This window comes from Cryobacterium sp. N19 (assembly GCF_002929595.1).
In the GTDB taxonomy this organism is placed as follows: Bacteria; Actinomycetota; Actinomycetes; order Actinomycetales; family Microbacteriaceae; genus Cryobacterium; species Cryobacterium flavum.
Genome location: NZ_PJJR01000053.1, coordinates 285,999 through 399,684, shown reverse-complemented (window position 1 = coordinate 399,684; position 113,686 = coordinate 285,999). Strand labels below are relative to the sequence as shown.

The 113,686-nt window shown below is 65.0% G+C and carries 110 protein-coding genes, 5 tRNA genes and 3 pseudogenes (2 of these 118 only partly in view); 77 read left to right on the top strand and 41 right to left on the bottom strand.

Going from position 1 to position 113,686, the window contains the following annotated elements:
• Positions 1–485: the end of a hypothetical protein gene (locus CXY78_RS17700; protein ID WP_140425731.1), read on the top strand. 1,003 nt of this gene lie to the left of the window's left edge; the window shows 485 of its 1,488 coding nt (coding positions 1,004–1,488); the start codon falls outside the window, past its left edge; the stop codon is at positions 483–485.
• A gap of 6 nt (positions 486–491) precedes the next feature.
• On the opposite strand, the gene CXY78_RS17695 is transcribed toward CXY78_RS17700, so the two are convergent.
• Positions 492–764 (bottom strand): DUF4031 domain-containing protein, encoded by a 273-nt coding sequence (locus CXY78_RS17695; protein WP_092339966.1) that lies wholly within the window; start codon positions 762–764, stop codon positions 492–494.
• Positions 765–1,013: 249 nt separating this feature from the next.
• On the opposite strand from CXY78_RS17695, the gene rplU reads away from it, so the two are divergent.
• The 14 genes from rplU to CXY78_RS17625 all read left to right on the top strand — a co-directional run bounded on the left by rplU (position 1,014) and on the right by CXY78_RS17625 (position 10,627).
• Positions 1,014–1,322 carry a 50S ribosomal protein L21 gene (gene rplU, locus CXY78_RS17690; RefSeq protein ID WP_092339967.1) on the top strand — a complete coding sequence of 103 codons (309 nt, stop codon included), beginning with the start codon at positions 1,014–1,016 and terminating at the stop codon, positions 1,320–1,322.
• A gap of 18 nt (positions 1,323–1,340) precedes the next feature.
• On the top strand, positions 1,341–1,598 hold the full coding sequence (gene rpmA / locus CXY78_RS17685; protein WP_035836705.1) for a 50S ribosomal protein L27: 258 nt from the start codon (positions 1,341–1,343) through the stop codon (positions 1,596–1,598).
• Between the two features lie 158 nt (positions 1,599–1,756).
• Complete coding sequence (gene obgE, locus CXY78_RS17680; protein ID WP_092339968.1) at positions 1,757–3,418, top strand: GTPase ObgE; 1,662 nt, start codon at positions 1,757–1,759, stop codon at positions 3,416–3,418.
• Positions 3,415–4,221 (top strand): glutamate 5-kinase, encoded by an 807-nt coding sequence (gene proB, locus CXY78_RS17675; RefSeq protein ID WP_092339969.1) that lies wholly within the window; start codon positions 3,415–3,417, stop codon positions 4,219–4,221. Before obgE ends, proB (CXY78_RS17675) begins: the two co-directional genes overlap by 4 nt.
• A gap of 146 nt (positions 4,222–4,367) precedes the next feature.
• On the top strand, positions 4,368–5,174 hold the full coding sequence (gene proB, locus CXY78_RS17670; protein WP_092339970.1) for a glutamate 5-kinase: 807 nt from the start codon (positions 4,368–4,370) through the stop codon (positions 5,172–5,174).
• A 44-nt stretch (positions 5,175–5,218) separates the two neighbouring features.
• Positions 5,219–6,487 (top strand): glutamate-5-semialdehyde dehydrogenase, encoded by a 1,269-nt coding sequence (locus CXY78_RS17665; protein ID WP_092339971.1) that lies wholly within the window; start codon positions 5,219–5,221, stop codon positions 6,485–6,487.
• Positions 6,488–6,618: 131 nt separating this feature from the next.
• On the top strand, positions 6,619–6,834 hold the full coding sequence (locus CXY78_RS17660; RefSeq protein WP_092339972.1) for a hypothetical protein: 216 nt from the start codon (positions 6,619–6,621) through the stop codon (positions 6,832–6,834).
• 15 nt (positions 6,835–6,849) lie between these two features.
• A complete protein-coding gene (gene nadD / locus CXY78_RS17655; protein WP_255409998.1) occupies positions 6,850–7,443 on the top strand; it encodes a nicotinate-nucleotide adenylyltransferase in 594 nt (197 codons plus the stop codon).
• Positions 7,440–8,558 (top strand): hypothetical protein, encoded by a 1,119-nt coding sequence (locus tag CXY78_RS17650; RefSeq protein ID WP_092339973.1) that lies wholly within the window; start codon positions 7,440–7,442, stop codon positions 8,556–8,558. Before nadD ends, CXY78_RS17650 begins: the two co-directional genes overlap by 4 nt.
• Positions 8,559–8,676: 118 nt before the next feature.
• Entirely contained in the window at positions 8,677–9,090 is a 414-nt protein-coding gene (rsfS, locus tag CXY78_RS17645; RefSeq protein ID WP_092339974.1) for a ribosome silencing factor, read from the top strand.
• Between the two features lie 73 nt (positions 9,091–9,163).
• Positions 9,164–9,239 (top strand) — tRNA-Ala (locus tag CXY78_RS17640).
• Positions 9,240–9,431: 192 nt separating this feature from the next.
• Complete coding sequence (locus CXY78_RS17635; RefSeq protein WP_092339975.1) at positions 9,432–9,773, top strand: Lsr2 family protein; 342 nt, start codon at positions 9,432–9,434, stop codon at positions 9,771–9,773.
• A complete protein-coding gene (locus CXY78_RS22205) occupies positions 9,686–10,282 on the top strand; it encodes a YchJ family protein (protein WP_369827347.1) in 597 nt (198 codons plus the stop codon). Before CXY78_RS17635 ends, CXY78_RS22205 begins: the two co-directional genes overlap by 88 nt.
• Before the next feature lie 9 nt (positions 10,283–10,291).
• Positions 10,292–10,627, top strand: a complete 336-nt coding sequence (locus tag CXY78_RS17625) for a TIGR02611 family protein (RefSeq protein ID WP_092339976.1) — start codon at positions 10,292–10,294, stop codon at positions 10,625–10,627.
• Positions 10,628–10,644: 17 nt separating this feature from the next.
• On the opposite strand, the gene CXY78_RS17620 is transcribed toward CXY78_RS17625, so the two are convergent.
• On the bottom strand, positions 10,645–11,025 hold the full coding sequence (locus tag CXY78_RS17620) for a hypothetical protein (RefSeq protein ID WP_104090451.1): 381 nt from the start codon (positions 11,023–11,025) through the stop codon (positions 10,645–10,647).
• Positions 11,026–11,204: 179 nt separating this feature from the next.
• Between CXY78_RS17620 and CXY78_RS17615 the strand changes: the two genes are divergently transcribed.
• The 7 genes from CXY78_RS17615 to CXY78_RS17585 all read left to right on the top strand — a co-directional run bounded on the left by CXY78_RS17615 (position 11,205) and on the right by CXY78_RS17585 (position 21,287).
• Positions 11,205–12,239, top strand: coding sequence for an LLM class flavin-dependent oxidoreductase (locus tag CXY78_RS17615; RefSeq protein ID WP_104090450.1), 1,035 nt, complete (start codon positions 11,205–11,207; stop codon positions 12,237–12,239).
• Positions 12,240–12,382: 143 nt separating this feature from the next.
• Positions 12,383–14,569, top strand: a complete 2,187-nt coding sequence (gene glgX / locus CXY78_RS17610) for a glycogen debranching protein GlgX (RefSeq protein ID WP_092339979.1) — start codon at positions 12,383–12,385, stop codon at positions 14,567–14,569.
• 10 nt (positions 14,570–14,579) lie between these two features.
• The gene (gene treY, locus CXY78_RS17605) at positions 14,580–16,988 is read left to right on the top strand and encodes a malto-oligosyltrehalose synthase (protein WP_233206230.1); all 2,409 of its coding nucleotides are present in this window, start codon (positions 14,580–14,582) and stop codon (positions 16,986–16,988) included.
• Positions 16,985–18,739: a malto-oligosyltrehalose trehalohydrolase gene (gene treZ / locus CXY78_RS17600; protein WP_104090448.1), complete on the top strand. Its 1,755-nt coding sequence runs from the start codon at positions 16,985–16,987 to the stop codon at positions 18,737–18,739. Before treY ends, treZ begins: the two co-directional genes overlap by 4 nt.
• 58 nt (positions 18,740–18,797) lie before the next feature.
• Entirely contained in the window at positions 18,798–19,319 is a 522-nt protein-coding gene (locus tag CXY78_RS17595; protein ID WP_092339981.1) for a hypothetical protein, read from the top strand.
• Positions 19,316–20,062, top strand: a complete 747-nt coding sequence (locus tag CXY78_RS17590; protein WP_092339982.1) for an enoyl-CoA hydratase/isomerase family protein — start codon at positions 19,316–19,318, stop codon at positions 20,060–20,062. The genes CXY78_RS17595 and CXY78_RS17590 overlap by 4 nt, the downstream gene beginning before the upstream one ends.
• A gap of 214 nt (positions 20,063–20,276) precedes the next feature.
• Positions 20,277–21,287, top strand: a complete 1,011-nt coding sequence (locus tag CXY78_RS17585) for a hypothetical protein (RefSeq protein ID WP_104090446.1) — start codon at positions 20,277–20,279, stop codon at positions 21,285–21,287.
• A gap of 121 nt (positions 21,288–21,408) precedes the next feature.
• Here CXY78_RS17585 and CXY78_RS17580 read toward each other — a convergent pair whose 3' ends face one another.
• From CXY78_RS17580 to CXY78_RS17555, 6 genes are all read right to left on the bottom strand, one after another.
• Positions 21,409–22,803 (bottom strand): DUF2079 domain-containing protein, encoded by a 1,395-nt coding sequence (locus CXY78_RS17580; protein WP_104090445.1) that lies wholly within the window; start codon positions 22,801–22,803, stop codon positions 21,409–21,411.
• A 400-nt stretch (positions 22,804–23,203) separates the two neighbouring features.
• Positions 23,204–24,613 (bottom strand): dihydrolipoamide acetyltransferase family protein, encoded by a 1,410-nt coding sequence (locus tag CXY78_RS17575; protein ID WP_104090443.1) that lies wholly within the window; start codon positions 24,611–24,613, stop codon positions 23,204–23,206.
• A complete protein-coding gene (locus CXY78_RS17570; RefSeq protein WP_092339986.1) occupies positions 24,613–25,632 on the bottom strand; it encodes an alpha-ketoacid dehydrogenase subunit beta in 1,020 nt (339 codons plus the stop codon). Before CXY78_RS17570 ends, CXY78_RS17575 begins: the two co-directional genes overlap by 1 nt.
• A complete protein-coding gene (gene pdhA, locus CXY78_RS17565; protein WP_104090442.1) occupies positions 25,629–26,771 on the bottom strand; it encodes a pyruvate dehydrogenase (acetyl-transferring) E1 component subunit alpha in 1,143 nt (380 codons plus the stop codon). The genes CXY78_RS17570 and pdhA overlap by 4 nt, the downstream gene beginning before the upstream one ends.
• 109 nt (positions 26,772–26,880) lie before the next feature.
• Positions 26,881–27,369, bottom strand: coding sequence for an Lrp/AsnC family transcriptional regulator (locus tag CXY78_RS17560; protein ID WP_092339988.1), 489 nt, complete (start codon positions 27,367–27,369; stop codon positions 26,881–26,883).
• Between the two features lie 6 nt (positions 27,370–27,375).
• Positions 27,376–28,173, bottom strand: coding sequence for an oxygenase MpaB family protein (locus tag CXY78_RS17555; protein WP_233206229.1), 798 nt, complete (start codon positions 28,171–28,173; stop codon positions 27,376–27,378).
• Between the two features lie 194 nt (positions 28,174–28,367).
• Between CXY78_RS17555 and CXY78_RS17550 the strand changes: the two genes are divergently transcribed.
• Positions 28,368–28,928, top strand: a complete 561-nt coding sequence (locus tag CXY78_RS17550; RefSeq protein WP_092339990.1) for a YceI family protein — start codon at positions 28,368–28,370, stop codon at positions 28,926–28,928.
• 50 nt (positions 28,929–28,978) lie between these two features.
• Here the strand turns inward: CXY78_RS17550 and CXY78_RS17545 are convergent, their stop codons facing one another.
• Positions 28,979–29,833, bottom strand: a complete 855-nt coding sequence (locus CXY78_RS17545; protein WP_092339991.1) for a phosphotransferase family protein — start codon at positions 29,831–29,833, stop codon at positions 28,979–28,981.
• Positions 29,834–30,040: 207 nt separating this feature from the next.
• On the bottom strand, positions 30,041–30,331 hold the full coding sequence (locus CXY78_RS17540; protein WP_092339992.1) for a DUF4287 domain-containing protein: 291 nt from the start codon (positions 30,329–30,331) through the stop codon (positions 30,041–30,043).
• 127 nt (positions 30,332–30,458) lie between these two features.
• On the opposite strand from CXY78_RS17540, the gene CXY78_RS17535 reads away from it, so the two are divergent.
• The 4 genes from CXY78_RS17535 to CXY78_RS17520 all read left to right on the top strand — a co-directional run bounded on the left by CXY78_RS17535 (position 30,459) and on the right by CXY78_RS17520 (position 34,621).
• Positions 30,459–31,112: a DinB family protein gene (locus CXY78_RS17535; protein WP_104090438.1), complete on the top strand. Its 654-nt coding sequence runs from the start codon at positions 30,459–30,461 to the stop codon at positions 31,110–31,112.
• 83 nt (positions 31,113–31,195) lie between these two features.
• Positions 31,196–32,230: a nitronate monooxygenase gene (locus CXY78_RS17530; protein ID WP_233206228.1), complete on the top strand. Its 1,035-nt coding sequence runs from the start codon at positions 31,196–31,198 to the stop codon at positions 32,228–32,230.
• Positions 32,231–32,405: 175 nt separating this feature from the next.
• Positions 32,406–33,881 (top strand): amino acid ABC transporter substrate-binding protein/permease, encoded by a 1,476-nt coding sequence (locus tag CXY78_RS17525; RefSeq protein WP_233206227.1) that lies wholly within the window; start codon positions 32,406–32,408, stop codon positions 33,879–33,881.
• Positions 33,878–34,621 carry an amino acid ABC transporter ATP-binding protein gene (locus tag CXY78_RS17520; protein WP_092339995.1) on the top strand — a complete coding sequence of 248 codons (744 nt, stop codon included), beginning with the start codon at positions 33,878–33,880 and terminating at the stop codon, positions 34,619–34,621. Before CXY78_RS17525 ends, CXY78_RS17520 begins: the two co-directional genes overlap by 4 nt.
• 63 nt (positions 34,622–34,684) lie before the next feature.
• On the opposite strand, the gene CXY78_RS17515 is transcribed toward CXY78_RS17520, so the two are convergent.
• From CXY78_RS17515 to CXY78_RS17495, 5 genes are read right to left on the bottom strand one after another with little or no spacing between them, the layout of a single operon-like run.
• The gene (locus CXY78_RS17515) at positions 34,685–35,728 is read right to left on the bottom strand and encodes an aromatic acid exporter family protein (protein WP_092339996.1); all 1,044 of its coding nucleotides are present in this window, start codon (positions 35,726–35,728) and stop codon (positions 34,685–34,687) included.
• A 47-nt stretch (positions 35,729–35,775) separates the two neighbouring features.
• On the bottom strand, positions 35,776–36,918 hold the full coding sequence (locus CXY78_RS17510) for a winged helix DNA-binding domain-containing protein (RefSeq protein WP_104090435.1): 1,143 nt from the start codon (positions 36,916–36,918) through the stop codon (positions 35,776–35,778).
• Positions 36,919–36,960: 42 nt separating this feature from the next.
• Positions 36,961–38,565 (bottom strand): tripartite tricarboxylate transporter permease, encoded by a 1,605-nt coding sequence (locus CXY78_RS17505; RefSeq protein WP_104090433.1) that lies wholly within the window; start codon positions 38,563–38,565, stop codon positions 36,961–36,963.
• The gene (locus CXY78_RS17500; RefSeq protein WP_104090432.1) at positions 38,566–39,105 is read right to left on the bottom strand and encodes a tripartite tricarboxylate transporter TctB family protein; all 540 of its coding nucleotides are present in this window, start codon (positions 39,103–39,105) and stop codon (positions 38,566–38,568) included. It lies immediately after the preceding gene.
• A 2-nt stretch (positions 39,106–39,107) separates the two neighbouring features.
• Positions 39,108–40,106, bottom strand: a complete 999-nt coding sequence (locus CXY78_RS17495; RefSeq protein WP_104090540.1) for a tripartite tricarboxylate transporter substrate-binding protein — start codon at positions 40,104–40,106, stop codon at positions 39,108–39,110.
• A gap of 180 nt (positions 40,107–40,286) precedes the next feature.
• On the opposite strand from CXY78_RS17495, the gene CXY78_RS17490 reads away from it, so the two are divergent.
• Positions 40,287–41,960, top strand: a complete 1,674-nt coding sequence (locus tag CXY78_RS17490) for an ATP-binding protein (RefSeq protein WP_104090431.1) — start codon at positions 40,287–40,289, stop codon at positions 41,958–41,960.
• Complete coding sequence (locus CXY78_RS17485; RefSeq protein ID WP_199182632.1) at positions 41,953–42,639, top strand: response regulator; 687 nt, start codon at positions 41,953–41,955, stop codon at positions 42,637–42,639. Before CXY78_RS17490 ends, CXY78_RS17485 begins: the two co-directional genes overlap by 8 nt.
• 14 nt (positions 42,640–42,653) lie before the next feature.
• On the opposite strand, the gene sepH is transcribed toward CXY78_RS17485, so the two are convergent.
• Positions 42,654–43,787, bottom strand: a complete 1,134-nt coding sequence (gene sepH / locus CXY78_RS17480; protein ID WP_104090428.1) for a septation protein SepH — start codon at positions 43,785–43,787, stop codon at positions 42,654–42,656.
• 200 nt (positions 43,788–43,987) lie between these two features.
• Between sepH and CXY78_RS17475 the strand changes: the two genes are divergently transcribed.
• Positions 43,988–44,281, top strand: coding sequence for a DUF4193 domain-containing protein (locus tag CXY78_RS17475; protein ID WP_092112645.1), 294 nt, complete (start codon positions 43,988–43,990; stop codon positions 44,279–44,281).
• A gap of 9 nt (positions 44,282–44,290) precedes the next feature.
• Here the strand turns inward: CXY78_RS17475 and CXY78_RS17470 are convergent, their stop codons facing one another.
• Positions 44,291–44,743 carry a DUF3093 domain-containing protein gene (locus tag CXY78_RS17470; RefSeq protein WP_092340004.1) on the bottom strand — a complete coding sequence of 151 codons (453 nt, stop codon included), beginning with the start codon at positions 44,741–44,743 and terminating at the stop codon, positions 44,291–44,293.
• A 38-nt stretch (positions 44,744–44,781) separates the two neighbouring features.
• On the opposite strand from CXY78_RS17470, the gene dut reads away from it, so the two are divergent.
• From dut to dxs, 5 genes are all read left to right on the top strand, one after another.
• On the top strand, positions 44,782–45,279 hold the full coding sequence (gene dut / locus CXY78_RS17465; RefSeq protein WP_092340005.1) for a dUTP diphosphatase: 498 nt from the start codon (positions 44,782–44,784) through the stop codon (positions 45,277–45,279).
• 35 nt (positions 45,280–45,314) lie between these two features.
• Entirely contained in the window at positions 45,315–45,905 is a 591-nt protein-coding gene (locus tag CXY78_RS17460) for a DUF3710 domain-containing protein (protein ID WP_092340202.1), read from the top strand.
• Positions 45,906–45,923: 18 nt separating this feature from the next.
• Entirely contained in the window at positions 45,924–46,742 is an 819-nt protein-coding gene (locus tag CXY78_RS17455) for a DUF3159 domain-containing protein (protein ID WP_104090426.1), read from the top strand.
• Positions 46,743–46,951: 209 nt separating this feature from the next.
• On the top strand, positions 46,952–49,798 hold the full coding sequence (gene acnA / locus CXY78_RS17450) for an aconitate hydratase AcnA (protein ID WP_104090425.1): 2,847 nt from the start codon (positions 46,952–46,954) through the stop codon (positions 49,796–49,798).
• 130 nt (positions 49,799–49,928) lie between these two features.
• The gene (dxs, locus tag CXY78_RS17445) at positions 49,929–51,878 is read left to right on the top strand and encodes a 1-deoxy-D-xylulose-5-phosphate synthase (protein WP_092340008.1); all 1,950 of its coding nucleotides are present in this window, start codon (positions 49,929–49,931) and stop codon (positions 51,876–51,878) included.
• Between the two features lie 143 nt (positions 51,879–52,021).
• Here dxs and CXY78_RS17440 read toward each other — a convergent pair whose 3' ends face one another.
• The 4 genes from CXY78_RS17440 to CXY78_RS17425 all read right to left on the bottom strand — a co-directional run bounded on the left by CXY78_RS17440 (position 52,022) and on the right by CXY78_RS17425 (position 57,306).
• Entirely contained in the window at positions 52,022–54,187 is a 2,166-nt protein-coding gene (locus tag CXY78_RS17440; RefSeq protein WP_092340009.1) for a 3-hydroxyacyl-CoA dehydrogenase NAD-binding domain-containing protein, read from the bottom strand.
• Positions 54,184–55,389 carry a thiolase family protein gene (locus CXY78_RS17435; protein ID WP_104090423.1) on the bottom strand — a complete coding sequence of 402 codons (1,206 nt, stop codon included), beginning with the start codon at positions 55,387–55,389 and terminating at the stop codon, positions 54,184–54,186. Before CXY78_RS17435 ends, CXY78_RS17440 begins: the two co-directional genes overlap by 4 nt.
• Before the next feature lie 110 nt (positions 55,390–55,499).
• Entirely contained in the window at positions 55,500–56,723 is a 1,224-nt protein-coding gene (locus tag CXY78_RS17430) for an HRDC domain-containing protein (protein WP_104090422.1), read from the bottom strand.
• Complete coding sequence (locus CXY78_RS17425; RefSeq protein ID WP_092340012.1) at positions 56,716–57,306, bottom strand: DUF3000 domain-containing protein; 591 nt, start codon at positions 57,304–57,306, stop codon at positions 56,716–56,718. Before CXY78_RS17425 ends, CXY78_RS17430 begins: the two co-directional genes overlap by 8 nt.
• Positions 57,307–57,370: 64 nt before the next feature.
• Between CXY78_RS17425 and CXY78_RS17420 the strand changes: the two genes are divergently transcribed.
• Positions 57,371–58,582, top strand: coding sequence for a S9 family peptidase (locus CXY78_RS17420; RefSeq protein WP_104090420.1), 1,212 nt, complete (start codon positions 57,371–57,373; stop codon positions 58,580–58,582).
• 3 nt (positions 58,583–58,585) lie between these two features.
• On the opposite strand, the gene CXY78_RS17415 is transcribed toward CXY78_RS17420, so the two are convergent.
• Together CXY78_RS17415 and CXY78_RS17410 are read right to left on the bottom strand one after the other, a co-directional pair.
• Positions 58,586–59,014, bottom strand: coding sequence for a SufE family protein (locus CXY78_RS17415; protein ID WP_233197312.1), 429 nt, complete (start codon positions 59,012–59,014; stop codon positions 58,586–58,588).
• Positions 59,011–59,916 carry a sulfurtransferase gene (locus CXY78_RS17410; RefSeq protein ID WP_104090419.1) on the bottom strand — a complete coding sequence of 302 codons (906 nt, stop codon included), beginning with the start codon at positions 59,914–59,916 and terminating at the stop codon, positions 59,011–59,013. Before CXY78_RS17410 ends, CXY78_RS17415 begins: the two co-directional genes overlap by 4 nt.
• A gap of 134 nt (positions 59,917–60,050) precedes the next feature.
• Here CXY78_RS17410 and zapE point away from each other — a divergent pair, with 134 nt between their 5' ends.
• The 3 genes and pseudogenes from zapE (at position 60,051) to CXY78_RS17395 (ending at position 63,450) form a co-directional block, all read left to right on the top strand.
• Positions 60,051–61,103, top strand: a complete 1,053-nt coding sequence (gene zapE, locus CXY78_RS17405) for a cell division protein ZapE (protein ID WP_092340016.1) — start codon at positions 60,051–60,053, stop codon at positions 61,101–61,103.
• A 230-nt stretch (positions 61,104–61,333) separates the two neighbouring features.
• A pseudogene (locus CXY78_RS17400) lies at positions 61,334–61,975 on the top strand (ammonium transporter); the annotation flags it as partial.
• A gap of 248 nt (positions 61,976–62,223) precedes the next feature.
• Positions 62,224–63,450, top strand: coding sequence for an ammonium transporter (locus tag CXY78_RS17395; protein ID WP_092340017.1), 1,227 nt, complete (start codon positions 62,224–62,226; stop codon positions 63,448–63,450).
• Positions 63,451–63,575: 125 nt separating this feature from the next.
• Here CXY78_RS17395 and CXY78_RS17390 read toward each other — a convergent pair whose 3' ends face one another.
• Positions 63,576–64,757 (bottom strand): MarP family serine protease, encoded by a 1,182-nt coding sequence (locus CXY78_RS17390; protein ID WP_104090417.1) that lies wholly within the window; start codon positions 64,755–64,757, stop codon positions 63,576–63,578.
• 166 nt (positions 64,758–64,923) lie between these two features.
• Here CXY78_RS17390 and CXY78_RS17385 point away from each other — a divergent pair, with 166 nt between their 5' ends.
• Positions 64,924–65,655, top strand: a complete 732-nt coding sequence (locus CXY78_RS17385; RefSeq protein WP_104090416.1) for a YqjF family protein — start codon at positions 64,924–64,926, stop codon at positions 65,653–65,655.
• A gap of 20 nt (positions 65,656–65,675) precedes the next feature.
• Here the strand turns inward: CXY78_RS17385 and CXY78_RS17380 are convergent, their stop codons facing one another.
• The 3 genes from CXY78_RS17380 to CXY78_RS17370 form a co-directional block, all read right to left on the bottom strand.
• On the bottom strand, positions 65,676–66,320 hold the full coding sequence (locus CXY78_RS17380; protein WP_104090414.1) for an SDR family oxidoreductase: 645 nt from the start codon (positions 66,318–66,320) through the stop codon (positions 65,676–65,678).
• A gap of 36 nt (positions 66,321–66,356) precedes the next feature.
• A complete protein-coding gene (locus tag CXY78_RS17375; RefSeq protein ID WP_104090413.1) occupies positions 66,357–67,070 on the bottom strand; it encodes a M50 family metallopeptidase in 714 nt (237 codons plus the stop codon).
• Between the two features lie 95 nt (positions 67,071–67,165).
• Positions 67,166–67,241: transfer RNA gene (locus tag CXY78_RS17370), tRNA-Val, on the bottom strand.
• Between the two features lie 442 nt (positions 67,242–67,683).
• Here CXY78_RS17370 and CXY78_RS17365 point away from each other — a divergent pair.
• The 16 genes from CXY78_RS17365 (at position 67,684) to CXY78_RS17290 (ending at position 82,135) form a co-directional block, all read left to right on the top strand.
• A tRNA-Gly gene (locus CXY78_RS17365) sits at positions 67,684–67,755 on the top strand.
• Between the two features lie 73 nt (positions 67,756–67,828).
• A tRNA-Cys gene (locus CXY78_RS17360) sits at positions 67,829–67,902 on the top strand.
• A 60-nt stretch (positions 67,903–67,962) separates the two neighbouring features.
• Positions 67,963–68,034, top strand: a tRNA-Val gene (locus CXY78_RS17355).
• 202 nt (positions 68,035–68,236) lie between these two features.
• Positions 68,237–70,222: a threonine--tRNA ligase gene (gene thrS / locus CXY78_RS17350; protein ID WP_233197319.1), complete on the top strand. Its 1,986-nt coding sequence runs from the start codon at positions 68,237–68,239 to the stop codon at positions 70,220–70,222.
• 1 nt (position 70,223) lies between these two features.
• On the top strand, positions 70,224–70,841 hold the full coding sequence (locus CXY78_RS17345; protein WP_369827338.1) for an HIT domain-containing protein: 618 nt from the start codon (positions 70,224–70,226) through the stop codon (positions 70,839–70,841).
• 102 nt (positions 70,842–70,943) lie between these two features.
• The gene (gene pdxS / locus CXY78_RS17340; RefSeq protein WP_092340023.1) at positions 70,944–71,846 is read left to right on the top strand and encodes a pyridoxal 5'-phosphate synthase lyase subunit PdxS; all 903 of its coding nucleotides are present in this window, start codon (positions 70,944–70,946) and stop codon (positions 71,844–71,846) included.
• Between the two features lie 26 nt (positions 71,847–71,872).
• Entirely contained in the window at positions 71,873–72,499 is a 627-nt protein-coding gene (pdxT, locus tag CXY78_RS17335; protein ID WP_104090409.1) for a pyridoxal 5'-phosphate synthase glutaminase subunit PdxT, read from the top strand.
• A 74-nt stretch (positions 72,500–72,573) separates the two neighbouring features.
• Entirely contained in the window at positions 72,574–73,128 is a 555-nt protein-coding gene (locus CXY78_RS17330; RefSeq protein ID WP_092340025.1) for a DUF1697 domain-containing protein, read from the top strand.
• Positions 73,129–73,203: 75 nt separating this feature from the next.
• A complete protein-coding gene (locus CXY78_RS17325) occupies positions 73,204–73,968 on the top strand; it encodes a YebC/PmpR family DNA-binding transcriptional regulator (RefSeq protein WP_092340026.1) in 765 nt (254 codons plus the stop codon).
• A 4-nt stretch (positions 73,969–73,972) separates the two neighbouring features.
• Positions 73,973–74,599, top strand: coding sequence for a crossover junction endodeoxyribonuclease RuvC (gene ruvC, locus CXY78_RS17320; protein WP_092340027.1), 627 nt, complete (start codon positions 73,973–73,975; stop codon positions 74,597–74,599).
• Complete coding sequence (ruvA, locus tag CXY78_RS17315) at positions 74,596–75,261, top strand: Holliday junction branch migration protein RuvA (RefSeq protein ID WP_092340028.1); 666 nt, start codon at positions 74,596–74,598, stop codon at positions 75,259–75,261. The genes ruvC and ruvA overlap by 4 nt, the downstream gene beginning before the upstream one ends.
• On the top strand, positions 75,258–76,322 hold the full coding sequence (gene ruvB, locus CXY78_RS17310) for a Holliday junction branch migration DNA helicase RuvB (protein WP_092340029.1): 1,065 nt from the start codon (positions 75,258–75,260) through the stop codon (positions 76,320–76,322). Before ruvA ends, ruvB begins: the two co-directional genes overlap by 4 nt.
• Positions 76,323–76,427: 105 nt before the next feature.
• Complete coding sequence (gene yajC, locus CXY78_RS17305; protein ID WP_092340030.1) at positions 76,428–76,814, top strand: preprotein translocase subunit YajC; 387 nt, start codon at positions 76,428–76,430, stop codon at positions 76,812–76,814.
• 149 nt (positions 76,815–76,963) lie between these two features.
• A complete protein-coding gene (gene secD / locus CXY78_RS17300) occupies positions 76,964–78,685 on the top strand; it encodes a protein translocase subunit SecD (RefSeq protein ID WP_104090408.1) in 1,722 nt (573 codons plus the stop codon).
• Positions 78,685–79,698, top strand: coding sequence for a protein translocase subunit SecF (gene secF, locus CXY78_RS17295; RefSeq protein ID WP_104090407.1), 1,014 nt, complete (start codon positions 78,685–78,687; stop codon positions 79,696–79,698). The genes secD and secF overlap by 1 nt, the downstream gene beginning before the upstream one ends.
• Positions 79,699–79,879: 181 nt before the next feature.
• On the top strand, positions 79,880–82,135 hold the full coding sequence (locus CXY78_RS17290) for a bifunctional (p)ppGpp synthetase/guanosine-3',5'-bis(diphosphate) 3'-pyrophosphohydrolase (protein WP_092340033.1): 2,256 nt from the start codon (positions 79,880–79,882) through the stop codon (positions 82,133–82,135).
• Here the strand turns inward: CXY78_RS17290 and CXY78_RS17285 are convergent.
• The 3 genes from CXY78_RS17285 to CXY78_RS17275 all read right to left on the bottom strand — a co-directional run bounded on the left by CXY78_RS17285 (position 82,132) and on the right by CXY78_RS17275 (position 85,008).
• A complete protein-coding gene (locus tag CXY78_RS17285) occupies positions 82,132–82,746 on the bottom strand; it encodes a type IV toxin-antitoxin system AbiEi family antitoxin (RefSeq protein WP_104090404.1) in 615 nt (204 codons plus the stop codon). The genes CXY78_RS17290 and CXY78_RS17285 overlap by 4 nt on opposite strands.
• Positions 82,747–82,863: 117 nt before the next feature.
• Positions 82,864–84,096, bottom strand: coding sequence for a DUF349 domain-containing protein (locus CXY78_RS17280; protein WP_092340035.1), 1,233 nt, complete (start codon positions 84,094–84,096; stop codon positions 82,864–82,866).
• Between the two features lie 111 nt (positions 84,097–84,207).
• A complete protein-coding gene (locus CXY78_RS17275; protein WP_092340036.1) occupies positions 84,208–85,008 on the bottom strand; it encodes a peptidylprolyl isomerase in 801 nt (266 codons plus the stop codon).
• Positions 85,009–85,114: 106 nt separating this feature from the next.
• Here CXY78_RS17275 and CXY78_RS17270 point away from each other — a divergent pair, with 106 nt between their 5' ends.
• The 11 genes from CXY78_RS17270 to aroB all read left to right on the top strand — a co-directional run bounded on the left by CXY78_RS17270 (position 85,115) and on the right by aroB (position 96,537).
• A complete protein-coding gene (locus tag CXY78_RS17270) occupies positions 85,115–86,455 on the top strand; it encodes a replication-associated recombination protein A (protein WP_092340037.1) in 1,341 nt (446 codons plus the stop codon).
• Between the two features lie 342 nt (positions 86,456–86,797).
• Positions 86,798–87,427: a 30S ribosomal protein S4 gene (gene rpsD / locus CXY78_RS17265; RefSeq protein ID WP_092107727.1), complete on the top strand. Its 630-nt coding sequence runs from the start codon at positions 86,798–86,800 to the stop codon at positions 87,425–87,427.
• A gap of 97 nt (positions 87,428–87,524) precedes the next feature.
• On the top strand, positions 87,525–87,896 hold the full coding sequence (locus tag CXY78_RS17260; RefSeq protein ID WP_104090539.1) for a DUF948 domain-containing protein: 372 nt from the start codon (positions 87,525–87,527) through the stop codon (positions 87,894–87,896).
• A gap of 83 nt (positions 87,897–87,979) precedes the next feature.
• Positions 87,980–88,213: a hypothetical protein gene (locus tag CXY78_RS17255; protein WP_092340039.1), complete on the top strand. Its 234-nt coding sequence runs from the start codon at positions 87,980–87,982 to the stop codon at positions 88,211–88,213.
• Between the two features lie 71 nt (positions 88,214–88,284).
• Positions 88,285–90,939 carry an alanine--tRNA ligase gene (gene alaS, locus CXY78_RS17250; RefSeq protein ID WP_092340040.1) on the top strand — a complete coding sequence of 885 codons (2,655 nt, stop codon included), beginning with the start codon at positions 88,285–88,287 and terminating at the stop codon, positions 90,937–90,939.
• A 2-nt stretch (positions 90,940–90,941) separates the two neighbouring features.
• Positions 90,942–91,412, top strand: a complete 471-nt coding sequence (gene ruvX / locus CXY78_RS17245; RefSeq protein ID WP_104090403.1) for a Holliday junction resolvase RuvX — start codon at positions 90,942–90,944, stop codon at positions 91,410–91,412.
• 2 nt (positions 91,413–91,414) lie between these two features.
• Positions 91,415–92,797 (top strand): endolytic transglycosylase MltG, encoded by a 1,383-nt coding sequence (mltG, locus tag CXY78_RS17240; RefSeq protein WP_233197313.1) that lies wholly within the window; start codon positions 91,415–91,417, stop codon positions 92,795–92,797.
• The gene (locus CXY78_RS17235; protein ID WP_104090401.1) at positions 92,790–93,683 is read left to right on the top strand and encodes a shikimate dehydrogenase; all 894 of its coding nucleotides are present in this window, start codon (positions 92,790–92,792) and stop codon (positions 93,681–93,683) included. The genes mltG and CXY78_RS17235 overlap by 8 nt, the downstream gene beginning before the upstream one ends.
• Before the next feature lie 5 nt (positions 93,684–93,688).
• Entirely contained in the window at positions 93,689–94,897 is a 1,209-nt protein-coding gene (gene aroC, locus CXY78_RS17230; protein WP_104090399.1) for a chorismate synthase, read from the top strand.
• Positions 94,898–94,916: 19 nt separating this feature from the next.
• Positions 94,917–95,438, top strand: coding sequence for a shikimate kinase (locus CXY78_RS17225; RefSeq protein ID WP_174777067.1), 522 nt, complete (start codon positions 94,917–94,919; stop codon positions 95,436–95,438).
• Positions 95,431–96,537, top strand: coding sequence for a 3-dehydroquinate synthase (gene aroB / locus CXY78_RS17220; RefSeq protein ID WP_369827337.1), 1,107 nt, complete (start codon positions 95,431–95,433; stop codon positions 96,535–96,537). Before CXY78_RS17225 ends, aroB begins: the two co-directional genes overlap by 8 nt.
• A gap of 104 nt (positions 96,538–96,641) precedes the next feature.
• Here the strand turns inward: aroB and CXY78_RS17215 are convergent.
• From CXY78_RS17215 to CXY78_RS17205, 3 genes and pseudogenes are all read right to left on the bottom strand, one after another.
• Positions 96,642–97,037 (bottom strand): annotated as a pseudogene (locus CXY78_RS17215) (DUF779 domain-containing protein); the annotation flags it as partial.
• A 115-nt stretch (positions 97,038–97,152) separates the two neighbouring features.
• Positions 97,153–98,676 carry an aldehyde dehydrogenase family protein gene (locus CXY78_RS17210; protein WP_092340045.1) on the bottom strand — a complete coding sequence of 508 codons (1,524 nt, stop codon included), beginning with the start codon at positions 98,674–98,676 and terminating at the stop codon, positions 97,153–97,155.
• A 397-nt stretch (positions 98,677–99,073) separates the two neighbouring features.
• Positions 99,074–100,468 (bottom strand): GAF domain-containing protein, encoded by a 1,395-nt coding sequence (locus CXY78_RS17205; protein ID WP_104090396.1) that lies wholly within the window; start codon positions 100,466–100,468, stop codon positions 99,074–99,076.
• Positions 100,469–100,698: 230 nt separating this feature from the next.
• Between CXY78_RS17205 and CXY78_RS20840 the strand changes: the two genes are divergently transcribed.
• Entirely contained in the window at positions 100,699–101,205 is a 507-nt protein-coding gene (locus tag CXY78_RS20840; protein ID WP_134505309.1) for a hypothetical protein, read from the top strand.
• Here CXY78_RS20840 and CXY78_RS22200 read toward each other — a convergent pair.
• From CXY78_RS22200 to CXY78_RS17190, 3 genes and pseudogenes are all read right to left on the bottom strand, one after another.
• Positions 101,092–101,738: pseudogene (locus CXY78_RS22200) on the bottom strand (Tn3 family transposase). The gene CXY78_RS20840 and the pseudogene CXY78_RS22200 overlap by 114 nt on opposite strands.
• 208 nt (positions 101,739–101,946) lie before the next feature.
• Entirely contained in the window at positions 101,947–102,120 is a 174-nt protein-coding gene (locus CXY78_RS21105) for a hypothetical protein (RefSeq protein ID WP_158252799.1), read from the bottom strand.
• Positions 102,098–102,688 (bottom strand): TetR/AcrR family transcriptional regulator, encoded by a 591-nt coding sequence (locus CXY78_RS17190; protein WP_104090393.1) that lies wholly within the window; start codon positions 102,686–102,688, stop codon positions 102,098–102,100. The genes CXY78_RS21105 and CXY78_RS17190 overlap by 23 nt, the downstream gene beginning before the upstream one ends.
• 71 nt (positions 102,689–102,759) lie before the next feature.
• On the opposite strand from CXY78_RS17190, the gene CXY78_RS17185 reads away from it, so the two are divergent.
• Positions 102,760–103,116: a DsrE family protein gene (locus CXY78_RS17185; protein WP_092340050.1), complete on the top strand. Its 357-nt coding sequence runs from the start codon at positions 102,760–102,762 to the stop codon at positions 103,114–103,116.
• Positions 103,117–103,159: 43 nt separating this feature from the next.
• Positions 103,160–103,453 (top strand): putative quinol monooxygenase, encoded by a 294-nt coding sequence (locus CXY78_RS17180; protein ID WP_092340051.1) that lies wholly within the window; start codon positions 103,160–103,162, stop codon positions 103,451–103,453.
• A gap of 316 nt (positions 103,454–103,769) precedes the next feature.
• Here the strand turns inward: CXY78_RS17180 and CXY78_RS17175 are convergent, their stop codons facing one another.
• The 5 genes from CXY78_RS17175 to CXY78_RS17155 all read right to left on the bottom strand — a co-directional run bounded on the left by CXY78_RS17175 (position 103,770) and on the right by CXY78_RS17155 (position 109,148).
• Positions 103,770–104,732, bottom strand: a complete 963-nt coding sequence (locus CXY78_RS17175; RefSeq protein WP_104090391.1) for a RimK family alpha-L-glutamate ligase — start codon at positions 104,730–104,732, stop codon at positions 103,770–103,772.
• A 76-nt stretch (positions 104,733–104,808) separates the two neighbouring features.
• The gene (locus CXY78_RS17170; protein WP_104090390.1) at positions 104,809–106,386 is read right to left on the bottom strand and encodes an AbgT family transporter; all 1,578 of its coding nucleotides are present in this window, start codon (positions 106,384–106,386) and stop codon (positions 104,809–104,811) included.
• A gap of 39 nt (positions 106,387–106,425) precedes the next feature.
• Positions 106,426–107,688: a M20 family metallopeptidase gene (locus CXY78_RS17165; RefSeq protein WP_233206226.1), complete on the bottom strand. Its 1,263-nt coding sequence runs from the start codon at positions 107,686–107,688 to the stop codon at positions 106,426–106,428.
• 199 nt (positions 107,689–107,887) lie between these two features.
• A complete protein-coding gene (locus tag CXY78_RS17160) occupies positions 107,888–108,391 on the bottom strand; it encodes an SRPBCC family protein (RefSeq protein WP_092340055.1) in 504 nt (167 codons plus the stop codon).
• A 22-nt stretch (positions 108,392–108,413) separates the two neighbouring features.
• Positions 108,414–109,148, bottom strand: a complete 735-nt coding sequence (locus tag CXY78_RS17155) for a hypothetical protein (RefSeq protein WP_092340056.1) — start codon at positions 109,146–109,148, stop codon at positions 108,414–108,416.
• 570 nt (positions 109,149–109,718) lie between these two features.
• Here CXY78_RS17155 and CXY78_RS17150 point away from each other — a divergent pair.
• The 7 genes from CXY78_RS17150 to CXY78_RS17120 form a co-directional block, all read left to right on the top strand.
• Entirely contained in the window at positions 109,719–110,123 is a 405-nt protein-coding gene (locus tag CXY78_RS17150; protein WP_092340057.1) for a hypothetical protein, read from the top strand.
• A 42-nt stretch (positions 110,124–110,165) separates the two neighbouring features.
• Positions 110,166–110,600, top strand: a complete 435-nt coding sequence (locus tag CXY78_RS17145; protein WP_092340058.1) for a type II 3-dehydroquinate dehydratase — start codon at positions 110,166–110,168, stop codon at positions 110,598–110,600.
• A gap of 106 nt (positions 110,601–110,706) precedes the next feature.
• Positions 110,707–111,270 carry an elongation factor P gene (gene efp, locus CXY78_RS17140; RefSeq protein ID WP_092107753.1) on the top strand — a complete coding sequence of 188 codons (564 nt, stop codon included), beginning with the start codon at positions 110,707–110,709 and terminating at the stop codon, positions 111,268–111,270.
• On the top strand, positions 111,267–111,686 hold the full coding sequence (gene nusB / locus CXY78_RS17135) for a transcription antitermination factor NusB (protein ID WP_092340059.1): 420 nt from the start codon (positions 111,267–111,269) through the stop codon (positions 111,684–111,686). The genes efp and nusB overlap by 4 nt, the downstream gene beginning before the upstream one ends.
• A 58-nt stretch (positions 111,687–111,744) precedes the next feature.
• Positions 111,745–112,743: a thioredoxin domain-containing protein gene (locus tag CXY78_RS17130; protein ID WP_092340060.1), complete on the top strand. Its 999-nt coding sequence runs from the start codon at positions 111,745–111,747 to the stop codon at positions 112,741–112,743.
• A gap of 114 nt (positions 112,744–112,857) precedes the next feature.
• Complete coding sequence (gene pyrR / locus CXY78_RS17125; RefSeq protein WP_092340061.1) at positions 112,858–113,400, top strand: bifunctional pyr operon transcriptional regulator/uracil phosphoribosyltransferase PyrR; 543 nt, start codon at positions 112,858–112,860, stop codon at positions 113,398–113,400.
• Positions 113,397–113,686, top strand: partial view of an aspartate carbamoyltransferase catalytic subunit gene (locus tag CXY78_RS17120; protein ID WP_092340062.1) — the 5' end (the start) only. It continues 673 nt past the right edge of the window; 290 of the gene's 963 nt are visible here — the first part of the coding sequence; it begins with the start codon at positions 113,397–113,399; the stop codon falls past the right edge of the window. Before pyrR ends, CXY78_RS17120 begins: the two co-directional genes overlap by 4 nt.

Sequence of the window (113,686 nt, the reverse complement as noted above, 5' to 3'; positions counted from 1 at the left end):
TCACCGCGTTCGCGCCCGACGGCGTGCGCATCGCCGTGTCGGACCGCGACGGCCAGTACGTGCTTGATCTGTCGCAGGGCACAGAGTCCGCCATCGTGCCGCAGAGCGTGGAAGGCACCACCCAGTACACCGCCGAGCTGCGCTTCCTTGCCGGGGGAGCCGGCACGGACTCCGACAGCTACGTGCAGCGCGTCGCCGAGATCGACGCCGCTACCGGTTCGGTCAGGCAATATCTCTCGCTGGTGCAGGGTGGTGAGGCGCGCACCGTCTATGCGCCGGCATCCGCTGACGAAACCATTGTTGGATTCGAGCTCTCGCCGAACGACCAGTTCCTGGCCGTGCAGATCGTGCCGAACCGTGAGACCGAGCGCTCTGACGGATACCCGGTCAATGCTCAGGCAACGGATGCAACGACCCTGTTCGTGAACGTGGCTACCGGCGCGGTGCGCCGCAGCGTGCTCGGCTTCGATGCCACCTGGCAGTAGCCGAGGCTACAGTCCGCGCCGCTCCCGGGCGGTCACACGCAGCCCGCTGGAGCGCAGCCGCACGATCATCTCCCGAAAGCTCACCGGCACGGCCCCGGCGGCCACCAGGTCCGCGTAGCGGCCTTCAGGCACGTCGTAGTGGTCGAGGTCGAAGCCACGCCGGGGAATACCGGCCTGAGCGGCGAAAGCGTGCAATTCGTGCAGATTCGAGTCGCTCACGAGGTGTGCCCACACCGTTCCGTGCGCCGGCCAGCTAGGCTGGTCGATAAGTATTGCCATGATCGAAGTCTACGAGCCGCCCTGTGTTTCAGAAGTGGTTCAGACACGCCGTGCCGTTGGTTTGACCACGGGTAGCGGATCAGGTAAAGTCAACCCTTGGTGTGCGTTAGATAAATAAGCGCGAATACCAAGGTTTTCTGAGTGCGCTGGGCCAACCGGTCCGTGTACTGCAGTGAATGCAGCAGTCAAGTTTGAGCAGTGAGTTTCCGCAAATTGGAGCCTCAGGCTCCCCAGAGATTGGTACGTAAAGTGGTTTACGCAGTTGTGCGCGCCGGAGGGCGGCAGGAGAAGGTAGAGGTCGGTACCATCGTGACGATGGACCGAATCAAGGCTGACAAGGACGGCAACGTCGAGCTGGCCGCTGTGCTCCTCGTCGACGGCGACAAGATCACCTCTGACGGGGCGTCACTGGCCAAGGTCAAGGTCACTGCTGAGGTTTTGAACAACCTTCGCGGTCCGAAGATCGTCATCCAGAAGTTCAAGAACAAGACCGGGTACAAGAAGCGTCAGGGGCACCGTCAGGAGCTCACTCGCGTTCAGGTTACCGGCATCGCCTAGGCCAGAGGAGATAGACAGATGGCACATAAAAAAGGTGCGAGTTCCACTCGCAACGGTCGTGACTCGAACGCTCAGCGCCTCGGCGTGAAGCGCTTCGGTGGTCAGGTTGTCGGCGCGGGCGAGATCATCGTTCGGCAGCGCGGCACGCACTTCCACCCCGGCGTCAACGTCGGCCGTGGCGGCGACGACACCCTCTTCGCTCTCGAAGCCGGCTCCGTGCAGTTCGGCGCCAAGGGTGGCCGCAAGGTCATCAACATCGTGGTTGCAGCCGAGTAGGTTTTTACAGCACAGTATTTTTCGTACACAACGTCAGGGCGGGCTTCGGTCCGCCCTGACGTGTTTGTTCAGCACTTTTTGTAGCACATCGTTCCACGCACGGGTTTCATAGCACCTCGTTTTGAAGCATTTCTTGCGCCACCTGAAAGGGGCACTCCATGGCCACATTCGTTGACCACGTGACGCTGCATTTACGAGCGGGCAATGGAGGAAACGGATGCGTTTCGGTCAAGCGCGAGAAGTTCAAACCTCTCGCCGGTCCCGACGGCGGTAACGGCGGCAGCGGCGGAGACCTCGTGCTCGTGGCCGATCCCAGCACGACCACCCTGCTCGGCTTCCACCGGTCACCGCACCGCAGCTCCGACAACGGCGGCCCCGGCATGGGCGACCACCGCAATGGCCACAACGGCGAGATGCGCGAGCTCATGGTTCCCATCGGCACCGTGGTCAAGGACATCGAGGGCAACCAGCTCCTCGACATGGACGAACCCGGCCTGCGCCTCATCGTCGCGCCCGGCGGCCAGGGCGGGCTCGGCAACGCCGCCCTCGCCTCGACCAAGCGCAAGGCCCCCGGCTTTGCCCTGCTCGGCACGCTCGGCTGGGAAGGCGACGTCTACCTCGAGCTCAAGACCGTAGCGGATGTCGCGCTCGTCGGGTACCCTTCGGCTGGTAAGTCCAGCCTGATCGCCGCCATGAGTGCGGCTCGCCCCAAAATCGCCGACTACCCCTTCACCACGCTGCACCCCAACCTCGGCGTCGTCGAATCGGGTGAGTCGCGCTACACCATTGCCGACGTGCCCGGCCTGATCGAGGGCGCGAGCGAGGGCAAGGGGCTCGGCCTCGAGTTCCTTCGCCACGTTGAACGCTGCACCGCCCTGCTGCATGTGCTGGACTGTGCCACGCTCGAGCCCGGTCGCGACCCGATCAGTGACCTCGACGTCATTCTCGGCGAACTCGACGCCTACCCGGTGCCCGACGGCCAAAAGCCGCTGCTGCAGCGCTCCCAGCTCATCGCCCTGAACAAGATCGACGTGCCGGAAGGCCGCGAACTGGCCGCCTTCGTCAAGGCCGACCTCGAAGCCCGTGGCTACCGCGTATTCGAAATTTCCAGCGTCACCCACGAGGGTCTCAAACAGCTCAACTACGCCCTCGCTGAGGTCGTCGAACAGGGCCGCGCCGAGGCTGCCGCAGCCGAAGCGAAGAAGCCGCGCATCATCATCCGTCCCAAGGCCGTCGATGAGGGCGGCTTCGTCATCAAGGTCGAGGGTGGCACCTTCGGCAACATTTACCGCATTCTCGGTACCAAGCCGGAACGCTGGATTCAGCAGACCGACTTCACGAACGATGAGGCCGTCGGCTTCCTCGCCGACCGACTCGCCAAGCTCGGCATCGAGAATGAGTTGTACAAGTCGGGAGCCATCGCCGGCTCGACCGTCATCATCGGCCCCGGCCACGGTGTCGTCTTCGACTGGGAGCCCACGCTCACCTCCACCGCCGAACTCATCACGGCTCCCCGAGGCACCGACGCCCGCCTTGACGAGCCTAAACGTCGCACCAGCAACGAACGCCGCGAGGAGTACTTCGGCCGAATGGACGCCAAGTCCTCGGCCCGCGCCGAACTCATTCGTGAGCGCGAAGCCGGCATGTGGCAGACCGGCGAGGAGGAACACAACGAAGACGTTCGCCTCGCCGACGTGGAATTGAACTTCTCCACGCTGGCCGGCGCCGCTGAGCCCGAAACCGCGCCAGACACCGGCATCGAAACGGATGCCAATGCTGACGAGACTGAGACAGACCCAACGGAAGAAGTACAGAAGTGAGTGGCTTAGCCAGGGACAACGTAGCGGGCGCGAAACGCGTCGTGGTGAAGGTCGGGTCTTCGTCGATCAGCGGCGAGAACTCCGACCAGATCACCCCACTCGTTGACGCCCTGGCCGAGGCCTACGGTCGCGGCACCGAGGTGGTACTCATCTCCTCGGGCGCGGTCGCCACCGGCATGCCCTTCCTGAACCTTGATGAACGCCCCAGCGACGTAGCCACCCAGCAGGCCGCCGCCGCTGTCGGGCAGAATGTGCTCATCTTTCGGTACCAGGAAAGCCTCGACAGGTACGGCATCGCTGCCGGTACCGTGCTGCTGACCGAGGGCGACGCTCTAAAGGAACCGCACCGAAGCAACACCCGGCGCGCACTGGAACGACTGCTCGACCTGCGCATTCTGCCGGTCGTCAACGAGAACGACACCGTGGCTGTCTATGGCTTGCGGTTCGGCAGCAATGATCGCCTCGCCGCCCTGGTCGCAACCCTCATCCAAGCCGACCTGCTGATCATGCTCAGCGACGTCGACGCGCTCTACACCAAGCCGCCGCACCTGCCGGGCGCTGAGAAGCTCGACTTCATCGCCGCGGACGACCCGCTCGACGGGTTCGAGTTCAGTTCGAGCGGAGCAACCGGAGTGGGCACCGGGGGAGCGAGCACGAAGGTGGTCGCCGCCCGCCTCGCCACCAAGGCTGGCACCGCCGTTCTGGTCACCTCGACCGAACTGGCCGCTGCAGCCCTGCGTGGCGAGCACGTCGGCACCTGGTTCGAGCCGACGGCAAGCGAAGAGCGTCGCGCGCTGCTCTGACCGCACCAGCTGCGCTAAACTGCCGGTGGTCGCACGGCGCGTCCATTATTCTTGCCGGAGGGCCAGATTCATGTGGGGTTGCACGTCCTTATTGGGGTCAGCGTGAATGGCTTCAGCGTTAATGTAGCCAACCGAAATATCACCCGATGAGGGCGCACTCGCAGCAGGTTGTTCGATCCGCCGCGCGTATCGTGGTCAAGGTGGGCTCCTCGTCGATCAGTGGCGAAAACTCCGGGCAGATCGCGCCCTTGGTCGATGCCCTGGCTGAAGCGCATGCCCGGGGCACCGAGGTGGTTCTGGTCTCGTCCGGTGCCATTGCCATCGGCATGCCGTACCTCCAGCTGCAGGAACGGCCGACCGACCTGGCGACCCAGCAGGCGGCGGCATCCGTTGGTCAGAATCTGTTGATCTTTCGGTACCAGGACAGCCTCGACCGCTACGACATCGTGGCCGGTCAGGTGCTGCTGACGGCGAGTGACCTCGACAACGCCACCCACCGCGGCAACGCCCAGCGCGCCATGGAGCGCCTGATGGCGCTGCGTATTCTTCCGATCGTCAACGAGAATGACACCGTAGCCACCCACGAGATTCGATTCGGCGACAACGACCGACTGGCCGCCCTCGTCGCCACCCTGATCGGTGCCGACCTGCTCGTGCTCCTCAGCGATGTGGATTCCCTCTACACGTGCCCGCCGGACCTGCCCGGTGCTGAGCGCATCAGCCACGTGGCATCCGGTGACCCGTTGGTGGGGATGGAATTCGGCGCGACTGCCGTCAACGGGGTCGGCACCGGGGGAGCGAGCACCAAGGTGACGGCGGCGCGCATCGCGGCCCAGGCCGGAACCGCCGTGCTGGTCACGGCGACCGGGTTGGTGGCCGAGGCGCTGCGCGGGGATCCGGTGGGAACCTGGTTCGAACCGTCGCCAGCACCGTCAGCACTGCGTATTTCCTGAGAGCCGAGAATAGTCTCATGGTTCGCCTCCCGTAAACTAGGTTCATGTTGCAGTCTCTGAACGATGTAGCCCAGCTCACGCCCACCCTCGAGGCCGCTCGCGCCGCCTCCCTGCCGCTCGCTTCAGCGCCGACAGAGCTAAAGAATAAAGCGCTGAAATTGATTGCGCAATCGCTGCGCGACCACGCCGCGCAGATCGTGACGGCCAACCAGGTCGACCTCGCTGCCGGCGCCACCAACGGCCTCAGTGCCGGACTGCTCGACCGGCTCAAGCTCGACCCGCCGCGCATTATGGCCCTCGCCGACTCCGTCGACCAGATCGCGCTGCTGACCGACCCGGTCGGCCAGGTCGTGCGCGGCAGCAGCCTGCCCAACGGCATCAAAATCAGCCAGGTGCGTGTTCCCTTCGGCGTCATCGGAGTCATCTACGAAGCTCGCCCGAACGTCACCGTCGATCTGGCCGCCCTCGCCTTGAAGAGTGGCAACGCCGTCGTGCTCCGCGGTGGTTCCGCTGCCGAGAACAGCAACCGAATACTCATCGACCTGGTGCAGGCGGCGATCACCGACGCCGGACTCAACCCTGATTCGGTGCAGACCATCGACCCCTTTGGCCGGGCCGGCGCGACCGAGCTCATGAAGGCTCGCGGCTACGTCGACGTGCTCATTCCCCGTGGCAGCGCCAACCTGATCCAGACCGTGGTTCGTGAGTCCCAGGTGCCGGTCATCGAGACCGGTGCCGGCGTCGTGCACGTCTTCCTCGATGAGACGGCTACCAAGCAGTGGGCGATCGATATCGTGCACAACTCCAAGACGCACCGTCCGAGCGTCTGCAATGCCCTGGAAACCCTGCTCGTACACCGCAGCGCAGCTGAACGCTTGCTTCCCGATGTGTTGGACAAGCTCACGGCGTCCGGTGTCACCATCCATGCGGATGCCCGCACCCGCGCGCTCTATCCGGCCGCTGTCCCGGCGACCGACGATGACTGGGGCACCGAATACATGAGCCTCGACATTTCGGTGGCGATTGTCGACTCCCTCGATGAGGCCATGGACCACATTCGTCGCTATTCAACCGGGCACACCGAGTCGATCATCACCAACGATCTGCAGAACGCTGAGCGCTTTCTGAACGAGGTCGATTCGGCCTCGGTCATGGTCAACGCCTCCACTCGCTTCACCGACGGCGGAGAATTCGGCTTCGGTGCCGAGGTGGGTATCTCCACCCAGAAGCTGCACGCTCGTGGGCCGATGGGTTTGCCAGAGCTGACCAGCACAAAGTGGATCGTGCGCGGCACCGGCCAGGTACGCGCGTAGGTTCACACGCGGGTGCCGGTCAAGTGCGCCGGTCAAGCTAGGATGAGTCGACGGCGTGAGCCGTCAGGCGCGCGACCCGTCGCGGCCAACTGGGGCCGCGCCCGACTGCGCGGCGCGTGAATGGAGAACCGATGTCTTTTGTGAGTGCCGTGCTAACCGAGGTCGAGCACATCGCCTTGCCGTTGCCGCTCATCATCTACCCGATGGTGGCCGCCGTGTTGTTCCTGGCCCTCGGCGTCGTGCTGTGGAGCTTTCGTGATGTGTCCAACCGCCACAGCGGCAAGGCTGACGCCTACGCAGCCGCGCATGGCGGACACGGTGGTACCACCGGCACCGGTGGCCACTAGAAGCCTGATCTTAACGTGACAGTTCGTCGCCTTCGCATCGGCGTGATGGGCGGAACGTTCGACCCCATTCACCATGGGCACCTCGTCGCCGCCAGCGAGGTGGCACAGAGCTTCGACCTCGACGAGGTGATCTTCGTGCCCACCGGGCAGCCGTGGCAGAAAAGCGGCGTCACCCGCGGCGAACATCGCTACCTGATGACGGTGATTGCGACCGCGTCCAATCCGCGGTTCACAGTGAGTCGGGTGGATATTGACCGGGTCGGCCCGACTTACACCATTGATACGCTGCGTGATCTGCACGAAGAACGTCCGGATGCCGAATTGTTCTTCATTACCGGAGCGGATGCGATCACCCAGATTCTCGGCTGGAAAGACGTGCGTGAACTGTGGCAGCTGGCACATTTCGTGGCTGTGAGTCGCCCGGGCCATGAGCTGAGCGTTTCGGGATTACCGAACCAAGACGTAAGCTTGTTGGAAGTTCCGGCACTGGCTATTTCGTCCACTGACTGCCGGGCACGGGTCAATCGGGGATTCCCGGTCTGGTATCTGGTCCCCGACGGGGTCGTCCAGTACATCTCAAAGCATCATCTGTATCGGAGTGTGGCATGACGTCGGGAGACCCTCAGCCGCTCAGCCGACGTCAGGCGCGCGAACTCGCCCGCGAACAGGGTGACGAAGCCGCCGCGGTGTACGACGCCATCCCGACCCTCGACGTTCCGGTGCTAGTCCCGGCCGCGCTTCGCCCGGCACCGTTTGCTTCATCGGCACAGACCTCGACATCACGGCGAACGAGCCGGCACCACACGGCTCCCGATCCGAAAGAGCCTCAGGACACCGTCGATCCAGTTCCAACCCCGGGTGCAGCCGAGCCCGACCCGTCGGTTCCGGCACCGCACACCCTGAGTCGCCGGGAATTGCGCGCACTGCACGCACGTGAAGATGAGGAACGGGCTCTCAATACTGGGGACCTCACGACCCCCGCCGATCAGCCCGCCGACGCTGAAGCTACTGATGCTGGGCCGGTTGACCCTGAACTGGTCGAGGCCGAGCTGGTCGAGGCCGAGCTGATCGAGCCCGAGCCCACCACGCGGGTCGCCGTCGACCCGGTCGAATCCGAGCAGATGTACGCCGAGCCGATCATGGCCGAGCCGGTCGTGGCCGAGCCGATCGAGGCCGAGCCGATCGAGGCGCCGGATCCGACCCTCAGTGACAAGACCGGATGGATGCCGCCGATCGGACACTGGTCGGTCGATGCGGATGCTCCGCGCGTCGACGTATCGCAGCCTGACCAGTCGCTCGACGAACTGATCAACCGTGGTATCGGGGCCGGGGGCATTCCCACCACCACGAACGCGCTCATCCTGCCGTCGATTCCCCACCAGCCGAGCAGCGTGAGTCCCATCTCCAATACGGGCGAGATCATGATCACGGGGTCATTCGACCTGCCGCGCAGTCTTGGCTCGACCGGCGCCCACCCGAATCTGTTCGATTCGTCCGAGATGGACCACCTGATGGACCAGCTCGACGCCGATCAGCTAGGCGGGGACTCGGCCCCGGTCAGTGCGAGTCGCGCCGTGAGCACGCACGCGTCTACCCGCGGGATGTTGACCCCGCCGAAGAATCAGCGTGCCTCACTTCCCACCGTTTTGGTCATCGCCACGGCCGCACTGGCCGTGAGTGTTCTGGCACTCTTCGTGACCGGCTACCTGCTGGGTCTCTTCTAGTGCCCCGCGCCATGCATCCGTGTCCTTCCTTCCTCGCGGGCCTCTCCGGCTCGCTCGTTTCCCCCATCATCGCCACAAGCGCATTCGCGCCTCGCGGCACAATCTCAAGGATTCATTCATGACCACGTCACCCCACGCCCTCGAGCTGCTTGCCATCGCCGTCGCCGCCGCCGACTCCAAGGGAGGCGAAGACCTCGTTGCCCTCGACGTCTCGAACCCGCTTCCCCTCGCCGACATCTTCTTCATCGTCACTGGTCGGTCGGAGCGCAACGTTGTAGCCATTGCCGGCGAGATTGAAGACAAGCTGATCGAGGCCGGCCACAAGCCGCTGCGGCGCGAGGGACGCGCTGCCGGCCGCTGGGTGCTCGTTGACTTCGGTGACCTGGTCGTGCACGTTTTTCACGAAGAAGAGCGCCAGTACTACTCCCTGGAGCGATTGTGGAAGGACTGCCCGGTGATTCCGACCGGGATTCCCGCCAAAGTGACGTCAAACGAGGCCGCCGATGAGGCTGCCGACGAGGTCGCGGAGTAGCTTCGGTTTCGCAGATCCCAATCTGTGTTGTAAGCTAACAAAGTTGTTTCGGAGCAATTCGAAACAACCATCTGGGTCCGTGGCGCAGCTGGTAGCGCACCTGCATGGCATGCAGGGGGTCAGGGGTTCGAATCCCCTCGGATCCACCAAATATGAAGTAGCCCCGACATTGTCGGGGCTACTTTTTTGTGATCCATCGTGTAAAAGTTGTGAATGCAAAAGAAATACCGCGTGGCGGGTATCGGAAAAAGAGTTCGGCAGCCATAATTCGTTAGTGGTTATCGCCACACGCGAATGTATCCATCCCGAATGTATTCGACACCTCATTGGAGAATCTCAGAATGAAGAAGACCACGGTTCAGCTGCTGGATGACCTTGACGGCACCGTTATTGAAAATGGGTCCGGAGCAACCGTTTCCTATGCTTTCGAAGGGGAATCGTACGAGATCGATCTGTCCGCCGAAAACCTCGCTGAATTTCGCGCCGCGATCAAGCCATACACAAATGTTTCCCGACGCGTTGGCTATGTGCCCGCTAAGTCACGCGGCACCAGTTCGGCCGGTTCGGACCGGGCCGAGCTCCAGGCCATTCGTGCCTGGGCTGCCGCCAACGGCGTTGCCGTATCCGACCGTGGGCGCATTGCCGGCACCGTGCGCGAGGCCTATGCCAGGGCGCAGGCCTAGCAGAGCCCGAACAGACCATTACTCCGGATCAGCGGTGTCCCTGCCTGAGCGAGGGCACCTATGCCGTCTGTTGCGGCCGATTTCACAGCGGTGCTGCGCTGCCGCCGACGGCCGAATGGCTCATGCGATCTCGGTATAGCGCCTTCTGCCGGGATGACGCGCAGTATCTGCTTCAGACGTGGCATCCGTTGACCCGACCGGAATCACTCGAACTGGACCCGGCGATAACTTGGCGACGGCTCGATATCGTGCGTACAGAGCGCGGTGGTTTACTCGATAGTGAGGGCGTCGTGCAATTCACAGCGCACTATCGTGAAAACGGCATAGCGGGTCAGCAGAAAGAAGTGAGCCGCTTTCTCAAGGTTGACCGCCAATGGTATTACCTCGATGCCGTTCCAGACAGACTGAACTCCAGACAGCCACTTCCAGCCGCATGGCCGGGATGGAATCTCAGAGGGCGCGTCACCGCGGTCGATATCGGGCGGCCACCTCCCAGAAATCTGGCTTAGATTGGGCAGATGTCTGAGCATCTCTCCCGCGATATCGCCAGTGGCAGTGACCCGCGGCATCCGGCGCGGCGGGCCCTGCGACGAGCTCGCGCGTGGGTTGACGGGCACCCCTATCTACTCTTCGCCTATCGCCTCGGGGTCGGGCTGCTCGGCACAGTGATTGTTGTTATCGGCATTATTCTGATTCCCCTGCCTGGACCGGGGTGGCTGATCGTCTTCTTGGGACTCGCCGTGCTCGGAACGGAATTCGCTTCGGCGCGTCGGCTCGGCGGGGTACTCAAACAGATTGTCACGCGGGTCTGGGCCTGGTGGCGTTCGCGTCGCGACCGTCCGGTGGCCGGCTGATCTGACCGCCGGCGCGCTCAGCGAGCGGTCAGAAACAGCGCGGCCAGCAGCGCGATGTAGACGATGACGAAAATTGCCGGCGTGACAAATCGCACGACATTGACCCAGGGAGCCATGGCCACGATGCTCCGGGTGAGCGCGCTGGGCGTCTCCAGGCCACGCAGGTCGGTGATGACGGCGAGGCCTTCATTGGCCGCGGCAATCTGGGCCAAAGCTCCGAAAATGCCCGAGGCCAGCAGAATGCCCGCCGCGGCGATGCGCACGGAGAGCTCTGTCGTGCCGAGGCCCAGGGCGAGAAAGCCCACGATGGCCGTGAGCAGGAAGGTCGGCGCGGCTTGGGACGCGATGATGTGTCCGCGGGCTTTCACCCAGGCAGTGATGAGCTCGGATTCGGTCATGGCTGGCTCCATTCTTCGGGTGCCGCACGGCACCTGGATCTATTCTGGCCGCTCCGGCAGATCGTACGGCTCTTTCAACCGTGCGAGTCTGGGTGAAACGGAATAACAGCGGCCGGGCCAAGGTTCCACCGGTGTATGCATGTGCATAGAAAAGACTCGTTCTGAGAGGCTGTACCCGCGTGACGCACAAACTTGAACTGGGACTCGATACCTTCGGCGACGTTACCTTCGACGCCGATGGGCGGCCGCTGGCTCAGCCACAGGTGCTGCGCAACGTCGTGGCCGAAGCCGTGCTGGCCGACCAGGTCGGCCTGGATTTCTTCGGCATCGGCGAGCACCACCGCGCCGATTTCGCCGTGTCAGCACCCGAAGTGGTGCTCGCCGCGATCGCCGGCCAGACCAGCCGGATTCGACTGGGCTCAGCCGTGACCGTACTCAGCTCCGACGACCCGGTGCGGGTCTACCAGCGCTTCGCCACGCTCGACGCCGTGTCGTCTGGACGCGCGGAGATCATTCTCGGGCGCGGTTCGTTCACCGAATCCTTTCCGCTGTTCGGCCTGGATCTCGGTGACTATGAGCAATTGTTCGAGGAGAAGCTCGAATTGTTCACCGAACTGCTCAAGGAACAGCCGGTGACCTGGTCCGGTCAGACCCGGGCAGCCCTGAACGACCAGACCGTGTTTCCGCCGACCGAGTCCGGAGCGATCAAGACCTGGATCGGTGTGGGCGGCAGCCCTGAGTCGGTCATTCGCGCCGCGCACTACGGTCTGCCGCTCATGCTCGCCATCATCGGCGGTGCGCCGCTCGCCTTCGCGCCTCTCGTCGACCTCTACCAGCGCGCCCTGGCGCAGTTCGAGAAGCCCACGCTGCCGATCGGTGAGCACTCGCCCGGCTATATCGCCGAGACGGATGCTCAGGCTCGCGACGAAATGTGGCCGCACTACGAGGCGATGCAGAACCGCATCGGTCGGGAACGCGGCTGGGGCCCGGCCACTCGGGAACGTTTCGAGCAGGATGCCGGCCCCGACGGCGCCGTGTTCGTGGGTTCACCCGAGACCGTGGCCACGAAGATCGCCACGGTGGTGCAGGGACTCGGGCTCAGCCGGTTCGACCTGAAGTACAGCATCGGCACGCTCCCGCACGAGAAATTGATGAACAGCATCGAGCTCTTTGGTACCCGGGTCGCACCGCTCGTGCGCGAAGAACTCGGCTAAGCCTGCCCGGAGCGGCTCGGATGACCGGATATGTCGGCGGATGCCTGTAGCGTGTTCTCCAAGCGCGATTCGGTCATCCGTCGGCGCTGTCTTGTCGCCTCTGTCACACCTGACCGTGTCCCGTCTTCATCCCGAGGAGTCTCATGGAAACCTGGCCCGGAACCGCCTACCCCCTTGGCGCAACGTTCGACGGGAGCGGTACCAACTTCGCACTGTTCAGCGAAGCCGCTCAACGCGTTGAACTCTGTCTCATCGATGAAGATGGAGGTGAGACGCGAGTTGAGGTGCGCGAGTCATCCGCTTATATCTGGCATTGCTACCTGCCGCTGGTGCAGCCGGGGCAGCGCTACGGGTATCGGGTGTACGGCGACTACAACCCGGCGGCCGGTAACCGGACCAACCCGAGCAAGCTGCTGCTCGACCCATACGCCAAGGCCACCACGGGGGCCATCGACTGGGACCCGTCGCTGTTCTCCTACGATTTCGACGACCCGGATTCGGCGAACGACGAGGATTCCGCCTCGCACATGATGCTCGGCGTCGTCGTCAACCCGTTCTTCGACTGGACCGGTGATCGATCCCTCCGCACGCCCTACAGCGAGTCCTTCATCTACGAGGCACACGTGAAGGGCCTGACCAAGCTGCAGGAGTCCGTGCCTGAAACCCAGCGCGGCACCTACGCGGGCCTGGCGCATCCGTCGGTGATCGACCACCTGCAAAAGCTCGGTGTGACTGCCATCGAACTGATGCCGGTGCACCAGTTTGTCAATGACGGCACCCTCGTGGAGCAGGGCCTGGGCAACTATTGGGGCTACAACACGATCGGATTCTTTGCGCCGCACAACGCGTATTCCTCGACCGGTGATCTCGGCCAGCAGGTGCAGGAATTCAAGGGAATGGTGCGCAGCCTGCACGCCGCCGGCATCGAGGTCATTCTCGACGTGGTCTACAACCACACCGCCGAGGGCAACCACATGGGTCCGACCCTGTCGTTCAAGGGCATCGACAACGAGGCCTATTACCGCCTGATGGACGACGACAAGCGCTACTACATGGACTACACCGGGACCGGCAACACCCTCAACGTGCGGCACCCGCACGTGCTGCAGCTCATCATGGACTCGCTGCGCTACTGGGTGCTCGAGATGCACGTCGACGGCTTTCGGTTCGACCTGGCCAGCGCCCTGGCCCGCGACCTCTACGAGGTCGACAAGCTCTCCACCTTCTTCGAGCTCGTGCAGCAAGACCCGATCGTCTCGCAGGTCAAGCTCATCGCCGAGCCGTGGGACGTCGGCCCCGGCGGCTATCAGGTCGGCAATTTTCCCTCCCAGTGGTCGGAATGGAACGGCAAGTACCGCGATACCGTGCGTGATTTCTGGCGGGGGGAGCCATCCACTCTCGGCGAATTCGCCTCCCGCGTCGCCGGATCGGCCGACTTGTACGAGCACTCCGGGCGCCGTCCGATGGCGTCGATCAACTTCGTCACCGCGCATGACGGCTTCACCATCGCCGATCTCGTGTCGTACAACGAGAAGCACAATGACGCCAACGGCGAAGACAACAAAGACGGCGAGTCGCACAACCGCTCCTGGAACTCCGGCGTCGAAGGTCTCAGCGATGATCCGGAGATTCGTGGGTTGCGCGCGCGGCAGGCACGCAACTTCATCGCGACGCTGCTTTTGTCGCAGGGGGTTCCGATGCTGCTGCACGGCGATGAGCTCGGGCGAACCCAGCAGGGTAACAACAACACCTACGCGCAGGATTCCGAGCTGACCTGGGTGCACTGGGACGAAGCGGATGTGCCGCTGATCGAATTCACGGCGGCCGTTTCCCGCCTCCGCCGCGAGCACCCGACGTTTCGGCGCAGTCGCTTCTTCGACGGTCGCCCCGGTAACCGCGTCGCGGGCGAATCGCTGCCCGATATCGTGTGGCTGGGCACCGATGGTGAACCGATGGCGTCGGAAGACTGGGACGAAAACCTCGCTCGCACGGTCGCCAAATTCCTCAACGGCAACGGAATCCGTGAACGAGACGTGCGCGGTCAGGACGTCACCGACGACAATTTTCTGCTGTTGTTCAACGCCGACGCCGAAGACGTCGAATTCACGCTGCCACCCAACGAATATGCCCCGGCCTGGGAAATTGTGGTCGACACCGCCGGTGAGGGGGCCGATTCCATCGCCCGTCCGGCCGGAGCCATCCAGACCGTGGCCGGTCGTTCCCTCGTGGTCCTGCGCGCCTATCACGAACCCGAAGTTGCACCGGATCACTCCGTCGCCGCGTCACTGGCCGGTGCCACCGGTCTGATCACGCTGCCGGGCCACAGCTGAGGGCCGTTCGGTGACCCTTGACGCAGATCTTTTCGTGACGGTGCCCGTCGTCGCGCCGTTGTCGACCTACCGCCTGCAGATCACTGCGGGTTTCGACCTTGACGCGGCCGCAGGGATCGTCGATTACCTTCGCGATCTCGGTGCCGACTGGGTCTACCTGTCGCCGCTGTTGAAGGCCGAAGACGGATCGGATCACGGCTACGACGTCGTCGACCACTGCCTGGTCGACCCAGCACGCGGCGGGGCGGATGCCTTGGGTCGCCTGGCCACTGCCGCGCATCGGGTCGGGCAGGGCGTGCTCGTGGACATCGTGCCCAACCACGTGGGCGTGGCCACGCCGCGGCAGAATCCTTGGTGGTGGGACCTGCTGCAGAACGGCGAACAGTCACGGTACGCCGAGGCCTTCGATGTGGACTGGGAGTTCGGTAGCGGCAGAATCCGCATACCGGTGCTCGGTGATGATCAGGGCGGCGACGTTCAGCGCGGTGACGATCAGGGCCGCGGCGAGCTCGACCGGCTTGAGCTGGTCGACGGCGAACTGCGCTACTTCGACAACCGGTATCCGCTGGCGTCCGGAACCGCCGACGACGGTGCCAGCCCGGCCGACGTGCATGACCGCCAACACTATGAGCTCGTGAACTGGCGCCGCGCTGACGCGGAGCTCAACTATCGGCGCTTCTTCGCCGTGAACAGTTTGGCCGGCATTCGCGTCGACGTGCCGTGGGTGTTCGAAGAGTCGCACCGCGAGATCGTGCGCTGGGTCAAGGACGGCCTGGTTCAGGGCCTCCGGGTGGACCACCCCGACGGCCTCGCGGACCCGGCCGGCTACCTCGAAGCCCTGCGCCGCGCCACCGACGGGGCGTACGTGCTGGTCGAGAAGATTCTCGAGGGTCCGGAACAACTTCCGTCGAGCTGGGCGACGGCCGGGACGACCGGGTATGACGCCCTCGCCGACGTGGACCGGGTGCTCGTCGATCCGGCCGGTCAGCCTGCCCTTGACGCCCTGGAATCACGGCTGCAGGGCGACACCGTCGCTTGGAACGATCTGGTCTTTCGCAACAAGCGTGCGGTGGCCGACGGCATCCTTCGCTCGGAAGTGCTGCGCATCGCCCGTCTGGTACCGAACGACGAGGAGGCCGACACCACCGCCGACGCCGTGGCCGAACTGCTGGCCTGGTTTCCGGTCTACCGCTCCTACCTGCCCCTCGGCCAGGGCGACCTGCAGGTGGCGGCGGGGCGGTCGATCACGCACCGCCCGCACCTGGAGGCCGAGATCGACCGGCTGCTGCCGCTGCTGGGAGACCCGGGGCATCCGGCGGCCGTACGTTTTCAACAGACTTCGGGCATGGTGATGGCCAAGGGGGTCGAGGACCGGGCCTACTACCGGTTCGGTCGGCTGACCTCGCTCAACGAGGTGGGAGCCGACCCCGACGAGTTTGCGGTGACGGTGGCCGAGTTTCACGACCGGCAGCGCGCGCGCCAGGCCAGCTTTCCGCGGTCGATGACGACGCTGTCCACCCACGACACCAAACGTGGCGAAGACGTGCGCGCCCGTATCTCGGTGCTCGCCGAGATTCCCGCCGAGTGGGAGGCTGCCCTGGACCAGCTGCGGGAGGCGCATCCGCTCGGGGACGCACCGTTTGAGAACCTGCTCTGGCAGGCAATCGTCGGCTCCTGGCCGGCTAGCCGGGAGCGCCTCGCCGTCTACGCGCTCAAGGCGGCGCGCGAGGCCGGAACCATCACCACGTGGACAGAGCAGAACGCCGAATTCGAAGCGAAACTGGGGGACCTCGTCGCTTTCGCTACCAGCCCGGGGTCTACCCACGATCTGATTGCTGCGCTGGTCGAGCGGATGCAGCAGGCAGGCTGGAGCAACTCGCTCGCGCTCAAACTGCTGCAGCTGACCATGCCGGGCGTTCCCGACGTGTACCAGGGCAGTGAACTGTGGGAGACCTCACTCGTCGACCCCGACAACCGTCGCACGGTCGACTACACGCTGCGCCGTCAGTTGCTGACCCGCATCGACAGCGGATGGCTTCCCGAGGTAGACGAGACAGGTGCCGCCAAGCTGCTGATCACCGCCCGGGCCCTGCGGCTGCGCCGCGACCGGCCGGACCTGTTCACTCGCTACGCCCCGGTTCCGGTTTTCGGGTCGGGCGCGAGCTATCTCGTGGCGTTTGATCGCGGGGGAGCGATCACGCTGGCCACCCGATTGCCGATCGGGCTGCAGGAGGCGGGCGGTTGGGGAGACACGACGATTGCTGTGGCGGGGCGCGCCTATATCGATCTGGTCACGCAGGAGCGCTTCGAGGGCCCGAACCTCGACGTCGTCCAGGTGCTCGCGCACTACCCGGTGGCGCTTCTGGTGGCCGTCGATGACCGAAATCCCGTCTCTACCCACACAGGACGACACGCATGAACGATCAGAAATTTGCCGTCTGGGCTCCTGACGCGCGCGTCGTGCAGGTGCAACTCGGCCTCCGCCAGCTCGAGCTCACGGCGCGCGACGACGGGTGGTGGGAGCTGCCGGCATCCGCTCAACCCCCGGTCACCGGACCGATCGACTACGGATTCATCGTGGACGGGCGCGGACCGTTCGCCGACCCCCGGTCGCGGCACCAGCCGGCCGGGGTGCACGCCCTCTCGCGCACCTTCGACGCCTCGGCCCACGTCTGGCAGGACGCCGACTGGACCGGTCGCCAGCTCGCCGGAGCCATCATCTACGAGCTGCACGTGGGAACCTTCACACGGGAGGGCACCTTTGACGCGGCCGCGAGCCGGCTCGATCACCTGCATTCGATCGGCGTCGATTTCATCGAGCTGCTGCCGGTGAACGCGTTCAGCGGCACGCGCAACTGGGGCTACGACGGCGTGCTCTGGTACGCCGTGCACGAGGGCTACGGCGGCCCGGCCGGGTACCAGAACTTCGTCGACGCCTGCCACCAGCGCGGCATCGGCGTCATCCAGGACGTCGTCTACAACCACCTGGGGCCGAGCGGCAACTACCTGCCCCAGTTCGGCCCGTACCTCAGTGAGGCGGCCGGTAACACCTGGGGCTCGTCCCTCAATCTCGACGGTCCGCACTCCGACCCGGTGCGCCGGTACATTCTCGACAACGCGTTGATGTGGATGGACGATTATCACGTCGACGGATTGCGCCTCGACGCGGTGCACGCCCTGCGCGATACCAGCGCCACCCACCTGCTCGAGCAGCTCGCCGTCGAGGTCGCAGCGCTCAGCGCCAAAACCGGCCGGCCGCGCACCCTGATCGCCGAATCCGACCTCAACGACCCCCGGCTCGTGACGCCGCGCGAGGCCAACGGCTACGGACTCGACGCACAATGGAGCGACGACTTTCACCACGCCGTGCACGTCGCCCTGACCGGCGAAACGACCGGCTACTACGCCGATTTCGAACCCCTCGACGCCCTCGCCAAGGTGCTCACCCACGGGTTCTTCCACGACGGGACCTACTCGAGCTTTCGCGAGCGCACGCACGGCCGCCGCATCGACCTCGAGCGCATGCCCACCTGGCGGCTGGTCGTCGCCTCCCAGAACCATGACCAGATCGGCAACCGTGCCGTCGGCGACCGGTTGAGCGAGCAGCTCGATACCGGCCAGCTGGCCATTGCCGCCGCGTTGACCCTGCTCGGGCCGTACACACCGATGTTGTTCATGGGCGAAGAATGGGGAGCCACGACACCGTGGCAGTTCTTCACCTCGCATCCCGAACCGGAGCTCGGCGCCGCCACGGCCCGTGGTCGCATCAACGAATTCGCCCGCATGGGCTGGGATCCGGCGCTGGTTCCCGATCCCCAGGACGAGCAGACCTTCGAGCGCTCCAAGCTCGACTGGAACGAAGCCGCCGAACCACAGCATGCTCGCCTGCTCAGGTTCTACCGCGACCTGGCCGCTGTGCGCCGCACCCGCCCGGACTTCACCGATCCCCGCTTCGACCAGATCGCCGTGGAATTCGATGCGGCAGCCGGCTGGCTGCGGCTGCACCGCGGCAGCACCCAGATCCTGTTCAATCTCGGCACCCAGCCGGTGCGCGTTCCGGCGGGGGGCGGTGACATCGTGCTGTCCTTTGCGGCCGAGGGCGAAGCCGTTCAGGGTCGGCTGCCCAACGCCCTGCAGCTGGCACCGCACTCCGTGGTCGTTCTGGCCTGATCTCGTCTGGCAAGATGGGGCTGACTGCTGCACGACCAGGCAGCAGAGAGGACCAGGCATGGGATCGTTTCTGTCGCCGACAACAGCCACTGCGCTCGAGCACCTGCTCAACCTGCAACCGGATGCCGCGCCCCTGGAACGGTTGCGCGCCATCCGCTCGCTGCAAGCAGCGCTCGACCACGACCCCGCCACGCTCGCCGCCGTGCGAGATGCTGTCGCGGCAGATACGTCGTGGGACGAGATCGCCGACGCGACCGGTCTCAAGGTGCCAGCGGCCAAATGGCGCTGGGGCGGTACCGACGACGAGATCAGTGCCCGCCTGGAAGCCGGCCGCAAACGATCAGTGCGGCCCAGCAGCGTACCCACCGAACTTCCCGGCCTGTCCGTCGCTGAGGTGGCAGCCGCGCGCGGAGTGAGCGCCCAGGCCATCTATCTGCAGGTGCGCCGCGGAACCCTGGTCAGTCGCACCGTGACCCTGCCCGACGGTCGCAGCTACAAACGCGTGTTCCCGGCCGGCACGCCCGACCTCGAATCCAGTCCCGATTCCCGCCCCGACATCAATGGAGACGTCCCACTATGACGAGTACCCCGACCACCCTCACGATTGAACGCCGCGCCGACCGGCTGCACGTCGAACTCAACCGACCCGACGTGCGCAACGCCATCGACCAGACCATGATCGACGAGCTGCACGCGGTCTGCGCCGAGCTCGAGCAGCAGCCTCGCATCCTGATCATCAGTGGCGCGAACGGTGTCTTCGCCTCGGGCGCCGACATCGCCCAGCTGCGCGAACGGCGTCGCGATGACGCGCTGCTCGGCATCAACTCCGGGCTGTTCTCCCGCATCGCGAAGCTGCCGATGCCGGTCATCGCGGCAATCGACGGCTGGGCGCTCGGCGGCGGCGCCGAACTAGCCTACGCGGCCGACTTTCGGATCGCGTCGACGAGCGCCAGGCTCGGCAACCCCGAGACGGCACTCGGCATCCTGCCGGCCGCCGGCGCACTGTGGCGCCTGGCCGAGCTGGTCGGGGAGCCGGTGGCCAAGGAGATCATCCTGGCCGGGCGCATCCTCGGCGCCGCGGAGTGCCTTGCTGTGCACCTGGTCACCGAGGTTCACGACCCCGACGACCTGCTGGCCGCCGCGCACGCGCTGGCCGACCGTATTGCGGCGCAGGATCCCCTCGCGACCCGGCTGGCCAAAGAGGTGTTCCACGCTCCCCGCGCGGCGCATCCGCTCGTCGATAACACGGCCCAGGCCATTCTGTTCGAATCGGAGGCCAAATTCACCCGAATGGATGCCTTCCTCGCCCGTCGCAAGCGTTGACCGCCCAGCCCGCCTGGGCCGCCGGAGTTCTCACGACGAATCTCGGTGGCGAATTCAGGAAATCCGGAGGCTCGGCCGGCGCGGCGCGGCGCTGGTACCGGCGATTCTGGTCTTTGCCGGTTCGTTTTCCTGAATTCGCCACGGGAAAGGCCTGTGCTTGGATGGAAGGAGTGCGAAGGCGGACTGGTCTGCCCGCACTCGATCGGGGGACCTCATGACACTGGTGAACAGTTCGGCACCGACCCGCCCGCGGGATATCGCTGCAGCGCTGACTCTGTGGCTCCCTTTCATGGCGGTCGTCGTCACCTGGCTGCTGTGGATCGATCGCCTGCCGGGCGTGCTGCCACGGCAGTGGGGGCGCGACGGCGCGGTGAGCTCGACGATGCCCACCTGGGGAATGGCCGTGATTGCGCTCGTGGTGAGCCTGGGTGCTGCCAGTCTGGCCACCTACTGGCTCCGCGAGCGGGGTGCGCCCAATCGCCGCCAGGTCTACCTCGGGCTCGGCCTCGCTGCGGGGCTGTCGTCGAGCCTGTGGCTGACCACGGCCGGCATCACCGTTGCTGCCGGAGCCGCGGAACCGAAAATGGGCGCCTGGGTGCTGCTCACCTTCGCCGCCTGCGGGTATGGTCTGCTGCCGTTTCTGATTGCCCAGAAATGGGTGACGCCGGCGACCGTAACGGAACTCCCGGAGACGACCGCCGAGACAACGACCGCCGCGACAGCGACAGCCGATCCCGCCGCCACCTGGACCAAGGTCGTGACGAGCCCGGTCATGGCTACGATCGGCGGGCTCATCGTGCTCGGTGGGGCCATCGGAATCGTGGCCCAGCTGCGCGATGAGGGGCTGACCGATACGGCCGTGGCCAGCGCCATGGCGGTGGCGATTGTCGTTCTCATCCTCACGGCCACGCTGCTCTTCGTGCAGGTTCGGGTGAGCGTGGACCAACGCGGGCTGCGCGTGGTGTCGCGGTTGCTGGGCATCCGTTTGAAGCAGGTGCCGCTCGACCAGGTGGAATCCGCGTTCGCCGAGACCGTGAGCCCGTTTCACTCCGGTGGCTGGGGATACCGACTGACCGGCGGACGCTCGGCCGTGGTCATGCGTGGCGGGCCAGCCCTCGTGGTGAATCTGCGGCGCGGTCACCAGTTTGCCGTGACCGTCGACGACCCGCAGGCCGCCGCGGCCCTGTTGACCGGCCTCAGTGCCGCGAACCCGACGGCGCACTAGCGCCCGGGCCCACCTTATGGCCCGGGGCCCAGTTTCTAAACTGGCACCGTGGACGGGGCCCGGGCCCCGTCCACGGTGCCGGGGGTCGCGAAGTACAGCGTGGAAAATGGACGCAAGGGGATCAGGGCGCATTGGCGTCGCGGCGCGCCACCTCGTACCCGCCGGCGGCATAGATCGTGGTGAATTCCACTCCGGGGTGCAGCGCCTCGCCCACCACCTGCGCCGACGTCCACTCGGCGGGCAGACCGCCGGCGGCAAGATCGATCACGAGGTAATCCGGCAGCGGATTCTTATTGCCGAGCCAGTAGACATCCGTTCGTTCCACGAGATAGTTCATCAGCCCGATGTCTGATTCGACCAGCGCCCCGTCGGGCACAACCCGTAGCGCGGCGGTCGCAGCGGCGGCGCGATGCGTCGAAAAATGGGCCGGGACATCCGCCAGTTTGAACAGCGGCAGCGTCGTGGCGAGCACGAGCGCTGCGACAATCGAAACGGATGCCGCCAGCCGCCCGTATCCGCGCAGCCAGCCCCGCAGGCTGCCGCGAGCGAGCGCGATTCCATCGAGCGCGGCAGCAAACAGGATGGGCATCAGCACGGCGCTGTACTGCCAGGTCGGACCCCAGTAGCCCGAATTCTCCGACAGGAACCGCCAGGCCAGAGTTGGCAGCAGCACGAGCGCCAGCGGCGACCGCACCGCGATGAGCCCGCCCGCCACAATCAGCAGCAGCACGGTCACGCTCTTCTGCGGCTGAAATAGTGCGGCCGGGTCCTGCAGAATGCCGAGCAGGTCGATGCTGCTCGAATAGGCCCAGGCACCGTTCGGGTTGAGCAGCGGCAGAATGACCAGGCTGGCCAGGGCGAACCAGGCCACGCCCCAGACGGCCAGCCACACGCCGAGCGGATGCCGGCTGCGCACGGCCAGCACGATGCCCAAGGCGGCCACGGTGAGTCCGAGGTCTTCCTTCACGAACACGAGCGGCATCGCCCAGAGCAGGCAGGCCACCCACTGGCGCCCCAGAAAGGCGCACAGCGACAGCGCCAGTAGCGGAACGGCGAAGGCAATCTCGTGGAACTGCGCCTCGACCGCCCCCTGAAGTCCCCAGCTGAACGCGAACGCCAACCCGAACAGCGTGCCCGTGAACGCACCGATCAGCCGAATGGCGGCAAAAGTGAGGGCCGCGGCGGCAAGGCCGAACAGCGCGTTCTGCACCACCAGCAGGGTGAACGCGTGCGGGAGGACTACGAAAATGGGGCCGAGCAACACCAGGAGCGGATGAAAATGATCACCGAGCAGGTTGAAGCCCTCGCCCTTGATCGTGACAATGGGCGCCTCGAGCGCCGCGTACTGCCGGGCCAGCTGGGTGAAGATTCCCAGGTCCCAGGACGGTGCGGCGAAACTGCGCCACTGCAGGGCCGAGAACACGGTGAACAGCGCGGTCGTCACCAGCCCGACAGCGGCCGGAAGCACGAACGGAGCCAGCGCGGGTCCGAACTGGCCGCGGCGGATTCCCCTCATCCGACCACGCTAACGCACCCCGTGGCTGATCCTGTAGCAGTACGGGACCTTTGGCCCTATGGGACCGATCCGGCAGGCGACACACTGAGAACGTGCCCCAAACAACGGCACATTCGGAGATCGCATGACACTCACTTGCCCCTTCTGCCGTTCACAAGCCCGACTGAGCCCGAATCCCGCCCACGCCGAGCGCAATTCACTTCCCGTCTACATTCTCAAGTGTTCCGGATGCGACCACACCAGTGTGCGCGTCACCCCGGTTCGCGGCCAGCGGGCCACAAACGCCGTCGGCGTCTGATTCACCGCATCACCCCGCTCATCCTCCCGTCGTCCCCCGCGCCGTCGAGGACAACAGGAACACCTTCGCATGCCCCATGCGAAGGTGTTTCTTTCTGTGCCCCTACAGATCGGCGAGCAGGCTCACCGGGTTTTCGATGCAACGGGCCACGTAGGTGAGAAACCCCGCGGCGGTTCCGCCGTCGCAGACGCGGTGATCGAACACCATCGACAGCTCAACGACGGTACGCACCGCGAGTGCGTGGTCGATGACCCAGGGGCGTTCGATCATGCGCCCGATGCCGAGGATCGCCGCCTCCGGATGGTTGATGATCGCCGCCGAACCGTCGACGCCGAGCGACCCGAAGTTGTTCAGGGTGAACGTTCCGCCGGTCAGCGCACTCGGCGCGAAGGTGCCGTCGGGGGATTGGGCCACGAGGGCGGCGATGGCGTCGCGCAATTGCCGGGTGCTCATCGCGTGTGCACCGTGGATGACCGGAACCATCAGCCCGCGCGAGGTTTGCGCGGCAATGCCGAGGTTCACGGCGCCGTGCTGCAGGATCTCCTGGCTCGCGGTGTCGACCGAGGAGTTGAGCACCGGAAACTGCCGCAGGCCGGCCACGACGAAACGCGCGATGAGCGCCGTCACGCTGAATCGTTCGCCGGTGGCTGTGAGCAGCTGATCTCGCGCTGCGAACAGGGCGGTCGCGTCGACATCGAGCCAGATGGTGGCCTCGGGGATCTCCCGCCGGGACGTGGTCAGCCGCTGTGCGACGACCTTGCGCAGACCGGAAATAGGAATGCGGATGTCGGCGCTCACGTCGTCGCGACCGGCCGGCGTTGCGCTGGCCGCCGCACCCGTCGCCGCAACCACGAGAACGGGCGGCGCGGACGTAGGCGGCTCCGACGTGGTCAACGCTCGAATGTGGTCCTCAACATCGCTGCGCAGCACCAGATCGTTCTGGCCGCTGCCGGCGAGCATGCTCGCGTCGAACCCATTCTCTCGTGCGAGTCGGCGCACGATCGGCGACACGACGGGGGAGCGGCGGGCCGCATCGATACGGACCGGTTCGACCGCCGCGGGAATCGGCGTGGGCGTTGGTGCTTTCAGCCGGGCCGCGGCATCCGCTGTGGTGACCGTGCCGAATCGACCGGCGGCCACCGTGCGCGGCGGCCGGGTGCTCTCGGTGGTGCCGTAACCCACGAGAACCGCGCCGGAACCTTCGGACAAGGTACTGTTCGGCGCCGCGGCGACGGGAACTCCCACAGTGGCGCCAGCCGCGGACACATCGGTGACGGCATCGGCAACCGTCAACAGCACCTGCCCGGCGTGGATGACCTGCCCGGGCTCACCGAACAGGCTCGCCACGACTCCGCCGTAGGGCGACGGCAGCTCCACGATGGACTTGGCCGATTCGACCTCGACCACGGCCTGGTCGATGACGATCGTGTCACCGGGAGCGACCAACCAGGCCACGATCTCGGCTTCGGTGAGACCCTCGCCGAGGTCGGGCAGCAGAAACTCGCGGCTCATCAGGACCACTCCCAGGTGGAGAGTGCGGCCAGAATACGGTCGGGGGTGGGCAAGAAGTACTCCTCGAGCTTGGGCGACGGGTACGGAATGTCGAAGCCGGTGATGCGCAGAATGGGCGCGGCCAGGTAGAAGAAGTTGCGCTCGGTCAGGCGCGCGGCGACCTCGGCGCCGTAGCCGCCGAACTGCGCGGCCTCGTGCACGATGGCGGCGCGACCGGTTTTACGAACGGATGCCCCCACCGTCTCGTCGTCGAACGGCGACAACGAGCGCAGGTCGATGACCTCGATCGAGAGTCCCTCGGCCACGGCCTGCTCGGCGGTGGCGAGAGCCGTTTTCACGGTCGGGCCGTACGCGATGAGCGTGACGTCGGTGCCCTCCCGCAGCACGACGGCCCGGTTCAAGGGCTCGGTCTGCACCGGCAGCGCGAGGGAGGCCTTGCTCCAGTAGCGACTCTTCGGCTCCATGAAAATGACCGGGTCGTCGCTGCGAATGGCGTCGCGCAGCATGGAATAGGCGTCGGCCGGGTTCGACGGGCTCACCACGGTGAGTCCTGGCGTTGCCGTCCAGTAGGCCTCGGAGGAGTCGGAGTGGTGCTCGACGCCGCCGATGTCGCCAGCGTAGGGGATACGGATGACGATTGGCAGCGGGATCTTGCCGCGGGTGCGGTTGCGCATCTTCGCCACGTGCGACACGATCTGCTGGAATGCCGGGTAGCTGAACGCGTCGAACTGCATTTCCACTACCGGGCGCAGGCCGTACATGGCCATTCCGATCGCGGTGCCGACGATGCCGGCCTCGGCCAGCGGTGAGTCGCTCACCCGGGTCTCGCCGAATTCAGCGTAGAGCCCGTCGGTGACCCGGAATACGCCGCCGAGCGGTCCGACGTCTTCGCCGAACAGAACGACCGTCGGGTCATCGACCATCGCGTCGCGAATGGCCGCATTGAGCGCCGCAGCCATGGTGAGGCTTTCGGGCGCGCGCACGGCGGTGCCCGTCTCCAGGGTCTGCTGCGGGCTCATCGGATGCTCTCTTCGTTAGCAATAGCGGATGCCGCGGCATCGCCGTCGAGTTCGGCCGCCAGAAAGGCGCGCTGCTCGGCCAGGGCGGCCCGCGGGGTGGAATAGACGTGCTCGAACAGTTCAAGCGGGTCGATGACCGCCTGCTTGGTCATGCACTCGCGGGTGGTCGTAGCGAGATCCTCGGCGGCGGCCAGAATCAACGCCCGCACCTCCTCGGTGAGTGCGCCCTGGGCGACGAGATACTTTTCCAGGCGTTCGATTGGATCGCGGCTGCGCCACAGGTCGACGTCGGCGGTCTTGCGGTAGCGGGTGGGGTCATCCGAGTTGGTGTGGGCTTCGATGCGGTAGGTGAGGCCTTCAATGAGCGTGGGGCCGCCGCCGCTGCGGGCACGGTCCATGGCCGCCGACACGACGGCGTACATGGCCGCGACGTCGTTGCCGTCCACGTAGTAGCCGGGCATGCCGTAGCCGATCGCCTTGTCGGCGATGGTGCGGCAGGCCATCTGCTTGTCGAGCGGCACGCTGATGGCGAACTGGTTGTTTTGCACGACGAAGACCACCGGGGCCTGCCAGACGGCGGCGAAGTTGAATGCCTCGTGGGCGTCACCCTCGCTCGTGGCACCGTCACCGAGCAGGGTGAGGGCCACGGTGTCGTCGCGCTTGAGCTTCGCGGCGGTGGCGAGGCCAACGGCGTGCAGCGCTTGGGTGGCGAGCGGCGTGGCCTGCGGGGCGATACGGTGCTGCTGGTAGTCGTAACCGCTGTGCCAGTCGCCGCGGAACGAGGCGAGAATATCCTTTGGCTCGACGCCGCGCGTGAGCAGCGCGATGCTGTCGCGGTAGGTGGGAAACAACCAGTCCTGCGGGGCGAGCGACGCGACGGCGGCGATCTCGCAGGCCTCCTGCCCGAGCGCGGACGGGTAGGTGGCCAGGCGGCCCTGCCGGGTGAGGGCGGTCACCTGCACGTCGAATCGGCGGGCCACGACCATCTGGCGGTACAGATCGAGAAGGGTCTCCACGGGTGGGAGGGCGAAGCCGCCACTCTCGTTCTGGGCGGCCGCACGGCCCTGATCGTCGATCAGACGCAGGGGTGGGGGTGCCAACTCGGCGGTCAGGCTCGGGTTCTCGACATTGAGGCTCATCAGGCAATGGTGCGCCCTTTTTACCGGCGCGGCCGCGCTTTTTCGCAGTTGTGAACGATTGGCCGATCCGCTGCCAGACGGCGGCCAAACGGCGTTTTGGAATCGTGAATCAGTGCCAGGCGTCCGGGGTGGCTCCGGGAGCGTGCCCGGTGATTTCGTCGAGAATCAGGTGTGACCGGGTCGAGATCACTCCCGGCATGGTGTGGATATCGCGGAGGATGGCTTGGCTGAGCTGCTCGTGATCGGGCGCGCTGACGGTGAGAATAATGTCGATGTCGCCGCTCACGGCCTGGGCCTTCTCGACGAAGGGGAGTTGCGCCAGCTGCGCGGCAATTTCACCCCAGGCCACGTCGCCGATCTTCACGACAACCAGCGCTGACACGTTGAGACCGAGCGCCTTGCGGTCAGTCTGGGCGCCGAACCCGGTGATCACGCCGTGGTTGACCAGCTTCTGTACCCGGGTGTGGGCTGCGGTGCGCGAGATGTGCACCTGCAGGGCCAGCTGGCGCATGGAGAGGCGGGCGTCACGGCTGAGCTCGGCGATGATCTGGCGATCGGTGCTGTCGAGTCCGGGGTGGGGAGTCTGCGGTTGCGTCATGAGTTTTCACACTACCGGCGCCAGCGCGGAAGCGTGGAGGGCGCGCAGGTAGTGATTCTTCGGCCAGTGTCGCAGCGCTTGAGGCAGCCGCGGATAGACCAAGCGGATGCCGCCCAGCACCCGCTCAAATCGTCGCTGCCGCCGGGTCGACCACGGCAGTTGGAAGAGTGTGCGAACGTGCGGGGGGAGTAACCCGGCGGTCATGAGACGGGCCAGGGGGAGGGCGGCGCGATACCAGAGCGGCGCCCTGCGGGAGTGCAACAGGTCGTGTGCGACAGTGCGGGTGGCGGCATCCGTGGTGAGGAGCGTCAACTGCTCATTCCAATAGCGGCCGAATGCTGCCCGGTCGCTCGGCCAGAGCTCCGGCGGCACCTGCAGCGACGTACCCAGGCGTGAATACTCCCGGTAAACCGCATCGGCGGTGTCGTCATCGAGGGGCCCGTAGACCAGGCCGTGCAGGTGAGTGGCCGATTCGTACAGCGTTGCGGCGACCCAGAGCTGCAGTTCGGGGGTGAATGCGTTGTACTCAGGGGTCGTGCCGCGCGAATGCACCGGACCGTGCGCGTGGTTGACCCGTGCGGTCATCGCTTCGGCCTGGTCGGCATCGCCGAACACGATCGCGTAGACGTAGCTGAGGGTGCCGTTCAGTCGGTCGAGCGGCCGGGCAGCGAAGTTGCTGTGGTCGGCCACACCGTGTCCGATCGCCGGATTGGCCAGCTGCAGCAGGATGGCGCGGCCTCCGGCAGCGATCAGGATGCCCTCGCCAGCGACCCCCTGCATGTTCGGTGCGCCTCGTTGTCTCACAGCTACCTCCCAATAAACACGCAGAACCCCGTGACAGGGTGAGCCTATTCGGTCGGGCTGAGTTTAGGTCTCGTCTGAACGCCCGAATAGGGGGACATGAATATTTGTCTTTCGGGGAATAGCACCGTCTTCTATGCGCTTGCATGTATCCGAGGGCGACAAATCCTGGGCCCACACACTTGAGGAGAACTTTTATGAGCGACACTAACGTACTGAGCATCCCGGGCTACAAGGCCGGAACCTGGACCATCGACAAGACCCACAGCTCCGTCAGTTTCAGCATTCGCCACATCGTCATCAGCAAGGTCAAGGGCACCTTCGATGACTTCGACGCCACTTTCGTCACCGGCGAGAACCCGCTCCAGACGAGCGTCACCGCGTCCGCCCAGGTTGTCTCGATCAACACCAACGAGCCGGGCCGCGACGGTCACTTGCGCACTGGCGACTTCTTCGACGCCGAGACCTACCCGACCATCGGCTTCGTGTCGACCGGCGTGCGCGTGGTTAAGGACGAGTACCTTGTCGACGGCAACATCACCATCAAGGGCGTCACCAAGCCGGCCACCTTCGAGTTCGAGTTCGGCGGCTTCGGCGGAGACCCCTACGGCAACTACAAGTTCGGCGCCACGGCCAAGACCGAGGTCAACCGCGAAGACTTCGGCCTCACCTACAACGCTGCCCTCGAAACCGGCGGCATGCTGCTCGGCGACAAGGTCACGATCACCCTCGAACTGCAGGCCGCGCTCAACGCGTAACCCGTAGTTTTCTCGTGAGCAGGGCCCCACTTCGGTGGGGCCCTGCTTCGTTAACGAGCCAGCAGGAGTATCCATTCGGTCAGGCGTCGACGCAGCCCGGCACCATCCAGGTCGATGCGACCGAGGTCCTGATAGTTGGGCGCCCAGGTTTCCACCCGGGGGTAGGCCTTCAGGGCGGCGAACTGGTCCCAGCGGGCAACCTCGGGGGTGGGGGAGCCGAAGGCATCGTCGTAGGCGCGGGTGAATTCCTCGGCCACGGTCACGTCGTAGAGAAACACGAGGTCCTGGCGGCACCAGGCCAGGTCGTAGCCGCGCGGCGCGCGGCCGGCTCCCGACCAATCCACGATCCCGGTGAGGTGGCCCTCATGCCAGACAGTATTGCCCGACCAGAAGTCGTTGTGGGTGAGCACTCGCGGTTCGTCGTGGAGCTCTGTCCAGACCGGATGCATCGGTGACGTGGCCGCTGGCTCGGTGAACAGCTCGGGGAGCGACGAGTCAACGGCCATAAAGTGGATGCGCGCAAGCGCCTGCCCGAGTTGCCGGGCGAAGTCCTGCGGGTCCTGCGGGGTAATCGAAGCCCGACCCGGAAGCAGCGTCGTGACGATGAGCGGGCATCCGTTCGGTATCCCGTCAACTTTCGCCGTGCCGTCTGGGTCGGCGGCGAGCAGTTGCGGTGACAGCTCACCAAGATCGCCCAGCCCTGCAAGCACCTGAATCTCGCGGCGCACAGCGTTGTCACCGGGCGGGAACTCGCGCAGCACGAACTCGGCGCCATCGACTGTTCCGACGACGTTCGTTGTGGCGTGGGTGCCGCCGGGAAGCGTGCGCACCCAGTGCAGCTCGGAGACGGCGAGTTGCCGGGCGACCCACTCGAGCACGCCGGGGGAGACGGAGACGGAATTCATGCTCTAAAGCTACGCGTCTCAAGCTGCCTGACCTGCGGTCGAGTTGAGGCACCGCGAGATGACAACTTCGGTTCCGTGCTGTCCCTGGCCACGGGGCCGAAGGTGTCGTCTCGACGTTGACGTCCAACGTCCATGGGGCCGAACGTGTCGTCTGGCCCCGCGAACGTTCCCCGCGTCGGTGAGCCCGACCGCGCCCCCTCGTAGGAGTCACGCCGGGTGGGAGGACTTGCCGTCGAGCCACAGTTCGACGGACTCGTCGCGGTGCACGCCGTCGGTTCCGACGTGCTTCTCGCTGATCGTTGTGCCGTTCTTGATCACGTAGACGAGCGCCATCGCGTGGCCGCGCCCCAGACCGTAATCGGACTTGAGCCAGTCGATGATGGTGCCGGCCTTCGTCGCTGGGTCATCGAAACCCCGTTGGTGGGCGATGCCGACCAGGGTGCGCGGCGTCAGCCCGGTCTTCTCCTCGATCGCGTCGAGGTAAGCCTGAAACGACATGGGAGCCTCCTGAGTGAACAGCCTGTTGTCAGATAGTACGCAGATTTCGCGCCCGACCGGGTGATGGCGACGGCAGGCGTCCGCTTCCGGCCTATGCGGGACCGAGGCTTGCTGCAAAGCTAAGGACATGGACGATTCTGCGGAGAAGACGACGCTCATGCACTACCTGGCTTCTGGTCGTGAGGCCCTCATCTGGAAGCTCGACGGGCTCAGCGAGTACGACGTGCGGCGCCCGCTCGTGCCGACCGGCACCAACCTCCTGGGCCTGATCAAACACGTCGCGAGCGTCGAGGCCGGCTACTTGGGCGACACCTTCGGGCGACCGTTCGGGGAGGCGCTGCCCTGGCTCGACGATGAGGCCGAGATCAATGCGGATATGTGGGCAACGCCCGAGCAATCCAGGGGCTGGGTGATCGACCTGTTCCGAAGGGTCGGCGAGCACTCCGCCGCCACCATCGAGGCGCTGCCGCTCAACGCGCCGGGACGTGTGGCCTGGTGGCCGCCGGAGCGCAGCAACGTGACGCTGCACCAGATTGTCGTGCACATCATCGCCGAGACGCACCGGCACGCTGGGCACGCCGACATCGTGCGCGAACTCATCGACGGCGCTATGGGCCTGCGCGCCGACAATAGCAACCTCCCGCCCGGTGATGCTGCCTGGTGGCAGGCTTATCGGGAACGGCTGGAAGCGGCGGCCCGGTCGGTACGACTTCAGAGAGGATGCCCCAGCGGTCGTGGCACCGCCCCGATCTGTGCCAAGGTGCAAGAGGGGAACGGCTGATTCGGGCCCGCCGCTACAGTCCGACGCCAAATAGATCATCATTCCAGCTGCTGGAACAACGGTCTAATCTATTGAGGAGCCCCGTGTTCACCCTGACAGCCCTTGAGATTCCTATCATTGCGGCCCCGATGGCCGGCGGAGCCTCGACTCCGAACCTCGCCTGTGCCGTCAGTGAGGCCGGCGGCTTGGGCTTTCTGGCCGGCGGCTACAAGACGCCAGAGGCTCTCGCTGAGCAGATCGTCGACGTGCAGCAGCGCACCGACCACGCGTTCGGCGTCAACCTGTTCATTCCGCAGCCACCGTTGACCGACCGCGCCGCCGTCGAGACCTACCGCGATGCGCTGGGTCGCGAGTACCCCGCCGCCACATTCGGCGAGATCGCCGACGCCGACGACGATTGGTTCGCTGAGAAGGTGGCCGTGGTCATCGAGCACCGGGTCCCCGTGCTCTCCTTCACCTTCGGTCTGCCGCCGCGAGATGCAGCAGAGCGGATGCACACGGCCGGTTCGTTCCTGATCGCCACCGTGACATCGGTGGCCGAAGCCCTGCAGGCCGTGGACCGTGGCGTCGACGCGCTCTGCGTGCAGGGGCCGGAATCCGGTGGGCACCGGGCAACATTCACGACGAGCGACGAACCGGGCACCCTGGCACTGGGGGAGCTGTTGATCGCGATTCGCGAGGTCGTGACGCTGCCGCTGATCGCGGCGGGCGGCATCCGCTCTGGCGGGCAGATCGCGTCGCTGCTGGCCAACGGCGCCGCGGCCGTGCAACTCGGCACGGCGTTCCTCCGTACCGACGAGTCGGGCGCGAACCCGGCGCACCAGAGCGCCCTCCTCGACCCGCGCTTCACCGAGACCGTTATCACCCGGGCCTTTTCCGGCCGGCCGGCGCGAGGCCTGAGCAACGCGTTCATCACCGCCCACGATGCCAGCGCGCCGCACGAGTATCCGCAGGTGCATCACCTCACCAAGGGCCTCCGAGCGGATGCCGCCCGTCGCGGCGACCCCCACGGCCTCGCTCTCTGGGCCGGCACCGGCTTTCGTGAGGCGAGCACCGGCCCAGCGGCAGCGGTGCTCTTGGGTCTCTGGATCGATGCGCGCGCTGCCGTCAGCTCGTAGACACATGCCTGACCGGCCTGAGGTCCGCTGAAAACCTAAGCGGCGTGCACCCCAAGGTAGGCTCGTTCGACAGGGTGTGCAGCATCCGCTACCCGGTAGATCAGCGTCGATCGGCGCGAAACACCCCTCTGGCCGCTAGGTGCGATCAGATCGTACGACAAGAAATGGCTCTCCTTTGCGCAAAATAACTAAATTCCGGGCGGCAAAGCTCACGGTCGCCGTCACGGCGCTGCTGGCTCTCGCCGGCGGATTCGTCGGCATCAGCGCCGCAGCCGCCAGCCAGCCCCAGGCTAAACCGAACACCGAGGTCACCGGCGAAACCTACGTCATCGGAACCGATACGACCTTTGCGCCGTTCGAGTACCGCAAAGACGGTGAACTGACCGGCATCGACATGGACCTCATTCGCGACATCGCAAAGAACCAGGGTTTCACCGTCGAGATCAAGTCGCTCGGCTTCGACGCCGCTCTGCAAGCGTTGCAGTCCAACCAGGTCGACGGCGTCATCGCCGGCATGTCGATCACCGATGAACGGGGGCTCATCTTCGACTTCTCCGACCCGTACTTCGACTCCGGCGTGCAGATGGCCGTCGCCGAAGACAACACGAAGATCTCCGGGTACGCCGACCTGGCCGGCGAGAACGTCGTCGCCAAGCGGGGCAGTGAGGGCGAGACCTTCGCCAATTCGATCAAGGACGAGTACGGCTTCACTGTCAAGGCTCTGGCCGACTCGGCAACGATGTACGACGACGTCAAGGCCGGCAACTCCGTTGCGGTCTTCGACGACTATCCGGTGCTCGCCTACGGCATCAATCAGAACAACGGCCTGAAGTCGGTCACCGAGAAGGAGCAGGGCAGTTCCTACGGCTTCGCCGTCAACAAGGGCCAGAACCCCGAACTCCTCGCCGCATTCAACACCGGCCTCGCCGAACTGAAGACCAGCGGCGAGTACCAGGACATTCTGGATACCTACCTGGAGCAGCCGGCACCGGCCGCGTCATCGGGATTCTTCGGCCTGCTCAGCGACAGCCTGCCCGCCCTGATGAAGGGCCTCGGGCTCACCCTGCTCGCGACCGCGCTCTCCATTGTGATTGCCCTCGTGCTGGGCGTGCTGTTCGGATTCTTCAAGGTCTCGGAGAGCCGCGTGCTGCGCGGTATCGCGAGCGTCTACGTCAGCATCTTCCGTGGCACCCCGCTGCTGGTGCAGGCGTTCTTCTTCTACTTCGGCCTGCCGCAGCTCACCGGGCAGTCCATCGACGTGCTCACCGCCGGTGTGCTCACCCTGAGCCTCAACGCCGGTGCCTACATGACCGAAATCGTGCGCGGTGGCATCCAGTCAGTCGACCCCGGCCAGACCGAAGCCGGCCGCAGCCTCGGTCTCGGCTACGTGACCACCATGCGCCGCGTCGTACTGCCGCAGGCCGTGAAAATCATGACGCCGTCCTTCATCAACCAGTTCGTGATGACCCTGAAAGACACCTCGCTCCTGGCCGTGATCGGATTCGCCGAACTCACCTACCAGGGCCAGCAGATCTACGCCGCGAACTTCCGCACCGGTGAGACCCTGCTGATCGTGGCCGCGCTGTACTTCATCGTCATCAACCTGCTCACCATGCTCTCCAACAAGCTCGACAAGAGGTTCAACAAATGAGCAAGATCAGCGTCAGCAAGATTTCAGTACGTGGTCTCCGCAAGTCGTTCGGCTCCAACGAGGTGCTCAAGGGCCTCGACGTCGAGATTATCGAGGGCGAGGTCGTCTGCGTGATCGGCCCGTCGGGTTCCGGCAAGTCCACTTTTCTGCGCTGCCTGAACAAGCTCGATGAGCTGAGCGCGGGCACGGTCATCGTCGACGGCTTCAACCTGAGCGACAAGACGGTCGATCTCAATGAGGTGCGTCAGCACATCGGCATGGTCTTCCAGCACTTCAACCTGTTTCCGCACATGACCGTGCTGCAGAACATCATGCTGGCCCCGGTCGAGCTGAAGAAGGAATCCACAGCGGATGCCCGCGCCAGCGCCCTGAAACTGCTCGACCGGGTAGGCCTCGCCGACAAAGCGACGGCCCGCCCCGCGCAGCTGTCCGGCGGCCAGAAGCAGCGCGTTGCGATCGCCCGGTCGCTCGCCGTGAACCCCGACATCATGCTGTTCGACGAGGCGACGAGCGCGCTCGACCCCGAAATGGTCGGCGAAGTACTGCAGGTTATCCGGGACCTCGCCGCCGAGGGCATGACCATGGTCGTCGTCACCCACGAGATGGGATTCGCCCGCGAGGTCGCCGACCGGGTCATCTTCATGGCCGACGGCGTCATCGTCGAGGAGGGCACCCCGGCCGAGCTGTTCGGCAACCCGCAACAACCGCGCACCCAGGACTTCCTCTCCAAGGTGCTCTAGCGGGTCCGACCGCGCCCGCTCCGGCGTTGCTCATTCATGGCCGCGCGGCCAGTGCGACCGCGTTTAGGCGCGGTCGCCGACGATCTCCTCGCGCACCCGGCGTAGGTCTTCCATCAGCGAACCGATCAGAATCCAGTGGTCGGGGTGCGGCGTCACGATGCGCAGCGGCGCGGTCAGGGCGAGAACTTCGGGCGCCGGCGGTTCCGGCACGACCGAGAGGTCGCCCTCGGCTCGGGCGAGCAGCGCGAGGTCGTGCGCCGCCCGCGCCAGCTCCCGGGAGAAGGCCTGAACGCTCGGCTCGTACTGCAGCGACTCGTCGTAGTGATCGTGCAGGGCCCGGGTCATGCCGATCGCGCGCGTCACAAGCGTCGGCAACCGCTCGATCATGTCGTGATCGGCGTCGAGTGCTACCCGCAGCTTGGCCTTGCGCGGGTTGAGCATGAGGCTCTCCTCGGCCTGGGCGATGGCCTTCTCCGCCGACACCAGCATCGGCCGCAGCAGCCGGGCCTTGATCATCAGTTCCATCAGGTCGATCGGGGTCTGCGGGGTGCGCAGGGCCTCGGCGATGCGATCGAAAGTGTCTGCCAGCTCGCGTGCCAGCAGGCCGACGGCATCGCGCGCGGGCGCGACCAGCACCGGGGGAACGATGAGCGCATTGATGATCAGTGCGATTCCGGCGCCGATGAAGGTCTCAATGATGCGGTCGAGGGCGTAGCCGGGCGTCGTGGCACCGAGGGCGAGCACGAGCATGGCGCTGATCGGAATCTGACTGGCCGACACCGGGGAGAGTCGCAGCGCCCAGGCTACGAGGATGCTCACCACGATCGTGCCGAGCACGACCCAGCTGGACTGGCCCAGGAAGAACCCGATCGAGGAGGCGATGATGACGCCACCGATGACCCCGGCGGTGCGTTCGATCGCGCGGCCGAGGGTCTGGTTGACGCTCGGCTGCACCACGAGCAGGGCTGCGATCGCAGCGAAAATGGGCAGGTCGCTCGGCAGGAGCAACTGGGAGGCGAGCCAGGCCAGTCCGACGGCGACGGCCATCTTGACGACCTGCAGCATCGGGAGTCGTTTGGAGATGCGCAGGGCCGAGGTTAGTTTCACTGGACAAGGCTAACCCGTAGACCGCAGAGTGAGACGGATGCCGGCTCTTACCTGTTCGGAGTCGGTTCCGGCCGAACCGGCAGCTCGAGAAACCGGGCGTAGTCGGCGACGGCCCGTTCGAAGGCGCGGTGGGTCTTCTCCGCCCGCGTCCGTGCCGCGGCAGTGCCCGGCTCCTCGAACAGCGAGGCCTCGCAGGTGACCCCCGACGCCGCAATCTTCTTGCGCCAGGTGCCCACGATCTGCCCGTTCGTGACCACGAGCGGCAGAAAGATGCCGTTCAGCCCCGGCACGACCCGCAGGAGGTTTTCCGCGGAGACCACGTGCGTGCGGTCCCGGTACCCCAGCAGGTACTCGTCGAACCCGGGCAGCGCAAGCACCGGCGTGTGCTGGCGCAGGCCGGCCGGCACTCCGGCATCCGCTGTCTCGTCAGAGAGAAAGTGGGCGACGCCGTCGACCTGAACTTCGGTGAGCCGCTCTCTGGCCACGGCGAGGCCGGTTTTCGCGTCGGCGACCGTCAGCTGCGACCACCAGGCGAAGTCGACCAGGGTCGCCGGGCCGTGGCCCAGAAAATAGCGGTAGACGAATTCACCGAGCGCTTCGTCACGTTCGAGGCGGCGCGGGTTCGGTACCCATTCGTCGAGCAGCACGAGCCCCTGCTGGGTACCGATCTGACGGCCCCAGCACAGGGTTCCGGTCAGGGCGAGGTGGGCGATCGTGTGGTAGCCGCGCTGGCCCTCGGTCGACAGCCCGGCTGCCTGCAGCATGGTCATGAATTCGGCGCGGCTGAGTTGCTTCTGTCCGGTCAGGGCGGCGATCGCGGCCTCCCGCGCCCGCTCCAGCACGGTTGCGTCGAGTCCGAGCCGCTCATTGATCGTGCGCGTCTTCTTGAGTCGGCGCGGGGTCGTCAGTCCCTGCATCCAGCCCAGTTCTCGGGCCGGCACAAAGTGCAGGGTGCCGCGCATCGGCCAGGATCGCACGATCTCGCCGGCCGAAACGGATGCCTGCAGCTGGCTGCGCGTCGTGCCGGGGGAGCGCACCCCGAGGGCCCACTGTCCGGCCGGGTAGTCCTGGGCCTGCACCGCGAGCATCCGCTCGGTGACCGCGATCGCATCGGCCAGCGGTTGCCCGGCCAGCCCCTGGGCTCCGAGGCGAAGGCGAACGACGTCGGCGCGGGAGAGGGCAGCTGGCATGACACCAGTATGCCGACTCCCGCGCCGTCGTAGCCGGTTGGGCTAGTTTCCGCGCCGATTCGGGCGCACCGCCCGAATCACCCGGGCACTGCCATCGGAGGTCTGGGTGCCGACGGCATCGAACTGGTCCTCAGGGGGACCGTCGGTCGGCCCGGCCCCACGTCCGAACCGCTGGCGCAGCGACTTGATCACGGGCGGAACCACGAGGAACAGAACGATCACGGTGTACACGACGACCGCGAGCGGTTCGCTCAGCAGCGCTGCCGGGTCGCCGGCGCTGATCTGCAGTGCGCGGCGCAGCTGGCGTTCCATCTCCGGGCCGAGGATGGCACCGACGATGATCGGCAGCACCGGAAACCCGAAGCGGCGGGCCATGTAGCCGAGCGCACCGAGCAGCAGCAGGATCAGAATGTTGAAGGTCTGCATGCCGGCCGCGTAGGCGCCGAGGGTCGCGAAGAACAGGATGCCAGCATAGAGATACGGCCGCGGGATGCGCAGGAGCTTGGCCCAGAGCGGTGCGAGCGGCAGGTTGAGCGCGAGTAGCAGGGTGTTGCCGATGAACAGGCTCGCGATCAGGGTCCAGACCAGCACCGGTTCGGTCTGGAACAGCAGCGGACCGGGGTGGATGCCGTACTGGTTGAACGCGGCGATCATGACCGCGGCGGTCGCCGTGGTCGGCAGGCCGAGCGTCAGCAGCGGCACCAGAGTTCCGGCGGCGGAGGCGTTATTGGCTGCTTCCGGTCCGGCGACGCCCTCGATCGCGCCGTGGCCGAACTGCTCTGGATGCTTGGACAGCTTCTTCTCGGCCACGTAGGAGAGAAATGTGGGGATCTCCGCGCCGCCGGCCGGAATCGCACCGAACGGAAAGCCGATGACGGTGCCGCGCAGCCATGGCTTCCAGGAACGCTTCCAGTCGTCCTTGCCCATCCACGGCACTCCGACTGGAATCGTTGCCGGCGTGCCGTGGCGCAGGTGGGCGGCGATCCAGAGGGCTTCACCGATCGCGAACAGGGCCACGGCGATCACGACGACGTCGATGCCGCCGGAGAGCAATGGCTGCCCAAAGGTCAGCCGTGCCTGGCCGGTTGTTGCGTCGAGTCCGACGAGTCCGATCGTGAGGCCGATAAAGAGCGAGGCGAGCCCGCGAATACGGCTGGAACCGAGCACGGTGCTCACCGCAACGAACGCGAACACCATCAGTGCGAAGTACGAGGGAGCTCCAAGGCCGATGGCGACCGCCACAACGAAGGGGGCGACGAGTACGAGCGCTCCGGTGGCCAGTGTGCCGGCAACGAAGGAGCCGATCGCGGCCGTCGCCAGCGCCTGGGCACCGCGCCCGGCCTTGGCCATCTTGTTGCCTTCGAGCGCCGTGACCACCGAGGAGGATTCACCGGGGGTGTTGAGCAGAATCGAGGTCGTCGACCCGCCGTACATGCCGCCGTAGTAGATGCCGGCGAACATGATGAGAGAGCCGGTCACGTCGAGCGCGTAGGTGAGCGGCAGCAGCAGGGCAACGGTCATGGCCGGGCCGATGCCCGGCAGCACGCCGACGGCGGTGCCGACCAGCACGCCGATGAGGGCGAACAGCAGGTTCTGCAGGGTCAGCGCGTTGCCGAAGCCCTCCATCAGAAGGGTGAGGTTGTCCATTTAGAGAATTCCCGTCAACAGGCCGGCCGGCAGATTGATGCCGAGGCCCAGTACAAAGCCGTAAAACGTGCCGACGGCGAGCAGAATGCCGATCACGAGCGCCCAGACGAAGCGCCTTGAGCCGAGCAGCAGGGCGGAGCCGTAGAACAGCAGCGCACTGCCGATCACGAATCCGAGAAAGTCCATGGTGAGGGCGAAGACCAGAATCAGGCCGCCGAGGCCGAAGACAGTCGGCCAGTGGGCCTTCTGTGAGAGGTCGATGTCCTCACCGTCTTCGGCCTCAGCGTGGCCGCCCCGCAGTACAGAGATCGCGAGGGCAATCGCACACAGGCCCAGGCCGATCGCGATGATCGTGGGAACGACCTGCGGTCCCATCACGCCGGCGTTGATGGCGGTGTGACGGATGTTCGCGGTATCGACCACGATCACGATCGCGATTACGGCGAGCAGGGCGGCGACTCCGAGCTCGGAGCGACCGTGCAGGCGAGCCTGCAGGCGTCCTCGTAGCCCGGATTGTGCGTCTGTAGTGGGGGCGGTCATTCTTAGACTAGGCCCAGGGTCTTCAGCACGTCGGCGACGCGGGTGTCCTGCTCGGTAAGGAAGGTGCTGAAGTCGTCGCCGGTGATGAATGCGTCGGTCCAGCTGTTGTCCTCCAGAACCTGCTTCCACTCCGGGCTGTCGTGCATGGCGGTGACGGCGTCGACGAGGCGCGCGATTTCAGCGTCGGTCAGTCCGGGTGCGGCCAAAAGTCCGCGCCAGTTCGTGAAGACCAGGTCGATGCCCTCTTCGGTGAGGGTGGGGGCGTCGATGACGGGAACGCGCTCCTCGCTCGTGACGGCGAGTACCCGCAGGTCGCCCGACTTCACCTGTTCCAGAAATTCACCGTAACCCGAGGCGCCGAACTGCAGCTTGCCGCCGAGGATGGCCGGCAGCAGTTCGCCGCCGCCGTCGTAGGCCACGTAGTTGACGGCGGTCGGGTCGATGCCGACGGCATCCGCGAGCTGCATCGGCAGCAGGTGGTCAGGGCCGCCCGGGGAGGAACCGCCGCCGACGGCGAAGGTGGCCGGGTCGGCTTTCCACGCGGTGACGAGGTCGTCGATGGTTTGGTAGGGGGAGTCAGCGGCGACGAAGATGGCGCCGGCTTCTTCGATGAGTCCGGCGATCGGGGTCGCGTCGGCCACCTTGGCATCGCCCTCGTTGGTGTACGCGGCGCCGACGACGCCGAGCCCCATCATGAGCAGAAAGTTGGCGTTACCGGTTTCGGTCAGGGTGCGGGCCAGGCCCACGGTTCCGCCGGCACCGGCCAGGTTGGTGACCTCTGTACCGGTGGCCAAACCCAGGTCGTCCATCACCTTGACCGCGGCGCGGCCGGTGACGTCATAACCGCTGCCCGCGGCATTGGGGATCATGACCTGCAGGTTCTCGATCGGGCCGCTGTCGGCGGCCTCGGTGTTCTTCGCGCTCGTGACTCCGCAGGCGCTGAGGGCGAGTGCCACGACCCCGGCGAGAACAACGGTGCCGGCCGTGCGGCGTGAACGCATGGTGCGTGCTGTGATTGGCATGCTTGAATCCTCTTCGATTTCTGGCGAGCCTCTTTGCTGGCCGAGATCAGCCTGTGTGGTGGGCCGGTCGGACACAACTTGTGGCCTTAGTGAACGTTGTGTAGCTTGCGGTTGCGATCAGTGATTTCGGTTTGCCCCTTGCATGGGGCACTATCTCTTATGGCCAAAGACGATCGAGAGCAGCTGACCCGGCGCGGGTCGGGCTTCCGTTCGAGCCGTCTCAGCCTCACCCGCCAGCTCTTGCTGTTTCAACTCAGCCTGATCGGGCTCGTTCTGGTCGCTGTCACGGCCATCTCGCTGGAACAGACCCGCACCAGCTTCGAGAGCGGCGCCCAACGTCGCATGCTCACCGTCGCCGAATACACCGCAGCCAACCCGCTCGTACGCAGCCTGCTCTCCAGTAAGGCGGTGCCCCAGCAGTTCTCGGTGCCGGTCGAGTCCCTCCGTACCACCACGGGGGTAGACCAACTGCTCATAACGGATGTTGACGGCCGCGTGATCGCCTCACCCGCCGATCCGCGGCTGCTCACCACTGACCTGGCTATCGACCCGACGCCCGACGAGTCGGACGCCGCGTGGGCCGGCATCGCGCCGATCGGCACCAATGATTATGTGGTCGCGCAGGTTCCGGTGCTGTCCAATGCCGGGGAGGTCGTGGGCTCCGTGGTCGCCGCCCGCCAGTTCCCAGCCCTAGCCGATCTGCTCGCGAGTGCGGTGCCGAACCTGCTGACCTATGTCGGGGTGGCGGGGGTGCTCGGCGTGACGGGGTCGCTGCTGCTGGCCGCGCGGGTGAAACGGCAGACGCTCGGGCTCGAGCCGGAGCAGATCGGCCGGCTGGTGGAGCACCGGGATGCCATGATCCACGGCATCCGGGAGGGAATGATCGCCGTCGACACCGACGGGCTCATCACACTCGCCAACGACAGCGCCCGCACACTGCTCGGTCTGCCGGCTGATGCAGAAGGCCGGGCGATCGACACGGTGGGCCTCGACGACGAGGCGGTGCGGGCGCTGCGCCCGCTGGAGGTCGGTGAAATCGATACGGTGTTCGTGAACCGCGGGGTGCTGCTCGTGCTCAACCAGACGCTTATCCACCCGCCTCGGTCCCGGCCGGAGGTTGTGACGACCCTGCGTGACCGCACCGAGCTGGTCACGCTGCAGCACGACCTGGGCAGCAGCCGACAGGCGACCGACACCCTGCGCGCGCAGACCCACGAGTTCGCCAACCGGCTGCACACCATTTCGATGCTCATGCAGCTCGGCGACACCGAAGCGGCGGTGGAATACGTTGACGCCGTCACCCGTGACCGCACCGAGCTCGACAATTCGGTCTTGACTCGGCTCCAGGAGCCGGCGGTAGCCGCGCTCGTGACCGCCAAAACGTCCCTGGCCCGCGAACGCGGCGCGACGCTTGTCTTATCGCCCGAATCGAACCTGGGCCGGGTCGATGCCGAGCTCTCCACCGACCTGGTCACCGTGCTTGGGAACCTGGTCGACAACGCCCTCGACGCCGTCACCGGCGCTCGGGAACGCGATGTGCGGATCGATGTGCAGACCGACCCTGGCGCCCGCGCCGTGCGGGTGAGGGTGAGGGATTCAGGTCCGGGCATCGACGTCGCCCTCATCGACCGGGTGTTCGAGGTGGGAGTCACGAGCAAATCGGCACTCGCCGGGGGGGACGCCCATGGTTACGGACTCGCTATCGTGCGCCTCATCGCGACGCGTCGCGGGGGCACGGTGGGCTATCGGGCCGATCAGGGCACCGTGTTCGAGGCCGTGCTGCCGTACGACGCGGCCGGGTTGGTCGAGAGCGAGGAACCGACCCGTGTGTGACGTGCTGGTCGTCGACGACGATTTCATGGTGGCGCGTGCCCACGAACGCATTGTTTCCGAGCAGCGCGGTTTCACCGTGGTCGGTGTTGCGGCGACCGGGTCGGACGCGCTGGCTCAGATTGCCCAGAAGGCGCCGCACCTCGTGCTTCTCGACATGTACCTGCCCGATATGACCGGGCTCGACGTGATCCGCCGGGCACGCGAAGCCGGACGCGATGTTGACTTTCTCGTGCTCAGCGCCGCCCGGGAGGCCGAAATGGTCACCGCGGCGCTGCAGGGCGGCATCGTTAGTTATCTGCTCAAACCGTTCAAGATTACCGAGCTGCAAGCCCGGTTGGCCGCATACGCCGAGCGGCGCCGACTGCTCGGTGGCACCGGTGATTTGAGTCAGAGCGATCTCGACCAGGCGCTCGGGCGCGCATCCGCTCTTTCGATCGACAAGGCAGTCTCCGCGCTGCCGAAAGGCCTGAGCAAGGAGACGGCAGCGCTGACCGCTGCCGTCCTGTCGGCCAGCGACCCCGACCTGGCCGCTTCGGAGTGCGCCGAACTGCTCGGCCTGTCGCGCGTAGTCGCTCGCAAATATCTGGAGTATTTCGTGACGACAGGGCAGGCTGCGGTCAGCCTGCGTTACGGCCAGACCGGCCGGCCGCAGCGTCGCTACGCCTGGCTGGCCGGCTGAACGCCGGCTACGGCTCAGCTGAGGTCGTCGTCGGTGCGGGCGCCGAACACGATCTCGTCCCAGCTCGGCATCGAGGCTCGGCCGCGCTTGGGCGTGGTGCGACCGTGGTTGGTGCGTTCCTGGGCCCTGGCGGCCTGGTTGGCCCAGGCGTTGCCGGTTGGCTCCGGTGTGGTAGCCGGAGCAGCACTGGACTCATCGGTGACCGCGGCATCCGTGAGTGCAGCGTCGACCGGCGTCGCCCGACGCGGGCGCAACGGCTGTGCTGGGGCGGGCACCGAAACGGATGCCGTCTCCCCGCTCGACGCCGCCTCGCGTTCGCCGCGGCGGCGACGCAGAGACTCCAGCAGGTCGGCGGTTTCGCTCATGTTCGAGGCCGGCTCTGCAGCGCGCTTGATCGCAGCTTTCGACACCGCGTCGTCCCTGCTCAGTGAGCGGGAGTACGGCACTACCTCCAGGTTGGGGCTGGTGTCGTTCAGAATCTCGTCGGCGAGGGATTCCTTGAAGTTGAAGGCGTTGCTGTCGAACCGGGACACGTCGGCGGCGCTCGTCTCGGAGCCGACGGCGCGCAGGCGCGGAATCAAGGAGCCCTTGAGTTCGCCCTGCTGCGACAGTGCGACGGCCTCGCTGCCGACCGGAGACAGGGAGTTCTTCTTCGGTTCGAAACCCCAGCGGGCGTCGTGGTCGATCTCGTCGGCGGTGAACGACAACTTGACGATCCACCCGCCGCCGGGCTCCTTCCAACTCGCCCAGCGCTCACCGGTGGCACCGAGTGAGGCGAGGCGTTCCCGAATAACCGAACCGAAGTTGACATTCTCGTCGATCGGGTCCGGATCGATGGCGGTGTGCACCGGAACGCTCAACGCCGAGGAGACGATGTACTCCCGTTCGGCCACGACCGGGCCTTCGAAACGGCGCACGAACTCGAGCGATGCGCCAGTGACCGCGGCGACATCCTCGGCGGACATGCCGGAGCGAATGTGCGCCTGAACTTCCCGCGGGGAAAGCTTGGGAGCGTTGACGCGTTCCGTCTGGGTTTGGCGAAGCCGGGACTGGAGAACCTCGTCGATGGCGATGCGATACCGGTCGCCATCTTCGGACGCTGCGAGCAGCGCACCGTTCTCAACCCCAATAACCTTCAATTCCTGCATGAAGACAAGCCCTCTCGCGATTACCGTTGGCTGCAAGACTGCCACGGGTTGATGCCTTTTTGCGGGAATACGCCGGGCGTGCCGCAAGTTGTTTCTTCGTGTCCGAATAAAAACATTGGCGGACGGTTTGCTATTCCGTCTGGATTGTTGGAAACTGTGCCCGCCGATTTCGTTTATCGGCGTAACTGAAATGGATGGGCATGGCAACCGATTACGACGCACCCCGAAAGACTGAAGACGACTCTGAGTCGATCGAGGCCCTCAAGGAACGTGTGCCAGACAAGATGTCCGGCAGCGTTGATGTCGATGACTCCGACAACCCCGGTGGGTTCGACCTTCCGGGCGCCGACCTGTCCGACCTGGACCTTGATGTCGTCGTTCTGCCCGCGCAGGCCGACGAGTTCACCTGCGTGAATTGCTTCCTCGTGAAGCACCGCTCGCAGATGGGACACGAGACCAAGCTCGGCACCGTCTGTCTGGAGTGCGACTCCTAAAGCTCAGCTTTACCCCACGTTGGCCGTTCGCGATTCATTGATCGCGGCGGCCAACTCTATTGGGTGGCGGCTGGAGATGACCCAGTACGGGGCCGGATCGGTCGCATCCACGATGGGCACGCGTACGACCGGCTTGATCCAGCCGCGAATGAGCAGCCAGGCCCTGGCATCCAGCCGAGGACCCCGCTCCTGCGTGGCTTCGGCCCCGTCGAAGACCGTCGCTTGGCCGAGCAACGTGGTCGAAATTGTGGCGGGGCCGGCGATCAACTCGCCGTTCTGCACGCGAACGACCGGTGACGCCAGCACGAGCAGCAGCACGCAGCCGCCGTACAATACGGCGGCCGTAACAATTCCGGCGAACAGGGAGATCGGCACGAGCACGAGAATGCTCGCTGGTATGACCAGAGCGGTGACGATGAAGGCCCAAGCGTTGGGCCACAGTTTTTCACGGTAATCAGGCATGGCTCTATTCGATCAGATAACTGCACTACCCTCGACACGTGGCAGAAAGCGTCGAAGTCCTGATCCAGGCATCCATCCTCCCGAACTACGCACACCCCGGTGATGCCGGGGCAGACCTGCACGCGGCCGAGGCTCTCGTGCTCGCCCCTGGAAGCCGTGCACTGGTCGCTACCGGCGTGTCGATCGCCCTTCCCGATGGTTTTGCGGCGTTCGTCGTTCCCCGCAGCGGTCTGGCCGTCAAGCACGGCATCACCATCGTGAACGCTCCCGGAACAGTGGATGCCGGCTACCGCGGCGAAATCAAGGTGGCCCTGCTCAACACCGACCTGAGCGAATCGTTCACCATCGCGGTGGGCGATCGTATCGCCCAGCTCATCGTCATGCCGGTAGCCCGCGCCACCTTCATCGCCGTCGACAAGCTGCCTGGCAGCCAGCGTGGTGAGGGCGGTTTCGGATCGACCGGCGTTCTGCCGCGCACTCAAGACAATGCACCAATGTCGGGCGCAGCCGCCCCGCAGACAGGAGATAACCGGTGAGTGACCTCACGAACTCGGGAGAGATCCCCGAATCCATGCCGAAATCGGCACCCGAAGACCGCGAGACCGAGGGCCCGCTCGACGAGTCAGAGGCCAACCCGGTGCGTCCATACGTCGACCTCGGCGGTATCAAGATTCTGCCGCGCGAAGGACTGCACCTGCGCCTCGAAATTGAAGAGGGCAGCAAGCGGGTCGTGGCCATCGGACTTGACTTTGCCGGCTCCACCCTGCAGGTTCAGCCGTTCGCCGCACCGCGCTCGAGCGGCCTATGGCACGAGATCCGCGACCAGATCGCCGACCAGATCGGCAAGCAGGGCGGCACCACGACTCCGCGCGAAGGCCCGTTCGGCCCCGAACTCGTCGCCGAAATCCCGGTCGCGGCCGGCCAGGAAGCCGGTGGCGTCACGCGCCTTGCCCGCTTCATCGGCGTCGACGGCCCGCGCTGGTTTCTTCGCGGCGTGATCGCCGGTGAGGGCGCCATCGATCCCGATGCCGCGTTGCAGATCGAAGACCTGTTCCGCAGCATCGTCGTGGTGCGCGGTTCGACCCCGATGCCGCCGCGCGACCTGATTCCGCTGCGCATGCCGGCCACCCCCGCTGGCACAACCGAAACCGCCGCAGTCTGACCGGCGTCTTGCCACGCCATGAGTGACACCGCCAAAGACCAGCCCGATCAGCCGGAGCTGCCAACCGTGCCGGGTGATGCAGGCTCGCCGGACACTGACGTCCCGCCGTCCACCTCCGCGCTGTTCGCCGAGTCGATGGCCGGAGCGGCCCGCCGCGCCGGCTTCGGTGCGGCGACGGAGGGCGAGCCGATCAGCGGCCAGGCCCTGCTGAAGGCGATGGGCGGCATCCGCGGCTTGATCGAAGCAGTGCTGCCCGGCCTGGTTTTTCTGGTCACCTATTCGATCACCATCGACCCGTCGACCGATGTGACGAGCGATCCGATCGGCACGTTGTTGCCGTCGCTGATTGCACCCCTCGTGATCGGCGTCATCTTCGTCGCGCTGCGCGCGATCACCAAGCAGACCACGACCCCGGCTCTCGGCGGCCTGGTCGGAACCATTATCAGCGTTGCGCTCGCACTGTTCTCCGGCAAACCGTCCGACTTCTTTCTGGTCGGCCTGTGGACCAACGCCGGTTACGGCGCCGCCCTGCTCATCTCGGTGCTCGTGCGCTGGCCACTCATCGGCGTGGCCGTCGGGTTCTTGATGGGCGACGGCCTGGCCTGGCGCCTCGACGCGAGCAAGCGTCGGGTCCTGACCATTTTGACTCTGTGCTGGACCGGACTGTTTCTCGGCCGCCTCGCCGTTCAGCTGCCGCTCTACCTGGCCGACAACGTCGAACTACTCGCCTCGATGAAGCTGCTCATGGGCATCCCGCTCTACGCGCCGCTACTCGTCGTCTCCTGGCTCATGGTGCGATCGGTTTATCGCAAAATGGATGCCGCTGACGCGGTCTGAATGACGACGGAGAGACCCGCGCGCCCTGCTAGAGTTATCTTGACGTCAAGATAGTTGTTCGGTGAGAAGTCGCCAGCGCAACTCGATGGAAAAAGGCAGCCCCTGGCATCCGCTGGTTAGGCTTGCCTTGCTGGCACGAGGCTGTGCCTGCCACAAGAATTGAGGACTGCCGCCGGTATCCCGTCGGCTCCCACAACGGAGAGGGCATTGTGTCGGAATCAACAAAGACCGCGGTTAATAGCTTCGGAGCCAAAGACACCCTGCGCGTCGGTTCGACGGACTATGAAGTCTTTCGTCTGGACGCGGTCGACGGCTACGAAAAGCTGCCATACAGCCTGAAGGTGCTGCTGGAGAACCTCCTCCGCACCGAAGACGGCGCCAACATCACCGCCGAGCACATTCGTGCCCTCGGCGCGTGGGTACCCACCGCGGAGCCCGACACCGAGATCCAGTACACGCCGGCTCGCGTCGTCATGCAGGACTTCACCGGCGTTCCCTGCATCGTCGACCTCGCCACAATGCGAGAGGCACTCGTCGAACTCGGCGGCGACGCCAAGAAGATCAACCCGCTCGCCCCGACCGAAATGGTCATCGACCACTCCGTCGTCGCCGACCTGTTCGGAACGTCCGACTCGTTCGAGCGCAACGTCGAGATCGAATACGAGCGCAACGGTGAGCGCTACCAGTTCCTCCGCTGGGGCCAGACCGCGTTCGACGACTTCAAGGTCGTTCCCCCGGGAACCGGCATCGTGCACCAGGTCAACATCGAATACCTCGCCCGCGTCACCATGACCCGCGAGGTGGGTGGCGTCCTGCAGGCCTACCCCGACACCTGCGTCGGCACCGACTCGCACACCACCATGGTCAACGGCCTCGGAGTGCTCGGCTGGGGCGTCGGCGGAATCGAAGCAGAAGCAGCAATGCTCGGCCAGTCGGTCTCCATGCTCATCCCCAAGGTTGTCGGCTTCAAGCTTTCGGGCATCATCCCGGCCGGCGTCACCGCAACGGATGTCGTGCTCACAATCACGCAGATGCTCCGGGGGCACGGAGTAGTCGGCAAGTTCGTAGAATTCTACGGATCGGGTGTGGCATCCGTTCCGCTCGCGAACCGCGCCACCATCGGCAACATGAGCCCCGAGTTCGGCTCTACGGCCGCCATGTTCCCGATCGACGATGTCACCCTCGGCTACCTGCTCCTCACCGGTCGCAGCGAGGAGCAGGTCGCGCTGGTCGAGGCCTACTCGAAGCTGCAGGGCCTCTGGCACAACCCCGACCAGGAGCCGATCTTCAGCGAGTACCTCGAGCTCGACCTCTCCACGGTCGTCCCCTCGATCGCCGGACCGAAGCGCCCGCAGGACCGCATCATCCTCTCCGAAGCCAAGACCCAGTTCGAACGCGACCTGGACAACTACGCCAACACGCCCGTCTCCCTCGTGGACGCGGCAATAGAGGGTACTTTCCCGGCCTCCGACCCGATCGGCCTCACCCCCCAGGACGAACACAGCGCGCACAACCACGCGTTCGAAAGCGGCCTGGCCCGTCACACCAGCCACCCGACGCAGTCGCACCCGCAGCCCACCGACGTCACCCTCGCCGACGGCCGTGAGTTCACGATCGACAACGGCTCGGTTGCCATCGCCGCCATCACCTCCTGCACCAACACGTCGAACCCGAGCGTCATGCTCGCGGCCGGCCTGCTGGCCCGCAACGCGAGCCTCAAGGGCCTCAAGAGCAAGCCGTGGGTCAAAACCACGCTCGCTCCCGGCTCCAAGGTCGTCACCGAGTATTACGCGAAGGCAGGCCTCAACGGCTACCTCGAAGACCTCGGCTTCTACCTGGTTGGCTACGGCTGCACCACCTGCATCGGCAACTCGGGCCCGCTCGAAGACGAAATCTCTTCTGCCGTGCAGGAGAATGACCTCGCCGTTACCGCCGTGCTCTCCGGTAACCGCAACTTCGAGGGACGCATCAACCCCGACGTGAAGATGAACTATCTGGCCAGCCCGCCGCTCGTCATCGCGTACGCCCTCGCCGGCACGATGAACTTCGACTTCGACGCCGACTCGCTCGGCACAGACCATGAGGGCAACGATGTGTTCCTCAAGGACATCTGGCCCGACGCCGACGAGGTGCAGAAGACCATCGACGAGTCCATCGACTCGAACATGTTCGAGACCCAGTACGCCGGCGTCTTCGACGGCGACGAGCGCTGGCAGTCGCTCGAGACTCCCGTCGGCGATACCTTCGCCTGGGACGCCGAGTCCACGTACGTCCGCAAGCCCCCGTACTTTGACGGCATGAGCCTGGAAACCAGCCCGGTTGTCGACATCTCTGGTGCCCGCGTGCTCGCCAAGCTCGGCGACTCCGTCACCACCGACCACATCAGCCCCGCTGGTTCGATCAAGGCAGACGGCCCCGCCGGTCGCTATCTGGCCGAGCACGGCATCGAGCGCGGCGACTACAACTCCTACGGCTCGCGTCGGGGCAACCACGAGGTCATGATTCGCGGAACGTTCGCGAACATCCGTCTGCGCAACCAGCTCCTCGACAACGTCGAGGGTGGTTTCACCCGTGACTTCAGCGTCGCCGGAGGCCCGAAGGCCGACATCTACGATGCCAGCCAGAACTACCAGGCCGCCGGTACCCCCCTCGTCATCTTCGGTGGCAAGGAGTACGGTTCGGGCTCCAGCCGTGACTGGGCAGCCAAGGGCACGAGCCTTCTCGGTGTCAAGGCCGTCATCGTGGAGAGCTTCGAGCGCATCCACCGCTCGAACCTCATCGGCATGGGCGTTGTGCCCCTGCAGTTCCCGGTGGGGCAGAGCGCCGACTCGCTCGGCCTCGATGGGACCGAGATCGTTTCTATCTCGGGCATCACCGAGCTGAACAACGGCACGACCCCGAAGACCGTGCACGTGACCTGCGCTCCGAGTGAATTCTCGGCCGTCGGCAAGGCAGCGGTCGAATTCGACGCCATCGTGCGCATCGATACCCCAGGCGAAGCCGAGTATTACCGCAACGGCGGCATCCTGCAGTACGTTCTGCGCTCGCTCGTTTAGACCGGCACGCGCACTGCTGGTGGGCGCTCCACCAGTACGACAGCGGCGCGTAGACTCGATTCATTCGAGTCTGCGCGCTGGTTTGGTTTGATGAGCAGTCGTGGGAACGCACGACGTGAAAGGACGACGGATGACTCTTCTGGAGACGATTCATGGTCCCCGGGACCTCGATGGTCTCTCGAAAGAGCAATTGCCGCAGCTGGCCGCGGAGATTCGCGCCTTTCTGGTGCGCGAGGTCTCCAAGACGGGTGGCCACCTCGGGCCGAACCTCGGCGTGGTGGAACTGACCATCGCCATCCACCGGGTCTTTCACTCGCCGACCGACGCGATCGTCTTCGACACGGGGCACCAGTCCTACGTGCACAAGCTGCTCACCGGGCGGCAGGACTTCAGCAAGCTGCGGCAGTTGGGCGGCTTGGCCGGCTACCCGCAGCGCTCCGAGTCCGAACACGACATCGTCGAGAGTTCCCACGCCTCCAGCTCGCTGTCCTGGGCAGACGGAATCTCCCGGGCCTTCGAGATCACCGGCCAGAACGACCGCCACGTCGTCGCCGTCGTCGGCGACGGAGCACTGACCGGGGGAATGACCTGGGAAGCGCTCAACAACATCAGCGATGACAACACCCGCAAGCTCATCATCGTGGTCAACGACAACGGGCGCTCCTACGCGCCGACCATCGGCGGCATGGCCCGCTTCCTCAACACCATCCGCACTCGCGCCAGTTACCGGGATGCGTACCTCACCAGCAAGGATGTATTCGATCGCCTCGGTGCGCCCGGGCGGGCCGTCTGGCGCGGCGTACGCGGCGGCATGCACGGGTTCCTCGCCCGCGTCACCAACAACGAGGCCCTGTACTCCAACCTCGACATCAAATACATCGGCCCCATCGATGGCCACGACGTGCACGCGATGCAAGAGGCCCTGGCCCAGGCCAGGGGCTACGGAGCGCCGGTCATCGTGCACGCCATCACCCAAAAGGGCAAGGGCTACGACCCAGCCGTGCAGGACGTGGCCGACCAGTTTCATGCCGTCGGACAGATCGACCCGGAGACCGGGGAATCGGTCGAAGAACCCGGCGCCCAGTCGTACACGTCGGTCTTTGCCGACGAGCTGCTGAAGCTCGCTATCGAGAACGATCGAATCGTCGCGATCACCGCCGCCATGCTGCGGCCCACCGGGCTGCACAAGATGGCCGAGCGCTTCCCGTCCCGCGTGCACGACGTGGGAATCGCCGAGCAGCACGCGGTGACCAGTGCGGCCGGGCTCGCCTTCGGTGGCCTGCATCCCGTCGTGGCACTGTACGCAACGTTCATCAACCGGGCCTTCGACCAGGTGCTCATGGACGTGGCCCTGCACAAAGCCGGCGTCACCTTCGTGCTGGACCGGTCCGGCGTCACCGGGCCGGACGGTCCCAGCCACCACGGTATGTGGGACCTCGCCATTTTGCAGGTCGTACCCAATATCCGCCTGGCCGCGCCGCGCGATTCCACGCGACTGCGTGAAGAACTGGCTGAGGCCGTCGCGGTCGACGACGGACCAACGGTGGTGCGCAACCCCAAGGGCACGGTCGGCCACGAATACGATGCCATTCGCCGTCTCGACGACGGCGTTGACGTGCTCCAGGAGGCGACCCAGCAGGATGTCCTCATCGTGACGGTCGGTCCGATGGCGGCGATGGGGCTCGACGTGGCCGACCGGCTGGCAGCGCAGGGGATCGGCGCAACGGTCGTCGACCCACGCTGGGTCGTTCCCGTGCCGCAGAGCATCATCACCCTCGCCGCCGCTCACCGCATCGTCGTCACGATCGAAGATGGCATTCGAGTCGGCGGGATCGGCACGCGAATTCGTCAGGATTTGCGCGAGGCAGGCGTCGACACAGCGGTGACCGAACTCGGCCTGCCCGACCAGTTCCTCGATCACGGTACCCGGGCCGAGATTCTCGAGCGGGTCGGCCTCACCCCGCAACGCATCGCTCGCGATGTCGTTGCCATGGTGCTCGGCAGCAAGATTCCAAACGCCCGACCGCTGCCGGCCGATCACACCGACACCGGTGCCATCCAGGTAACCCGCCGCGACTAACTCCCGCCCGGCACGCGCGTCCCGAATACGGACGGGACGGGGCCCAGGCCCCGTCCACGGGCCCAGCTTATAAACTGGGCCCGTGGCCATAGGGTGGGCCCGGTCGTGCAGACCGAGCCCTGTTCTCGTTAGTGCAGTGCTCGCTAGTTCTGAGCGGATGCCGCCCCGACCGCAGCACCGATCCCGCGGATCGGCGGGGTGTGGAACGTTCCGCCGAAGACCCGCTCGCTCGCGCCGACCCGGTCGAGGTACGGGGTGATCCCGCCCATCTGGAACGGCCAGCCGGCACCGAGGATCATGCACAGGTCGATGTCCTCGGCCGCGTGCACCACGTCGTCGTCCAGCATCCGCTTGATCTCGTCGACCAGGCCATCTTCGACCCGCTGCAGAATCTGCTCGGCCGTCATTGGAGTGCTTCCGCCGGCGACGATCTTCAGCGCGCCCTTGTCGAAGCCCGTGCGGCGGCCCTTGCCATCGCGCTCGAGGATCTTGCCGTGTTCGGCGAGCTTGTGCAGGTTGTCACTCTCGAAGAACCGGTCGGGGAACGCCGCATGGTGCGTGTCGAGCACGTGAGCGCCCACGGTGAGGCCGACCAGCTCGAGCAGCTCGAACGGGGTCATCGGCAGCCCGAACGGCGCCACAGCGGCCTCAACGACCTCGAACGGGGTTCCGGTGTCGACGGCGTGCATCGCTTCACCGAGCAGCTTGGCCAGCACCCGGTTCACCACGAAGCCGGGTGTGTCCCTGGTGATCACCGCGTTCTTGCGCAGCTTGCCGGCGATCACCATCGCGGTCGCGAGGGTGACCTCGTCGGTCTGCGGGGTGTTGACCACTTCGATGAGCGGCATGACCGCCACCGGGTTGAAGAAGTGGAACCCGACCAGGCGCTCCGGGTGGGCCAGCTTCGACCCGATCTGTTCGACCGAGAGCGACGAGGTGTTCGTGGCCAGAATGGCCTCGGGCGAGATGTACTTCTCGATCTCGGCGAACACCGACTGCTTCACGCCGAGCTCTTCGAAGACGGCCTCGATCACCCAGTCGGCGTCGGAGAACAACGACTTGTCGGTGGTTCCCGTGACGAGCGCGCGAAGCCGGTTGGCTTCATCCGCTGAGATGCGGCTCTTGGTCTCGAGGGCCGCGATCTCGCCGTGGATGTACGCCACACCCTTGTCGACGCGTGCCTGGTCGAGGTCGGTGATGACCACTGGCACCCGGAGGCGACGCACGAAGAGCAGCGCGAACTGGCTGGCCATGAGGCCCGCGCCAATAACGCCGACCTTGGTGATCGGGCGGGCCAGTTTCTTGTCCGGCGCTCCGGCGGGGCGCTTGGCGCGCTTCTGCACGAGGTTGAAGGCGTAGATACTGGCCTGCAGCTGGTCTCCGGCGATGAGACCGGCCAGGGCCACGTCCTCACGCTCGAAGCCCTCGGCGCGCGTGCCGCTCTTGGCCGCCTGCAGCAGGTCGAGTGCCACGTACGGCGACTTCGCGACCTCGCCAATACGGTTCACCAGCATCTTGCGGGCGATGCCGACGGCGACGTCCCACTTCACCAGGCGTTCGATCTTGCCGGGCACATTCGGGCGGGCCACCGTCGTCGTGCCAGCGATGACGCCGTCGGCCCAATCGATGGAGTCTTCGAGGAACCGCGCCGACGTGAACATGACATCAGCGATTCCGAGGGCGAGGGCATCCGCTCCGGTGAGGGTGCGGTTGTTCTTGAGCGGGTTCTCGATGATGACCTTGAGGGCGTTCTCGATGCCGATCAGGTTGGGCAGCAGGTAGGATCCGCCCCAGCCGGGGATCAGGCCGAGAAACACCTCGGGCAGCGCGATCGCCGGCACGGCCGCGTCGACGGTGCGGTAGCCGGCGTTCAGGCCGATTTCGAGGCCGCCGCCGAGTGCGAGCCCGTTGATGAACACGAACGAGGGTACGCCGAGAGTGTCGAGCTTGCCCAGGGCGTGGTGACCGAGCTGGCTGAGCAGCTTGCCGGCTTCGAGCGAGGGAATCTCGGCCACCTTGCTGAGGTCGGCGCCGGCGGCCAGGATGAACGGCTTGCCGGTGACGGCGACACCGTGGATCTCGCCGCGTCCGGCACGGGCTGTCAGCTCGTCCATGGTGGCGGCGAATTCGAGCAGGGTGACCGGGCCGAGTGTGTTTGGCCGGGTGTGGTCGCGCCCGTTGTCGAGAGTGACCAGGGCCAGGGTGCGGCCGCCACCGAGCGGCACGTCGCGCACGAAGGAATGCGTGACGACCTCGTCGGCCGAGATCGCGACGAGCGAGGAGAAATCGAGGGAACTGTAGTCGGTCATCGCTTGGCTGCCTTCTTGTTGAAGTGCGGGTTTTCCCAAATCACGGTGCCGCCCTGGCCGAGGCCGATGCACATGGCGGTCAAACCGTAGCGCACCTCGGGGTGCGACTCGAACTGGTGGGCGAGCTGGTTCATCAGGCGAACGCCCGAGGAGGCGAGCGGATGCCCCAGCGCGATCGCCCCGCCATACTCGTTCACGCGGGGATCTTCGTCGTCAATGCCAAAGTGGTCGAGAAAGGAGATGACCTGCACGGCAAAGGCTTCGTTGAGCTCGAACAGGCCGATGTCGGTGATCGACAGGCCCGCCTTGCGCAGCGCCTTCTCGGTGGAGGGCACCGGCCCGAGGCCCATGACCTCCGGTTCAACGCCGGCGAAGGCGAAGCTTTTCATGGTCATCTTCACGCCGAGGCCAAGTTCCTTGGCCGTGGCGCCGCTGGCCAGCAGGCAAGCGGATGCGCCGTCATTCAGGCCGGAGGCGTTGCCGGCCGTAACGCGGCCGTGCGAACGGAACGGCGTGCGCAGACCGGCGAGGCCCTCGAGTGTGGTCTCCGGGCGCGGTGCCTCGTCCCGGGTCGCGAGGCCCCAGCCGGATTCGCTGCGCGTGGCAACGGGAATTAGGTCCGGCTGAATGTTTCCGGCCTCGTAAGCCGCGGCGACCTTCTGCTGGCTGCGCAGTGCGAACCGGTCGGAGCGTTCCTTGGTGTACGACGGGAACCGGTCGTGAATGCGTTCGGCGGTCGCGCCCATGTTGAGGGCGTCCTCGCTGACCAGCCGCTCGGAGAGGAACCGCGGGTTCGGGTCGGCCCCGAACCCCATCGGGTGGCGGCCCATGTGCTCGACGCCGCCGGCGATGGCGAGGTCGTAGGCGCCGAAACCGATCGATGATCCCATCATGGTGACGGCGGTCATCGCCCCGGCGCACATCCGGTCGATGGCGAAACCGGGAACCGATTTCGGCAGGCCGGCCAGCAGCGCGGCCGTGCGCCCCAGGGTCAGTCCCTGGTCGCCGGTCTGGGTCGTGGCCGCGATCGCGACGTCGTCGATTCGTTCCGGCGGGACGCCGGGGTTACGTTCCATCAGCCCGATAATCGCCTTGACCACGAGGTCATCGGCTCGGGTGTTCCAATACATGCCCTTTTCGCCGGCGCGTCCGAACGGGGTTCGAACTCCGTCCACAAAAACGACTTCTGCTCTCTCGGCCACAATGCCTCCCGTAGATGATTCACGCAGACGCGGCCGCTTGGCATCGCATCTGCAAGGTCTGGTCCGATCCTAGAGTGGCAAAAATGGCCGCCCGAATCGTTTGCCGGTTTCTACGACTCCAGATCCGAGGCCGGGTCGGCCGTTTGTGGAACTTCTACAAAAGCATCCGCTATTAATTGTGCGGTCACGTCAACTTGCCAGTGCCGTGCTCCCGAATTGGTCAAGGCTTGTCCAACGGATGCCGCATCCAGCGGCTCCGGCGGCGTCCAGGCCACCCGACGCAGGTAGTCGGGCGTGAGCAGATTCTCCAGGGGAATCTCGACCTTGTCTGAGAGGGCCTGCAGTGCGGCGCGTGCCGCTTTGTAGCGCACGTCGGCTTCCGGATTGCGGTCGGCCCACGCCCGAGGCGGTGGCAGGGTGTCGTTGCTCGCCTTGAGCGCGGGCAGGTCAGTGGTGGCGCGGCCGCGCTGGATCGCAGCCCACCAGCGGTCGAGCTCGTTGCGGCTCGCCCGACCATTGAACTCGCGCAGGTCGGAGAGCGCCTGCCGGGTCGCCGGAAGAACCCGGGCGGCAGCGAGCAGGGAGGCGTCGGGCACGAGACGGCCGGGGGAGACGTCCACGTCGCGCGCGAACTCGTCGCGGGCCAACCAGAGTTCCCGGGCGACAGCGAGGTTGCGCTGGCTGCGCAGCGAGTGCAGACCCGACAGTCGCCGCCACGGGTCGACTCGGGCGGCCTTGGCCTCCTTGGACAGGGTCGCGGCGAATTCCTGGGCGGCAATCTCGGTCTTGTCGGACTCGACCAGCAGGTCGACCATGCGATCGCGCAGGTCGGGCAGGAGCTCGACGTCGAGGGCGGCGTAAACCAGCCAGGATTCGGGCAGGGGCCTCGTCGACCAGTTCGCCGCTGAATGTTCCTTGGCGAGGTGAATTCCGAGCAGCTCTTCCACCACGGCGCCGAGGCCGACCCGCGGAATACCGAGCAGCCGCGCGGCAAGCTCGGTGTCGAAGATGTGTGCCGGGTCGAGGCCGACCTCACGCAGGCAGGCGAGGTCCTGACTCGCGGCGTGCAGGATCCATTCCTCATCGGCCAGCGCTTCGTTCAGCTCGTAGAAATCACCGATCGGCGGCGGGTCGAACAGAAACGTGCCAGCGCCGCGGCGATAGATCTGAATCAGGTACGCGCGTTGCGAGTAGGTGAAACCGGATGCCCGCTCAGCGTCGACCCCGACCGGCCCGTTACCGGCGGCCAGGGCGGCGGTGGCGGCGAGGTAGGCCTCGCGGGTGTCAACGACCTGGTGTTGGACGGTGCTCTGCTTGGACTGCGATTCAGCCACGGGCTGCTCGGCGTGCTGACAACATACTGACTCCTTCCCCAGCGGGAGGGAGGCCGGCCAGCATGCAGAGCAGCTCGCCCCAGCCCTCGACGTGGGCGGTGAGATTGTGATCCAGGGGTGTCCACGACGCGCGCAGCTCAATCTGCGCGCCATCCCCCTGTTTGGCGAGTTCGCCAAAGCCTGACGAGATTATTTTAGTCGCCGTTCCGGAGGCCGCGGTGTACCGGGCCTTGCGGGAGTTGAGAGCGTCGACGAGCCAGGCCCACGTGACCTCGGCCAGAAACGGGTCGAGGCCGATCTCCACTTCGAGCGGTGCCTGCGCGAAACAGACCACGCGAAAGGCTCCGTTCCAGCCTTCGGGCTCCTCCGGGTCATAGAGCAGAATGAAGCGACCGGTACCCAGGTCGGAATCGCTTCCGTGCCGCACCGGCTGGATATTCGCGGCCAGGGCGATCGAATACGGGGCGAGCTGGGCGGGCGCGGCAATTTCGGTGACGACTAATTCGGCCCGGCTCGTGGCGCGGCGAATCGCGGTCAATGCCGCGGCAAACTCCGCGGGGAGCGATTGATCTGTTTCGGGCACGTCTGCAGACTAGAGTTTTTTCTGGGTGTTGTCCGTGAGGCACGCCGACCAGTCGGAGGTGCACATGCACGACCCACAGCCCCCAAACGAGCGCCACCACCACGTTCTGCGTGCGATTCTCGGCCTGACCGGTATCGTCGTCGCGGGCTCCGCCGTAGCTGTCGTGAGCGCCGTCGGTGTGCTCTCTGCAGTCATGGCAAAGACCATCGTCACCCCGCCGACAGCGCGGACCGACGACACCAGGGTCGTCGCGGTCGACCTGCCGAACGCGACCATCACGCTGCAACGCCACCGCGATTCCGTGCTGCCTGGCGACTACAGCTTCTTCTTCAGCGCCGGTACCGGCCACGCCCGGGTCGGTGAGATCACCGCGCGCACGGCGACGACCGTCACCCGGCGCATCCTCGCTGTCGACTACGGTGACCTCCAGGTGGCCCGCCGTGGCCGGTTCAGCGGCTGGCTCTATCAGGGCCCTGCCGATCTGGGCTTCGAATGGACCGAGGTCGCCGTTCCCGCACCCCTCGGACTCGCTCCCGCGTGGCTCTTTCCAGCGGATGCCGAGGCCCGGTCGACACGGTGGGTGATCCAGGTGCACGGTCGGGCGGTGCGCCGCGAGGAGGCCTTGCGGGCGGTGCCGGTCTTTCGCGCGGCCGGTTACACGTCGTTGCTCGTCTCCTATCGCAACGACGGCGACGCCCCCGCGAGCGCTGACGGTCGGTACGGCCTCGGCGACACCGAATGGCCCGACGTGGACGCCGCGATCGCCTACGCCGCCGCGCACGGTGCGACGAGCATCGTGCTGATGGGCTGGTCGATGGGCGGCGCCGTGGTGTTGCAGACCCTCACCCGCAGCGCGCACCCGCACCGGATCAGCGGTGTCGTGCTGGAATCTCCCGTAATCGACTGGACCGACGTTGTCGCAGCGCAGGCGAGAGACCGGCGGCTGCCGGTTCTGATCGCCCGCGGCGCGGTCGCAGTTATGGGCGCAGGCTGGGCCAGGCGCCTCACCGGGCAGACCGAGCCGATCGATTTCAAGCGGCTCGACTTCGTGGCCAGGGCGCGCGACCTGCACCGGCCCATTCTGCTGCTGCACAGCGACGACGACGGCTTCGTGCCGGCCACCGGGTCGCGCCGGCTGGCCGGGCTCCGGCCCGACACAGTGACCTTCGTGGCGTTCAGCGAAGCCCGGCATACCAAACTGTGGAACTACGATCCCGCCCGGTGGAACGCCGAGATCGCGGCCTGGCTGGCCGCGCTGCCGAGTTCCGCGGTCTGAGGATCAGGCGGCGAGGCGATCCCGGAGCTGACGTTTGGCCCGGCCGAGCATCGCGCTCATGCCGCGCAGGCGCAGCGGAGACACTGCCTCGCTCAGACCGATCGACTGCGAATAGTCGTCGGGAACCGCCAGCACCTCCTCGGCGCTAAGGCCGTCCAGGCCCTGGGCCAGGATCGACGCGAACCCGCGGGTGGTCGGCGACTCTCGCGGTGCTGTCGCGTGCAGGTGAAACGCGCCGTCGGCATCCACTTCGACGAAGATGAACACTGGGGACTGGCATTCAATGACTCGTTCGAGCAGATCGGGGTGGTCCTGAAATTTCTGCGGAAGTTCGGGCAACTCGTTGGCGAACTCCAGCAGCAGGAGCAAACGGTCCTTCTGCTCGAGCGCGAGAAAGTCCTCGCGAATCTCATTCAGCAGGTCCGTGCTCACGGGCGCGGCGCCGGTGCAGTTCCGGGCGCGCTGCCGACCGCGATCGGCACGGCCACGGCGTTGCCCCATTCGGTCCAGGAACCGTCGTAGTTGCGCACGTTGTCGAAGCCGAGCAGGTGGGTCAGCACGAACCAGGTGTGGCTCGACCGCTCGCCGATGCGGCAATAGGCGATCACGTCGTCGCCCGCGGCGAGTCCAGCTTCGCCTAGGTAGATGCCGTCGAGTTCGGAGCGGGTACGAAAAGTGGAGTCGGTGGCCGCGGCCCTGGCCCACGGGACAGAGGCGGCGGAAGGAATGTGGCCGCCGCGCAGGGCGCCCTCTTCGGGGTAGGCGGGCATCGTCGTGCGGGCGCCGCTGTATTCCTCGTCGGAGCGCACGTCGATGAGCGGGTTACCGAAGTGAGCGAGAACATCCGCTTTGAACGCACGAATCGGGGCATCATTACGCTCGATCACGGGGTAATCCGTGCGGGTGACCGGGGATGCCGTCGTGGTGATCTCGCGGTCTTCGGCGAGCCACTTGGTGCGTCCGCCGTCGAGCAGGCGAACATCGTCGTGGCCGAACAGGGTGAACACCCAGAGGGCATAGGCGGCCCACCAGTTGCTCTTGTCGCCATAGATGATGACCGTGCTGTCGCGGGTGATGCCCTTGCTGGTCATGAGCGCGGAGAAGGCAGCACCGTCGATGTAGTCACGGTTGACCTTGTCGTTGAGGTCGGTGTGCCAATCGATCTTCACCGAGCCGGGGATGTGCCCCACCTCGTAGAGCAAAACGTCTTCGTCGGACTCCACAACGACCAGTCCGGCGTCACCGCGGTGTTCGGCCAGCCATTGGGTCGAAACCAGTTTGGATGGGTGGGCGTAGGCGGCAAACTTTTCGGTCGGGTCGAACGGGGCAGACATGTAACCTCCATGTGGACCGGATGCATACGGATTCGGGTTGACCGCGGATTAGGCTTATCTGGCCCACCACTTAAACTTACGCGGTGCCGGCATCCAGCGCATTCGCAGCAGCAGAACGAGAACGGGCGTTTCCAATGGCACCAGAGGCCCACCAGAAGGCACAGCACACGGTTCCGCAACTGGCCGAACGCACCCCCAGCATCACGGGCCGGGAAATCGTGGCCGAGTTGGTGCCGCCTCCCCAGTTTGAACACGCCTCGTTCGAGAATTACCGGCCCGATCATGACTACCCATCTCAGGTCGCGGCCGTCGAAAAGTTGCAGGAGTTCGTGAATCCCCGGCCGGCCGGGTTCTTCTCTCGTCGCCGCCAGGCCAAGGACGACCTGCCCGGCATCTACCTGGACGGTGGGTTCGGTGTCGGCAAGACGCACCTGCTCGCCGCGCTCTGGCATGCCGCGACCGGCCCGAAATATTTCGGAACTTTCATTGAGTACACGGCCCTGGTGGGGGCGCTGGGCTACCAGGAGACCATCAAGGAGCTGCGCAGCGCGGAGCTCATCTGCATCGACGAGTTCGAGCTCGATGATCCGGGCGACACCATGGTGATGACCCGGTTGCTCGGCGAACTGGTCGCCACCGGCACCCGCGTCGCTGCCACGTCGAACACCCCGCCCAACTCGCTCGGCGAGGGCCGGTTCGCCGCCCAGGACTTTCTGCGCGAGATCTCGGCCATGAGTGCCAACTTCGAGACCCTGCGCATCGACGGCCTCGACTACCGTCGCCGCAATGTCACCGGTCAGGCCGTGGCTGTGGAGCCTGAGGCACGTGAACACCTGGTTAACACGCTGCTCGGGCGCGGTTCCAAGGTCACCGAAGACGATTTCGGATCCCTGATTCGTCACCTCGGCACGGTGCATCCGTCGAAGTACGTCAAGGTCATTCGCGACGTCGAGGTCATCGCCCTGCGCGGCGTTTTCCTGCTGACCGATCAGTCAGACGCCCTGCGGCTGGTGGCGTTCATCGACCGGGTCTACGACGCTGAGATTCCGATCGTCGCCAGTGGGCGCCCACTCAATGAGGTCTTCGACGACGAGATGATGGCAGGCGGGTACCGCAAGAAATACCAGCGCTCCCAGTCGCGCATGGTCGCGCTCACCACGGGAGAACTGCCGCCGCACACCGACTGACCACGCCAGTCGAGGTGCACGAAACACGCTTTTAACATTGAGCTCATTTCTGTTACCTGCCGGAAACATTCGTCGTTGGCGGCTGAAACCAACTGCCGGAATAGTTTCGCCCAATTCATTTTTTCGGGCGAAAGGCAACTGGGCTGATGGTCGATTTCACAGCTTTTCCGATAAGCGTTCGGGCTGACGCGGCAGCCGACACCAACACCAATTTGAGTTCGTTGTGGCTGATGGTGGCCGCCGCCCTGGTGCTGGTCATGACGCCCGGCGTCGCGTTTTTCTGCGGCGGAATGGTCAGGGCGAAGAGCGTCATCAGCGTGTTGATGATGAGCTTCGGTGCCCTGGGCCTGATCGGCGTGCTGTGGGTCGCCTACGGCTACTCCCTGTCGTTTGGGGCGGGTGATGACTGGCTGATTCCCCACGTTTTGCTCAATCCGTTCGCCAATCTGGGGCTCAGCCGTTTTCTCGGCATCGACGGTGACGGTTTTCTGGCCACAGCGGATGTTGCAGGCACCAACGCTCTCGCCTTCGCCGGTTTTCAGGCGACGTTCGCGATCATCACCGTCGCGCTAATTTTCGGCGCGATCGCCGACCGGGCCAAATTCGGTCCGTGGATGGTCTTCGCCGGGTTCTAGGCCATGCTCGTCTACCTCCCGGTGGCGAGCTGGGTGTTCAACTTCACCGTCGGCAGCGACGGCAAGATGACCGATGGCGGCTGGTCGGTGTTTCTGCTCGGGGTCAACGACTTCGCCGGCGGCACGGCCGTGCACATCAATGCCGGAGCAGCCGGGCTCGCCCTCGCGCTCGTGCTCGGCAAACGGGTCGGGTTCAAGAAGGGTCTGTCCAAGCCGCACAACGTGCCGCTGACCATGCGTCGACACCACGGTGCACGGTGAAGAGGGGTACGTACTCGATGCCGGCTGAGTGATCACAGGGGAGTCAACCAGGCATTTTCAATCCGTAACCTGCGCGAAACACCCCGGTGTGTTTGCTGAAACGTCGAGCGGTAATACTAATGCCAGCCGAGGATGGGGCTGCGAACGATCCGTTTGTGAAATTAGTCCTTGCGCTACCGCATTTGATCAACACCCTGCACATTCGAGACGCGTAAGGACAATCTATGGATACCGGAAGCATCGCATGGGGGCTCACAGCCACCGCACTCGTGTTGTTTATGACACCAGGTGTCGCCTTCTTCTACGGCGGACTGGTCAAGGCCAAGAGCGTCATCAGCATGATGATGATGAGCTTCGGCGCGCTGGGCCTGATCAGCGTCCTGTGGATCCTGTACGGCTTCAACATGAGCGCCGTCAACGGCCCCACGGAGTTCGCTGGTAACCCGTTCTCCGACTTCGGCCTCGGCAAGCTGGCGATGGGCGAGACCGGAAGTATCGACCTTCTCGGCGCCACTTACGGAGCCACCTTCGCTATCATCACGGTCGCCCTCATCAGCGGTGCCGTCGCTGACCGGGCCAAGTTCGGCTCGTGGATGATTTTCGCCGGCATCTGGGCAACCCTCGTGTACTTCCCCGTCGCAGCCTGGGTCTGGGGCGGTGGCTGGATCATGAAACTCGGTGAGACTCTCGGCCTCGGTGATATCGCTGTGATCGATTACGCCGGTGGTACCGCCGTGCACATCAACGCCGGTGCTGCAGCACTCGCTCTCGCCCTGGTACTCGGCAAGCGCGTCGGCTTTCAGAAGGGCATCACCAAGCCGCACAACGTGCCGCTCGTGCTCATCGGCGCCTCCATCCTCTGGTTCGGCTGGTTCGGGTTCAATGCCGGAGCTGAATGGCTCAACGGCCTCGAGAATGTCGGCATCATCGTCGTCAACACTTTGGGTGCCACGGCCGCGGCCATCCTCGGCTGGATGCTCGTCGAGAAGTTCAAGGACGGCAAGGCCACGTCGGTCGGCGCCGCGTCCGGCGCGGTCGCGGGCCTGGTCGCCATCACCCCGGCCTGCGCCAACCTCGAGCCTGGCTGGGCACTGCTGCTCGGTGCCGTCGCCGGTGCCGTCTGCGCCCTTGCCGTCGAACTCAAGTTCAAGTTCGGCTTCGACGACTCGCTCGACGTGGTCGGCATCCACCTCGTCGGTGGCGTCATCGGAACCCTCTACCTCGGCTTCTTCGCCATCGGTACCGGTCTGCTCACCGGCGGTGACCTGAGTCAGCTCCTTGTGCAGGCCATCGCAGCCTTCGCCGTTCTCGCCTACTCCTTCGTCGTTGCCTATGTTCTCGGTTTCGCAATCGAGAAGACCATCGGCTTCCGCATCAAGAACGAAGACGAACTGGCCGGAATCGACACGAGCGTGCACGGCGAAGAGGGCTACGCCCTCGAGCGTGTCTAGCTTCTGACTCCCGCCCGGCTCTCGGGCAACGGGGCGGTACAGAGTTCGGGTTGATCCCGGCTCGGTACCGCCCCGTTTGGGTGCAGGCCCGCTCTACTGCTCCAGGGACGAGCGGATGCCGCGGCTCAGCCGCGAACGCAGGTTCCGGAGGAGACCGGGGCGTCGAGGCTGGGCGCGAGGCTGATGACCGGCTGAACCTCTTCGAGCGCGAGGGCATAGCCGACGTTCTCGGTGTTGCTGGCCTTGGCAAAGATGACGCCAACGACCTGACCGGATTCGCTGAGCAGCGGCCCGCCCGATTCGCCCTGCTGCACGTCGGACGCCACGGTGTAGACCTGGCGGGGCGTCGGATCCTGGCCATAAATGTCGGCGACACTGATGGTGCCGATCGAGATGACCTGCGCCGGGTCGGAGACATACGGTCCGCCAAAGGGATACCCGTCGGCGACGGCTCCTTTGCCCGCAGGGAGATTAGCACCGGCGGTGAGTGGTGCAGCGCCGAGGCCCGGCACCGAAATGATGGCAAGGTCGTCGACCGGGTCAAAATACACGATCTCCCCGGCCATCGATTCGCCCGCCGGGGTTTCCACGACGGGCTGGCCTACTCCGGCGACCACGTGCGCGTTGGTAATGACGCGGCCGTCAGAGACCACGAAACCGCTGCCGGACTGGCTTTGTCCGCAGGCATAGGCCGTTCCGGTGATGCGCACGACCGACTGCGCGGCCACGGCCAGTGCCGGGCTGCTGATATCGGCTTCGGCTGCATCCGGTGTCGGTCCGGTGAACGCGTCGACGATGCGCGGCAGCCCCTGCTGCACTGCTACCGAGCGCAGCTCGGCCATCAGTGACTTCACCGGGTCAGGGGTGAGCGAGTCAATACCGGAGACGACGGTGGATGAGGCGATCGCGGGGGAGAGGAAAGGAATACCGAGGGCGCCGATGCTGAAAGCCACCATCGACGCGACCAGGGCGGAGGCGACGGCAGCGAAGGCGGCGCCGAGCACCCGATTGATCGTGCCGAGGGGCGAACGCTTCTTTCGGCGTCCGACCATGCCGCCGGCCGATGCACCGAGAGAGTGGCCAATGAGCACGAGCAGAACAGCGACCGCGATGGTGCCGGGGGTGCGCCACTCCGGGGCGGGAATCCAGCCTCCGACGAGCGGAACCACGAAGAAAGCGGCGATGCCGCCGAGCACTGCTCCGACGATTCCGGTGAGGCTCTGCAGCAGCCCGCTCCGGTAGCCGTTAACGAGGGCAACGAATAAGACCAGAATCAGAAAGAGGTCGAGAACGGTCGAGCCCGGCATTCGTCTCCCTCATCTGGTTTATATCGACGATTCCGTCTTCTTCATGTTTACACAGACCGCCTCCGCTATTGCTGAGCGGGGCGGCCTCGGGGCCCGCATTCCCGGGCGATCAACAGGCGCAGTGGGTGCCCAGCGAGTACCGTGAGACCAGGGAGAGAGGAATTACGTGACGAACGCCGGGGCTTACCCCATTTCAGCGATTGCGCCGCCGCTGGCCGGACGGGCCGTGGCGAGTCAGCGCTGGTCGCACCTTGTATTTCTGCACTGGCGAGTAGATGCTGCGCTGGTCGCGCCGCTCCTGCCGCCCGGCCTGGTGCCCGATGAATACGACGGTTCGAGCTGGGTCGGCCTGATTCCGTTCGTGCTCGATCGCGCGACCATCCTCGGCAGCCCGCCTATCCCATACGTGGGCACCTTCGTCGAAGTGAATGTGCGGCTGTATGCCAAAGACTCCCGGGGCCGTCGCGGTGTCGTGTTCGTGTCGCTCGAGGCGAGCCGCCTCGCGGCCGTATTGGCCGCCCGGGCTCTGTTCTCGCTGCCCTACGTCTGGTCGCGCACCCGCCTCCGGGTGGATTCCGGCCAGTACCGGTACACGTCGACGCGCCACGGTGACGCCACCAGGCGCACCGAGGTCGTAGCTCGCCCTGGAGTTGTCGCCGTGGTCGATGACCCGCTGGCTGACTTTCTGACGGCGCGCTGGGCGCTGTTCACGAGCATCCGTGGTCGCACCGTGCATCTCCGCAACCACCACGAGCCGTGGCCGTTGTACCGTGCCGAGCTCGTGAGCCTCGATGACACTCTGTTGGCCGCGGCCAGTTTCGCTTGCTTAGCCGATCGCGCGCCGGATTCCGTGCTCTATTCGCCCGGCGTCACGACCTGGTTCGGTCGCGGCACCTGACTCTGGATCTGAGCCCCGGACTAACCGGCGATGGCGTCGATGATCGGCACGTCGCCGTCGGTGAATTCGATGAATTTGCCCACGGTGTTGTCGTTGGCCAGCACGGCGGCGGCTACGAGTGCCACGTTCTCGCGTGACGTCGTGCCGGAGGCGTCGGAACCAACCGTGATGGCGCCGGTCGCGACGTCCAGGGTCAGCGCGCTCGGGCCGAGAATGGTCCAGCTTAGCGACGTAGCGCGCAGGTAGTCGTCTGCTGCGGCCTTGGCCTCGTAGTAGGCGAACATGCCGTCGTCGGGGGAGGCGCCATGGTCGGCGCGTGACCCTTTATAGGACACCATGATGTAACGGTAGATGCCGGTCTGCGCGGCCGCATTGATCGAGCGGATGGCCGCGTCACGGTCGACCGCGTAGGTCCGGTCCGCGCTGCCTCCTCCCGCGCCGGCCGACCAGACCACAGCGTCGTGCCCGGCCAGTGCAGTAGCGAGCTGGTCTGTGGTCAGATTCTCGACATCCGCTACGACCGGCGTAGCACCGGTCGCGCTCACGTCGGCGGCGTGCTCGGGGTTGCGAATAAGCGAGCTGACGTCGTGGCCGTCAGCCCTCAGCAAACGGGCAAGGTGGAGGGCAACTTTTCCGTGCCCGCCGATGATCGCAATTTTTGTCATGTCATCAACCTTGCCACGGTTGGCTGCGTACGGTACTCAGGTTTGGATGAAGCCGAGCAGGCGCGCGCTGAAAGCCAGACAGCCCACCTGCACGACGACGAAAACGACTACCCAGACGATCCCCGGAATATGGGTGAGCCTCGCAAGCTGGTCGGCATCCGATGAGGAACCAGCCCGCCGCGACCGGGATTGCTGCAGCTCCAGCGACGTTCGCAGCGAACCGAGGAGCAGAAACACCGTGACTAGCAATGCAAAAATCCCCTGCACCTGGGGGGAGCCAAACCAGGAGACACCGAAAACCACGGCGCCGGTCACGGCCACCGACCAGAGTCCGAACCAGTTGCGAATCTGCACGAGCAGCAGGGCCAACAGCACCAGGAGTACCCAGAGCAGGCCCACGTCGTAGCCGAGGCTGAGCAGCCAGGCGGCGCCCAGACCGAGCAGCGCAGCGGCCGGGTAGCCGGCCAGCAGAGTGAAGATCATGCCCGGTCCGCTCGGTCGCCCTCGACTCACCGTGAGCCCTGACGTGTCCGAATGCAATCGGATGCCGCCCAGCCGCCGCCCGCAGAGCAGTGCGACGACGCCGTGGCCGCCCTCGTGCACGATGGTGACGGCGTGACGGGCGAGGCGCCACACCGGCGGAAACAGCACGATCACGGCGGCCGCTGCAACGGTCCGCCACGCGACTATCGGTTCCAGTCCGGTATGCGGTGTCGTCATGCGGAGCCAGATGTCAAGAAGCACGTCCATGTCCCTCAGACTAGGTTGCCCAGGCCGCTCTCCCCGCTCTCGTGCACGCAGGGGGTAGGCAACGCAAAAAACCCCCTCGTAACAGGGGGTTTTCGTGGTGGGCGATGCGGGACTTGAACCCACGACCTCTTCCGTGTGAAGGAAGCGCGCTACCAGCTGCGCCAATCGCCCAATTGCAGTCGCAGGGAAACCGAAGTTTGTCTTGCGACTTTTGATACTAGCCCAGACTGGAGTGTCGCCGCACATCGACCCCGAGCCGGGTGTGGCGCGTGCGCCCCTGGCCCGGTGAAGGCCGTGTTTCGGGCGCGGTCGACCACAATTTTCGGGCGCGCGGGAGCTACGTCGCTGCGCGCGAGGCGGAACTGGTGCGCAGCGGCGCAGCTCCAGCGCCTCGCATTACGCGGGTATTGCGGCCAGGACCGCACGCGCGCGTACTGGCCTAAGTCCCGCGTACTGACGCAACTCCAGTGCCGGCCCGGAGGCGATCTCAGGGGCAACCGGGCCGCCCCGATCCCGCCCGCACCACACGGCGCAACACGCCGTAGACGGCTCGGTTTGGTTTCCGTCTTGCTATTCAGCTAGAGTCTTTGAGTACGCAGAAATGCGGACAGTTGCGGATGTGGCGCAGTGGTAGCGCATCACCTTGCCAAGGTGAGGGTCGCGAGTTCGAATCTCGTCATCCGCTCAAATGAACTGGAATCGGCCAATTGGCCGGTTCCAATTCGTTTGGTATGAACCCATATGGTGTGAACCCACATGGTGGATTGGCCGAGAGGCGAGGCAGCGGCCTGCAAAGCCGTTAACACGGGTTCGAATCCCGTATCCACCTCCATTCTTTGAGCACGTCCTAAAGATGAGCATGTACGAGAGAATGAGCACTTCCCAGAATCTTGGGCGATTGGCGCAGCGGTAGCGCGCTTCCCTGACACGGAAGAGGTCACTGGTTCGATCCCAGTATCGCCCACAGAGCACTTCCCACAGAAACCCCGGTTCGCCGGGGTTTTTTTGTACCCAAACCGCACCGGTGCACGAACGCACGCCCCGTCTCGATGCCGACCGACGAACAACCCCGCGCGCGCCGCTAAAGTTGACGGGTAGGCAATCAATAGGGAGTTATACACGTGGCTGACGGCTTTGCGCTTTTCACCGATCGATCTGTTGTCGCGATGCGCGTCAACGGTGAGTTGAAAGATTTGGCGGCCACCGTGTTGCCGACGGATGCTGTCGAACCGGTCAGCATATATTCTCCCGACGGCCTCAACATTTTGCGCCACTCTGCCACCCACGTGCTGGCCCAGGCCGTGCAGACCGTCAACCCGGCCGCCCGCCTCGGCATCGGCCCGTTCGTCACCGACGGTTTCTACTACGACTTCGACGTGGCCGACCCGTTCACGCCCGACGACATCAAGTCACTCGAAAAGGCGATGGACCGCATCATCCGCCAAGGCCAGCGTTTCGTGCGCCGGGTGGTCACCCACGATGAGGCACGCGCCGAGCTGGCTGCCGAACCGTACAAGCTTGAGCTCATCGGCATCAAGGGCGGCCCCGGGGAGGGCGGCGAGGCTGCCGCCAACAACAGTCCGACGGCCGACGAAGAATCGGTCGAGGTCGGCGGTGCCGAACTCACCATCTACGACAACGTCGATCCGAAGACGGGGGAGACGGTCTGGAAGGACCTCTGCCGCGGTCCGCACCTGCCGAACACCCGCATGATCGGCAACGGCTACTCGCTCACCCGCCTGGCCGCAGCGTACTGGCGCGGCTCGGAGAAGAACCCTCAGCTGCAGCGCATCTATGGCACCGCTTGGCCCACCAAAGATGAGCTGCGCGCGTATCAGACCCGTCAGGAAGAGGCTGCCAAGCGCGATCACCGCAAGCTTGGCGCCGAACTCGACCTGTTCAGCTTCCCAGAGGAGATCGGTTCGGGCCTCGCGGTGTTCCACCCCAAGGGCGGCATCATCCGCCAGGAGATGGAGAACTACTCCCGCAAGCGCCACACCGAGGCTGGCTACGACTTCGTCTACTCGCCGCACATCACCAAGTCGACGCTGTTCGAAACCTCGGGCCACCTCGATTGGTACCGCGAGGGCATGTTCCCCCCGATGCACCTCGACGAGGAACGCGACGACACCGGCCATGTCACCCGCCAGGGCGTCGACTACTACCTGAAGCCGATGAACTGCCCATTCCACAACCTCATCTTCAAGTCCAGCGGTCGCAGCTACCGCGAACTGCCGATGCGCTTGTTCGAATTCGGATCGGTCTACCGGTACGAGAAGTCCGGCGTGCTCAACGGCCTTACCCGCGTCCGCGGCATGACGCAGGACGACGCCCACATCTACACCACCAAGGAAGGCATGAAGGAGGAGCTCACCAGCACCCTCAACTTCGTGCTGCAGCTGCTCGCCGACTACGGTCTTCAGGACTACTACCTCGAGCTCTCCACCAAAGACCCAAAAAAGTTCGTCGGCACCGACGAGGCGTGGGAGGAAGCCACCGTAACGCTCCGCGAGGTTGCCGAGGCATCCGGTCTCGATCTGGTCGCCGACCCGGGCGGAGCCGCGTTCTACGGCCCCAAGATCTCGGTGCAGGCCAAGGATGCCATCGGGCGCACCTGGCAGATGTCGACCATCCAGCTCGACTTCAACCTGCCCGAACGGTTCGACCTCGAATACACCGCGAATGACGGCAGCCGCCAGCGCCCGGTCATGATCCACCGCGCCCTGTTCGGCTCGATCGAGCGTTTCTTTGCCGTGCTCACCGAGCACTACGCCGGAGCCTTCCCGGTGTGGCTGGCCCCGGTGCAGGTAGTCGGAATTCCAGTGTCGGAGCAGTACGGTCCCTTCCTCGACGACGTGATCGCCACCCTGAAGAGGGCCGGCGTGCGCGCCGAAGTTGACCATTCTGACGATCGCATGCAGAAGAAGATCCGCACGCACACCAAGGCCAAGGTGCCGTATCAGCTCATCGTGGGCGAAGATGACCAAGCCAACGGCGCGGTCAGCTTTCGCTTTCGCGATGGTACGCAGCAGAACGGGGTGCCGGTAGACGAGGCCGTGCAAATTATCGTGGAGTCGATCGAGGACCGCGCGCAGGTGACCACGACTCCGGTCGCCCCGGTCGCCCCTGCTGTGACCGAAGTGCAGGCGTAGCGTGCCGGCCATTCCCGCAGATCGACTGCGCGGTTCCGACGCCGTCGACGCCGGCGCGGGGGAGACCGCTGCCGAGTTCGCCGGTGTTCCGGATGCCTTTCAACGGCTGTGGACGCCGCATCGGATGGTTTACATCCAGGATGGGCAGCAGCCGCACCCCGACGACTGCCCGTTCTGCATCGCGCCGACCCTGGACGATGAGAAGGCGCTGATCGTGGCGCGGGGTACCCACGCCTACGTGCTACTCAACCTTTTTCCGTATAACAGCGGCCACCTGCTGGTCTGTCCGTATCGGCACGTCGCCACCTACGACCAGGCCACGCCGGAGGAGATCGCCGAAATCGGCGAGTTCACCCAGATCGCCATGCGGGTGCTCACGCAGGTGTCGAACTGTGACGGCTTCAACATCGGTATGAATCAGGGACGTATCGCGGGGGCAGGCATCGCCGAGCACCTGCACCAGCACATCGTTCCGCGCTGGGCCCTAGACTCTAATTTTTTTCCGATCATCGCCGGTACCAAGGCCATCCCGCGCCTGCTCGGCGACGTGCGTCGGGAAATCGCCGAGGTCTGGCCCGTCGCCGGGGCGCCTACGGCTGCCGCCACAAGCACTCTCTAGCTTTTTCTCACGGCCGGGCGCGTGCTGGTGCGCCCCGGTCTTCGGCTCACACCCACCAGGCTCCGACCAGACCACCACCATGCAAGGAATAGGATCGTAGTTATGACTGAATCAACCTCTGCCGAGCAGTTCGGATCGAGCCGCGTCAAGCGTGGACTCGCCGAAATGCTCAAGGGCGGCGTCATCATGGACGTCGTCACCGCTGCCCAGGCTCGTATTGCTGAAGACGCCGGCGCTGTCGCCGTCATGGCTCTCGAACGCGTTCCCGCCGACATCCGCTCGCAGGGTGGCGTGGCCCGCATGAGCGACCCCGACCTGATCGACAGCATCATCGCCGAGGTCAACATTCCGGTCATGGCGAAGGCCCGCATCGGCCACTTCGTCGAAGCACAGATTCTCGAGGTGCTCGGCGTCGACTACATCGACGAGTCCGAAGTGCTTAGCCCGGCCGACTACATGAACCACATCGACAAGTGGAACTTCACCATTCCCTTCGTCTGTGGCGCTACCAACCTCGGTGAGGCGCTTCGCCGCATCAACGAGGGCGCGGCCATGATTCGATCCAAGGGCGAGGCCGGCACCGGCGACGTCTCCGAAGCCACCAAGCACATCCGCACGATCAACGGCGAGATCAAGCGCCTCACCTCGATGAGCCGTGACGAACTCTATGTCGCCGCCAAGGAACTCCAGGCTCCCTACGAGCTCGTCGCCGAGATCGCCACCACCGGCAAGCTGCCGGTGGTTCTGTTCACCGCCGGAGGCGTGGCCACCCCGGCCGACGCCGCAATGATGATGCAGCTCGGCGCTGACGGTGTGTTCGTTGGCTCCGGCGTCTTCAAGTCGGGCAACCCCGAACAGCGTGCCGCCGCCATCGTGAAGGCTGTCACCTTCTACGACGACGCCAAGGTCATCGCTGAGGTCTCCCGCGGCCTCGGTGAAGCCATGGTCGGTATCAACGTGTCGGACATCCCCGCACCGCACCGCCTCGCTACGCGCGGCTGGTAGCCAGACCGTTCGTGACGATTCTCTCGATGGGCACCCGACCGGCAGAGGCTGCTGTACCGGCAGGACTGCGGGTTGGGGTGCTCGCCCTGCAGGGCGATTTTCGTGAGCACGCGCAGGTACTGCGCGAGCTCGGCGCGAACGTCGCCCTGGTGCGCCGTCCGGAAGAATTGCTCCAGGTCGACGGTCTGGTCATTCCGGGCGGCGAATCGAGCGTCATGGACAAGCTCGCCCGTACCTTCGGCCTAGCCGAACCGCTCCGCGCAGCCATCCGCGGCGGGCTGCCCGTCTATGGAACCTGCGCGGGGCTGATCATGCTCGCCGACACGATTCTCGATGGCATGAACGGCCAGCAGAGCCTCGGCGGACTCGACATCGCCGTGCGCCGCAACGCCTTCGGTTCGCAGACCGCTTCCTTCGAGACCGACCTTGACATTGCAGCGCTCGGTGACAAACCGGTGCACGCGGTGTTCATTCGCGCCCCGGTGGTCGAAACCGTCGGCCCGCTGGCGACCGCCCTGGCCACCCTCGACGACGGCCGGTGCGTCGCCGTGGAACAGGGAAACCTGCTCGGCACGTCCTTTCACCCTGAGATCACCGGTGAATACCGTTTTCATCAGTATTTCCTGCAGAAACTGGTCGCCGCCGCCCGCTGATGCCAGGCCCAATTGTGCCGGGCGCGCGAGTGTGGCTAGGGTTCAGACATGACTCAGACACCCGGTGGTCAACGATGACCCGATATGTAGCACTGCTCCGTGGCATCAACGTCAACGGCATCACCATCGCCATGGCCAATCTTGCCGACACCTTTCACGACCTCGGTTACACCGACGTCAAAACCGTGCTGGCGAGCGGCAACGTCATCTTCAGCATCGACAGTCCGCTCGTCGACAAAGCGGATGCCGCGGCCCTCAAGGCGCGCATCGAAGCGGCCCTGACCGCCCGGTTCGAGTACGAGGCCTGGATCGTGCTGGTCGACGCCGAATCGCTCGACCGGATCGTGCGTGCCTTTCCCTTCACCGCCGATCATGACGGCTGGCATTCCTATGTCATGTTCTCCTCCGACCCCGGTCATCTCAGTGAACTGGCCGGTCACGCCAAGGAGCTCGAGCCGTCCGACGAACGCATCGAACTCGGCCACGGCGTGCTGTACTGGGAGGTTCGCAAGGCCGTGGGCATCAAGAGCGCCTTCAGCAAGAAGAGCGCCAAGCTCAAGTACCGTGACACGACGACCACCCGTAACCTGCACACGCTGCACAAGCTGCTGGAAGTCACTCCGGGATAGACTGATCCGGCACTAAGCGTGCACCGACTTCGCAGCGCTCACTTAATTTTGACGTAGCACAACAACGGGAGATGTATGTCCGGGCATTCCAAATGGGCCACTACCAAGCACCAGAAGGCGGTCACCGATTCCAGGCGGGCCAAGGCGTTCGCCAAGCTCATCAAGAACATCGAGGTCGCGGCCCGACTGGGCGGCGCTGACCTCTCGGGTAACCCCACGCTGGTTGACGCTATCCAGAAGGCCAAGAAGACCTCGGTCCCCAACGACAACATCGACCGCGCAGTCAAGCGCGGTGCCGGGCTGTCGGGCGAGCAGGTGGACTACACGACGATTATGTACGAGGGCTACGCCACGCACGGTGTCGCGATCATGATCGAGTGCCTCACCGACAACAAAAACCGTGCCGCAGCCGAGGTGCGCACAGCAATGGCCCGCAATGGCGGCGCCATGGCCGATCCGGGCAGTGTCGCCTACAACTTTCACCGCAAGGGCGTCGTTGTGGTCAAGCACCTGCCGACACTCACCGAAGACGACATCATGCTCGCCGTTCTCGATGCCGGCGCCGAAGAGGTCATCGACGAGGGGGACACCTTCGAGGTCCACTCCTCCGTTGGCGATCTCGTCGCCACCCGCACCGCGCTGCAGGCCGCCGGAATCGACTATGAGTCAGCTGACATCGCGTTCATTCCGTCGCTCAAGATTGAGGTCGACGCCGAAACCGCCCGCAAAGTGTTCCACCTGATCGACGCGATGGAAGACCTCGACGACGTGCAGAACGTGTACTCAAACTACGACCTGTCGGCCGAGGTTCAGGCCGCACTCGCAGCCGAGTCCGAGTAGTTCGATGGCGGTCAGGGTTCTCGGCATCGACCCGGGCCTCACCCGCTGCGGTGTGGGCGTGGTCGATGTCGAGGGCAACCGCTCCGCCCGTCTGGTCGATGTGACCGTGCTGCGGAGCGCCGCCGACCTTCCGCTGGAGCGGCGGCTGCTGTTGTTGTCCCAGGGTCTGGAAGAGATGCTCGACCGCCACCGGCCGCAGTTCATCGCCATTGAGCGGGTCTTCGCCCAGCACAACGTGCGCACCGTCATGGGCACAGCGCAGATCAGCGGGGTCGCCCTGCTGCTCGCCGCGCAGCGCGGTCTGCCGGTAACCCTGCACACTCCGAGCGAGGTGAAGGCCGCCATCACCGGTTACGGTGCCGCCGATAAGAAGCAGGTCGGCACCATGGTCGCCCGCATCCTCGGGCTGACCGAGATTCCCAAACCAGCTGACGCAGCGGATGCCCTCGCCCTCGCGATCTGCCACGCCTGGCGCACCGGAGCATCCGGTGGCACCCTGCCGACCGTCGCCTCGGTGAAAGCTGCCACGGTCACGACGGGCGCGCTGACGCCAGCGCAGAGGGCCTGGCGTGCCGCCGAACGTGGGTCGGTGCCAGCAGCGTCAGCGGTGCCCCGTAGTCTTAAGCGGTGATCTCTTCCGTACGTGGCCTTGTCCTTTCAGCTGTCGGCTCAACCGTCGTGATCGAGGTTGGGGGAGTCGGCCTCGGCATCCAGGTGACGCCGGCCACCGCACTCGGCCTGCGCATCAATGACGAAGCCCGGCTGGTGACCACCCTCATCGTGCGTGAAGATTCGCTCACTCTCTATGGCTTTCCCACTGCCGATGAGCTTGCGGTCTTCGAACTCCTCGTCGGTGTGACCGGTGTGGGTCCCAAGTCCGCCCTGGGCGTGCTCGCGGTGCTCAGCCCCAACCAGATCGCGCAGGCCGTCGCCGGCGACGACGACGGCGCCTTCCGCAAGGTCAGCGGCATTGGACCGAAAACCGCCAAACTCATCGTTCTCTCCCTGGCCGGCAAGCTCGCCGTCACCGCGGCGACGTCTCCAACCCGCCAGCCAAATGCCACCTCGGTTGCTGTCAGCGTGCAGGCCGCGCTGATCGGCCTCGGCTGGTCGGAGCGCGTCGCGGCCGAGGCCGTCGACGATACCCTCACCGAGTTGGCGGATGTCGCCGATGACGACGCTGCGCCGCCGGCGGTGGCCGCAGTGCTTCGGTTGGCCCTCGGCCGCCTGGGTCCGGCAGCGCACCACGCCACCGGGTCGGCGGCCGCGAGCAACGGAACGGGGCGCTCATGAGCACTGATCCCGCTGTCGAAAACTCCGCCATCAAACTGGTCAGCCCCTCGCTCGAAAGTGAGTCCGAGCTAGCCTTCGAGGGCGCTCTGCGCCCGGCGAGTCTGGCCGAATTCGTCGGCCAGAAAAAGGTACGTGGGCAGTTGCAGCTGCTGCTGACCGCCGCGACCATGCAGAATCGCACGCCAGACCACATCCTCCTGGCTGGCCCTCCCGGCCTCGGCAAAACCACCCTGGCCATGATCGTCGCTTACGAGGGCAACCGCCCGCTGCGCATGTCGAGTGGTCCGGCCATCCAGCACGCCGGCGATCTAGCGGCCGTGCTGTCGTCCTTGGTTCCCGGCGAGGTGCTGTTCATCGATGAAATCCACCGCATGGCACGCTCCGCCGAGGAGATGCTCTACCTCGCTATGGAAGACTTTCGCATCGACATCATGGTGGGAAAGGGTGCTGGCGCCACTTCCGTTCCACTCGACCTGGCCCCATTCACCCTGGTCGGTGCCACGACCCGGTCTGGCCTGCTGCCGAACCCTCTGCGGGACCGTTTCGGTTTCACCGCCCACCTCGAGTTCTACGCCGAGAGCGAGCTCGAACAGGTGTTGGCCCGGGCAGCGCAGCTCATCGAGCTGCCGATCAAGAAGGATGCCCTCGCCGAGATCGCCGGACGGTGCCGTGGCACACCGCGCATCGCGAACCGCCTGCTGCGCCGCGTGCGCGACTATGCGCTCGTGCACGGGGGAGCTGCCGACATCGCCGCGGTGCACGCAGCCCTCGAACTCTACGACGTCGACGCGATCGGCCTCGATCGGCTCGACCGGGAGGTCATGAAGATCATTTTGACTCGTTTTGGCGGCGGACCGGTGGGGCTCAATACCCTGGCCGTGTCGGTGGGGGAAGAGTCCGAAACTGTCGAAGCGGTCGTCGAGCCCTTCCTGGTGCGGATAGGCTTCCTCACGCGTACCCCGCGAGGGCGCGTTGCCACCAGCGCAGCGTGGCAACATTTTGGCCTCGTGCCGCCCCCGGGCTCGACTGCACAGGGCAGTACGACCCTTCTTGACCTATAATTCAATTTGGCCCGCCTGTCTAGAGGCATATTCTCTAGGCCTGCTGTCGGGTCTTCACTCACAGCTTCGGCCACCCGCGCCGCAATCGAAAGGTTTCACCGCTCTATGGATTCTTTGACTCTCGTCATGCTGGCCGTCCTGGCCGTACTCGTCTTCTTCATGTTCCGCAACGGCCGCAAGCGCAAGAGGGACCAGGAGGCCCTGCAGGCCACCATGGTTCCCGGCGCCGACGTCATGACCAACTTCGGCATGTACGGCACGATCATTGCCATCGATGAAGAAGCCAACAAGGTCGAGCTGCAGATCGCGCCCGGCGTCATCGTCGAGATCCACCGCCAGACCATCGCTCGCGTGGTTGAGCCGGTTGTCGCCGACGAACTCGACGACGAGAGCGTTCAGGCCATCGACTCGCTGAACGAGCCGGAATTCGGCCAGCGCGTTGCCGACCTTGACACCGACACGACCGACCAGCCCAAAAAGGGTGACGCGTAGTCGTTTTTCGGCAGGCATAGTTCGGTACGGCCTATTTCGTAGGGCATACTCGCTTGGCACGTTTATTTATTGCACGAAACGCACGTAATGCATCAAGCGGCGCGTCCACACAGTTTGGTGTGGGCGCCAACAGAAAGCTGAGTTCATAGGTGGCTAAGTCGTCTCCGGTCAAGAAGGCCTGGCGTTCCCTGACCTGGCTTGGCGTGATTATCGTCGGCCTCATCGCCCTCAACGCGTTCGGTGTATTCACCCAGAACGGATCGTGGACGCCGAAACTGGCCCTCGACCTCGAGGGCGGAACCCAGATCATCCTCGCCCCGCAGGTGGAGAGTGGCGCGACAGTCACCTCGGAGCAGCTCGACGAGGCCGTTGGGATCATTCGACAGCGCATCAACTCGTCTGGAGTGTCGGAAACAGAAGTCAACACTCAGGGCGGTCGAAACATCGTCGTCTCGATTCCAGGCACCCCCGATGATGCCACCCTGGAGCGCATCAAGTCCTCGGCGAAGCTCGAATTTCGGGCCGTACTCGTAGCCGGGCAGCCGTCCGGCCAGACCGTCGGGGCCGACGGCACCGCAACGCCGGCGCCGCAGGCGACGGTTGATCCGAGCCTGTCAACCACACCGGCCGTTGCACCGACCGACGCGAGCGACCTGAACTACGTCACCCCGGCTCTTCAGGCCGAGTACGACGCCTTCGATTGCAACAAGATCAACAGCACCAACGTGGCGCCCGCCGACCAGCCCCTGATCACCTGTGAGACCGACGGCTCGGTCAAATACATCCTCGGCCCGGTCGAGGTCGACGGTTCCACGATCTCGGACGCGACCAACGGCCAGCGCACCACTCAAAACGGCGCGACCACCGGCGAGTGGGCCGTCAACATCGTCTTCAACAGCTCGGGAACCTCGAAGTTTGCAGACGTGACGACCCGCCTGTTCAGCCTGACCGGTGTGCAGAACCAGTTCGCCATCGTGCTCGACGGCCACGTGATTTCGGCCCCGGCCACCCAGGGTGCCATCCTCGACGGCAAGCCTCAGATCACCGGGTCTTTCGATCAGGAAAGTTCCAAGGCCCTGGCTGACCAGCTCAAGTTCGGTGCACTCCCGATCAGCTTCACCGTGCAGAGCCAGGACACCATCTCGGCAACGCTCGGTTCGACCCAGCTGCTCAACGGCCTCATTGCCGGATTGATCGGTCTGATCCTCGTCGTCCTCTACTCACTCGCTCAGTACCGCCTGCTCGGTTTGGTCACCGTTGCGTCCCTCGGCGTGGCAGCGGTGATCACCTACCTGCTGATCACCATCCTGTCCTGGCGTGAAGGCTACCGTTTGTCACTGGCCGGCGTCGCCGGTTTGATCGTGGCCATCGGTATCACCGCCGACTCGTTCATCGTCTACTTCGAACGCGTCCGTGACGAGTTGCGTGATGGGCGCGGGCTGGAGTCCTCGGTCGAGGCCGGCTGGAAGCGAGCCTTCCGCACCATCGTCGCCTCCGACGTCGTCAACTTCCTCGCGGCCGCAGTGCTGTTCGTGCTCGCCGTCGGCAACGTACGCGGCTTCGCCCTCACCCTGGGCCTCACTACCATCGTCGACCTCCTCGTGGTCAGTCTGTTCACCCACCCGATGCTGCAACTGATCGCCCAGACCAAGTTCTTCAACGAGGGCCACAAACTCAGCGGCCTTGATCCGCGAGCCCTCGGTGCTGTCTATCGTGGTCGAGCGCGGTTTGAACCCTCGGCTTCCGTGCCGGCGACCAAGGTCTCCTCCTCGAGTAAAGAGGCGGCGAAACGACAAACCATCGCGGAGCGCAAGGCTTCCGAGCTCGTGGGTTCCAGCACTGATCGACCAACGGACGGGAAGGATTCCTGATGGCCAGCTTCTCGAAATTTGGAAATGACCTCTACACGGGCGCTCGTTCGCTGAACATCGTCGGGCGTCGCAAGCTGTGGTATCTGATCGCCGGCGGCATGATCCTCATCGCGATGGTCGGCCCGTTCCTGCTGCGCGGCGGCTTCGTTTTCGGCATCGAGTTCACCGGCGGCAGCGAGTTCGTCGTCTCGCAGATGAGCAGCCAGTCAGAGACCACCGCAGTGGATGCCGTTTCCAGCGTCGTTCCGAATGCCGTACCAAAGGTCTCCACCGTCGGCACCGATGGCGTTCGAGTACAGACCGACCAGCTGTCCGAAGGCGAGACGACCGGAGTGCGCGACGCATTGGCCACCGCCTACAACGTGCCCGTCAAGGAAGTCGCCACCTCCTTCATTGGCGCCACCTGGGGGCAGGACATCACCGGGCAGGCACTGCGTGCCCTGGTCGTGTTCCTCGTGCTCGCCGGCATCATCATGGCCATCTATTTCCGCACCTGGAAAATGTCCGTGGCGGCCATGGTCGCCCTGCTGCACGACCTGGTCATCACCGCGGGGTTCTACGGAATCACCGGTTTTGAAATCACACCCGCGGCCGTGATCGGATTCCTCACCATTTTGGGATATTCGCTCTACGACACCGTCGTGGTCTTCGACAAGATTCGCGAGAACACCAACTTCGACGGGTCCGGCTCGAGCCGGACCTTCTCCGAGTCGGTCAACCTCGCCGTGAACCAGACCCTCGTGCGCTCGATCAACACCTCCGTGGTCGCGGCTCTGCCCGTGGCATCCATTTTGTTTATCGGTGCGTTCGTCTTGGGCGCCGGCACGCTGCGCGACATCTCGCTCGCGCTGCTCATCGGAATTCTGGTCGGAACCTACTCGACCATCTTCATCGCATCACCGCTGTACGCCCAGCTGCGCAACAACGAGGACGCTATTCGCAAGCACGACAAGAAGGCCCTCGCTGCGCGCGCCAAGGCCTCGGCCCCGGCCGCGGCCAGCGTCACCGCCTAGTCAGCTCAGTTGGCACGACCGGAACGGCCAGTCCCTGCGGACTGGCCGTTTCTGCAGATGACTGGGTAGGCCCCGCACAGAGCGTTATGCCGGAGGCGTACGGACTGCGCCCGCAGAACCGGCATAATTGATGGAACGCAACCCCGCGTCTTTCGGTGGGCGTGACGCACGAGGTGAGACTATGACGGACACAACGACCCCCTCCCCGGCCTCGCTGCGCCGTCTGGTTCCTCGCATCTTCTCTCGGGCCCAGCCCGCCGGTGCTGTTGACCGCCTGATCAAGACGGTGCGGTTGAACCACCCGAAGGTCGACCTGTCGATCATCGAACGCGCGTATACCGCCGCCGAGCGAGCGCACGACGGACAGCTGCGTCGCAGCGGCGAGCCGTACATCACCCACCCAGTCGCCGTGGCGCAGATTCTGGCCGACCTGGGCATCGGTACCAAAACCATTGCGGCCGCCCTGCTGCACGACACCGTCGAAGACACCGATTACACCCTCGACGCCCTGCGGGCCGACTTCGGCGATGAAATCGCCATGCTCGTCGATGGTGTCACCAAGCTCGACAAGGTGAAGTACGGCGACTCGACCCAGGCCGAAACCGTGCGCAAGATGATCGTCGCGATGTCCAAGGACATTCGCGTCCTCATTATCAAACTTGCCGACCGGCTACACAACGCCCGCACCTGGGGCTTCGTTCCCAACGAATCCGCCGTGCGCAAGGCCACCGAGACCCTGGAGATCTACGCCCCTCTCGCGCACCGCCTGGGGATCCAGACGATCAAGTGGGAACTCGAGGACCTCTCCTTTGCGGTGCTGTACCCCAAGCTCTACGCCGAAATTGAAAGCCTGGTCAAGCAGCGTACTCCGCAGCGCGAAGAGTTCGTGCAACAGATCATCGACACCATCAACGACGATCTCAAATCGGCGCGCATTCGCGGCAAGGTTGCCGGTCGCCCCAAGCAGTACTACTCGATCTACCAGAAAATGGTCGTGCGCGGCCGCGATTTCGACGAGATCTACGACCTCGTCGGTATTCGCGTGCTTGTGAACTCGGTGCGGGACTGCTACGCGGTGCTGGGATCCATGCATGCCCGCTGGACGCCGCTGCCCGGCCGGTTCAAGGACTATATTGCCACCCCGAAGTTCAACCTGTACCAGTCCCTGCACACCACCGTGCTCGGGCCGAGCGGTCGCGCGGTAGAAATTCAGATTCGCACGACCGAAATGCACCAGCGTGCCGAATTCGGTGTCGCCGCGCACTGGAAGTACAAGGAGCAGGTCAACGGCAAGAGCGCTGGCGGCCCCGGCCCGCAGAGCGATACCGATATGGCTTGGCTCGCCCATATTTCTGACTGGCAGGCCGAAACGGCCGACCCAGGCGAGTTCCTGGACTCCCTGCGGTACGAGATCGGTGCCAAAGAGGTTTACGTCTTCACGCCGAAGGGCCGGGTCATTGGCCTCCCGTCCGGCGCGACCCCGGTCGACTTTGCCTATGCGGTGCACACCGAGGTGGGACACCGCACCATGGGAGCCAAGGTCAACGGCCGGTTGGTGCCGTTGGAGAGCGAGCTGATCACCGGTGACGTGGTCGAGGTGTTCACCTCGAAAAACCCCGACTCCGGCCCGAGCAAAGACTGGCTGAACTTCGTCAAGAGCCCCAGGGCCCGCAACAAGATTCGGCAATGGTTCACAAAGGAACGCCGCGACGAGGCCATCGAGCAGGGCCGGGACGCGATCGCCCGCGCCATGCGCAAGCAGAACCTTCCGCTGCAGAAGCTGATGAACCAGGACTCGTTCGCGGAGGTCGCGGCTCAGCTTAAGTACGAAGATGTGTCGGCGCTTTATGCTGCCGTCGGTGAAGGTCACGTTTCAACCCAGTCAGTGCTCGAGAAGGTCGTCTCTTCGGTACAGAGCATCGAAGACAACGACAGCAACGACTTTCCGGTCGCCGCGCGCGGACGGCCGCAGACCACCCGCAACGGAGATTCCGGAGTGCTGGTGCGCGGTGCACCGGACATTCTGGTCAAACTGGCCCGCTGCTGCACCCCGGTGCCCGGCGACAAAATCGTCGGATTCGTCACGCGCGGCGCAGGCGTCTCTGTGCATCAGGCCGCCTGCCACAATGTGCAGTCGTTGCTCAAAGAACCCGAGCGCATGATCGAGGTCGAGTGGGCGCCAACCTCGAAGAGTCTGTTCCTCGTGCACATCCAAATCGAAGCCCTTGACCGCTCCGGCCTGCTCTCCGACGTCACCCGGGTCTTGTCGGAGCACCACGTGAACATTCTTTCTGCCACCGTCAACACGTCGAGCGATCGCCTCGCGCTCAGCCGCTTCGTTTTTGAGATGGGGGACACCACCCACCTCGACCGCGTACTCAATGCCGTGCGTCGTATCGATGCCGTGTACGACGTGTACCGGGTTAGCGACGGCTAACCTGCGGTCCTGCGCGCGCAGCCCTGCTGGCGCAGCGCAAACAGTGGTGTGCTGACGGCCGTGAAGCGCGCGACAGCGAGAGCGCTGTGAGCGGGGCTGCCTCGCTTGCAGAGGCGGATGGCGGCCGACACGTCGGGGTACTGGCCGTAGTGCAGGAGGCGGGCCAGGAGGGCACTCAGCTCTGACGTGGTCGATGGTGACATCGCCGGCGGTGAAACCGCATAGCGGGCGAGATCGACGGCGGTGCGCAGGGGAGTGGTGACCCGCACCCCCGAGATGGTGTGCACGTCATCGGGCGTTCGCACAATTTCACGCACCGATGCCCGAGCCGACCACACGGTGGTGGCACGCGCGCCGATCAATACACAGAACTGGTGGCGCCGCGGCTCCGGCGTGACGCCGTAGATCCACGCGGCGGTGAGCTGCTCGGCGATGGCGCGGGGCGGGACCAGCTGGCCGGCGGCGATCGCGCGGGTATCGCATCCGTCTATTTCATCGATCACGCACCAGGAGTCCGCGATCTGAAAGACCTGGCCGTCGAGGCGGGCGGCGTAGAGCTCGGCCAGTGGCAGGTCGTTGAGGGTGAGCGGGCGCCCCGGTGGATTCGTCATGCCACCAGAGTGACGCTTAACCAGGTCCAGGCCCCCGAAGGAGCCTGGATCTGTGGAGAAGCTGGTTGCGTGCGCCGAGTGTGGATAACTAAGTGCCTGCGTGCAAGTGCCTGCCGGTTACTGGCCGATCGCCTTGAGCCAGGCCTTACGGGCCTCGAGCGCTTCGGTGGCGTCCTTGATGGCCCGGGCGTTCTGGCCCTCCTGCGCGGTAGCCAGCTCGGCCTCGAGCTTGGCGATCGCGTCGTTCAGCTGCCCGGCCAGACCCTCGGTGCGAGCCTTGGTCTCCGGGTTGTTGCGCTTCCAGTGATCGTCATCGAGCTTGCGCACGACTGCTTCCACCTTGCGCAGGCGATCCTCGATCGGCTTGACCTGATCCCGCGGGACCTTGCCGATGTCATCCCACTTGCGCTGGATCAAGGTGAGCGTGTCGCGAGCGGCGTTGCGGTCGGTGGTAGTGAGCAGGGTCTCGGCCTGCGTGAGCAATTCGAGTTTGACTACCAGGTTCGCCGAGAACTCCTCGTTGTCCTGGGCTTCAACTTCACTCTTAACGGAGTAGAGCACGTCGCCGGCAGCTTTGAACTTGGCCCACATGGCGTCGTCCTGCTTCTTGCCGCTGCGGCCAGCCTTCTTCCACTCATCGAGCAGGTTGCGATACGACGAAACCCCATCGGCACCCTGGGGGGCGAGGGCCTCAGCCTGTTCGATCAGGTGCTGCTTCTTGGTGCGCACGTCTTTGTGGGCGCTGTCGAGCTCGGCGAAGAACGCCTTACGGTTCTGCTCGATCGTGGTGCGTGCGGCCCGGAAGCGCTTCCACAGGTCGTTGGCCTCGCCCTTGGGAATGCGCGGGGCGTCGTGCTGGTGTGCCTGCCACTTGGCGAACAGGGCGTCGAGAGCGGCGCTGGTCTGCTTCCACTGCGTCTTGGCCGGATCTTCGGCGGCGAGACGCTCGGCCTCGGTCACGATCTCGGCCCGCTCAGCGACGGCGGCAGCGGATGCGGCCTTGGTCTCGATGCTCTGCTGCTCGGTGAGCTCACTGACAGCACCGCCGAGAGCGCCGAGGCGCTCGGCCAGGGCGGCGAGGTTTCCGACCGCGTTGGCATTGGCGACGGCAACTTTGAGGTTGGCGACCGACTTGGCGATGTCTGCGGCCGGAGCGCCACCCTTCGCACGTTGCTCGAGCAGGGTGACCTGCCCGTTGAGCTCAACGTACTTACGCTCGAAGTAGGCCAGGGCCTCTTCCGGAGTGGCATCCGGGTACTGACCGACGGCGCGTTCGCCGTCTGCCTCGCGCACGTAAACCGTGCCGGTTTCGTCTACGCGACCCCATGGTTGCTGATCTGTCGTAGTCAAGAGCCTCACCTTTGCTGAGTTGTTGTGTGTGGATCCGCGGGAGTGAAGAGTGCGGAACCTAAGAAATACCCTGATAAGCCTATTGCAATAGCGCAGGGGTGACGATCGATCCTACTGAAGTGTTAAGCCCGTGATCGTCGTTGGCACCGTCGGGGCGCCGTCGCCGGAGCCGTCCGCGGTGCCGGCATCCGTGATCTGGGCCTTGAGCTCGTCCAGTCCGCTCGTGACGTGACCGAGCACGGTGTAGCCGCCGCCCGCGTCGGAGGAGATAGTCGTGTCGTCGTAGACCACGAAGAATTGGCTTCCCATGCTGTATCCGTTGCCGCCCTGGCGAGCCATGGCGAGGGTACCGGCCGGGTAGACGTTATCGGCCGGAGCGTTTTCGACCGGACCATAGCTGTAACCGGGACCGCCGGATCCGTCGCCGGCGGGATCGCCGCACTGCAGTACGAAGAAGCCGCCGTCGGTGAGGCGGTGGCAGCTCACGCCGGTATAGAACCCGCTCTGGGCGAGGCTGACCGTGGACGAGACGCCCTGGGGGGCGCGCGCGCCGTCCAGCTCGATGCCGAGGTTGACATCGTTGAGGCTCAGGGTGCCGGTCCAGGTGCGCCCCTCGGCGATAGTGCTTGCGGGCACGTCGCCGGTGTTGGCACCGGCCGCTGCCGTGGGCGTCGGCGTTGGACTGGACGTTGTAGCTGCCGTCGGCGCCGGGGTACCCGGGCCGCCAGCGAAGTAGAACACCTGGGCGATCACGATCAAGGTCAGCACCACGAGGAGTCCGCCACCGGCGATCAGGTTGTCCCGCACGCGCCGCTTCGTCTGGTGCTCGTGCACCGCCCGTCGGGCCTGGTAGGAACGAACACGTCCGCGCTCTTCACGTGCCGCACGCTCGAGCTTGTAATTCGAAGCCACTTGGAACCCCTCCAGGGCCGTCGGGGTTGGCGACGACCGGACAAAACGTGACCGTACGCCAACGCGGCCGACCTCGTAGAACTCTCTCACAAACTACGCTGGAGGAATGTCGGATGCTCAACAGGGTCTGCGGAGTGGCCAGGCCCCCCTCGCCGTACGAATGCGCCCGAAAACCCTGGACGAGGTGGCCGGCCAGCGTCATCTGCTCACCCCGGGGTCGCCCCTGGTTAGTCTGGCCAGCGACAAGACCGGGGAGCGCGGCAGCGTATCGGTCATTCTCTGGGGACCGCCCGGAACCGGCAAGACCACGCTCGCGCAGGCGATCGCGCACAGTTCCGGACGTCGTTTCGTCGAACTCTCTGCCGTGACGGCCGGCGTGCGCGACGTGCGACAGGTGATGGAAGACGCCCGAACCAACCGCGACCTCTACGGTCTCGCGACGGTGCTGTTTCTCGATGAGATCCACCGCTTCTCCAAGGCCCAGCAAGACACCCTGCTGCCAGGGGTCGAGAACGGCGTCGTCATCCTGGTCGCCGCGACGACCGAAAATCCGTCGTTTTCGATCATTTCGCCCCTGCTGTCTCGTTCTCTGCTGCTCACCCTCGAAGTTCTCAGCGACGACGACCTTGGCATCGTCGTCGATCGTGCCGTCACGGATGCGCGCGGGTTGGCCGACCGGTTCGAACTCGAGTCAGAGGCCCGCGGCGCGATCATTCGCCTGGCCTCCGGGGATGCGCGGCGGGCGCTGACGGCGCTGGAGGCGGCATCCGTTTCGGCGGAATCGACGCTCGAACCCGGCGCGACCGGCAAGCCCGTCATCACGACCGACATCGTCTCGCTCGCCGTTGATCGTGCGCTGCTGCGCTATGACCGCAATGGCGACGAGCACTACGACGTGATCAGCGCGTTCATCAAATCGGTGCGCGGCAGTGACGTCGACGCCGCGCTGCACTATCTGGCGCGCATGATCGAGGCCGGCGAAGACCCGCGCTACATCTGTCGCCGCATCATCGTCCTCGCCTCCGAAGACATCGGCATGGCCGACCCGCAATCGCTCCTCATCGCCGTCGCCGCCGCCGATGCCGTCGCGCTGATCGGCATGCCCGAAGGTCGTATTCCGCTCGCCCAGGCCGTTGTGCACCTCGCGACGGCCCCCAAGTCGAACGCGGCCTACATGGCGCTCGATGCTGCCATAGCGGATGTCCGCGCCGGCAAGATGGGCCGCGTGCCCAAGGGCATGCGCGACGCGCACTACCCGGGCGCCAAACGCCTCGGCCACGGCAAAGGCTACGTCTATCCGCACAACGACCCCCTCGGTGTCGTCGCTCAGCAATACCCGCCGACCGAACTGAAAACCACCCAGTATTACGTGCCGACCGAGCACGGGCACGAGCGCGACATCCACGCTCGTCTCCTGAAAATCCGCCGCATAGTCCGCAACGAATAGATTCGTGACTCAGCTCTGAACTTGCGGCGGCGGGGGATTCTCCGCGGGGTTGCGAGTTTCGCGGAGTGTCCTGCGCACCCGCGATGTTTGAGCGAGGAGCGGATGATCCCTCGACGACGCCCGCCTCGGGAACGCGAGGCGAAGCATCCGCTCTGTGCTAATCTTGACTCTGCCTACAACTGGTTTCGGCATGCGGCTGCGTCCGTTTCCAGTTTGGAGGGGTTTCGTTCTGTAGCCGAACGTCCCATGGCACCCAATCCTCTGATCTCCCATGACGTTTGTGCTGTAGAAACACGCACTCGCCCTGGTATCCCTGTTATTGAGTCCGATTGAAAGGAAACCGTGTCTACCAAGTCACGTACCCGCAGTAAAACTCGCCTCTCGCGCGCCCTGGGCATTGCCCTCACGCCGAAGGCAGCCCGCTTCCTTGAGAAGCGCCCCTATGCACCCGGTGAGCACGGCCGCACCAAGCGCAAGACCGATTCGGACTATGCCGTTCGTCTGCGCGAAAAGCAGCGCTTACGCGCCCAGTACGGCATCCGCGAAGCCCAGCTCAAGATTGCCTTCGAGCAGGCTCGTCGTCGTCAGGGACTGACCGGTGAGAACCTCGTCGAGATCCTCGAGACGCGTCTCGACGCCCTCCTCGTGCGTTCGGCCATCGCCCGCACCACCGCTCAGGCGCGCCAGATGATCGTGCACCGTCACATCCTCGTCGACGGAGAGCTCGTCGACCGGCCCTCCTTCCGCGTGAAGCCGGGCCAGCTCATGCACGTCAAGGCTCGCAGCGAGGGCATGGAGCCCTTCCAGGTTGCAGCAGCCGGCGGCCACGTCGACCTGCTTCCCAAGCTCCCGCCGTACCTCGAGGTAGAGCTCGACAAGCTGCAGGCACGCCTCGTGCGCGCCCCGAAGCGCATCGAGATCCCCGTGACCTGTGAAGTTCAGCTCGTCGTGGAGTACTACGCAGCTCGCTAGTCCAACCGGTACGCTGAAGGGCGGATCACCTCAGGGTGATCCGCCCTTTTTGTATACCCGGGCTCCGCAGGGGCCCCTCGAACTGAGTGGAGTCACCGTGTCAGGTGGAGATATTGCCGGCCTCATCGCTGCCGGCGTGTTCGCGATTCTGGTCGCTGTCATCGCTATTCCCTTGGTCAAACTGGGCCGCGTGTTCGATGAGACCACCGCCGCCATCCATGAACTCAGCGAGGGAATCACCCCGATGCTGACCGAGACGACCGAGACCATCCGTTCTACCAACCAGCAACTGGCCAGGGTCGACACCATCACGAGCAACGTAGCGGATGTCACCGGCAACGTCTCGGCGCTGGTCGCGTTGTTCGCGGCCACGGTCGGCGGGCCGTTGATCAAGCTCGCCGGTTTCTCAGCCGGCGTCCGGGCGGCCTTTCGCGCCGGGCGGCCGCGGCCTCGGCGTAATCGGGGTTGACCGGCTACTCTGGAGACGGCGCTGATATTCTCGCGCCCGACTTATCGATAGCTACGGCTAGACCAGATTCAGGGAGAAGTGCCATGAAGAACGTCATCTGGTTGGTCATCGGCGTGGCCGCGGGCTTCGTGGTGGCCCACGAGGTCAACAAGACCCAGCAGGGCAAGCAGTTCTTCACGGAACTTGATACCAAGGCCCGCGAGTTCGGCGAGGCCATCTCGGAGGGCTACCGCCAGCGCGAGGCCGAGCTGCACGCCGCGCTCGGCGACGTCGCCGCTGATGCCGCGGGTGACGCACCGGCGGCCAGCGCGCCGTAGGCATCCGCTCGACTCAGGCATACCGTTTCACCGCACCACCACATTCATGCACGACAAAAGCTACGGACACCATGCAGACTGCTGACATTCGCGGGCGCTGGCTCGACTTCTTCGCCGATCGTGGACACACCGTTGTGCCGTCCGCGTCACTGGTGAGCGACGACCCCACCCTTCTCTTCACCGTGGCCGGCATGGTGCCGTTTGTGCCGTACCTCACCGGGCTCGTTCCGGCGCCGTACCCGCGCGCCACGAGTGTGCAAAAATGTATCCGTACCAACGACATCGAAGAGGTCGGAAAGACCCCGCGGCACGGCACTTTCTTTCAGATGAACGGCAACTTCAGCTTTGGCGATTACTTCAAGGAAGAAGCCATCGGCTTCGCCTGGGAGCTGCTGACCACGCCGGAGAACCAGGGCGGTTACGGCTTTCGCGAAAGCGACCTGTGGGTCACCATCTACCTCGACGACGACGAGGCCTACCGCTACTGGCGGGCCATTGGCGTGCCGGACAATCGCATCCAGCGCCTCGGTATGGAATCCAACTACTGGTCCACGGGCCAGCCAGGCCCGGCCGGCCCCTGTTCGGAGATCTTCTTCGACCGCGGCCCCGCCTACGGCGCCGACGGCGGCCCGGCCACCGACGACGACCGGTACGTCGAAATCTGGAACCTCGTCTTTATGCAGTACCTGCGCGGCGAAAGCACCGGCAAGAGCGATTTCAAGATTCTCGGCGACCTGCCGAAGAAGAACATCGACACCGGCATGGGCTTGGAGCGCGTTGCGTTCCTCAAACAGGGCGTCGAGAACATGTATGAGATCGACCAGGTTCGCCCGGTGCTCGATCGTGCCGCCGCCCTGTCTGGCCGCCGTTACGGCGCCGACCACGACGACGACGTGCGCATGCGCATCGTCGCCGACCACGTACGCTCCTCCCTCATGCTGATGAGCGACGGCGTCATGCCGTCCAACGAGGGCCGCGGCTATATCCTCCGCCGCCTGCTGCGTCGCAGCGTGCGCGCCATGCGCCTGCTCGGCGTCGACACGGTGAGCCTGCCCGAACTGCTGCCTGCCTCCCGCGACGCGATGAGCGCAGCCTACCCCGAGGTCAAAAGCGACTTCGGGCGCATCAGCCAGGCCGCGTTTGCCGAGGAAGAAACCTTCTTGCGCACCCTCGCGAGCGGTAGCGCCGTGCTCGACCTGGCCGTGGCGAAGACTAAGAAGGCCAACAAGACTGAGCTCGCCGGCCCGACTGCGTTCCTGCTGCACGACACCTACGGGTTCCCGATCGAGATCACCCTCGAGATCGCCGAAGAAGCCGGCCTCAGCGTCAATCGGGACGCCTTCGACGTGCTCATGACCAAGCAGCGCACCATGGCCAAGGCCGACGCGAAGTCCAAGAAGACAACTCTGGCCGACCTGGGTGTTTATAGCGCCTTCCGCGCCCTCGGTGAGACGGTTTTCACCGGGTATGACGACCTGCAGAATGAGTCGAGCGTGCTCGGCCTCATCGTGGACGGTGAGTCCGTCACGAGCGCGGTTGCCGGTGAAACCGCCGAAGTCATCCTCGCCGAGACGGCCCTCTGGGCCGAATCCGGCGGGCAGGAAGCGGATGCCGGCCTCATCGTTGGTCCCGGCTACGAGCTCAAGGTGCTCGACGTGCAAAAGCCGGTCAAGGGTCTGATCAGCCACAAGGTGCTCGTGCAGTCCGGCGAGGTCGGTGTCGGCGACAGCGCCACAAGCGTGGTCGACGAGAGTTGGCGTCGCGGCGCCCGCCAGGCGCACTCCGGTACCCACGTTCTGCATGCCGCCCTGCGCCAGGTTCTCGGCCCGAACGCGCACCAGTCCGGCTCGTACAACAAAGCCGGGTTCTTTCGCCTCGACTTCTCCTGGAACCAGGCGTTGTCACTGGCGACCCGAACCGAGATCGAAGAAATCTCCAACAACGCCATCCGCGACAACCTGCCGGTGACCACGCGAGAATTGCCCCTCGCCGAGGCGAAGGCGCTCGGTGCCATGGCACTGTTCGGCGAAAAGTACGGCGATGTCGTGCGCGTCGTCGACATCGGCGGCCCCTGGTCGCGCGAACTCTGCGCCGGCACCCACGTCTCCAGCAGTGCCGAGATCGGCATGATCAACCTGATCAGCGAGGCCTCGGTCGGTTCGGCGAACCGCCGCGTCGAATCCCTCGTCGGACTCGAAGCGTTCCGTGATCTCGCCGCCGAACGCACCCTCGTGTCGCAGCTCACTTCGAGCCTGAAGACGCCGCGCGACCAGCTGCCCGAGCGCATCAGCGACCTCGTGACGAGCCTCAGGGCGGCCGAGAAGAAGATCGCCGCCTTCGAAGCCCGCGCGCTGACCGACCGAGTGCCCGCACTGTTGGCAACGGCTCGCCGGGTCGGCGCAGTGACCGTTGTCGCCGAAGACCTCGGTGTGCTCGGTTCTCCCGACGACGTTCGGATGCTGGCCCTAGCCACGCGGGAACGTCTCGGTACCGACGCGGTCGTCGTGGCGCTCTCGGCGATCGCCGCCGACAAGCCCGTCGTGATCGTCGCCACCAACCAGGCCGCTCGCGATGCCGGGCACAAGGCCGGTGCCCTCGCCAAGACTGTTGCCGGAATTCTCGGCGGTGGTGGTGGTGGCAAGGACGACCTCGCCCAGGGCGGTGGCCCCAACGGCGACGCCATCCCGGCTGCGCTGCAGGCCGTCGTCGCCGCGATCAGCCGCTAACGATGCGCTCCGGAGTTCGGGTCGGCGTCGACGTCGGGAAGGTGCGGATCGGGCTGGCCCGCAGTGATAACCACGGCATGCTCGCCACACCGGTCGAAACCGTTGCCCGCGACCAGGCCGGTCTGACCGATCTCGCGCGCATTCGCGCCGTAGTGCAGGAGTTTGACGCCGTCGAGGTCATCGTGGGCCTGCCGCTGGCCCTGTCGGGAAACGTGACCGCTTCAACCGACGACGCGATCGATTTCGCCGACCGGCTCGCCCGAACCTTCAAGGTGCCGGTGCGCCTGGTCGACGAGCGACTCTCTACCGTGTCAGCACAGTCGGCGCTACGGGCATCCGGTCGCTCAGCCAAAACACAAAGGCCAGTGATTGATCAGGTGGCCGCGACTATCATTCTGCAACACGCGCTCGACAGTGAGCGTGCCTCGGGGCGGCCGCCAGGGTCGCCCGTCGAACTGACCGAGAGGCCGTAACCGTGCCGAGTTCCACCCCGGAAGAGCCGCTACCGAGCCGCCGTCAGTTGCGCGCGCAACAGGCCGCGGCGGAGCAGGCAGCCGCGCAGCAGCCAGCAACCGAACAGGCGGCCACTGGCGAGATCCAGGCCGTACCGCCCCGTTCCGCCGTCGCCCCGGAGGCACCGCTACTCTCGCGACTTTCCCGCGAAGCAGTTGTGCCCGCGGGCGCCGCCACCGACTTCCTGACGGCGAACGAGAGCAATGATTCCGGCCGCGATCGTGCCAAGCGTCGTTCGCTGCTCGCTGACGAACCGCCGCGAGAAAAGCGCAGCCATAAGGGTGCCTGGGGCTGCCTGATCGTCTTCGTTGTGCTGGCAGCCCTCGTGGTCGGAGCGTACCTCTTTCTCCAGGGGCCCATCTCGCAAATCATCGCGGCCACGCAGGGGCCCGCCGATTTCACCGCCGAGGAAGCCGCCACCGGTAAGGACATTATCGTGATGATCCACGACGGTGACGGCGGCTCGGAGATTACCAATACCCTCGTCGACCAGGGCGTGGTGAAAAGCTTCGACGCGTTCTACGCGATTCTGCTGCAGACCAAACCCGAACCCGTCTTCCAGCCCGGCGCCTACCAGCTGAAAACGAAAATGGTGGCGAGCACGGCCCTCGACGCCCTGCTCGACGACGGCACGAGGCTGAGCGAGACCGTGGTGGTGCCCGAGGGCACCGCAACCGTCGACGTCTTGCAGTCGATCTCCGAGGGAACCGATATTCCCCTCGCCGATCTGCAAGCCGCAGCAGCGAACGTCGCCTCGTTCGGGCTCCCCCCCGAGGCAACCATCCTCGAAGGATTCCTCTTTCCCGCCACGTACACGTTCTCGCCGGGCGACACCGCACAGGTGGCCCTTCAGGCGATGGTGAACCGGCAGTTCGAGGCCCTCGACACAGCTGGGGTCGCGGTCGCAGACCGTTGGTCGACCATCGTGTTCGCCTCACTCATTCAGCGAGAGGCGGGCCTGCGCGACGACTACTACAAGGTGTCGCGGGTCTTCCTCAACCGGCTGGACCCGACCCAGTGGGAAAGCGGCCTGCTGCAGTCCGACGCGACCGTCGCCTACGGCACCGGAAACACCCATCTCGTCACCACGACCAACGCCGAACGCGCGGATGCCGGCAATCTCTACAACACGTACGTGCATCCCGGCATGGTCGTCGGCCCCATCTCGAACCCGGGCGACCTCGCCATTGACGCCGCCCTGCACCCGGTTGACGGTCCCTGGTTGTTCTTCGTGACCGTCAACCTCGATACCGGCGAGACGGTGTTCTCCACCACCGTGGCAGAACACGACGCCGCGGTCGTCGTTTGGCAGAACTGGATGAGGGAGCACCCCGAATATGGATAGCCTCAGCTCGAACCGCCTCGCGGTGCTTGGCTCGCCGATCAAGCATTCCCGTTCGCCGCTGCTGCACCGGGCCGCCTACCGTCAGTTGGGCCTCGATTGGTCTTACGATGCGGTCGAGGTGAAGGCCGGCTCCCTGGCCATGTTCCTGAGCGAAGTCGGGCCGGAATGGCGCGGTCTGTCACTGACTATGCCGCTCAAGCAGGAGGTTCTGCCGTTCATCGACGACTGCGATCGGGTGGCCCAGCTGACCGGATCGGTCAACACCGTGCTGCTGCGCCGGGTCGAGGGACGCGGCACGCTGAGTGGCTACAACACGGACGTTGCGGGGCTGGTGCGTGCCCTTGCCGAGAGTGGAGTCACCCGCGCGGCGCACGTGACCCTGCTCGGAGCCGGCGCGACAGCGGCATCCGCTCTGATGGCGGCAGCCGAACTCGGCGCTGAATTCGTCACGGTCCTCATGCGGGATGCGGTCAAGGCGCAGCCGCTGATCGAGCTCGGCCGGACACTTGGCGTGGTCGTTGACCTGCAGGATTTCGGCGGCGTCACCCGGGTCGACAGCGACGTCGTGATCAGCACCCTGCCCGGGGGGACCGTGCTCCCGACGCCACTGCCGCTCGAACTGCGTGAACGGGCCGTCTTGTTCGACGTCGCCTATTCACCGTGGCCGAGCGGAGTCGCCTCGTCCTGGCAGGCCGCTGGGGGCACGGTGCTGAACGGGCTCGGGATGCTTCTGCACCAGGCCCTCATCCAGGTACGGGTGTTCGTCACCGCCGACCCGTTTGAACCGTTACCCGACGAGCCGGCAGTGCTGGCGGCCATGCGCGGCGCGCTGACCCGCGACCCTGGTCCCAGCGACGCCGGCCCCCACCTTGCTGTGGAAAGATAGGAAGCATGCTTCGTTGGCTCACTGCCGGAGAATCTCACGGCCCCGAACTCATCGCCATTGTCGAGGGTTTGCCCGCTGGAATCCCGGTCACCCTTGATTCGATCCGTCTCGATCTGGCGCGCCGCAAGCTCGGCTACGGCCGCGGCGCCCGCATGAAATTTGAAGAGGACGAGCTCACCCTCTCGGGTGGCGTGCGCCACGGCGTCACCCTCGGCGGACCGGTCGCGCTGCGCATCGGCAACTCGGAATGGCCCAAATGGGTCGATGTGATGAGCGCCGCACCGGTAGATCCGGCCACGCTCGCCCGCGGCCGCGGCGCGCCCCTGACCCGACCCCGGCCCGGACATGCTGACCTGGCCGGCATGCAGAAGTACGGCTTCGATGAAGCCCGCCCGGTGCTGGAGCGCGCGAGCGCCCGCGAGACCGCCGCTCGGGTGGCGCTCGGCGCCGTCGCGCGGTCGTTCTTGAACGAGCTGGGAATCCAGCTGGTCAGCCATACCATCGCCATCGGCCCGGTGCGGGTGCCCGACGGCACGCCGCTGCCGCAGCCGGGCGACGTCGATGCCCTCGACGCCGACCCGCTGCGCTGTTTCGACGCCGCGACATCCGCTTTGATGGTGGCTGAAGTGGATGCCGCGCATCAGGACGGCGACACCCTCGGCGGCGTGGTCGAGGTGCTCGCCTACAACCTTCCCCCCGGCCTCGGCTCCTTCGTGCACTGGGATCGACGCTTGGATTCCCAGCTCGCCGCTGCCCTCATGGGCATTCAGGCGATCAAGGGCGTCGAGGTCGGCGACGGCTTCGAAACCACCCGCCGCCGCGGCTCGGCCGCCCACGACGAACTCGTGCAGGCGGATGGTGCCATTCAGCGCGTTAGCGACAAGGCTGGTGGCACAGAGGGCGGCATGAGCACCGGCACGGTGCTGCGCGTTCGCGCCGGCATGAAGCCGATCGCCACGATTCCCCGGGCACTGCGCACGGTCGACGTCGCCACGGGCGAGCCGGCACCGGCTCATCATCAACGCTCCGACGTCTGTGCGGTCCCGGCAGCCGGCGTTGTCGCCGAGGCCATGGTGGCGCTCGTGCTCGCGAACTCGGTTCTGGAGAAGTTCGGCGGTGACTCGATCGGCGAGACCCGGCGCAACCTCGAGTCCTACCTGGCCAACATTCCGGCCAACCTGCGCACGGGCGCGTCGAGCGACGCAACGCTGTGACGACTCTTCGGCTGTTTCGATGCTGACCCAGCGCAACTCGTTGCTGCCGATCGTTTTCATCGGGCCGATGGCCGCCGGAAAAACCAAGATCGGTCGCCGGGTTGCCCGCGGCCTGAACGTACCCTTCATCGACACCGATAAACGCATCGTGGAGAGCTACGGTCCGATTCCGGAGATTTTCGCTCGCGAGGGCGAAGAGTATTTTCGCATCATCGAGCGTGAAGCTGTGGACTGGGCGCTCGGCGAGCCGGCCATCGTGTCGCTCGGCGGGGGAGCAGTGCTGAACGTCGACACCCAGGCGGATCTCGACGACGCGACTGTCGTCTACCTGAGCGTTACCCGTGCTGCCGTGCAGGCACGTCTCGGCGGTAGCAAAAGGCCGCTCCTGACCGGTGGTATCGCCGACTGGGAACGCATCTACAACCTGCGCCGCCCCACCTATGAGGCCCTCGCGACGATTCACCTGGACACCTCCAACCGACCGATCAGCGGCATTGCCGACGAAATCGTGAATTGGGTACAAGAAAGAAATGATGAGTGAGATTTCAATGATGACCGAACAGAGCCGCACCACAGTGATCACCGTAACCGGCGTTGACAGCTATCCGGTCAGTGTGGGGCGTGGCCTCGTCACTACCGTCGCCGATCAGCTGGGCAGCGGCGTCAACAAGGTTCTCATCGTGCACACCTCCACCGTCGGAGCCCGGGCTGTCGCCCTGCGCGACAACCTGCTCGAGACCTATTCCGAAGTGCTGCTCGCTGAGATTCCCGACGCCGAGGCCGCCAAGCGGGTCGAGGTCGCCGCGTTCTGCTGGGGCGTCATGGGCCAATCCGACTTCAGCCGCACCGATGCCGTAATCGGCCTCGGCGGCGGCGCCGTCACTGACCTCGCCGGGTTCGTCGCGGCCACCTGGCTGCGCGGCGTGAAACTCGTTCAGATTCCCACGAGCGTGCTCGGGATGGTCGACGCGGCCGTCGGCGGCAAGAACGGCATCAACACCGCCGAGGGCAAGAACCTCGTCGGCACCTTCTATGCGCCCGCCGCCGTGCTCTGCGACCTCGACCTGCTCGATGCCCTGCCGAAGAATGAGATCCTCGCCGGCTTCGCCGAGATCGTGAAGGCCGGGTTCATTCAGGTTCCCGAGATTCTCGACATCATCGAAGCGGATGTCGACCGCGCCACCGACCCGACCACCCCCGAATTTCGCCGCCTGATCGAACTGTCGATCGCCATGAAGGCACGAATCGTGGGGGAGGACTTCAAGGAGGCCGGCCTGCGCGAGATCCTCAACTACGGGCACACTCTCGGGCACGCGGTCGAGCACGCCGAACGGTACGGCTGGCGCCACGGTGCTGCCGTCGCGGTCGGCATGATGTTCGCGGCCGAGCTCGCCGCTCTGAGTGGCCGTCTCTCGGTCGAGATCGTCGACCGGCACCGCAACATCCTCGAATCTCTGACCCTGCCGACCGTCTACCCGGTGGGCCGCTGGCCCACCCTGCTCGCCACGATGCAGCGCGACAAAAAGACCCGCAGCGGCATGCTGCGCTTTGTCGTGCTCGACGACGTGGGCAAGCCCACCATTCTCGAGGGCCCCGACGCGTCGCTGCTGTTCAGCGCGTACCAGGCCATAGGTCAGTAGATACCGCGTCAGGCGGGACTGCGGGCCGGGGCGAGCGGGACTACGGCATCCGCTTCGACCGTCTCGGCGGAGTCAGCCGGAGCGGCGAATGGGGTCATCGTGGTCATCAGCTTGGAGCGGATGAGAAAGCGCACGCCGCGCGGAGCCTCGGCACTGAACCCGCTGCCACGGCCCGGCACGACGTCGACGGTGAGGAAGGTGTGGCTCCAATAGTTGAACTGCTCGGCCGACATCCAGAAGTCGAGCGGCTGAGCGGGCCCACCGGCCGGGGCCAGGTCGAACTGGCCGAGGCGTACGTCCTGGTCGCTGGTGATGAACTCCCCGGCCATGAACAGCATGGGCGAACTGCCGTCGCAGCATCCGCCGGACTGGTGGAACATGAGCGGACCGTGCTCCTCCCACAGGCTGCGGAGCAGATCGACCGCGACCGGGGTGAGCTCGACGCGGGGGACGGTTTCGCCGGCGATCGTGACCGACGCGGTTATCGTAGGTGTCGACATTGACGGACCTTTCTACAGAAGAAACGATGAAAAAGGGGCTGCCTACGACGTTACGTCGTTGGCAGCCCCCGGGCCAGACCTACAGTGAACTCATCCGCTGGTACCGAGGTGCGGTTTAGAAGAAGCCGAGCTTGTTCTCTGAGTAGGACACCAGCAGATTCTTGGTCTGCTGGTAGTGCCCGAGCGCGAGCTTGTTGTTCTCGCGGCCGATTCCCGAGCTCTTGTAACCGCCGAACGCGGCGCCAGCCGGGTAGGCGTGATAGTTGTTCACCCAGACACGGCCGGCCTGGATGTCGCGACCCGCCCGGTACGCGACGTTGCCGTTGCGCGACCAGACACCGGCGCCGAGACCATAGATGGTGTCGTTGGCGATCGAGATGGCGTCGTCGTAGTCGGTGAAGCTCGTCACGGCAAGCACCGGTCCGAAGATCTCCTCCTGGAACAGACGCATCTTGTTGTGGCCCTCGAAGATGGTCGGCTGCACGTAGTAGCCGTCGGTGAGGTCGCCGCCGAGGTCGGCACGTTCGCCGCCGAGGGCGAGCTTGGCACCCTCCTTGGTGCCGATGTCGATGTAGGAGAGGATCTTCTCGAGCTGGTCGTTGCTGGCCTGCGCGCCCATCTGGGTGTCGGTGTCGAGCGGGTTGCCCTGGATGATCTTCTTGGCCCGGGTGACGGCGTCGCCGAGGAAGCTGTCGTAGATCGGCTTCTGCAACAGCGCGCGGCTCGGGGCCGTGCAGACCTCGCCCTGATTGAAGGCGAAGAGCACGAAGCCTTCCTGCGCCTTGTCGTAGAAGGCGTCCTTCTCCTGGGCTACGTCGCTGAAGAAGATATTCGGGCTCTTGCCGCCCAACTCAACGGTCGAGGGGATGATGTTGGCCGACGCGTACTGCAAAATGAGGCGGCCGGTCGTGGTCTCACCGGTGAAGGCGATCTTGCGGATGCGGTTGCTCGAGGCGAGCGGCTTGCCCGCTTCGAGGCCGAAGCCGTTGACGACGTTGACCACCCCAGGGGGGAGGATATCGCCGATGAGCTCCATCAGCACCAGGATCGAGACCGGGGTCTGCTCGGCGGGCTTCAGCACGATCGCGTTGCCGGCGGCGAGGGCCGGGGCGAGCTTCCAGACGGCCATCAGAATGGGGAAGTTCCACGGGATTATCTGGCCGACGACGCCGAGCGGCTCGTGGAACTGGTACGAGACGGTGTCGCCGTCGAGCTGGGCGTGGTCGCCGTCCTGGGCGCGGATCGCCGAGGCGAAGTAGCGGAAGTGGTCGGCGGCGAGGGGAATATCGGCGTTGATCGTCTCGCGGACGGCCTTGCCGTTGTCCCAGGTCTCCGCGACGGCGAGCATTTCGGTGTTGGCGTCGATCAGGTCGGCGATCTTGTTGAGCACGGCAGCGCGCTCGGTGGGGCTGGTCTTGCCCCAGGCCGGTGCGGCCTTGTGGGCGGCGTCGAGGGCCAGTTCGATGTCTTCAGCGGTGCCGCGAGCGACTTCGGCGAACGGCTTGCCGGTGACGGGGGTGATGTCCTCGAAGTACTGACCCTTGACCGGGGCGACCCATTCGCCGCCGATCCAGTTCTCGTACCGAGACTTGAAAGTAACTTTGGAGCCGGGTGTTCCTGGGACTGAATAGACGGTCATGTCACTCCTATTTCGACGACGATGTCGGTCCGCGTTCTGCGGTGTTTCCAGAGTAGGAGTGCCAACGTTGCAAAAGGTTGCGAGGCTTCGACGGTCGCGGCCACACGCAAACGCGCGATGAAGCGACCAGCGGATGCCCGGCATCCGCTCTAGAAGAAGCCCAGCGCGTTCTCGTAGTACGACACGAGCGATCCAGTTCTCGTAGCGTGGCTTGAAGGTGACGTGGCTTCCGGGTGTTCCGGGCGCTGCGTAAATGGTCATGTGACTCCTTGGGCGATAGATCTGGCGACTGCATCGTCGACTGCTGTGCGACGACCGTGTCAGATGAGGCCGCGTGAACACGTCAGAGTGACGGGCCGCGACTCGTGCCTTCAACGCTAAAAGCGAGCGCGTTGCGTTACCGTTGCGAAGTATTGCGCAGGGCGCCCAGCTCGTCGTCGATGCGCTTCAACCGGGCGACGACCGTGGCGCGTTTGGGGGAGCGGGCCGGCAGCAGCTCCAGGCAGGCACGCCAGACCTCGGAGTCGTAGGTGGTTTCCTCTGACCGGGCATATTCGAGGAGCAGGTCGACCGAGGCATCGGTCAGCATCGCCTCACGCAGGCGGGCGCTGACCTCGGTGCGAATGTCGATGATCCCGGGGGAGAGCGAGTTGGGCAGAACCGGTCCGCGGTAGGCGGCGAGGGCCACCCGGTGGGCGCCGCGTTCCAGGAATGCCAGCACCCGTTGGGCGTCCAGCTCCACCGGGAACTGCATCCGGTAGGGACGAGATCCGATGACGACCGGCGGGCTGACCTGCTCCAAGACCTTGCGTACCCGCACCATCTCGGCGCGCAGGGTATCGACGCTGTTGTTCTGGCCGCTGCCGGTCTGGTCGCTGAGCAGAAAAGCCAGTCGGTCGGCGGAGAGTCCTTCGCGGTGCCAGGCGAGCAGGGTGAGAATTTCGGCGTGCCGCGGGCTGACATCGATGGCCATTCCGCCGCTCTCGAGGTGGCCGTAGTCGCTGCCGAGCACGCCGAACCCCACGGGCACCAGGTTGCGGCCCGGGGCCGGGAGCAGGGCGATGCTGGAGCGGCGGGGCGCGCGCGCATCCGTTCGGTCGGACGCAATCGTGCGGTGGCCGTCGAGGCGCTGGATGCGTAGTTCCGCCTCCATGGCGGCGACGGCCGCCTCGACGAGGGGGAGTGTCTGCGGCGCGACCGCCTGGTCGCCGCCCGTGATGTCGATCACGCCCAGGATCTTGCCGGTGTCCGGGTCGTGAATGGGCACGGCGGTGCAACTCCACGGGTGGGCGAGGGCGTTGAAGTGTTCGGCCCGCCGAATCTGAATGCCCCGGTCGAGGGCGAGGGCGGTGCCGGGGGCGCTGGTTCCGACCCGTTGCTCCGACCAGTCGGCCCCCTCGACGAACAGCATTTCCTCGACCTGGCGGCGCAGCACCCGGTCCCCGTCGATCCAGAGCAGTCGGCCGGACTCATCGCCGATCGCCACCAGCAACTCGGCGTCGAGGGCGTGGCGAATGAGCAGGTTGTGCACGACCGGCAACACCGCGGCAAGCGGATGCTGGTTGCGGAGGTCCCGTAGTTCGACGTCGGTCAGTGCCCGCTCGGGTGCCACGCTGCCGGGGTCGAGGCTGAGCGAGAGCGAACGTTGCCAGGAATCCTGCACGAGCTTGCGAACGCCGGTCTGGAAGACCCGGTCTGTGACGGCAGATTCGTGGGCCCGTTCCAGGGCGACCAGGCTTTCCCGCGCGGGGCCGGAGGGAACCGACGACGTACTCTTCAAGCCGTGTCCCATCAGCGTTCCTTCCGATCAGCATTGGTCGGGCGACGAGGCCGCGGCCACCGTAGGAATTTCAGTCTAGGGGTACCGTCCCGGCGATCGGCCAGAGTGCGGGGCATCCTCTCATCATTCGTAGAGCTTCTGCTGCCCGATGTAGTCACCAAAGTCTCCGTAAAACCGTACAAAAGCCGAACAGTTGCACGAGGAGGCAAAATATTCGCCGAACTTCCGCGGTTAATCGTTCGGTGACCGACCGGAGATACCGCGTCACTAAACTGGCCGCCGAGTTCGACCTGACAACATTCGATTGCGGCGAGCCGGCTTACAACCAGTGGCTGAGCGAGCATGCCCGCACGGCCGTCGAATCAGGTTCCAGCATGGTCTATCTGCTGCTGGAACGGATGCGCGCTGGCATCGGTGAGCGCGTCGTCCGCTACTACGCGATCTGTCCCACCATGGTGGTGCGGTCTGACCTGCCCAGGCCGTTTCAGCGAGGTGTTCTGCGTTGGGCGCCCGCGTGGCTGCTCGCCCAGCAGGCCATGGACCAGTCCCTTCGCGGGGATGTAACCGGTAAGTGGGGAGCCCAGCTTCTGCGCGAGGCGCTCCGGAGCATCATCGACAGCCCACGACGGTGGTGGTCAGATAATCGTGGTCGATGCCGACAACGCGGGTCTGGTCCGTTGGTACTCGCGCCAGGCACGGCCCAGCGGGGTTGGCCGGCCGCCTCCTTGCAAGACACGAAGAAGCTCTGACGCTTGCACTGTGCCTGTGGCCAGGCTTCCCGCGACACGCAGCAGATCATCCCAGTGGGTGGTGATCAGGTCGGTGTTTTTCTGATTTCGGGCAGGGCCATTCAAGGGACCGTAGTTCGCAGTTCGGTCGGTGCGCCAGAAGCGGGCCGAACCGATGTCGGCAAGGAGCGGGCTGAATTGGTATCCGAGGAGACGGAAGAGGCCGAACTCTTGGTCGGAGTAGCCGGCAGTGTCGGTCATCAACTCGGTGGGTTGGAGCGTTGTTTGCTGCTCGAGGAGACCGTCGAGGACGTAGAGCCTGTCGCGGGGCGTACCGGGGACGACGATGGCGTGGAAGCCGGCAAATTGTTCGGAGACGAAGTTGAGGAGGTGATTCCTCTGCCGGCGCCGAAATATCGAGGGTTGGACCCGGCGTTGAGGGTTCGGACGGGGACGACAAACCGGAGCCCGTCGGCTGAGGCAACGTCCCCAGTACCCCGAGCCTTGGCAAGCGGTACCCGGCTTTGTGCGTCCACGAACCGGGCGTGCAACATCGTCTCGAGCCCGTTACCCGGCCAAGCGTTGCGGCACTGAACCGCGCCCGATTGTCCTGGGCAGATCAGAACTACATCCGAAGCGACACGTTCACCGCGTTCACCGCGGTCAACGCCTCAGCGAGCAGAACGGCGCAGATGCTCACATCAAGATCATCGGCACGTGCTCGCCTTCAGAGCTGTGGGTAAATTCGGTGAGGAAACTGGATCAGCCGGCGACGTCGAGGAGTAGTTCGGGCAGATCTATGCGAGGCAGACGTTCTTGGATGAGGGTGTGAAGTGTTGTCAGGCTGGGTGGTTCGTCGAGCTTGTCGAGCGCAGTCAAAATGGGGCGGTCTCGCCGCCCGTAGACACCGTCTTTATCGGCTTTGTTGCGAGTCATCCGGGTTGTGAGCGTCGACGAGTTCTTGTGCCATGGTGCTCGCTTCGCGGACGAGAACAGCGTCGCGTCCGACTTTCGCTGCTGTGATGGCGGCGTCGTAGAGCAAGACCAGTCGGGATACTGCTGTGGACGTAGTGTCTGCACCGATGAGGTTGGCCAGGTGTGTGCGAACGACGGCGCGGTAGCGTTTGGCGACTGTGCGTACTGCCGCGCATTCCGGTAGTTCAATCACGGCGTTGGTGAATGGGCAGCCGTGGAACGTGTTCAATTCAACTGAGCGGGCGAGGGCCTCAAATAGTGCTGAGATCCGCTCCCGGCGTGGCGAAAGCGGATTGTCCAGAGCGTGAGCGTTTCCAATCCAGCCGTCTAGTTCCTGTTCCAGGTAGGCCACGACAAGAGCTTCTTTGTTGGCGAAGTTGTTATAGAGACTGGCTTTGGCGACGCCCGCGTTACGCACAACGAGATCGATTCCCGTTGCATTGATGCCGTGTTCGTGGAATAGGTGGCCTGCCGACGCGAGTAGGCGCGCCTTGGCGCTTACTATCGGGGTGATGGTCGACGAATGCATGCCTTGATATTACCAGACTGATCGGTATACTCAGTAGTAGCCAGATCGGTCTAACTAGGAGGTAAATATTTATGTCTGATTCCAAGATCGCCGTCGTCATTTATGAGCCCATCGGCTCCGACAGTTCACGCGTCTATCGCGGTCTCAAGACTGCCCTAGAATTTAAGGACGCCGGTGATGACGTCGTCGTCGTTTTTGACGGGTCGGGCGTTGAATCCCTCGCCGCCATCTCAGACCCCAAGCACAAGATGAATCCCCTCGCCGTCGCCCTGCACGACAACATCCGGGGCGCCTGTGCATTCTGCGTCGCATCCCACGGGGTTACCGACGCTGTCGACGCTGGCGGGTGGCCGCTGTTGGCTGAGTACAAGGGCGAAGCAAGTATCCGTTCTCTCGTGGTCGAGGGCTACCAGATCCTCAACTTCTAAGCACCACGTCCGACCTTTCACTTTTATATGAATTGGAGTTTTCATGGCCCTGACAGTTCTTCTTGACCTTCGCCTGAAATCGGAAGCCGTTCTCGCTGCGCCGGCCATGCTGCGAGACATCCTTACTGGGACCCGAGCATTTAAGGGGTGTCTGGGTGTTGACGTGTTGCTTGATTGCGACGATCCCGCCCACATGATTTTGCTGGAGCGGTGGGCGTCGGCCGACGCTGACGCGGCCTATCGTCAGTGGCGCGGGGGCGCGGGTGCGACCGAACTGGGCTCATTGCTAGCCAGCGCCCCGCAGGTCTCAGTGTTTGAGACTGCCAGCGACATCTGACTGAGCACTACGGCGCGCACCCGAGGTCATGTTCACGTCCTCGGGTGCGCGCTGTGGGTGTGTTCCCGGTTATAGAACCGCGCCGGGTAAGCCGCCTGCACTTGGTGCTATTGCGGGTCAGCCCCACACACAACATGCAGGGAGCAGGCCATGTATCAAGCAGTCTGAAATGAGGTCGCGCTGGCAGAGTTAAATGAAACCATCCTGGTTGATACCACCGTTATATCGGTAGTTCCAACCACCACGTGAACCGCCTTGGGCCAACGTACAGGTTTATCCGTTTCGTGAGCTGGTCCCGGGGCCGGCGCCAGGTATTTTAGGCTGCGAGCTTTTTGAGGTACCGTGCCAGGGCTCGTGGAGCCGAACGAGGGGCCTCGGCCTCGACGAGCGCGTTGTAGTTCGTGTTGGTATTCACGTCGTAAGTGAGCACTCGACCGTCTTCGGCCTCGATGAACTCGATACCGCAGACTTCCAACCCGTTCCGCCGCGCAAACTCGAGGTATTTGTCGATGATTGAGTGGTCGAAGTCATCGCGCACACTGAAGAGTTGCTGACCGGCTACGGGTGCGATGGTGGCGCCGGGAGGCATGATCAACTCGCGCGTGATCGGGTCGATGGCGCAGGCATCCGCTGGGCAGAGCTGGAAGCCGCCCCGCGCGGTATCAGCCTTGACCGCGTAGATGAACTCGCCGCCGACGATCTCGACCCGGGTGATGAAGGGTTCCTTGGCCTGGATGTATTCCTGAATGAGTGTGATGCCGTCCTGCGGCTCCTCGAACTCGTCGGAGGCAACATACTCGGCGAGCTCGTCCTGGCTGTCGAACTTGCGCACCCCCAAGCCCTTGCCGCCTTGATTGTGCTTGGTCATGAACGGGGCGGCAAAGCCCTGCGCCGCGGCGAGAATTTGCTCACGGCCCACCGCCGCTACGGTGCGCGGGGTGTCAATTCCGGCGGCCTTGAGCGCGACCAACTGCTCGACCTTACTCATCTCAAGCTCGAGCACGCGCCGGCCATTCACCGTGCGGCGGCCGTGGGCCTCGAGCCAGGCCAGTACGGCGCGCGCGTAGTCTTTCGACATTCCGTGGTCGCGGGTGTGAGCGGATGCGCTGATGCGCGACCAGAAGATTCCCTCCGGCGGCACCGAATCCAGGTCGAGAACCCCGTCGGTGAGCAGCCATTCCTTTACCTCCATACCCTCTGCTTCAAACGCCCGGGCGAACGGTGGAAACCACGCGGGGTTCTCGTGCAGGGCATAGATCGTGGGCAGGCTGGAAGTCATGAAAATCCTTTCGGTTGCACTGGAGATAAGAGGGTGATGTCGCGCACTATTCCGCGCGGCCTAACGGCGACTTCCATTAGGGAATGAGGATCCCGTTGCCGGGACCCATCGGCAGGTCGAAGAAGTAGAACACACTCAGCACCCCCACCCAGGCGAGCCAGAACGTAACCGCGAAGGGCAGCATGCGGGCGATCATAGTGCCGAGCCCCGCCCGCGGCTCGTACTTGCGCAGCATCGTGAGTAGCACGATCATGTACGGGTTGAGCGGTGTCAGCACCTGGGTGGCCGAATCTCCCACCCGGAAGGCGCCCTGGATAAACGCGGGTTCGTAGCCAAGGAGCACGAACAGCGGAACGAAAACGGCGGCCATCAGCGTCCACATCGCCGAGCCTGAAATGATGAAGAGGTTCAGTAGCGAGGCGAGCAGCACGAAGCTGACCACGGCCGGAAATCCGGTGAGACCGATGGACTCAAGGCCGCTGGCCCCCGTCACGGCGAGCCAACTCCCGATTCCGGAAAAATTGAACAGGGCAATGAACTGGCCGAGGATGAACGCGAGCACGAGGAATCCGCTCATGTCCTTGATAGCTTGCCCCATCACGCGGGGCACGTCACTGCCCCTGGCGATGGTACCGGTGATCTTGCCGTATACCAGACCCGGAATCACAAACATGGCGAAGACGATGAACACGATCGAACTCAGCAGGGGCGAGCGCGGCAGAAACTCGCCGTCTTCGTTGCGCCACGGAGATTCCGGCAGGAGCACGCCGACCAGAATCACCGCAGCGACCACGGCACCAGCCACGAACGACCAGAACAGGCCACGGTTCTCGGCGTCCGTGAGCCGGGCGTTCATCGCGGCGGGAACCAACACGGCGTCGTCGTCGTCGTCGACGATCTCCTGGCGCGCAATCCCCTGCCGACCCAGACGCGGTTCCAGGATCTTGTCGATAATGAAGCCGGCGACGGCGATGAGCACGAGCGAGGAAACCACATTGAAGAAATAGTTCGACACCGGGGTAACGGCGGAACCGGCGTTGGGCAGGTTCTGCGTGACAGACGTGGTGATTCCGGCGAACAGCGCGTCGAGGCTCGTCACGAACAGCGAGGTCGAATAGCCGGCGCCCACGGCGGCGAACCCGCCGAGCAGCCCAGCCACCGGGTGCCGCCCGGCTGCCTTGAATACCAGGGCGGCCAGCGGGGGGATGACCACGAAGGCCGCATCAGACATGATCGATCCAACGACCCCCACGAACGCCACGGCATAGGGCAGTGACCAGCGCGGCGCCGATCCGAAGGTCTTGCGGATCAGCGCCGCGAGCAGGCCCGACTTCTCGGCCACACCGACCGCGAGCAGGATGGGCAGCACCGTCGCGAGCGGCGGGAAGCCCAGGTAGTTGACCCCGATATTCTGGGTGAACCAGGTGAGCCCCTCCGCAGTGAAGAAGCCCTTGACCACCGTGACTTCGTCGGTTCCGGGCAGTTGCACCGTGACATTCGCCCACGCCATCGCGGTCGACGCGACCGCCGTGATGCCAAAGAGCAGGAGGAAGAGCATGAACGGGTCTGGCAGTTTGTTGCCGACGCGTTCGATTCCGCCGAGAAAACGATCGATTAGGGCGCTACGCCGGGTTAGGGACGGTTGTGAAGACATGGGGCCTACCTTGCTTCGGGTCGATCGGTGAATGAGGAATCAGTCGAAGAAGTGCGGCACGTCGATCGCGCCGCCCTGCTCCGCGAACTCCTCGGCCACGCTCTGGCGCAGCTCGGCGTCGCAGAGAAAATCGAGGGCGGTGAGCGCGAGCCCGCAGGCTCCGTCAAGGGCACCGACCTCGGCGGCATCCGTTGCTGAGGCCGCCGCGAATTCTCGGGTGTGCAGGGCAACGTCTGGTGCCGCGATCTTGATCAGTGGGTGGATACCGGGGATGCGATGGCTGACATTGCCGAAGTCGGTCGACGCTGCGATGGTTTCCGACACCACGCCGAGCGGCAGCGGCTGGCGGCCGCGGCGCTGTTGGGCGGCGACCCACCGTTCGGTGAGCGCGTCGTTTGTTCGCACCGGCAGGGTGGGGGCGTGTTCGTCCCAGTCGACCTCGACGCTGGTTCCGGTCATCAAGGCCGCGCCTCGGGCGATGCCGTTCAACCGTTCGCTGAGGTCCTTGAGGGTCTCGGCGAATTTAGAGCGGGCGTAGAGCTCGAGCACCGCCCGCTCAGGAATTATGCTCGGCCGAGTTCCCCCCTCGCTGATCACGGCGTGCACGCGGTCCACCGGCGGCAGCTGCTGACGCAGCAGGCCAACGGCCTGATACGCCAGGGTTGCCGCGTCGAGGGCGTTGCGTCCCATAAAAGGTTGAGCGGATGCGTGCGCCGCGACGCCCGTAAACGTCACGGTGAGCACCCGCCGGCCGAGCCACACCTGGTCGGCGAGGTCGTAGCCGTAGGGGTGCACCATGATCGCGGCGTCGAGGCCGTCGAAGGCACCGTGCCTGGCCATGACCTCCTTGCCGGAGAAGCCTTCCTCAGCTGGGGTGCCGAGCAATACCACCCGGCCCGTGAATGCGTCGGGATTCTCAGCGAGTGTGTTCGACAGCGCGAGGAAAGCACCGACTCCGGCCGCGGCGATCACATTGTGGCCGCAGCCGTGCCCGACGTCAGGCAAAGCATCGTACTCGCTGAGAATCGCGATGGCCGGGCCGTCGCCCGACCCGATCTCGGCGCGAATTGCGGTATCAACCCCGTTCACGCCGAGCTGTGCGGCTATCCCGTGGCGACCGAGCAGCTCCACCAAATAGGCGGCGCTTCGATGCTCCTGAAAGGCGGTCTCCGGGTCGGCGTGCAGACTGTGAACGACGTCTCTCAGATCCTCGGCAAGCGCCTCGGCGTGGGCTTCGACGACCCGTACCAGTTCTTCCGGGGCCCCGGCGAACCGCGACGGCACCGCCACAGAGGTCTGCATCCTCCGCGCAGTGTCAGCCTGAAGCTTCTGAAGATACGTGGTCGTCGGCACTATCGAATGACTCATACATCCACACTAGACAGGGTGATTATCTCGTGGCGCCGTCCTGACCAACGCCGTCATCTAGAACGGGTGCTGGGTCAGCATCGCACGTGGTGGAAGCACAGACAGCATGAAGGAATAAGGACGAGCGGCCCAGTCACGACTGGGCCTGGTCTTCTGCATCGGTGGAGACCTCGACGATCCGCTTGATCGCGGCGAGAGTTTTGGGGATGCCATCGAGGGCCTGCTGGGTGCGGTCGGCGATCTGAGCGTTCGCCTCGTCGCCGAACTTCTCCTCGAACATGGCGATCCCGTCCGGCAGGAACTCCCAAGACTCGGTGAGCCTCGTCCCGGTCTCCGCAGCGGCGAAGCTGAAGCCCCAGCGCACGAAGCTGCCGCCCACCACCCAGGCGAACTCGCGACCGCGCTCTGCCGTCACCACCTCGGACCGGGTCTGCCAGGTCCGCTGCGGGAGCTCGTTGCGCCCGGTAAACCAGGCACCAACCCGACCAGCCTCGGCCTCGTCGTCCCACCAGCACGACTTACAGACCGGACTCCACTCGCCGGTGCGGGTGATGTCGGAGAGAAGGTCGTAGAGAAACGTAGCCGATGCGTCGACGAGGATGGATTCTTGGTGGCTGAGGGTGCTTGTCTCACTCATGCGTTTACCCTAACGACGGGGGTCACTTCTGCCGCCGGCTGCCGCCGTGCCAGTCTTCTTGTTTTCCGACTGTGTCTGCGTCGATTCCGAACACGGCTAGCTGTGGCCGTTCGCGTAGGCTCCGTTTAAGTTCGGCAAAACCCGGGAAGCGGGCCAGAGCGACTACGTGGTCCCACAACTCGACCGCCGAGTCCTCGTGTGGCAGTCGGCTGATCACCGGCCCGAAGAAGGCCACACCGGCGGGCGGCTCGAAGTGGATGATGGGCGTGCCCGCGTCTTTTCCCGTCAGCGAGAGTGCCTCGTCCGTCTCCTGCTGAATCTCCCCGTCCCATGATTCGTCGTCGAGAGCGTCCGCCAGCTCGAGTGGCAGGCCCGCCTCGGCGAGGATCGGTTCCGCGAACTCACGCGTCCCGCGGAGCTCACGCAGGTCGACCTCGGCCTGGTGGTTGGCCGGGCTGGGGGCGGTGTCGAAGATGTGGGTCCCGAAGGCGGCGTACAGCGGTGCCATCGCCTCGCGGCCGTGCTCCGCTCGAGCCCGGGCGGCTACCCGCAGGAGCCGGAGTCCGGCGGTGTGGCCAGCTTCGTACTCGGGAGGGAAGTGCGCGTCGTAGTCGACCTTGGCGTTGATCAGGCGCAACGAGATGAACCGCCAGTCCACGGTGTAGTCGCGCTGCGCCTGCACCTGGCGCACCCATTTGCTGGTCATCCAGGCGAAGGGGCAGACCGGGTCGAAGTAGAAGTTAATGTCGGCGTCCATGCGTCCACCCTAGGTCAGTGCCACAAACACGACCGAGATCGACCGGGCGAGGTGGGCTCGACGAGCGCCCTCGCACTGATCAGAGCTTGCGCCGGATCAGGACGGCGGCGAGCTGTTACGGCGTGCCCACGGCGCCCCGCACACCCTTCACAATCCTTAGCGGACGTTTTCGTTCCGTTACTACGCAGACCCCTAGTCCTGTGGCTCGCGCGAAAGACCGATCCTCGCCCGATGCCTTTATCGCCCGATACGGTCGAGCAGATTCAGCGATTGGCCAAGCTTGGCGATGAGGGGCTCCTCTCCGAAGCAGAATACGAAGCAAAAACGCGCCGAACTTCTCGGCCGAATCTGACCGCCGGCACAGGTACGTCCATGTGCGGCGCCTGTCCCTGAGGTGAGAACCTCACGGACACGGTGGTGTGGGCCGCTCACCGGCTCGAGGCGTACTGACCTGCGGCGGGAGTCGAGCCCCTGCTGACACCGTCGCCGGAAGATATTCACAGCCCAGTGAGTTCAGCAATTTTCTGGGGATAACCTTTCGCCCCGGCAACTGTAATTCATTCTGGACCCATGACACTGTCAATGAAAATTGAAGACTCCCCGCCCGTGTTCACCCTGGAGCAGGCCAGAGCCCGGGTTTTCGATCTGATCGGCCACGCGATCCAGCCGCAGATCTGGCTCATGGTGCTCGACGTCCACGGGCAGCAGCTCTCGCTGCTGATTCCGATCGACGGAATTCCGGTACGTCCGGAACCGGGTTCCGTTCGCCCATTCGCCGTGCGGATCAACGAGATCGTGGCACGGGACGCTCCGGGAGGCAGCCTGATCGTGACGCTGGAACGGCCGGGATCGGCGGCCCTCACCGCCCCCGACCAGGCCTGGGCGATGGAACTGACCGAGTCCTTCGGCAAGCTCATGCGCATCTCCGGCCTGTTCGTGGCACACGATGACGGCATCGCAATTCTTGCTCCCTGAGGGCGGCCCGCTGGCACGGGTACCACGGCCTAGGCTGAGTGAATGAGTACAGTGCTGGTTCTGAACGGTCCGAACCTCGGGCGCCTCGGCAGTCGCGAGCCCGATGTCTACGGGTCGGCGAACCTGGACGACCTGCGCGAGCTGCTCGTCGCATCCGCTCGCGAAGGCGTGAGCATCGATCTGCGGCAGACCGACGACGAGGCCGAACTCATTCACTGGCTGTACGAAGCCGTCGACGAGCGGATGCCGGTGATCCTGAATCCGGCAGCGTTCACGCACTACAGCTATGCGCTGCGGGATGCTGCGTCCCTGGTTACCAAGGCGGGCCTGCTGCTGATCGAGGTGCACATCTCCAACCCGCACGCTCGCGAGACGTTTCGCCACACGAGCGTCGTGAGCGCCATTGCGACCGGTGTCATCGCCGGTCTCGGCTTCGACTCCTACCGGCTGGCACTGGACTTCGTCACCGCACCGTGACGCTCCGGCACCGGATTGCCTTTGGAGCCTGAGGCTAGGGCACGTAGACTCGATAAGGTGCCATTTGCACCCGCGCACCTTATCAATTGAACGGAACACCCCTCCCATGGCTTCTACCGCTGATATCAGAAACGGCGTCGTACTCAACATGGATGGCCAGCTTTGGGCCGTCGTCGAGTTTCAGCACGTCAAGCCGGGCAAGGGTGGCGCCTTCGTTCGCACCAAGATGAAGAACGTCGTCTCCGGTAAAACCGTTGACCGTACCTTCAACGCCGGCGCCAAGATCGAGACCGAAAACGTCGATCGTCGCGACTTTCAGTACCTTTACAACGATGGCGACGCCTACGTTTTCATGGACGTCGCCGACTACGACCAGATCACCGTGTCCGCCGCTGTTGTCGGCGATGCGAGCAACTTCATGCTCGAAAACCAGGCGGTGACCGTGGCGCTGCACAACGGCAACCCGCTGTATGTCGAGCTGCCAGCATCCGTCACCCTGGAAATCACCTACACCGAGCCGGGCCTGCAGGGCGACCGCTCGACCGGCGGCACCAAGCCCGCCACCGTCGAGACCGGCTACCAGATTCAGGTTCCGCTGTTCCTCGAACAGGGCACCAAAGTCAAGGTCGACACCCGCACCGGCGACTACCTTGGTCGCGTCAACGAATGAGCGCACGTACCAAGGCTCGCAAGCGGGCCATCGACATTCTGTACGCGGCCGATGTGCGTCAGATCAGCATTCCGGAGTCGCTGGCAACGGAGGCTGAGCGCGCAGCGAGCGAGCCGGCTCGACTGACCTCGTGGCTCTACGCCCGTGAGCTCGTCGACGGCGTCGTCGACCACCGGGAAGAGATCGACGAACTGATCGAGACCTACTCGCAAGGCTGGTCGCTTGCGCGCATGCCCAACATCGATCGCGCCATTCTGCGCATCGGCATCTGGGAGATTCTCTACAACGATGCCGTACCGCACGCCGTCGCCATCGATGAAGCCGTCGAAGCCGCCAAGATTCTCTCAACGGATGACTCGGCCGGCTTTGTGAACGGACTGCTCGGCAAGATCGCCCAAACCGCACCGTCGGCCTGACGACCCAACAGACTCGGCTCCTGCCGGGTTCGACTTGAAGCCAGCGAAGGACACGCACATGGATAACACCGGAACAGACGCTCCCCGCGATCAGCCGAATCCGACGAATCCGTATCAACCCGTGCCGCCGACGGGCGTGCCAGCCGGGCCGTTCGTGCCCCCGCCGTTCGTGAGTGCACCGAAGACCAACACCCTGGCCATCGTGTCGTTCGTGTCGTCGTTCTTCATCGGCCTTGTGGCCATCATCACGGGACACATTGCGCTCGGGCAGATTCGCGCACGGGGCGAGCTGGGCCGTGGCTTCGCCCTGGCCGGTCTCATCATCGGATACTTCATGGTCGCCGTGACAAGCGTTCTGCTGGTGTTGTTGATCGTCTTTGCCTCCGCTATCGGGGCGTTCCTGGTCGCCATTGACTCCAATTCCAGCTCCTTCGATGGGGGCTCGCCCACGTCGTCGGCGGCTCCCGAGTCGCCCGCGCCGCTGCCGACCGGGCAGCTCGGCGCCGCAAACTTCGACGCTGGCTATCTCGAATTCGGCACCGGCGCGGTCATCATCGACGAGTACGTCGACCCCATGTGCCCGTTCTGTGCCCAGTTCGAGCAGACCAACGGGGAACTTCTCGCTGCTGGAGTGGCGAGCGGCGACATCACGCTTCGAGTGCACTCACTCACCTTTCTCGACTCGCGGTCACAGGGCACGAACTACTCCAGCCGCGCCTCAGCGGCACTGACCTGCCAGGCCACTCTGAACCCCGACGAGACCCTCGCCTTTCTGTCGGCTCTGTTCGCGAACCAGCCCTCCGAACAGACCGCCGGGCTCAGCAATAGCCAACTCGCCGACCTCGCGCCAGGCTCGATCAGCATCGCTGACTGCCTCGAATCCGGGGATTACGAGGGCTGGTCCCAGCAGAACACCGAGGCCGCGCTGACCAAGATCGATGGAGCCGACATTCCGTCGGTTGCCGGCACGCCCACCGTGCTCGTCGACGGCGTGCACTACACCGGCAGCAACACCGACCTGGCCGAATTCCAGGCCTTCGTCGCCGCTGCCTTCTAGCGCGGTGCACCGGAAGTCGTTGGTGCGCCCACAGGGGCGTGCCAACGACTAAGCTGAACCTATTCAGACATCCTTTAATGATCCGTCCTGTGAGACGGGGAAGGAGGTCGGCATTTGGCGCACATTGTGCTCACTCAGGCTGACATCATCCGCGCGTTGACTCGAATTTCCCACGAGATTCTGGAGTCCAATCGGGGCCCGGAAAACCTCATCATCCTCGGTATCCCGACACGCGGGGTCATTCTCGCTCGCCGCATTGCCGAGATCATCCAGAGCATCGAACCCGCGGCAACGGCCGTGCGAGTCGGATCGCTTGATGTCACGCTCTACCGCGACGACCTCGCCCACGGCCGCACCCGCACGCCGTCCCGAACCGAAGTGCCCGGCAGCATCAACGGTGCCACCGTCGTCCTCGTCGACGATGTGCTGTACTCGGGCCGCACCATCCGCAGCGCCCTCGACGCGCTCGGTGATCACGGCCGCCCCACCATCGTGCGTCTGGCGGTTCTCGTCGATCGTGGCCACCGCGAGCTGCCGATTCGGGCCGACTTCGTGGGTCGCAACCTGCCGACGGCCACCGACGAGCGCATCAACGTGCACCTCGAAGAGATCGACGGCGACGAGTTCGTCTCGATCGACGGCGGGAGCAACCGATGAGGCACCTGCTGTCTACCAAGGACCTTTCCCGGGACGAAGCGATCAACCTGCTCGACATTGCCGAAGACATGGCGGATGTCGCCCAGCGGGAGGTCAAGAAACTCCCGACTCTGCGTGGCAAGACCGTCGTCAACCTGTTCTTCGAGGACTCCACCCGCACCCGCATCTCCTTTGAAGCCGCCGCAAAGCGCCTGAGCGCCGACGTGATCAACTTCAGCGCCAAGGGATCGAGCGTGTCGAAGGGTGAAAGCCTGAAGGACACCGCGCAGACCCTCGCCGCGATCGG

Bases quoted from the DNA above. Each gene is read 5' to 3' on its own strand.
- CXY78_RS17505 (WP_104090433.1), bottom strand. From the start codon at position 38,565: ATGGACAACCTCACCCTTCTGATGGAGGGCTTCGGCAACGCGCTGACC.
- CXY78_RS17580 (WP_104090445.1), bottom strand. From the start codon at position 22,803: ATGAGGGGAATCCGCCGCGGCCAGTTCGGACCCGCGCTGGCTCCGTTC.
- CXY78_RS17145 (WP_092340058.1), top strand. From the start codon at position 110,166: ATGAGTACAGTGCTGGTTCTGAACGGTCCGAACCTCGGGCGCCTCGGC.
- CXY78_RS17190 (WP_104090393.1), bottom strand. From the start codon at position 102,688: ATGCATTCGTCGACCATCACCCCGATAGTAAGCGCCAAGGCGCGCCTA.
- CXY78_RS17390 (WP_104090417.1), bottom strand. From the start codon at position 64,757: ATGCCGGGCTCGACCGTTCTCGACCTCTTTCTGATTCTGGTCTTATTC.
- CXY78_RS17330 (WP_092340025.1), top strand. From the start codon at position 72,574: ATGACCCGATATGTAGCACTGCTCCGTGGCATCAACGTCAACGGCATC.
- pdhA (WP_104090442.1), bottom strand. From the start codon at position 26,771: ATGAGCCTCAATGTCGAGAACCCGAGCCTGACCGCCGAGTTGGCACCC.
- CXY78_RS17410 (WP_104090419.1), bottom strand. From the start codon at position 59,916: ATGTCTGCCCCGTTCGACCCGACCGAAAAGTTTGCCGCCTACGCCCAC.
- CXY78_RS17285 (WP_104090404.1), bottom strand. From the start codon at position 82,746: ATGACGAATCCACCGGGGCGCCCGCTCACCCTCAACGACCTGCCACTG.
- CXY78_RS17495 (WP_104090540.1), bottom strand. From the start codon at position 40,106: ATGCGTTCACGCCGCACGGCCGGCACCGTTGTTCTCGCCGGGGTCGTG.
- obgE (WP_092339968.1), top strand. From the start codon at position 1,757: ATGGCCACATTCGTTGACCACGTGACGCTGCATTTACGAGCGGGCAAT.
- CXY78_RS17470 (WP_092340004.1), bottom strand. From the start codon at position 44,743: ATGCCTGATTACCGTGAAAAACTGTGGCCCAACGCTTGGGCCTTCATC.
- CXY78_RS17175 (WP_104090391.1), bottom strand. From the start codon at position 104,732: ATGACTTCCAGCCTGCCCACGATCTATGCCCTGCACGAGAACCCCGCG.
- CXY78_RS17270 (WP_092340037.1), top strand. From the start codon at position 85,115: ATGTCGGATGCTCAACAGGGTCTGCGGAGTGGCCAGGCCCCCCTCGCC.
- CXY78_RS17540 (WP_092339992.1), bottom strand. From the start codon at position 30,331: ATGTCGTTTCAGGCTTACCTCGACGCGATCGAGGAGAAGACCGGGCTG.
- CXY78_RS17570 (WP_092339986.1), bottom strand. From the start codon at position 25,632: ATGAGCCCGCAGCAGACCCTGGAGACGGGCACCGCCGTGCGCGCGCCC.
- CXY78_RS17225 (WP_174777067.1), top strand. From the start codon at position 94,917: ATGCTGACCCAGCGCAACTCGTTGCTGCCGATCGTTTTCATCGGGCCG.
- secF (WP_104090407.1), top strand. From the start codon at position 78,685: ATGGCCAGCTTCTCGAAATTTGGAAATGACCTCTACACGGGCGCTCGT.
- CXY78_RS17545 (WP_092339991.1), bottom strand. From the start codon at position 29,833: ATGAATTCCGTCTCCGTCTCCCCCGGCGTGCTCGAGTGGGTCGCCCGG.
- CXY78_RS17170 (WP_104090390.1), bottom strand. From the start codon at position 106,386: ATGTCTTCACAACCGTCCCTAACCCGGCGTAGCGCCCTAATCGATCGT.
- CXY78_RS17500 (WP_104090432.1), bottom strand. From the start codon at position 39,105: ATGACCGCCCCCACTACAGACGCACAATCCGGGCTACGAGGACGCCTG.
- CXY78_RS17635 (WP_092339975.1), top strand. From the start codon at position 9,432: ATGAAGAAGACCACGGTTCAGCTGCTGGATGACCTTGACGGCACCGTT.
- CXY78_RS17440 (WP_092340009.1), bottom strand. From the start codon at position 54,187: ATGACCGACTACAGTTCCCTCGATTTCTCCTCGCTCGTCGCGATCTCG.
- ruvX (WP_104090403.1), top strand. From the start codon at position 90,942: ATGCGCTCCGGAGTTCGGGTCGGCGTCGACGTCGGGAAGGTGCGGATC.
- CXY78_RS17130 (WP_092340060.1), top strand. From the start codon at position 111,745: ATGGATAACACCGGAACAGACGCTCCCCGCGATCAGCCGAATCCGACG.
- CXY78_RS17550 (WP_092339990.1), top strand. From the start codon at position 28,368: ATGAGCGACACTAACGTACTGAGCATCCCGGGCTACAAGGCCGGAACC.
- CXY78_RS17535 (WP_104090438.1), top strand. From the start codon at position 30,459: ATGGACGATTCTGCGGAGAAGACGACGCTCATGCACTACCTGGCTTCT.
- CXY78_RS17165 (WP_233206226.1), bottom strand. From the start codon at position 107,688: ATGCAGACCTCTGTGGCGGTGCCGTCGCGGTTCGCCGGGGCCCCGGAA.
- dxs (WP_092340008.1), top strand. From the start codon at position 49,929: ATGACTCTTCTGGAGACGATTCATGGTCCCCGGGACCTCGATGGTCTC.
- CXY78_RS17155 (WP_092340056.1), bottom strand. From the start codon at position 109,148: ATGGACGCCGACATTAACTTCTACTTCGACCCGGTCTGCCCCTTCGCC.
- CXY78_RS17560 (WP_092339988.1), bottom strand. From the start codon at position 27,369: ATGACGCAACCGCAGACTCCCCACCCCGGACTCGACAGCACCGATCGC.
- CXY78_RS17290 (WP_092340033.1), top strand. From the start codon at position 79,880: ATGACGGACACAACGACCCCCTCCCCGGCCTCGCTGCGCCGTCTGGTT.
- CXY78_RS17695 (WP_092339966.1), bottom strand. From the start codon at position 764: ATGGCAATACTTATCGACCAGCCTAGCTGGCCGGCGCACGGAACGGTG.
- pdxT (WP_104090409.1), top strand. From the start codon at position 71,873: ATGGGCACCCGACCGGCAGAGGCTGCTGTACCGGCAGGACTGCGGGTT.
- CXY78_RS17625 (WP_092339976.1), top strand. From the start codon at position 10,292: ATGTCTGAGCATCTCTCCCGCGATATCGCCAGTGGCAGTGACCCGCGG.
- CXY78_RS17595 (WP_092339981.1), top strand. From the start codon at position 18,798: ATGGGATCGTTTCTGTCGCCGACAACAGCCACTGCGCTCGAGCACCTG.
- ruvB (WP_092340029.1), top strand. From the start codon at position 75,258: ATGAGCACTGATCCCGCTGTCGAAAACTCCGCCATCAAACTGGTCAGC.
- CXY78_RS17255 (WP_092340039.1), top strand. From the start codon at position 87,980: ATGAAGAACGTCATCTGGTTGGTCATCGGCGTGGCCGCGGGCTTCGTG.
- CXY78_RS17490 (WP_104090431.1), top strand. From the start codon at position 40,287: ATGGCCAAAGACGATCGAGAGCAGCTGACCCGGCGCGGGTCGGGCTTC.
- yajC (WP_092340030.1), top strand. From the start codon at position 76,428: ATGGATTCTTTGACTCTCGTCATGCTGGCCGTCCTGGCCGTACTCGTC.
- CXY78_RS17455 (WP_104090426.1), top strand. From the start codon at position 45,924: ATGAGTGACACCGCCAAAGACCAGCCCGATCAGCCGGAGCTGCCAACC.
- CXY78_RS17150 (WP_092340057.1), top strand. From the start codon at position 109,719: ATGACACTGTCAATGAAAATTGAAGACTCCCCGCCCGTGTTCACCCTG.
- CXY78_RS17185 (WP_092340050.1), top strand. From the start codon at position 102,760: ATGTCTGATTCCAAGATCGCCGTCGTCATTTATGAGCCCATCGGCTCC.
- efp (WP_092107753.1), top strand. From the start codon at position 110,707: ATGGCTTCTACCGCTGATATCAGAAACGGCGTCGTACTCAACATGGAT.
- CXY78_RS17585 (WP_104090446.1), top strand. From the start codon at position 20,277: ATGACACTGGTGAACAGTTCGGCACCGACCCGCCCGCGGGATATCGCT.
- CXY78_RS17210 (WP_092340045.1), bottom strand. From the start codon at position 98,676: ATGACCGTCTATTCAGTCCCAGGAACACCCGGCTCCAAAGTTACTTTC.
- aroC (WP_104090399.1), top strand. From the start codon at position 93,689: ATGCTTCGTTGGCTCACTGCCGGAGAATCTCACGGCCCCGAACTCATC.
- CXY78_RS17460 (WP_092340202.1), top strand. From the start codon at position 45,315: ATGCCGAAATCGGCACCCGAAGACCGCGAGACCGAGGGCCCGCTCGAC.
- aroB (WP_369827337.1), top strand. From the start codon at position 95,431: ATGAGTGAGATTTCAATGATGACCGAACAGAGCCGCACCACAGTGATC.
- CXY78_RS17575 (WP_104090443.1), bottom strand. From the start codon at position 24,613: ATGAGCCGCGAGTTTCTGCTGCCCGACCTCGGCGAGGGTCTCACCGAA.
- treZ (WP_104090448.1), top strand. From the start codon at position 16,985: ATGAACGATCAGAAATTTGCCGTCTGGGCTCCTGACGCGCGCGTCGTG.
- CXY78_RS17325 (WP_092340026.1), top strand. From the start codon at position 73,204: ATGTCCGGGCATTCCAAATGGGCCACTACCAAGCACCAGAAGGCGGTC.
- CXY78_RS17475 (WP_092112645.1), top strand. From the start codon at position 43,988: ATGGCAACCGATTACGACGCACCCCGAAAGACTGAAGACGACTCTGAG.
- rpmA (WP_035836705.1), top strand. From the start codon at position 1,341: ATGGCACATAAAAAAGGTGCGAGTTCCACTCGCAACGGTCGTGACTCG.
- thrS (WP_233197319.1), top strand. From the start codon at position 68,237: ATGCGCGTCAACGGTGAGTTGAAAGATTTGGCGGCCACCGTGTTGCCG.
- CXY78_RS17205 (WP_104090396.1), bottom strand. From the start codon at position 100,468: ATGGGACACGGCTTGAAGAGTACGTCGTCGGTTCCCTCCGGCCCCGCG.
- pdxS (WP_092340023.1), top strand. From the start codon at position 70,944: ATGACTGAATCAACCTCTGCCGAGCAGTTCGGATCGAGCCGCGTCAAG.
- CXY78_RS17375 (WP_104090413.1), bottom strand. From the start codon at position 67,070: ATGGACGTGCTTCTTGACATCTGGCTCCGCATGACGACACCGCATACC.
- proB (WP_092339970.1), top strand. From the start codon at position 4,368: ATGAGGGCGCACTCGCAGCAGGTTGTTCGATCCGCCGCGCGTATCGTG.
- rsfS (WP_092339974.1), top strand. From the start codon at position 8,677: ATGACCACGTCACCCCACGCCCTCGAGCTGCTTGCCATCGCCGTCGCC.
- CXY78_RS17420 (WP_104090420.1), top strand. From the start codon at position 57,371: ATGCACGACCCACAGCCCCCAAACGAGCGCCACCACCACGTTCTGCGT.
- CXY78_RS17180 (WP_092340051.1), top strand. From the start codon at position 103,160: ATGGCCCTGACAGTTCTTCTTGACCTTCGCCTGAAATCGGAAGCCGTT.
- CXY78_RS17235 (WP_104090401.1), top strand. From the start codon at position 92,790: ATGGATAGCCTCAGCTCGAACCGCCTCGCGGTGCTTGGCTCGCCGATC.
- CXY78_RS17660 (WP_092339972.1), top strand. From the start codon at position 6,619: ATGTCTTTTGTGAGTGCCGTGCTAACCGAGGTCGAGCACATCGCCTTG.
- glgX (WP_092339979.1), top strand. From the start codon at position 12,383: ATGGAAACCTGGCCCGGAACCGCCTACCCCCTTGGCGCAACGTTCGAC.
- CXY78_RS17160 (WP_092340055.1), bottom strand. From the start codon at position 108,391: ATGAGTGAGACAAGCACCCTCAGCCACCAAGAATCCATCCTCGTCGAC.
- CXY78_RS17665 (WP_092339971.1), top strand. From the start codon at position 5,219: ATGTTGCAGTCTCTGAACGATGTAGCCCAGCTCACGCCCACCCTCGAG.
- nusB (WP_092340059.1), top strand. From the start codon at position 111,267: ATGAGCGCACGTACCAAGGCTCGCAAGCGGGCCATCGACATTCTGTAC.
- sepH (WP_104090428.1), bottom strand. From the start codon at position 43,787: ATGCAGGAATTGAAGGTTATTGGGGTTGAGAACGGTGCGCTGCTCGCA.
- ruvC (WP_092340027.1), top strand. From the start codon at position 73,973: ATGGCGGTCAGGGTTCTCGGCATCGACCCGGGCCTCACCCGCTGCGGT.
- CXY78_RS17510 (WP_104090435.1), bottom strand. From the start codon at position 36,918: ATGCCAGCTGCCCTCTCCCGCGCCGACGTCGTTCGCCTTCGCCTCGGA.
- CXY78_RS17590 (WP_092339982.1), top strand. From the start codon at position 19,316: ATGACGAGTACCCCGACCACCCTCACGATTGAACGCCGCGCCGACCGG.
- CXY78_RS17520 (WP_092339995.1), top strand. From the start codon at position 33,878: ATGAGCAAGATCAGCGTCAGCAAGATTTCAGTACGTGGTCTCCGCAAG.
- CXY78_RS17395 (WP_092340017.1), top strand. From the start codon at position 62,224: ATGGATACCGGAAGCATCGCATGGGGGCTCACAGCCACCGCACTCGTG.
- CXY78_RS17650 (WP_092339973.1), top strand. From the start codon at position 7,440: ATGACGTCGGGAGACCCTCAGCCGCTCAGCCGACGTCAGGCGCGCGAA.
- alaS (WP_092340040.1), top strand. From the start codon at position 88,285: ATGCAGACTGCTGACATTCGCGGGCGCTGGCTCGACTTCTTCGCCGAT.
- zapE (WP_092340016.1), top strand. From the start codon at position 60,051: ATGGCACCAGAGGCCCACCAGAAGGCACAGCACACGGTTCCGCAACTG.
- CXY78_RS21105 (WP_158252799.1), bottom strand. From the start codon at position 102,120: ATGACTCGCAACAAAGCCGATAAAGACGGTGTCTACGGGCGGCGAGAC.
- CXY78_RS17380 (WP_104090414.1), bottom strand. From the start codon at position 66,320: ATGACAAAAATTGCGATCATCGGCGGGCACGGAAAAGTTGCCCTCCAC.
- CXY78_RS17620 (WP_104090451.1), bottom strand. From the start codon at position 11,025: ATGACCGAATCCGAGCTCATCACTGCCTGGGTGAAAGCCCGCGGACAC.